We start from the raw sequence: 108,921 nt of genomic DNA, 5'->3' as shown, positions 1-108,921 counted from the left end.
CGCGGTCCTGAAGGCTCTCGCACTCCAGTTCCGCGACCAGCCCGCCCAGCGTGTCGAGGCTCAGCGTTCCGCTTTCCAGCCCGCGCGAAAGCTCCAGCCCGAGCTGGAAAACCGGGTTGAACAGCGGAGTTTGCGCGGTGAGCGCGTGCAATTCCTGCAGGCGCTCTTCCAGGCTGCGGATCGTCGGCACGTCTGTCATCTCGTCACCCTCGTGGTTGGGCCAAGGCAGCCCCGTCCCGGGCTTCGCTTTGGGCGCATGGTATCAACCGCGAGCGCGGATACCAGCCTTATTGTGCAAGTGCAGCAGCGGCCCGCGCGGTCGCTTCGATCAGCGCCACGTCGGGCGCCCCCTTGGGCACGACCCACGATCCGCCGACGCAGAGCACCGGATCGAGCGCCAGCCAGTCCGGCGCCGTGGCCGCGCTGATCCCGCCGGTCGGACAGAACTTGGCATCGAAGAACGGCGCGGCGAGAGCCTTGAGCGCGGTGATCCCGCCCGAGGTCTCGGCCGGGAAGAACTTGAAGTGGTGGAAGCCGAAATCGAGCCCGAGCATGATGTCAGCCGCATTGGAGACGCCGGGCAGGAACGGCACGCCCGCAGTGATCGCGGCCTGGCCGAGCGCCGGGGTCAGGCCGGGCGAGACGATGAAATCCGCCCCGGCATCGACCGCCGAGCCGAGCTGGCTGGGGTTGAGCACGGTCCCCGCGCCGACGATCGCGCCTGGAACCTGCCGCATGATCTCCATCGCCTGGAAGGCGACCGAGGTGCGCAGGGTCACTTCGAGCACCTTGAGCCCGCCGGCCACGAGCGCCTCGGCGATCGGCTTGGCGTGCGCGAGATCCTCGATCACCAGAACCGGAATGACTGGTGCGGTGCGCATCACGGTTTCGATCTGCTTCATGACAGGTGCTCCTTGGCAAAGGCGGCCGCGGCGCCGAACAGGCCGGGCTGGGGATGTGTTATCAGCTTCACTGGCAAGCTGGCCATCAGGTTTTCAAAGCGCCCCTTGGCACGGAACCGGCTGGCGAAGCCCGACGCCATCAGCGTGTCGCGGATGCGCAGGCCCAGGCCGCCCGCGATGACCACTCCGGCCCCGCCCTGGGCCAGCGCGATGTCCCCGGCCACCGCGCCGAGCGAGAGGCAGAACCGATCGACCGCTGCGGCGGCCAGCGAATCCTCACCGCTGGTGCCGAGCTGCCAGATCGTCCGGTCGTCGAGCTGGTGGATCGGCCGGTCCTCCAGCGCCGCAAGGGTCTGGTAAATGTCGACGATCGCCGGCCCGGCTACCACCCGCTCCACCGAGACCCGGCGATAGCGCTGGCGCAGGCGGGCGAGGATTGCGTCCTCGATCTGGTCGAGCGGGGCAAAGTCGATATGCCCGCCCTCGGTCGCCTGAACCCGGTAATCCCCTGTTCCCGAGCGCCAGACGTGTGCCGCGCCCAGCCCGGTGCCGGGGCCGAGGATGGTGATCGTGCCCTCGCTCGGGAGAGCCTCGTCCGGCCCGCACAGGTGCGCGAACTCGCTCTGCGGCGCGCGGGCGACGGCATGGCCGACCGCCGCGAAATCATTGACCACGGTGTAGCGATCGACCCCGAGCTTGTCGGGGATCAGGGCCGGGCGAATGATCCACGGGTTGTTGGTGAAGCGGATCACCTCCCCGCCGACTGGCCCGGCAATGGCGATCGCCGCCGCGCGCGGCAGGTCGCGACCGCATTGGCGGGCGAAATCCTCCCACGCCGTCTGGAACGAGGCATGGTCCTTGGTGTGCTGGGTCACCGGCTCGCCAAGGGTGATCGTGCTGTCGGCCCCGACCTTTGCCAGCGCGAAACGGGCGTGGGTGCCGCCGATGTCGACGGCGACCAGTTCGGTCATTGTGCAGTCCTCTCCGACTTGCGTTTGTTTCAGGCCAGACTCAAAGACCGGCCAGGGCGAGCATGGCCGAACCGCCTCGCTCGGCCCCGTCGGCCCCGGCGCGGAACATGGCGAACAGTTCGCGGCCCATGCCGCTGCCGGCGCCCGGCGCCTTGGCCGCGGTGCGGCCCGACAGGTCGGCGAGAACCTCGAGCGTGCCGGTGCGGGCGCAGAGGCGCACAATGTCGCCATCCTCGACGAAGGCCAGCGGACCGGCATTGCCCGCCGCGTCGGGCAGGGCCTCCGGCGTCACGTGGATCGCCGCCGGAACCTTGCCCGAGGCGCCAGACATGCGCCCGTCGGTGACCAGCGCCACCTTGTAGCCGCGATCCTGCAGCACGCCGAGCGGCGGGGTCAGCTTGTGCAGTTCGGGCATCCCGTTGGCGCGCGGCCCCTGGAAGCGGACGACCACGACCACATCGCGGTCAAGTTCGCCCGCCTTGAAGGCCGCGCTGACCGATTCCTGGTCGGAGAAGACCCGTGCGGGAGCCTCGATCGTCCAGCGCGCCTCGTCGACCGCGCTGGTCTTGAAGGTGGCGCGGCCAAGGTTGCCCTGGACCAAGCGCATCCCGCCATCGGGCAGGAAGGGGTGGGTGGCGGGGCGCAGCATGGTGTCGTCGCCGCTTTCGTGCGGAACCGGGCGCCAGGCCAGTTCCTCGTGGTCGAGGAACGGCTCCTGCCCATAGGCGGCCATGCCATGCGCCGCGACAGTCAGCGTGTCACCGTGGGCAAGGCCGGCGGAAAGCAGCTCGCGCACGACGTAGCCGATCCCGCCGGCGGCGTGGAAGTGGTTCACGTCGCCCGCCCCGTTGGGATAGACCCGGGTGAGCAGCGGAACCACGGCGGACAGCTCGTCGATGTCCTGCCAGTCGATCGTGATCCCGGCGGCGCGGGCCATGGCCGGGATGTGGATCGCATGGTTGGTCGAACCGCCGGTGGCGAGCAGGCCGACCGCGGCGTTGACGATCGCCTTCTCGTCGACCACCCGGCACATCGGGCGATAGTCGTTCCCGTCGCGCCCGATCTCGGCCAGGCGGTGGACCGCGGCACGGGTCAGGGCCGAGCGCAGCGGCGTGTTCGGCGGAACGAAGGCGGCACCGGGGATGTGCAGCCCCATCAGCTCCATCATCATCTGGTTGGAATTGGCCGTGCCATAAAAAGTGCAGGTGCCCGGCGCGTGATACGACTTGCTCTCGCTCTCGAGCAGGTCGGCGCGGGTCGCCTTGCCCTCGGCATAGAGCTGGCGCACCTTCTGCTTTTCGCGGTTGCCAAGCCCGGTGGGCATCGGCCCGCTCGGCACGAAAATCGCCGGGAGGTGGCCGAAGCGCAGCGCGCCGATGACAAGGCCGGGCACGATCTTGTCGCAGATGCCGAGCAGGGCGACCCCGTCGAACATGGCGTGCGTGAGGCCCACGGCGGCCGACAGGGCAATGGTATCCCGGCTGAACAGCGACAGTTCCATGCCCGGCAGGCCCTGGGTCACGCCGTCGCACATCGCCGGAACCCCGCCCGCGACCTGCGCCGTGGCGCCGACCTCGCGGGCATAGAGCTTCATTGCCTCGGGATAGCGGCCATAGGGCTGATGGGCCGAGAGCATGTCGTTGTAGGCGGTGATAATGCCGATGTTGGGCCCGCGGTGCGTCGAGATCGCCGCCTTGTCGCCCTCGGCGGCGGCAAAGCCGTGCGCGAAGTTGGAGCAGGGCAGGAAGTTGCGATCGCCGTGCTTGCCGGCCTCTTCCTCCATCAGCGCAAGGTAGGCGCTGCGGCCGGGCTTCGACTTCTCGATGATCCGCGCGGTAACGCGCTCGACGACGGGGTGCAGGGTCATGTCAGTTCACTCGTGCAGGATTATTCACGCCCAAAGGCTCATTCGTGCCCAAACGCTCATTCATGCCAGGTAACGCCATCGCGCTCGGCCAGCGCGATCGCGGCGGACGGCCCCCAGGAGCCGGCGGTGTAGGATTTGGGCCGGATGGTGTGCTCGGCCCAGGTGGCGCGGATCGCGTCGATCCATTCCCACTGCGCCTCCACCTCGTCGCGGCGGACGAACAGGGTCTGGTCGCCCTCGATCAGGTCGAGAAGCAGGCGTTCGTAAGCGATGCGGCGCTTCGGCCCGGCGAAGGCATCGGCCATGCGGATGTCGAGCGGAACCTCGCGCAGGCGGATGCCGCCGCGATCGAGCCCGGGCACCTTGGCCATCAGCGAGAGCGAGATGTTTTCCTGCGGCTGTATGCCGATAACCAGCTTGTTCGGCTCGGTCCGCGCGCCGCGCCCGGCGAAGATCGAGTGCGGCACCGGGCGGAACTGGACCACGATCTCGGTGGTCCGCTCGTAGAGCCGCTTGCCGGTGCGCAGGTAGAAGGGCACGCCCTTCCAGCGCCAGTTGTCGACATGGGCCTTGATCGCAACGAAAGTCTCGGTGTCGGAATCCTGGCCCAGTTCCTGATCGTAGCCGGGCACGGCCTGGCCGGAAATGGCCCCGGCGCGGTATTGCCCGGTCACGGTCTCGTCGCGCTCCACGGCGCGCAGCGAGCGCAGGACCTTGACCTTCTCGTCGCGCACGGCCGTGGCGTTGAAGCTCGACGGCGGCTCCATCGCCACCAGCGCGAGCAGCTGGAGCATGTGGTTCTGGACCATGTCGCGCAGGGCGCCGGCCCCGTCGTAGAACCCGACCCGGCCTTCAAGACCGACCGTCTCGGCCACGGTGATCTGGACATGGTCGATGTGCGCCGCATTCCACAGCGGCTCGAACATGATGTTGGCAAAGCGCAGGGCCAGCAGGTTCTGCACCGTTTCCTTGCCGAGATAGTGGTCGATCCGGAAAATCCGGTCTTCCGGGAAGGCCGAGGAGACCGCGTCGTTGATGTGGCGGCTGGTGGCAAGGTCGGTGCCGAGCGGCTTCTCCAGCCCGATCCGGGTCTTCTCTCCGGCAAGGCCGCTGGCGACCAGCCCAGCGATGGTCGGCTCGAACAGGCCCGGCGCGGTGGAGAGGAAGATCGACAGGCCGCGCTCGATCGGGCCGACCTTGGCGGCAAGATCGGCGAAGTGGTCGGTCTCGTTGGCGTCGAGCGCCTGGTAGTGCAGCCGGGCCAGGAACGGCTCGATCGCGGGCTTGCGATCTTCGGGCAGGAACCGCTCCAGCGCCTCGCGGGCGAATTGGCGGAAGCCTTCGTCGTCATAGGCGTGGCGGGCCGTGCCGACGATCTTGAGGTCGGGGGCGACCAGCTTGTCCGCATCCAGCGCGCAGAGCGAGGGCAGCAACATGCGCTGGGCAAGATCGCCCGTGGCCCCGAACAGCAACAGGCAATCGGCAGTAAAGGTCATCCGCAGCTCCCCCCGGGCGTCAGGGCCAAATGTCTCACACGCCCTTCGTCGGGCGCCGGACGAAACCGAGTGTCTCGTTCCGCGCCCCCGTTAGCAAGTGCAATAACGCCGCGCGCCGATCGTGGGTGAAGAATACGTCTGCGAAGAAGGGCCCGGCCACGCTCTCACGTCACGCCCTCACAACGCACCGCGCCGCGCCGGTATCCCGCGCCCGGCCCCGGAGGTCAGGCCAGTTCGTCGCGGTGGCGCAGGGCCAGGACGGCCAGTTCGGTCCGGTTCTCGATCGCCAGCTTCTGGTAGAGCGAGTGGAGATAGACCTTGACCGTGCCCTCGGTGATTCCAAGCTCGCTGGCGATGTCGCGGTTGCGATAGCCCTGGGCGACGAAGGAGACGATGGTCCGCTCGCGCCGGGTTAGGACCGACATCGGCGAGGGAGTCTTGCGCCGCGTCGCTTCCTTGCGCGCCCGCTCGATCAGGTCGGGCCCGATCGCCTTGCGCCCCTCGAGCACGGCGTCGATCGTATCGGCGAGGGTCTCCTCGGCACCTTCCTTGCCGACGATGCCGTTGACCCCGGCGTCGAGCGCGTCGAGCAGGCGGGCATCGTCGATCTGGGCGGTGAGCAGGATCACCGGCCGGTTGTCCCCGGCGCGGCGCATGGCGCGCAGGGTCTCGACCCCGTCGCCGTCGGGCATGGTCACGTCGAACACGCAGACCGCCGGGTCCAATTCGCGCACGGCGGCAAGCGCCTCGCGCCCGCTGCCGACGTTGGCGACGATCCGATAGTCGGTATTGCCGAGGACGGCCTCGACCCCGGCCCGGATAAAGGCGTGGTCGTCGGCAAGCAGAATGGAAGTCATGGCATCATCCTCGCGTGTTGTGGGCCGGCAGTTCGATGGCCAGCACGGTGCTGCCCGGCGTGCTTTCGAGGGCGAATTCCCCGCCGATGGCGGCGACGCGCTCCCGGATCGACCACGGCCTGCCGTCCTGGCTGGCCGCATCGAAACCAATCCCGTTATCCTCGATTTGCAGGGCCAGCCGGCCGTGCGCAAGCCCCAGCCGCACGGTCACCCGTTCGGCGTGGCCATGGCGGGCGGCATTGGCCACCGCCTCGCGCACCAGTTGCTGCACCTCGTGGCTGAGCCAGCCGGTCACCTCGACCGGCCCCGGCGCGTCGAGCGCGACCGCCACCCCCCAGTGCGCCCCGGCATCGGCAAGGGCGCCGTCCATGTCGCCGCGCAGGTCGCGGCTCCGCGGCGGCTGGGCCGGCGCGCGCAACGAATCGATCAGGCCGCGGATATGGCCCTGCTCGCGGCGCAGCGCGTCGCGGATCGCCACGATCTCGCTGTCCGCCTCGGGCACCAGCCTGCCACCAAGGTTGCGGCGCAGCCCCTCCAGCCGGAAACAGGCCCCGGCGAGCGACTGGGCCACGCTGTCATGCAGGTCGCGCGCAATCGCGCTGCGGGTGCGGCCGACCAGCGCCGCGCGCTCCAGCTCGCCCAGCACGGCGCGGTCGAAGGCAGAGCCGATCTCGCGCGCGATCGCCTTGCCAAGATGGAGAAAGTCCGCACCCGGGCCGCTAATTCCGCCCAGCAGCAAAAGTCCGTCGCCGCTGGCGTTGTGGAACGGTAGTTGCAACCCTTCCGTGATCCCGCCGATCGGCGTCAGGGCTGCGGGAATGTGCGGCACGGTCGGCTGCACGCGGTCCTCGTCGTCGAGCAGCAGGCTGCGGCGGCGGCGCATGTCGAACAGCTCGACCGCGGCATAGGCCGGCTCCCAGTCGTCCAGCACCTTCGGCCCGGCCCGCTGGGCATGGAGCCCGTCCGGCCCGTCGCGGCGGATCTCGACCCATGGTTCCTCGGCAGGGCTCCACGCCAGTAGCACCTTGCTCGCGCCGGTCAGTTCGCGGGCATAGTCCATCGCCCGCGCCATCAGCTCCTCCTCGTCATCGCCTTCGACCGGGGGCGCTATGGCCGGTACATGCGGTGCGCGGCGCTGCACCCCGAACCACAGCAGCACGGCCAGCAGGGCCACCATGTAGCTGATCCGCCTGACGAAGCGGTACGTGTCGATCTCCAACCCGCTGCTCATCATCGCCATGCCGGTGGCCACGAACAGCGCGGTGAGGCCGAACCCGGTCCAGGCCGCCACCCGCCAGTCCCACCGCATGATCGCCGAGAGCGCGACCAGCGACAGGACCGACAGGAACGGGCTGGTGAAATCGGCCGTCGACTGCTCGGTGAAGAAGACCCCGCTGATGAAGACCAGCGAATCGAGCACCAAAATAAAGGGCGCCAGCATGTGGTCGAACCACCAGCTCTTCCAGGCGAGCAGGATCAGGGCGAGGCTGACGGTGAAATAGCCGAACAGCAGCAGCCGGCTGGCCGTTTCGTGCAGCCCGTCGCGTGACGGGTCCAGCATCAGGGCCAGCAGGAAAACCAGCGACAGCGCAGCACGATAGACGGCGATGACCCGTGCGGACCTGTATTCAAAGATCGACTTGACACTCATCGCCGACGGCAGACCCCTCCTGCGCGACACTGTGCCGCGCCCCAGCCGAGGGTCAAGGCCAGTGCGCATTTCCGCGCATCAGGCAATGCCATCCCACACCAGTTTGGCGCCGAGAAGGACCATCAGCACGTATATGACGATGTAGAACCGCCCTGACCGCATTCGCCGGATCAACCGCAGCGTAAAAAGTGTGCTAACCACTGCAAGCGGCAGCAGCAGCGCCGCTGCGGCAAGGGTCTGGCGGTTGAGCGTACCGAGCATGACATAGCCCGGCACCTTGAGCCAGTTCATCGCCGCGAAGAGAACCGCACTGGTCCCGATGTAGCGTTCGTGCGGCAGGCGGCGCGGGGTCACCCACATCTGGAACGGCGGTCCGCCGGCATGGGCAACCTGGCTCGTCACCCCGGTGGCGACGCCGAACAGCAGGCCGACCCAGCCCGGCGAGGTGGAGGGCGCCGCGGCCCGCCCGCCGCGCTCGACCCACAGCCGGAAGGCGCCGAAGCCGAAGGTGATCAGCCCGAGCAGGAGCAGCAGCCGGCGCTCGTCGACCAGTGCGGCATATCCGGTGGCGAGCGCGATGCCGATCGCGCAGCCCGGCAGCATCCAGCCCACGATCCAGCGATCCCACTCCTTGCGGAAGGCCCAGACCGAAACCGCGTCCTGCACCAGCAGCACCGGCAGCAGCACGGCCGCAGCCTCGGCCGGCGGCAGGGCGAGCGCGAGGATCGGGGTGCCGAGCGCGCCGACCCCGCTCAGCCCGCCCTTGGCCGCGCCGACGATGATCACCGCGAGGCAGGCAAGGACAAGGGTCAGGGGATCGGCAAGCAGGCTCATGCTCCCCGCCAAGCACCCCGCTGGCGGCATGGCAAGGGGGCCAGTTTCCTACTCACCAAATTGGTTATATCTTTAGATATGATTTCACTGATTTGGAGAAATATGCGATGGATTTCGACTTCGTCCCGCTGCGCGACGCCGAAAAGGCCGTGACCGGCGCGCCCGATGGCACGCCGTCCGGGCTGGACGGCCTCGCCGAGGTGCTGGCACAGGCCGCCGGCGAAGCGGAGCCTTGGGCCGACACCCCGGCGGCCACGCCTTCGCCCGCGCCCATATCCCCGCACCGCCTCGGCTCCCTGTCCGAACGCTATGAGAGCGGCGGGCGCGGGCCGGGCACGGTGTCGAGCGGGCTGCGCGATCCGGGCGGAGTGTCCTACGGCCTTTACCAGATGGCGACCAGGACCGGCACGGCCGCGAGCTTCGTCGCCGCCGAGGGCGCGGCCTGGGGCCCCGAATTCCGCGGCAAGGCCCCGGGCAGCGCCGCCTTCACCGCCGCCTGGCAGGCGATCGCCGCGCGCGAGGCACCCGCCTTTGCCCAGGCCCAGCACGCCTTCATCGAGCGGACCCACTATCGCCCGGTCGTGACCGCCGTGCGGGCCGGCAGCGGGCTCGACCTCGACTCCCGCGCCGATGCCGTGCGCGATGCCTGCTGGTCCTGCGCGGTGCAGCACGGCGCGGCGGCAAAGGTTCTGCTGCGCGGAATCGCCGCGGCCGACAAGGCCTGCCCCCGCGCCGACCCGGGCTACGACCGTGCGCTGATCGAGGCGATCTATGCCCAGCGCACCGCCTATGTCCGCGACATCGCCGCAGGCTCCGATCCCGGCGCCGCGCGAACCCTGCTCGACATCGCCGCGCGCCGCTACCCGTCCGAGCGCGCCGCCGCGCTCGCCATGCTTGGCTAAGCCCCTAGCACCTGCCCTTTCGGGCAAAGGGCCAGCCGATCGCGCCGCTGGTCCACAACGCCGCCCAGATCAGCACCGGCTGGGCGGCCATGCGCGGCAGGTGATAGGCCAGCCCCAGCCCGTGATCGCTGCGCGCCAGATCCAGCGCCATATGGTGCATATTGGCTGGCCAGACGCACAGCGCATAGGCCGCCAGTCCCCACCCGGCCGCACGGCGCAGCGGGCCCGACCACGGCTGCAGCAGGGCGAGGCTCCCGGCAATCTCGGCCAGCCCGGTGAGGGCGATGACCAGCGCGGGATCGGGAACCCAGCCCGGCGTAATCGCGATGAACGGGCGCGGCAGGATCAGGTGCAGCACCCCGGCGGCAAGATAGAGCAGGCCCAGCAAGCCGCGCACGATCATTCGCCCCGTCATCCCGCCCATCCTCTTGCTTGCCAAGAAAAGCGTATTGAGCGCGGCGCGCGAAACGGCAAGGGTGGGTCATCCGCCGGAAAGGACCTCGATGCGCCTTCGTTCGCTGCTCGCCCCTGCCCTCGCCACCGCGATCCTCGCTTCCCCGGCCCTTGCGGCCCCGCCGAGAAGCCCGGAGGAAATCGCCGCCGCCGCGCTCAAGGCCGCCCCGGTGTGGGACGGGCACAACGACGTGCCCGAGCAGCTGCGCGAACGCTGGCACGACGTTCTGGCGAAGTTCGACTTTGCCGACACCAGCGGCACGGCTGATCCGGCGAAGGGCTATATCGCCATGCACACCGACCTTGCCCGGCTGCGCAGGGGCAAGGTCGGGGCGCAGTTCTGGTCGGTCTATGTCTCGGCGGGCCTCACCGACCAGCAGGCGGTCCAAGCGGTGATGGAGCAGATCGACGTCACCCGCCGCCTGATCGCCCGCTATCCGGCCGACCTGCAGTTCGCCGATAACGCCGCCGACGTCGAAAAGGCGCTGAAGGCAGGCAAGATCGCCTCGCTGCTGGGCATGGAGGGCGGCTATGCGATCGGCAATTCGCCCGGCGTCCTGCGCCAGTTCCGCGCGCTCGGCGTGCGCTACATGACCCTCTCGCACTTCCGCTCGACCTCCTGGGCGGACAGCGCCACCGATGCCCCGAAGAACAACGGCCTCTCGCCTTTCGGCAAGGACGTGGTGCGCGAGATGCAGCGCATCGGCATGTTGGTCGATCTCAGCCACACCAGCACCAGGACCATGCTCGACGCGCTCGACGTCGCCCGCGCCCCGGTGATTTTCAGCCATTCCGGCGCGCGCGCCGTGGCCGACCATGCCCGCAACGTGCCCGACGAGGTGCTGGCGCGGATCAAGGCCAATGGCGGGATCGTGATGGTCGTCTCGCTGCCCGCCTATGTCAGCCAGAAGGCGCGCGACTGGGCGCTCGATCGCGCCGCAGAAAAGGCCCGGCTCGACGCCCGCTTCAGCGAGGCGCCGGACCAGGCCAAGGCCGCGCTGGCGGAATGGGAGAAAGCCCATCCGGTCCCGCCCGCCACCCTGTCTGACCTTGCCGACCACGTCGATCACATCGTCAAGGTTGCCGGGATCGACCATGTCGGGGTCGGCGGCGACTTCGACGGGATGGACACGATGACCGAGGGCTTCGCCGACGTATCGGCCTATCCGGCCCTGTTCGCCGAACTCGCCCGGCGCGGCTATGCGCAGGCCGACCTCGAGAAGATCGCCAGCCGCAACATGCTGCGCATACTGAAAGCGGCAGACGCCTATGCCGCCGCTCATGCCGCCGATCCGGCACTGGAAAGCCCGACCGTCTTCTAGCCCAGCAAGGCCAGGGTCGCCGGATCGCGCTCCCCGCCGTAAAAGGCTTCGAGCGCCTCGGCGAAATGCGCTTCGCCGCCCGCCGCCTCGAACAGCGTCAGGCAGCTGCGAAGCTTGAGCGCGTCGACCGGCCCGAGAATGGTCTCGGCCGACCGCTGCCCGGCCCAGTCCAGCATCGCCTCGGTGGAAACCGCCAGCCGCGCCCCCAGCACGGGATGGGCGAGATAGGCCCGCGCCTCCTCGGCATCGACCAGCCCGTAGTGCCAGGCCGTATGGCTTCGCCCCAGCCCGCGCAATTGTGGGAAGACGAACCACATCCAGTGACTGCGCTTCACGCCGGCCTTCAGTTCGGCGAGGGCCGCCGCGTAGGTTTCGGCCTGGGCGCCGACGAAGCGGTCGAGCGAATCGGTCATGGCGCCACTATGCAGCGCCGGGCCCGCTCAGTCCTTCGATTTGTGCGCGGGCAGGCCCTTCCGGCTGGTCGCGGCCAGTTCCTCGAGCTGCTTCTCGGTCATGGATGCGGCCATGTCGCGCGAAGCGCCCTTGAGGCGCGACTTCGGCGTCTCGCCCCGCTTGGCGGAAAGGGCCGCGCCGGCGGCCTGCTGCTGGGCCTTTGATCGCGCCGGCATCGTCAGCTCTCGGGCGTGGCCTGGTTGGTGACGTGCCCGGTGCGCTCGCCCTGCGGGCTGGTAGCGGCCCCGGTGATCCAGATTGCCGAAAGGGCCAGGATCGCGAGGACCAGCCCGAATATCAACATGTAGCGGACCACGTGCGGCGTATCGCCCCCACGCGCCTCGGTCGTGTCGAGGTGAACTTCTTCGCCGTGACGTTCCATCGCACTTGCTCCCACTGGACAAACCAGTGGCGATTCTACGCCGGAGCAAGGCCGATGTTCCTGACCGGGTCCGGATCGGGCCCGGTCAGGTCCATGCCGATCAGTCGCGCAGCAGCTCGTTGATCCCGGTCTTGCTGCGGGTCTGGGCGTCGACCGTCTTGACGATCACGGCGCAGTAGAGGCTCGGCCCCGGGGTGCCGTCCGGCAGCGGCTTGCCCGGCAGCGAGCCCGGCACGACCACCGAATAGGGCGGAACCTTGCCCACGTGGACCTCGCCGGTCGCCCGGTCGATGATCTTGGTCGAGGCGCCGATGAACACGCCCATCGAAAGCACCGCGCCCTCGCCCACGACCACGCCCTCGGCCACTTCCGAACGGGCGCCGATGAAGCAGTTGTCCTCGATGATCACCGGCCCGGCCTGCAGCGGCTCGAGCACGCCGCCGATCCCGGCGCCGCCCGAGATATGCACGTTCTTGCCGATCTGGGCGCAGGAGCCGACCGTGGCCCAGGTGTCGACCATCGTGCCCTCGCCCACATAGGCGCCCAGGTTCACGAAGCTCGGCATCAGCACCACGCCCTTGGCGATGTGCGCGCTGCGGCGGACCACGGCGCCCGGCACCACGCGGAAACCGCCGGCGCGGAACTTGGCATCGTCCCAGCCCTCGAACTTGAGCGGAACCTTGTCGAAGGCCGGAGCCGCGCCGCCGGCGCCGTGTTCCATCACGCCGTTGTCGGCAAGGCGGAACGAGAGCAGCACGGCCTTCTTCAGCCACTGGTTGACCTTCCAGCCGCCCTGCCCGTCCGGCTCGGCCACGCGCGCCGCGCCCGAATCGAGCAGGTCGAGCGCCTCGTCGACGATCGCGCGCACGTCGGCGCTGGCGGGGGTCACGCCGTCACGGGCTTCCCAGGCGGCTTCGATCTTGCTGGCGAGGTCGGTCATCGGCTGTTCCTTGGATTTTCTGTGTCGGGGGATTCTGTGTCGTTCAGGGCCGCGCGCCTATCCCGGCTGGCCCGGCGGGGCAAGCCGGAGTGTTAATGTAGTGCGGAAAGCCCTTCCGGGCTTTCCTTGCGGCACCAGCCCGCAAGCCTTCCACGGACGTGGAAGGCGCACCCTCCTAACGACTCTTCGTCAGCTCGCGGACGAAGTCGATCAGGCCGGTCTGGCGGGTGCGGCGCATCCGTTCGGCATGGAGAATCGCGCTCACCTTGGCGAAACAGGTCTCGACGTCGTCGTTGACCACCACGTAGTCATAGCCGTCCCAGTGGCTGATCTCGGCCTGGGCCCGCGCCATGCGCGCCGCGATCACTTCGCTGCTGTCGGTCTGGCGGCTGATCAGGCGCCGCTCGAGCTCGTCGAGGCTCGGCGGCAGGATGAACACGCGGACAACGTCGACCTCGGCCTTCTGGTAGAGCTGCTGGGTGCCCTGCCAGTCGATGTCGAACAGGAAGTCGCGCCCTTCCTTCAGCCCGGCGCGGATCTGCGCCTTGGGCGTGCCGTAGCAATGGCCGAACACGGTCGCCCATTCGAAGAAGGCGTTGTCCTCCACCATCTGCTCGAATTCGGCGGGGCTGGCGAAGTGATAGTCGCGCCCCTCGACCTCGCCGGGCCGCATCGGCCGGGTGGTGACCGAGACCGACGAGTTGATCTCGCGATCCTGTTCGAGCAGCTTGCGGGCGATGGTGGTCTTGCCCGCGCCCGAGGGGGAGGACAGGATCAGCATCAGGCCGCGGCGATGAAGCGTGTCGGTAGCCATGCCCGCCTTTGGCGCATGGCGGGGATGCGAATCAAGTCTCGCGTGCGAAACCGATCAATCGCCGCCGCCCCCAGCCCGCTTGCCGCGAACCGCCTGCCGGTCGACCGCCTTGCCCCCGCTCGCCGCCTGGGCCCTGGCATGGCGGCGCTCGTACAGCGTCTTGGCCAGCATCCCCCCGCCCACCAGCAGGGCGCCGGGCAGCGATCGGGTGGCGATCCGCGCGAGGGCCGTGCCGATCAGGGTCTGCCCCATGGTGCGCCCCTTGATCAGGCTCTCGGCCTTCTTCGGACTGTAGGCCCGCCCGAGCAGCCCGCGCTCGATCGCATGTCGCAGGAGCCGGCCGCCGCCGCGCAAGGCGATGTCGGCAAGCACGAGGTTGGTCATCGGGTTGGGGCTGGGGCTCGCGGGCAGGCTTTCTTCCGCCTTCACCGCCGTCTCGCGGGCCTTGCGGAACCTTGCCATCCAGCCGAACTCCCTATTTCTTGCGGCCGAAATCCACCGTGACCACGTTGGAGCCGTCTTCGCTGGAAACGCGGGGGGCCTCGCCCTGTTCCGCATCCGGCTCGGACCCGTCATTCTCGCCCGCCTCGTGCGGCTCGGGGGCGAGATCGGCCACGGTCGCCTGGAACTGCAGTCCGAAATCGACCGCCGGATCGACGAATGCGGTGATCGCCGCGAAGGGAATCACCAGTTTGGCCGGCATCTGGTTGAACGAGAGGCCGACCGAGAAGTGATCCTCCGCCGCGGTCAGGTCCCAGAACTTGTTCTGGAGGACGATGGTCATCTCGTCGGGAAACCGCTCACGCAGGTGCTGGGGAATGTCCACCCCGGGCGCGCCGGTCTTGAAGGTGATGTAGAAGTGATGGTTGCCCGGCAGGGTGCCACCCGACGATTCGACCTGGCCCAGAACCCGGCCGACCACGGCGCGCAGGGCTTCCTGGACGATTTCATCGTAGGGGATCAGGCTGTCGGGCGTTTCGGTCATCCCCCCTCAAGTGGCGACGGCAAGGCGCATGGTCAAGCGTTCAAAGCGTGCCTTGCACCGTTTGCCTGTGGGTCTATAGGCGCGCAGACAAGGATTCTGACGCCGCGAACCGGCCCCAAGGACTGCTCATGCGTACCGCCCGCATCACCCGAAAGACCCACGAAACCGACATCGACGTCGAGGTGAACCTCGATGGCACCGGGAAATTCGATATTTCCACGGGAATCGGCTTCCTCGATCACATGATCGAGCAGTTCTCGCGCCACTCGCTGATCGACATCCGCTGCCGGATCGTCGGCGATCTCCATGTCGACCAGCACCACACGACCGAGGATTCGGCGATCGCCATCGGCCAGTGCATCTCGCAGGCGCTGGGCGACCGGGGCGGAATCGGCCGCTACGGCTCGGTCTATTCGCCGATGGACGAGGCCCTCGCCCGCGTCGCGCTCGACATTTCGGGCCGCCCGTGGCTGGTGTGGAAGGCCGCTTTCACCCAGGAAAAGCTGGGCGAGATGGATACCGAGCTGTTCGAGCACTGGTTCCAGTCGATCTCGCAGGCGATCGGGATCACCTTGCACATCGAACTGCTCTACGGCAGCAACAACCACCACATCTGCGAAGGCATCTACAAGGGCTTCGCCCGCGCGATGCGCACCGCGGTCGAGCTGGACCCGCGCAAGGGCGGGGCCGTGCCCTCCACCAAGGGCCTGCTCGGAGAAGGGAGCCTCAACGGCTGAGACCATGGCCGCAAAGCTTGCACTCATCGACTATGGCGCGGGCAACCTGCACTCGGTCGCCAATGCGCTGAAGGCCGCCGGGGCCGAGGGGCTGGTCATCACCGCCGATCCGGACGTGATCCGCACGGCCGACCGCATCGTCCTGCCCGGCGTCGGCTCGTTCAGGGCCTGCGCCGAGGGGCTGCGCGGCGTGACCGGACTGATCGACGCGATCGAGGATAGGGTGCTGGTCGAAGGCGCGCCGTTCCTCGGCATTTGCGTGGGCATGCAACTCCTCGCCAGCCGCGGGGTCGAGCACGGGATTACCGAAGGGCTGGACTGGATCGCGGGCGAAGTGCGGCTGATCGAACGGCCCGATCCCTCGATCAAGATCCCCCACATGGGCTGGAACGACGTCGACCTGCCGCCCCACGGCGCATCCCACGGGCTGATCGAGCCGGGCGAGGCCTATTTCCTGCATTCCTATCACTTCGTGCCCGATGAAGGCGCGGCCGTCGCGGCGATGACCGACCATGGCGGCGGCGTCGTCGCCGCCGTGATGCGCGACAATATCGTCGGCGTGCAATTCCACCCGGAAAAGAGCCAGGCCTACGGCCTCGCCCTGCTCGCCCGCTTCCTCGACTGGAAACCCTGAGAATGATCGTTTTCCCCGCCATCGACCTCAAGGGCGGCCAGGTCGTGCGCCTCGCCGAAGGCGACATGGCGCGCGCCACGGTTTACGGCGACAATCCCGCCGCCCAGGCCCTGCTCTTTGCCGAAGCCGGCTCGCAGCACCTCCACGTGGTGGATCTCGACGGTTCCTTCGCCGGCCGCGCGGAAAACCGCGAGGCGGTCGAATCGATCCTTGCGGCCTTCCCCGGCCACGTCCAGCTCGGCGGCGGCATCCGCACCCGCGAGGCGGTCGCGGGCTGGTTCGACCTTGGCGTTTCCCGCGTGGTGATGGGCTCGGCAGCCCTGAAAGACCCGGAATTCGTCAAGGACATGGCCAAGGAGTTCCCCGGCGGCATCGTCGTCGCGGTTGACGCGAAGGACGGCATGGTCGCCACCGAAGGCTGGGCCGACGTCTCCGACGTTGCCGTGGTCGACCTCGCCCGCCGCTTCGAGGATGCCGGCGTCGCAAGCCTGCTCTTCACCGACATCGGCCGCGACGGGCTCCTGAAGGGCGTCAACATCGACGCCACGGTCGACCTCGCCCGCCGGGTCGACATCCCGGTGATCGCCAGCGGCGGGGTGAAGGGGCTGGACGACATCCACATCCTCGCCCTCCACGCCCACGAAGGCATCGAAGGCGTGATCACCGGCCGCGCGCTTTACGAAGGGCGGCTGGACCTCAAGGCCGCGATCGCCATGGCCGAAAGGACCTGAGCGATGACAGTCCGCGTCCGTGTAATCCCCTGTCTCGACGTCCGCGACGGGCGCGTGGTCAAGGGCGTGAACTTCGTCGACCTGATCGACGCGGGTGATCCGGTCGAACAGGCCCGCGCCTATGACGCGGCGGGCGCCGACGAGCTGTGTTTCCTTGATATTTCCGCCAGCCACGAAGGGCGCGGCACCCTGCTCGACGTGGTCCGGCGCACGGCGGAAGTCTGCTTCATGCCGCTCACCGTCGGCGGCGGGGTCCGCACGGTGGAAGACGCCCGTGCGCTGCTGCTGGCCGGCGCGGACAAGGTCGCGGTCAATTCCGCCGCCGTCTCGCGCCCCGAAGTGGTCTCCGACATTGCCGAGAAGATGGGCAGCCAGTGCATCGTCGCCTCGGTCGATGCGCGCCGCACGGCGCCGGGCCGGTGGGAAATCTTCACGCACGGCGGCCGCAAGGCGACCGGGATCGACGCCATCGAACATGCCATAAAACTGGCGGAACTCGGCGCCGGCGAACTGCTCGTCACCTCGATGGACGGTGACGGCACCCAGGCCGGCTATGATCTCGAACTGACCCGCACCATCGCCGATGCGGTCACCATCCCGGTCATCGCATCGGGCGGCGTCGGCACGCTTGACCACCTCGTGGCGGGCGTGACCAAGGGCCATGCCAGCGCCGTGCTCGCCGCCTCGATCTTCCACTTCGGCAAGCATTCGATCGCCGAGGCCCACGCCGCCCTGCGCGCGGCTGGCATACCGGCCCGGGGTTGACCCCGGTGCAACGCCGCTGCATCCGGTCTGCATGAGCGACACCCTCGCAAAACTCGAAAGCACCATCGCGGCGCGGCGCCATGCCGATCCGTCGACCTCCTATGTCGCCAAGCTCAACGCCAGGGGCGTCGGCAAGATCGCCCAGAAAGTGGGCGAGGAGGCGACCGAGACGGTGATAGCCGCCCTCTCGGGCGACCGCGAGGAGCTGGTCGGCGAAGCGGCCGACCTCCTGTTCCACCTCATGGTCCTGCTCGGCGCCAGGGACGTGCCGCTGGGCGATGTCCTCGCGGAACTCGACCGGCGCGAGGGACTTTCGGGAATCGCCGAAAAGGCGGCAAGGAAGGCTGACTGATGGCGATCGATCCCCGCCTGCCCTACGATCCGGACAATGTGTTCGCTAAGATCCTGCGCGGGGAAATCCCCTGCAAGAAGGTCTATGAGGACGATTTCGCCCTCGCCTTCCATGACATTTCGCCCAAGGCGCCGGTCCATATCCTCGTCCTGCCCAAGGGGCCCTATGTCAGCTGGGACGATTTCTCGGCCAAGGCTCCGGATGCCGAGATCGCCGGCTTCATCCGCGCCGTCGGCACGGTGGCGCGGGAACAGGGGCTGGTCGATCCGGGCTACCGTCTGCTCGCCAACATCGGCCAGCACGGCGGGCAGGAAGTGCCGCACCTCCACGTCCATCTGTTCGGCGGACGGCAATTTTACGGCATGATATCGCAATAAGGGGGGCAAGGCGGGCTTTTCGCCCCCGCGCCCTTGCCCTGCGACTCGCGCCAAGGCTAAGACCCTTGGCGGATGCCGAACCAGCCCGCCCCTCCCTCCGGCTGCCTTGACGGGCCCGTCCACCGCCTCGCGGTGCGCGCCTATTACGAGGACACCGACCTGTCCGGCGCGGTCTACCACGCCAATTACCTGCGCTGGTTCGAGCGGGGGCGCAGCGATCTCGTCCGCCTGCTCGGGATCGACCAGCGCGCCGCGCAGGAAAGCGGCGCGGGCACCTATGCCGTCTCGGAAGTGACGATCCGCTACCTCGCCCCCGCCCGGCTGGACGATGTGGTGACGATCGAAACCCATGCCGAGGACGTCGGCGCCGCCTCGTGCCGCCTAGTTCAGCGCGCGCTCAGGGACGGGCAGCTTCTCTCCGAGGCGCGGGTACGGGTCGGTTTCATCGGCCCCGACGGCCGCCCGAAACGCCAGCCCGCCGCCTGGCGCGCGGCCTTCTCCAGCATTCTCGACACGGAAACGACATGACCAGCCTTGAAATTCTCGCTGCCACCACGGGCGGCGCCCACCTCAACCCGGTCAAGCTGTTCCTCGATGCCGATATCGTGGTCCAGCTGGTGATGGGCGGCCTGCTGCTCGCCTCGGTCTGGGTCTGGACCATCATCCTCTCGTTCTCGCTGCGGGTCGGTTCGCTCAAGCGCCGCAACCGCGCCTACGAGGACGGCTTCTGGCAGGCCAAGGACATGGAAGCCTTCCACAAGGAGAATTCCGGCGGGGAAGTACCCTCGGCCAAGGTCGTCGGCGCGGCGCTGGGCGAATGGCGCCGCAGCCTCGCCCTCAAGCAGCTGGACCGCGAGGGCACCCGCCAGCGCCTTTCCGCCGTGATGGGCTCGGTGGTCGAGCAGGAGAGCGACCGGCTGGGCGACCGGCTGAACTTCCTCGCCACGGTCGGCTCGGCCGCCCCCTTCATCGGCCTGTTCGGCACGGTCTGGGGGATCATGAATTCGTTCTTCCAGATCGGCCAGCAGCAGAATAGCTCGCTCGCCGTGGTCGCCCCCGGCATTTCCGAGGCCCTCTTCGCCACGGCCATCGGCCTTTTCGCCGCCATCCCGGCGGTCATCGCCTACAACCGCTTTTCCAGCGCGGTGAACCACTTCGAAGCCCGCCTCCAGCGCTTCGCCGACCGCTTCCACACCACGCTCAGCCGCGAACTGGAGGCTGAATAACATGGCGATGGGCCTGGCCGGAGGCGGAGGCGGAGGCGGCGGCGGCGGCCGCAGGCGCGGACGGCGCGGCAAGCGCGGCGCCATGGCGGAAATCAACGTCACGCCGCTGGTCGACGTGATGCTGGTGCTGCTGATCATCTTCATGGTCACCGCCCCGCTGCTGACCGCGGGCGTGCCGGTCGAACTGCCAGACTCCAAGGCCAAGGCCCTCGCCACCGAGCCCAAGCAGGTGACGATCTCGATGACGAGCGACGGCAAGACCTTCCTCGACGAGGCCGAAGTCGCCCCCGGCGAACTGGCCGACCGGCTGGCCAGCCTTGCCGGGACCGGCGAGGGCGGCAAGCCGCCACTGGTGACCCTGCGCGCCGACCGGGCCTTGCCCTATGGCGACGTGATGCAGGTAATGGGCGAGTTGAACCACGCCGGGTTCAATTCGATCTCGCTGGTCACCAACGGTTCAGTTACGGCCCCATAGCCCTAGGGAATGGCTGGTATGGGGACCACACTGCGCAGGGAAGAGAAAGCCGGGCTTGCCGTGGCCGTCGCCGCGCATGTCGCGCTGGTGGCCTGGCTGGCGCTCAAGCCGCCAACGCCCGCGCCCTTGCCCCTGCCCGAGCGGATGACGGTCACCTTCTCCGACGAGATCGCCGAACGCTCGACCTCGCCCGAACCGGCGGCCGAAGCCGCCCCCGCGATCGCCCCGGTGATCGCCGAGAACCCGGTGCCCGAACCCGCGCCCGAGCCGCAGCCCCGGCCCCAGCCGCAGGTCCAGCCCCCGCCCCCCAAGCCCTTGCCTCAGGTCATTCCCAAGCCCCAGCCCGCGCCCAAGCCGCAACCGGTCGCCAAGGCCCCGGCCAAGCCCGCCCCCGCGCCGCAGAAGCCCGCCGCCAAGCCCGCTGGTGGCGGCGGCAGCCGGATCGGCAGCGACTTCCTCAAGGGCATCGCCGGGGGCCAGACCCCGGGCGCCAAGGCCACCACCCCGCCCGCGCAGGAAATCGGCCCCGCCGTCCGCTCGGCCCTCTCCGGCGCGATCACCCGGCAGCTGAAGCCCAAGTGGTCCGCCCCGCAAGGCGCCGATTCCGATCAGCTCGTCACCGTGCTGGCCTGGGACCTGAACCCCGACGGGAGCCTTGCCGGCCCCCCGCGCGTTGTCAGCCAGGCAGGGATCACCGACGCCAACCGCGCCCAGGCCCAGCGCCATGCCGAGCAGGCAGTCCGCGCCGTGCGGCTGGCCGCGCCGTTCGATCTGCCCGAAGACCTTTACGCGGCGTGGAAGCACGTCGCCTCGTTCCGCTTCGACCGAAAGCTGTCGCAATGAAAACTGCCGCCCTTCCGCTCATCGCCCTCATCCTTGCCGCGCCGCTCGCCGCGCAGACGGCAAGCCCAGCCGCGCCCGCCGCCCAGCCTGAGGGCGGGCTCACCGGCTCGGTTTCCGACGAGACCCCGTGGCAGGACCTCGGCATCGCCATCCCCACCTTCCCGACCAATGCCGACGTGCCGACCCAGGCCAGCGCGGGCTCGACCGCCGCGCTGGGCAAGGCGCTGGCCCAGGTGATCACCGCTGACCTGAAAAACAACGGCCTGTTCAAGCCGACCGGCCCCGATGCCCTGCCCCAGCCCAGCTTCGGCCAGGTCGTCGCCCCCGATTTCGGCATCTGGTCGGGCCGGGGCGCGGAAATGCTGGTCCACGGCTATGTCCGCGCCGCGCCGGGCGGCAACTTGACCATCGGCTGCTACCTTTATGACGTTGCCCTGCGCCAGCAGCTGGTCAAGGGCGGCTGGGAAGTGCAGCCCGCCGAATGGCGCCGCGCCGCGCACAAGTGCGCCGACCTCGTCTATTCGCGCCTCTCGGGCGAGAGCCCGTTCTTCGATTCCAAGATCGCCTACATCGCCGAGACCGGGCCGAAGGACCACCGGATGAAGCGCCTCGCCATCATGGATTCCGATGGCGCCAACCACCGCTATATCACCACCGGCCAGTCGATCGCGCTCACCCCGCGCTATTCGCCGGACTATGGCTCGATCCTCTATCTCAGCTACTTCAACGGCTCGCCCCGGATCTACGTCTATGACCTCGACAAGGGCACCCAGCGGCTGATCACCCAGTCGAAGAACCCCACCTTCGCCCCGCGCTGGTCGCCCGATGGCAAGTGGATCCTCTATTCGATGGCCGCGGCCGGCAATACCGACATCTACCGCATCCCCGCCAGCGGCGGCGGCACCCCGCAGCGGCTGACCAATACGCCGGGGATCAACATCGGCGGCTCCTATTCGCCCGATGGCAGCAAGATCGTGTTCGAGAGCGACCGTTCCGGCAGCCAGCAGGTCTATGTGATGGACGCCGACGGTTCGAACCAGAAGCGCATCACCTTCTTCGGCGGCCGCGCCGCCACGCCCGAATGGTCCCCGCGCGGGGACCAGATCGCCTTCACCCACATCGTCGGCGATCTTCGCATCGCGGTGATGAGCCCCTCCGGCGGCAACCTGCGCTACCTCACCAATTCGTGGCAGGACGAAGCGCCGACCTGGTCGCCCAACGGCCGGATCGTGCAGTTCTTCCGCACGGCCAAGGGCTCGGGCCAGGCCTCGATCTGGCAGGTCGACCTGACCGGACGTAATGAACGCAAGCTGCCGACCCCGGTCGACGCTTCCGACCCGGCCTGGGGCCCGGTCCGCCCCTGAGCCGGACACACCATATTTTTACGGCCGTGCGCCGTATTGCCTGCAAGGCCATTCCAAGGAGAAGCATGATGATCCGCTCCGCCCTAAAGCCCGCCCTTCAGGCGACCACCCTGCTGGTGGCCTCGAGCCTGGCCCTTGCGGCCTGTTCGAAGAAGGCCCCGGCCGAGCTGCCCCCGCCGCCCGCGCCGACCACCACCACCGAAGCCCCGCCGCCCGCCACCCCGCAGGGTCCGGCGCCGGGCAGCCAGGCCGATTTCGCCCAGCAGATGATGGGCAAGGACACGATCTATTTCGACACCGACAAGTTCAACGTCGATGCCGACGATCAGGCGGCTTTGGCCCAGCAAGCCCAGTGGCTGGCCAAGTATCCGGCCAAGAAGGCCACGATCGAAGGCCACGCCGACGAGCGCGGCACCCGCGAATACAACCTTGCGCTGGGCGAACGCCGCGCCAATGCCGCCAAGAACTACCTCGTCAGCCTCGGCGTCGATGCCGGGCGGCTGACCACGGTGTCCTACGGCAAGGAGCGCCCGGTTGCGCTCGGTTCGGACGAGGCCAGCTGGGCCAAGAACCGCCGCGCGGTTACCGTGACGATTGATTGAGTCTTTTACAGGCTGCGCCCCCGGCATCCGTCGGGGGCTTGCTGTGCCATCCCGACAAGGCACCTTGAGCCGGCGGGCCTTGCAAACTATCTGGCATAGATGAGCAGGGCCCGCCGATCCGATTCATGGGGATTCCCGCGCTGGGGCGGCTACGGCAGCGCCAGCGACGCCACCCCCGTGCGCATGTGCGACCGCTCCGGCTGCAACGAGAAGGGCGATTGCCCCGCGCCGAAATCGCCCAACAGCCCGGAGCGCTGGTATTTCTGCCAGAGCCACGCCGCCGAATACAATTCCGGCTGGAACTACTTCGAGGGCCTGACCAAGGAAGAAGCCGAACAGCGCGAGGCCCGCGAACGGGCCGACGCCGGCGGCTACAAGGAATCGGCCCACTACGGCTGGGCCGGCTCGGGCGACGGCACCCGCTCGCGCGATGAGCTGAAGGCGCTGGAAACGCTCGGGCTGGACCCGGATGCCGATTTCGAGGCGGTGAAGAAGGCCTGGCGGACCAAGGCCAAGCTGGTCCACCCCGATGTGAAGCCCGGGGATGAGGCCGCCGCGACCGAATTCCACAAGCTACAGGTGAGCTACGAAGTGCTCAGGGCGGCGGAAGAGCGGCGGGAGTGGAAGGGGTAGGCGGGGCAGTCATCTCTAATGCCTTCGCTAGTAGGCTGTTAGCCAGATTCTGATTGTTGGCGACACCCGCTGCAAAAGTCCCTGCGATTACCCCAGAGACGTTCGCCTGCTCCAAGGCGCCGATGAGTTCGTCCTCCGGGTAATTCGGCTCGACGGTATCGGCGGTAAGATTGCGATTGAGTTGGAAGATGCCGGTGTGAGTAAAATCACACATCTCTTTCCACCGACCTTTCTTTAGATTGGCAATGACTTGGTTGCCCATCGCAGCCTCTAATCGTTCGAAAATTTCCCTAGGTTGCACATGGCTTTTACCAGCCGCAAAGTTCTCCAGTTCCCCATCAGTAGCACAAAGGTGCAACCAAGCTCCATTTACCCAAGCATCAGTTTGGGGTCGCAGCAGGGCCATGAAGGATTGATAAGAACCATTTTCTAAAAGGAAGATGAGGGCCCTATGGTGATGCAAGGAGACGACTAATGCCGCGATAGCGAGCCGTTCCCTTAAGCCACCGTTTATGGGGAGACCATCCATGCCATCCCACAGGAGGTCGGACAGTTTCTTGGCTTCTTCAATAGATACCAGAATTTTAGTCATCCGAAGCCCCTGCTTTGCAGGCTAAGGCGGTTGAGGTTTGCTTGCCAGCGAAAAATACACATTCTGGAGTGCAACAGGGATGTCCTCACCCCGCCATTCAAGCCATCGACCCCCGTTGAATCGACTTCGTGATCGCGGACCAGACAGCAGGACCGCCCACAACCCCGAACCGTTTCCTACTCAGGCCAAACCTGCCATCTTCCCCGCCGCTCTTTGAACCACGGATCGGGCCGGAAAAACGCGCTCAGGTTGGACAAGTGTCACCCATGCACTGATCCGCGCGGCCCTTGATTTGTCATGAATATTTGCCCGAAACCGGGCGGCGCAGGGTTACACTGGTGTGACCCTGCCCCAAAAGCAAAAGGCGCCCCGAACGGAGCGCCTCTCACTAAATCGTCGCGGAAACCCGCCGCTTACTTGGGCGAGACCACCATCAGCATCTGGCGGCCTTCCATGCGCGGATAGGCTTCGACCTTGGCGACTTCGGCGATGTCTTCCTGCACGCGGCGCAAGAGGTTCATGCCGAGCTGCTGGTGCGAAAGCTCACGGCCGCGGAAGCGCAGGGTCACCTTGACCTTGTCACCTTCGCCGATGAACTTGTGCATGGCCCGCATCTTCACGTCATAGTCGTGATCGTCGATGTTCGGACGCATCTTGATCTCCTTGATCTCCTGCGTCTTCTGGGTCTTGCGGGCAAGGTTGGCCTTCTTCTGCGCCTCGTAGCGGAACTTGCCGACGTCGAGGAACTTGCAGACCGGCGGATCGGCGTTGGGCGAGACTTCGACGAGATCGAGGCCGACTTCCGCAGCCTGCTCGATGGCCTCGCGCGTGTACATCACGCCGAGATTCTCTCCGTTCTCATCGATGACGCGGACCTTGTCCGACTGGATGAGATTGTTGTAGCGCGGCCCACTCTTGACCGGGGGCTGCATCATGCGCCGTGGAGGGGGAGCTATAGTACGTTCTCCTGTGGATTCACTTCTGGCGGCTCCTTAGAGCGATTCGCGCCTGCGGGGAAGCGGAGACTTTGGTTAGTCGGAACGCCCATCCGGGCTTCCCGTGCGGCACCGGCCCCGAGTCCTTGTTTGGTGCGCCTCCTGCATCCGCAGGAGGCTTGCGGCACCGGCCCGCTCCCCCGGCCCAACCACCCATTGAGTGTACCCTGTGGGTGGTTGGGCCGGGGGAGCGGGCCGGTGCCGCGCAAGGGGCAAGCTAGGCTTGCCCCGGTCCATGCACAAATTCGCCGCAAGCCTTCGCCGGATGTCGAAGGCTGACCAAACTACGCTAGCTCGACCTCGACCTTGCCCTCGGCGGCGGCCTCCAGCAGCTTGCGCTCGACCTGCTTGAGGCGGGCGGGCTGGTCGATCTTCTCGCCCAGCAGGTCGGTCACGTAGAAGGTATCGGCCGCGCGTTCGCCGTAAGTGGCGATATGGGCGGAATGGACGATCAGCCGCGCCTCGAACAGGGCACGGGCGAGGCGGTTGAGCAGGGCCGGCCGGTCGCGCGCATTGATCTCGACCACGGTGAAGCGGTTCGAGGCCTTGTTGTCGAACTCCACCCGGGGGGCAACGGCAAAGGCCTCGGCACGGGGCCGGGCGAGCGGGCGGGCGGCAAGCTGGGGCACCAGCTTGACCCGGTTGGCGAGGGCATCGGCGATCCCGGTCTTGAGCCGGGCGAGCTGGGTCTCCTCGCTGAACGGGCGCCCGAGCGGGTCCTGCACGAGGAAGTTGTCGACCGCCACGCCGCTGCGCGCGGTGTGGATGCGGGCATCGATGATATTGCCGCCCGCAAGGTGGATGCCCCCGGCGATGCGGTAGAACAGGCCCGGATGGTCGGCCGCGATCACGGTGACGAGGCTGGCCCCGCGCGCGGCGTAATAGGTGGTCGCAACATCAAGCGGCTGGCCCTTGGCCGCCTCCAGCTGGGCGAGGTTGAGCGCGATGATGTCGTCCGGCTCGGCGATCCAGTAGGCATCGCCGAGCTGGCTGCCGACGGTTTCGACCAAGCCCGCCCGTGCGCCCAGCCGCGCGGCCACGGCCCGCTTCTTGAGGGCGACCCGCTGCGAGCGGTGATGCTCGGCATGGCCCAGCCGCAGGCGCTCTTCCGCCGCGGCATAAAGCTCGCCGATCAGCTGGCGCTTCCACGAATTCCACACCCCGGGGCCGACGGCGCGGATATCGACGATGGTGAGCAGCGCGAGAGTGCGCAGCCGCTCGACCGACTGGACCACCTCGACCAGGTCCTGGATCGTCTTCCAGTCGGCCAGGTCGCGCTTGAAGGCCGTGGCGCTGAGCAGCAGGTGATAGCGCACCAGCCAGGAAACCAGCTCGGTCTCCGCCGGATCGAGCCCGAGCCGCGGGCAGACCCGCAGCGCCAGTTCGGCGCCCAGCACCGAGTGGTCGCCCTTGCGGCCCTTGGCGATGTCGTGGAACAGCACCGAGGCATAGAGCGCCCGGCGCGAATTGACCTGGTGGATGATCTGGGTCGCCAGCGGATGATCGACCGCCAGTTCGCCCTTCTCGATGCGCGAGAGCAGGCCGATCGCGCGGATGGTATGCTCGTCCACCGTATAGTGGTGATACATGTCGAACTGCATCTGCGCGTTGACCCGCCCGAAATCGGGCATGAAACGGCCGAACACGCCCGCCTCGTTGAACCAGCGCAGGGTGGTCTCGGGATCGTTGCGGCTGGTCAGGATCTCGAGAAACAGGGCATTGGCGCGGGCCGACTTGCGCACTTCGCCGTCGATCAGGCGGGCGTCGCGGGCGGCAAGGCGCATCGCCTCGGGATGGATCTCGAGCCGTTCCTGGTCGGCCAGGGCGAAGATCTCGATCAGCCGCACCGGGTCCTGGGTGAACCAGTCATCGGTCGGCACGTTGACCCGGCCGCCGAACACCTTGTAGCCGCGCACGATCCGCGGCCGGCTGCGGAAACCGGCCAGCAGCCCGCGCGGCTGCTTCTTGGCGAACTGCTCGTCAAGCTGCGCGAGGAACACCCCGGTGAGGTGGCCGACGCGCTTCGCCTGCAGGAAGAAGTACTGCATGAACCGCTCGACCGCGCTCTTGCCCGGCCGGTCGGAAAACTGCATCCGCGCCGCCACCTCGCGCTGAAGGTCGAAGGTGAGCCGGTCCTCGGCGCGGCGGGTGATGGTGTGGAGGTGGCAGCGCACCGCCCAGAAGAAGTTCTCGGCGCGGCGGAAGGCGCGGTATTCGCTGGGGGTAAGCAGGCCGACGTCGACCAGCTCGGAGGGATCGCGCACCTTGTGGATGTACTTGCCGATCCAGTAGAGCGTGTGCAGGTCGCGCAGGCCGCCCTTGCCCTCCTTCACGTTCGGCTCGACCACGTAGCGGCTGTCTCCCAGCCGCTTGTGGCGATCGGTCCGCTCGGCCAGCTTCTCGGCCACGAACTGGCGCTCGGTCCCCTGCACCACCTCGGCCCAGAAGCGGCGGGCGCACTCGTCGTAAAGCTGCTGATCACCCCAGACGTAGCGCCCTTCGAGCTGGGCTGTGCGGATGGTAAGGTCGGAGCGGGCCATGCGCACCGTCTCGTCGAGCGAGCGACTGGAATGGCCGACCTTGAGCCCGAGATCCCACAGGAAATAGAGCATGGCCTCGATCACCTGCTCGCACCACGCGGTCTGCTTGATCGGGGTGACGAAGGCGATGTCGACATCCGAATGCGGCGCCATTTCACCGCGGCCATAGCCACCCACGGCCAGGATCGTGATCCGCTCCCCGGTGGAGCGATTGGCGGCGGGATAGACCTCGCTCACCACGTGGTCATGAATCAGGCGGACCAGCTGGTCGACAAGGAAGGCCTGGGCCGCGGCGCTCTCCTGCCCGGCGGAAGGCCGCTCGGACAGGCGGGCCGCGATCACCGCCCGCCCGGCATGAAGCGCATTGCGCAGCAGGGCGACGACCTGGGGGCGCGCCTTTTCCGCCCCGTGTTCGGCAACCGCGTCCGCGATGGCAGCAGCGATTCCGCGCCGCTCGATGATGGCGCGCTGGTTGGCAATGCGAGTGGACGACAAGGGCTTGATTTCCGGGGCAGTATGGGAGCGGACCTACGCTAGCAGCTTTGCCGCGCCTGCCAAGCATCCCTTCGGGGACCGGAACCCACAATCCGCACCGCGCATTGCGGTTCCATCCGGGCCCGCCCTGTGCCAGAAGCGGCCAAGGCTGAAGCCATCCATTACACGCAGGACCTCACTTCCGGTGCTCACGCTCCTTGCGGCCGCCGCCGCTCACCCGCCGATCCACTGGCTCGACCTCGGCCTGACCCGGGGGATCGACCTCGGCTTCTTCACCCTGCGCTGGTATAGCCTGGCCTATCTCGCCGGGATCGTCCTGGCCTACTGGCACGTCTCGAAGACGCTGAAGCTGCCCGGCGCACCGATGGCCCAGAACCATGCCGACGACCTGTTCTTCTACTGCACGCTGGGCGTGATCCTGGGCGGGCGGCTGGGCTATGCCACGTTCTATGCCCCGCACCTCTGGGCCGATCCGGCCGAACTGGTGAAGCTGTGGGAAGGCGGCATGAGCTTCCACGGCGGGCTGATCGGCTGCACCCTCGCCATGGCCTGGGTGGCCTGGCGCGGCGGGCTCAATTTCCTGCGCGTCTGTGACTATGTCGCCGTGGCCGTGCCCTTCGGCCTGTTCTTCGGGCGGCTGGCCAACTTCGTCAACGGCGAGCTGTGGGGCCGGGTGGCGATCGGCAATGTGCCCTGGGCCATGGTCTTTCCCGATGGCGGGCCGCTGCCCCGCCACCCCAGCCAGCTGTACGAGGCCGGGCTCGAAGGGCTAGCCCTGCTGATCGTGATGATGCTGCTGTTCTGGAAGACCCGCGCCCGTTTCCGCACCGGGCTGCTCACCGGGGTTTTCGTCATGGGCTACGGCATGGCGCGTTTCACGGTCGAATTCTTCCGCGAGCCCGACGCCCAGCTGGAGGAATTCGCGCGGACCACGGGCATGTCGATGGGCCAGTGGCTGACCGTGCCGATGATCGCGCTCGGCCTTGGCCTGATCGTGATGGCGCTGGTGCGCAAGCCGCTGGGCAGCGGCAGCGCGGCCCCGGCCTGAAGAGGGGCGCCCCGTGAGCTTCGGCAAGCGCAAGCAACTGGCGGAACCGGCGAGCCTGACCCAGTCCTACGCCCGCCTGATCCATAATCACGGCCCGATCAGCCTGCTGCAATACATGGGCGAGGCCAATGCCCGCTACTACACCAGCCGCGACCCCCTCGGCCATGCCGGCGACTTCATCACCGCGCCCGAGATCAGCCAGATCTTCGGCGAGCTGATCGGTCTGTGGCTGACCGACATCTGGATTCGTGCCGGGCGGCCCGAACCGGTCCACTACGTCGAGCTTGGCCCCGGCCGCGGCACCCTCGCACGCGATGCCCTGCGCACGATGAAGCGCTTCGACCTCCTGCCCAAGGTCCACTTCGTCGAGACCTCGCTGGCGCTCAAGGATCTCCAGCTCGCCTCGGTGCCCGACGCGACCTGGCACGACGATCTCTCGACCGTGCCGACGCAAGGGGCGATCCTGCTCGTCGCCAACGAGTTTCTCGACGCCCTGCCCGTGCGCCAGCTGGTGCGCATGGAAACCGGCTGGCGCGAGCGGATGGTCGGCTATTACCAGGACCGCTTCCTGCCCGTGGCCGGAAACCTGCCGATGGATGCCGCCGTGCCCGAATGGCGCCGCGAGGCCCCGGTCGGCACGATCATCGAGACCTGCCCCGGCGCCGCCGCGGTGATGCAGGAAACCGCCCGCCGCCTCGCCGAACAGGGCGGCACCGCCCTGTTCATCGACTATGGCTATACCGAGGTCCAGAACGGCTCGACCCTGCAGGCCGTGCGCGCGCACGAAAAGGTCGACCCGTTCGAGGCGCCGGGCGAGGCCGACCTCTCCTCGCTGGTCGACTTCGCGACGATGCGCGCCATTGCCGAGGATTGCGGCGCGCGCTGGCTCGGCACGATCGGGCAAGGCAAGTGGCTGAAGGCGCTAGGCGCCGACGCCCGCGCCCGTGCGCTCGGCCAGATGGCCCCCCAGCATGCCACGGCCCTGTGGGTCGCCAAGGAGCGCCTCGTCGCGCCTGACCAGATGGGCGAGCTGTTCAAGGTCATGGGCCTCGCCGGCAAGGACTGGCCCGACGGCGAAGCCTTCGCCGGCCCCGCGCCGGGTGTTGAAGTCGAATAACCCTTCGTCATTGCGAGCGGGTCAGTAAGTGATACCCGGCGGCGCCTTGAGGTTGTTCGTCTTGAGATCGGGCCTGAGGTCGGTCACGCGCACGTCGCGGGCGGCATTGCGCATCGGGTTGCTCGGCTTGAGATAGGCCTCGAGCGACTGGATGTCGGTCACGCCCACCGTGCGGTCGCGCCCCTTGACGAAGGCGGCGAAGCTGTCCCCCCCGTTGGCGAGGTAGGAATTGACCGTAATGCGGTAAGTGGCGGCCACATCGATCGGCTTGCCGTCCAGCGTCATGGAAACGACGCGGCTGCCGACGGGGCGTGAGCGGTCGATCGTCTGCTGGAACCCGGCCGAGCAGGCGAGCAATTGCTCGGGCGCGTCGGCGTCGAGCTGCTGCTCCATCGCTTCCTTCAGTTCGGCGCCGGTCATGGTCACGGTGATCAGCTCGGAATTGAACGGCTGGACGAGGTAGAGGTCCCCGTAAGTGACCGAGTGGTCGGGCTGGGTCAGCAGCGAGCGGCGGATGCCGAAGGGATTGGTGCAGGCGATCTGTCCGCCCACCGCCTTGGTCGCCTCGAGCTGGGCATCGGCGATCAGGTTGCCGAGGCGGCCGCCCGTGCCCCAGGCATTGCCCTCGGTCTTTTCCAGCGGCTCGGCCAGCCAGCCGACCCTGCGCTGGACGTAGGTCTTCGACGCCTCGACATAGCGGGCGACATAGGCGGAAATGCCCGGATCGGGCTGGTAGCGCGGGACGAAGTCGGTGACGGGCACCTCGCGCAGCGGACTGACGTAAGGCTCGGACTGGACGACGACGTTCTTCGCCCGCCTGGCCACGACCTTGTGCGCCGCCGGGTCGAAATCGAGCGCGATGTCGGTGACATATTCGCCCCAGACCCCGGCGCTGGTCAGCAGGAAGGGCCTTCCCGGGTTGTAGGCCGCATAGTCGCAGACATAGGCCCAGTGCGTGTGGCCGGAGATGATCAGGTCGATCCGCGGATCGAGCTTGTCGAGGATCGGGCGAATCCCGCCGGACAAGGCATCGCAGCCATTGGGATCGGGCTCGCCGGTGGTGCGGCCGCCTTCATGGATGACGAGGATCACCGCGTCGGCGCCCTTGGCCTTCAGCTCGCTCACCAGCCCATTGGCCGTCTCGGCCTCGTCCCTGAAGGTAACCTCGGCATTGACCTTGCTGTTGACGAGGTCGCTGGTGCCCTTGAGCGTCATGCCGATCAGGCCGACCGTGATCCGCTGCGCCCCGCTGGCGAAGCTCCGCAGGGCCGTGGCCGGGAACAGGGTCTTGCCGTCCTTGGTGAAGGTATTGGCGGCGAGGAAGGGGAACTGCGCGCCGCGGAACTTCTCGAGCGCGCAGGGCTCCTTCTCGGTCAGCTTGGCGCAGCCGCCGCCCTGCTTCCTGAGCAGTTCGGCCACGCCGTAGTCGAACTCGTGATTGCCGATCGCGTTGAAGTCCACCCCGATGCGGTTCATGATCTCGACCGAGGGTTCATCGAGAAACAGGGCCGAGGCGAGCGGGCTGGAGCCCATCATGTCGCCCGCCGAAAGGGTCAGGTGGTTGGGATATTTGCCCCGCACCGCCGCCACCGCACTGGCAAGGTAAGCCGCCCCGCCCGCCGGGACCGCCAGCGTGCCGCCCTTGCCATCCGGGATCAGCGCCGCCTGCTTGGGTGGTTCGAGATTGCCATGGAAATCGTTGAAGGCCGCGATGCCCAAAGTCACCGTGCGGAGCGGGACCGAAGCCTGCGGGCCGGGCGCGCCGGCGCAGGCGGACAGGGCAAGGAACAACGAGAGCACGGCGGGGCGCAGGGTTCTGGCGGGCATCGAATCTCGCGTGGGAGAGTGGAGATGCCCCAAGCTAACCCGCTCAGATTACAAGGTGAAGGCGCCGGATGACGTAATTGGCAATAAAGTCAGTAAGGCAGAAATGAACCCGGGGCCAAGGGCCCCGGACCCCAAGCCGTCTCCCGGCGATGCCTCAGCGCGAAACATCGCCCGGCGTATCGTCGACGTTACAGGGTGCAGGGGTATTAACCCCTGCATATCCTTGCTTTAAAGCTTCAAGCCACTTCGCGGATAAACCTCAAACGTCGAGGTTCGCCACGTTCAGCGCGTTTTCCTGGATGAAGTCGCGGCGCGGTTCGACCACGTCGCCCATCAGGCGGGTGAATATCTCGTCGGTCACGTCGGCGTCCTCGACCTTGACCTGCAGCAGGATGCGATTGTCCGGGTCGAGCGTGGTTTCCCAGAGCTGCTCGGCGTTCATTTCACCCAGCCCCTTGTAGCGGGAGATCGACAGGCCCTTGCGGCCGTTTGCCAGCACCGTGTCGAGCAACTGGGTCGGGCGGGTGATGGCCCCGGCGACCGCGCGAACCGGCCGGGCGGTTTCCTCCGCCTCGTCGGCCTCGCTGGCGACGATTTCAGGTTCCGGGTCCACCTCGGCACTGCCCTTCACCAGTTGGACCGGGCCAGCATAGACCTCGACGTTTTCCTGGGCCAGCTTGGCGAGCTTGCGCGCCTCGGCGCTGACCAGGAAGGCGGCCTCGATCACGTGGTGATCGGTCACCCCGCGCCACAGCCGTTCGACCAGAACGGCCCCTTCCTCGCCCAGCCGCGCGGTCCAGCGCGCTTCGGGATCGCCGCGGTCGAGCCACTTGGCGGCGCGGCCCAGCGCCGCATTGCGGGCATCGGGTTCCAGCCCGAATTCGAGCGCACCGGCCAGAGCCAGCGCCTCGATGATCGCCGGGTCGTAGCGGCGGGGAACGAAGGCCATCAGGTTGCGCAAACGGATGGCATGTTCGACCAGCGAGGCCAGTTCGGCCCCGCCGCGCGCGCCGCCCACGGTTTCCAGCACGCGCCCGGCGGTCCCGGCCTCGACCAGGTAGCGATCGAGCGCATTGCCGTCCTTGAGGTAGACTTCGCTGCGGCCCTTGGCGACCTTGTAGAGCGGCGGCTGGGCGATGAAGAGGTGCCCGGCCTTGATGATCTCGGGCATCTGGCGGTGGAAAAAGGTCAGCAGCAGCGTGCGGATGTGTGCGCCGTCCACGTCGGCGTCGGTCATGATGACGATCTTGTGGTAGCGCAGCTTGGCAAGGTTGAACTCGTCACGGATGCCCGTGCCCATGGCCTGGATCAGGGTGCCGACTTCCTTGGACGAGATGATCCGGTCGAACCGCGCGCGTTCGACGTTGAGGATCTTGCCCTTGAGCGGGAGGATCGCCTGGGTCGCGCGGTCACGCCCCTGCTTGGCCGAACCGCCGGCCGAATCGCCCTCGACCAGGAACAGTTCGCACTTGGAAGGATCGCGCTCCTGGCAGTCGGCCAGCTTGCCGGGCAGCGAGGCGATGTCCATCACCCCCTTGCGCCGGGTCAGTTCGCGGGCACGGCGGGCGGCTTCACGCGCGGCGGCAGCGTCGATGATCTTCTGGACGACCTGCTTGGCGAATGCGGGATTTTCCTCCAGCCACTCGGTCATCTTGTCCGCCATCAGGCTTTCCAGCGGCTGGCGCACTTCGGACGAGACCAGCTTGTCCTTCGTCTGGCTGGAGAACTTGGGGTCGGGCAGCTTGACCGAGACGATCGCGGTCAGCCCCTCGCGCATGTCGTCGCCCGTAAGGCTGACCTTCTCCTTCTTGAGCAGGCCGGACTTCTCGGCATAGCCGTTGAGCGTGCGGGTCAGCGCCGCGCGGAAGGCGGCAAGGTGCGTGCCGCCATCGCGCTGGGGGATGTTGTTGGTGAAGCACAGGACGTTTTCGTAGTACGAATCGTTCCATTCCAGCGCCACGTCGATGCCGATCCCGTCCCGCTCGGACGAAATGGCGATCGGATCGGGCAGGAGCGCGATCTTGTTGCGGTCGAGATAGCGCACGAAGGCCGCGATCCCGCCCTCGTAATAGAGGTCGTGCTCCTTGACCTCTTCGTGGCGGTTGTCGCGCAGCAGGATGCGCACGCCCGAATTGAGGAAGGCCAGCTCGCGGTAGCGATGTTCCAGCTTCTCGAAATCGTAGACGGTGACGTTCTTGAAGGTCTCGTCCGAGGCGAGGAAGGTCACGCGGGTGCCCTTCTTGGGCTTGCCCTTGCCGTTGTCGGGCGCGGGGCCGCGCACCACCAGCGGGCCCACGGCATCGCCGTGCGCGAACTTCATCCAGTGTTCCTCGCCCTCGCGCCAGATCGTAAGCTCCAGCCATTCCGACAGGGCGTTGACCACCGAAACGCCCACCCCGTGGAGGCCGCCCGAGACCTTGTAGGCATTGTCGTCCGAAGTGTTCTCGAACTTCCCGCCGGCATGGAGCTGGGTCATGATGACCTCGGCCGCGGAAACGCCTTCTTCCGCGTGAATTCCGGTCGGGATACCCCGCCCGTTGTCTTCCACGCTGACCGAACCATCGGGGTTGAGTTCGATCAGGACGAGGTCGCAGTGGCCCGCGAGAGCCTCGTCGATCGCGTTGTCCGACACCTCGAACACCATGTGGTGCAGGCCCGAGCCATCGTCGGTATCGCCGATGTACATGCCCGGGCGCTTGCGCACGGCATCAAGGCCCTTGAGCACCTTGATCGAATCGGCGCCGTAGGAATTCTGGTTCGGAATGTTTTCAGGGGTCTCGGACATAGCGAGCATATAGGGACTCGCGCGCGCGGAAGAAACCGCGAATGCGCACCCCTCCACAGGAAATGGCGCGGCGCCGGTGCGCCTTCCAGCAGCCCCGCTCGGCGCCCTAACCTTACGACTAGTTCATGTTATGAGATATTGTATCATAGAAGCCCCCGCGCTAAGCACCGCGGCATGAACAGTTTCCGCTTCCTCTGCGCCGCAGCCCTTGCCCCCGTCGCCCTCCTCGTCGGCGGCGGCCCAGCGCTGGCGGACGACCAGAACGCACCGCCGGCCCCTTCCGACGATCCGCACGACCACCCCCCGGCCGAGATCGTGGTGACCGGCGCCCTGCAGGGCAACCGGCTCGATGCGCTTTCGGGGGTGGCCGTCCTGCAAGCGGCCCGGCTTGACCAGGCGATCCGCCCCTCGATCGGCGAGACCCTCGCCAATACCCCCGGCGTCTCGGCCACCTCGTTCGGCCCGACCGCCTCGCGCCCGGTGCTGCGCGGATTGCAGGGCGAGCGGGTCAAGGTCCTGTCCGACGGGATCGGCGCGATCGACGTGTCGAACACCTCGGTCGACCATGCCGCCGTGGTCAATCCGCTGCTGGCCCAGCGGATCGAGGTGCTGCGCGGGCCGCAATCGCTGCTCTATGGCTCTTCGGCGATCGGCGGCGTGGTCAACGTGATCGAGAAGCGCATCCCGACCGACATTCCCCGGGAAGCCTACCATATCGGCGCGCTGGCCACTTATGGCTCGGCCGCCAACGAACGCTCGCTCGGCGGGACGCTCGAAGTGCCGATCGCCGGGCAGTTCGTGTTCCATGCCGATGCCAGCTACGACAAGTCCGACGACATGAAGATCGGCGGCGCGGCGCTGACCCCGGCGCTGCAGGCCCAGGCCCTCGCCACGGCCCGCGCCGGAACCGGCGATCCGGACATCGACTATGCCGGCAATGCCGCCGTCTCCGGCACCCTGCCCAACACCGCGGCGCGGACCTGGACCGTCGGCTCCGGCCTGTCCTACATTGGCGCGAACGGGATGATCGGGGTGTCCTACACCCATACCGACAGCCTCTACGGCGTGCCGATCCGCTTTGCGACCCTGCCTGGCGAAGAGCAGGAAGCCCCCCGGATCAAGCTCAGGCAAGACCGGGTGGACCTGCGCAGCGAGATCGACCCGGCCTCGCCCTTCCTCCAGTCGATCACCTTCCGCGCCGCCTTTGCCGACTATGCCCATTCCGAGCTGGAGCAAGACGGCTCAGTCGGCACGACCTTCCTCGACAAGGGGATCGAGGCCCGGCTGGAACTCAAACAGGCCAAGATCGGTAACTGGCAGGGCGCGAGCGGGGTCCAGTTCGTCAACCGCGACTTCAACGTGATCGGCGACGAGGCCTTCCTGCCCAAGAATACCACCCGGCAGGTCGGCTTGTTCACCGTCCAGCAGCTCGAACTCGGGCCGTGGAAGCTCGAGGCCGGCGCCCGCTTCGAGCACACCGCGCTCAGCACCAACCCGGCCGGCGACCAGCCGCAGTTCTTCAGCGGCGAGCGGGTGTTCAACACCCTGTCCGGCTCGCTCGGGGCCTCCTATGCCCTCGCCCCGCTGTGGCGGCTGGGGATCAACCTCTCGCGCACCGAACGCGCCCCGGCGGCCGAGGAGCTTTTCGCCAATGGCCCGCATGCGGGAACCGAGGCTTACGAGATCGGTGACACCAACCTCGTCCCCGAACGTGCGACCAGCGTCGAGGCGATCCTGCGCGGCGGCGATGCCGATCTCGGTGTCGAGCTTTCGGCCTATCACACCTGGTTCGACAACTTCATCTACGATGATCGCACCGGTGCGGTGATCGACGGCCTGCCGGTCTACCAGAACCGTCAGGGTACCGCCCGCTGGTACGGTTTCGAGGCCCAGGGAAATGCCACGCTCGCCCGCTTCGGCGGCTGGAAGCTGGGCGCCGAGGCCCTGGCCGACTGGGTCCACGCCACGATCCTGAACTACGGCCCCGCCCCGCGCATCCCGCCGCTGAGGGTCCAGGGCACGCTCAGGCTGGCCTCGGAAAAGTGGGACCTCTCGGCCGAGGTCGAGCGCACCACGGCCCAGAACCGCGTCGCCCCCAATGAAACGCCGACCCCCGGCTTCACCACGGTTGGCCTGTCAGTCGGCTGGAAACCGTGGGGCGAGGACCGCCCGCTGTCGTTCATCCTCTCGGGCAACAACCTGTTCGACGTGGTCGCCCGCCGCCACGCGTCCTACCTCAAGGACTATGCCCCGCTGACCGGCCGCGACATCCGCCTGACCGCGCGGCTGGAGCTGTAGGCTCCGGCCGCAGCCACCGCACCCCGCCCGCCCTCGTCATTGCGAGGAGGCAAAGCCGACGAAGCAATCCAGTGCGGCTGCGCACCGGCCCCCGGATTGCTTCGGCCCGCCTCCTCGCAACAACGAAGCGCCAACCCCCAAAAGCGAAACGGCCGCCCCGATGGGACGGCCGCTTTCGTTTTCAGCGTGCTGCTGCCAGCTCAGATGAGCGTGGCGGCGAAGGTCAGGCCGCTGACCGAAGCCGCGACGATGGCCGGCAGCACATATTGTGCGATGCTGCGCATGGGTTTGCTCCTGTTGTGCTCGGACGGGGCCTCGTGGCCTCGTCGATACGCCGTAGTGCGTATGCAGGGCTGCAGATATTGCGCCGCAGCAAATGCTGCAAATGCGAATACCACCTCCGCAGTTGCGTCAAATGCAACTGCAATTGTCGGCAAATGCGCTCATTCCCGCGCCAAGCCGGCCTTCCCGCGCGTTGAACCGCGCAATATGGGCGTTCTAGCCGCGCGTGGCTGGACAGCGCGCGCCGGCGCCACTATCGGCCAGCCATGACTATCCAGCCCTCAGACTCGATCCTGATCGTCGATTTCGGCAGCCAGGTTACCCAGCTGATCGCCCGCCGCGTGCGCGAAGCGGGGGTCTATTCCGAGATCGCCCCGTTCACGCAGGCCGCCGCCGCCTTCGCCCGGATGCAGCCCAAGGGCGTGATCCTTTCGGGCGGCCCGGCCTCGGTCACGCGCGAGGATGGCCCGCGCATCCCCAAGGAAATCCTCGAATCCGGCCTGCCGATGCTCGGCATCTGCTACGGCCAGCAGGCGCTGATGCAGCAGCTCGGCGGCGAGGTGCTGGAGGGCGACGCGGGCGAGTTCGGCCGCGCCTTCATCGAGATCTCCGACAGCTGCGTGCTGTTCGACGGCCTCTGGGCCTCGGGCGAATCGCACCAGGTCTGGATGAGCCATGGCGACAAGGTCACCCGCCTCGCCCCCGGCTTCCGCCCGGTCGCCGCCAGCCCCGGCGCGCCCTTCGCCGTCGTGGCTGACGACGAGCGCCGGATCTACGCCATGCAGTTCCACCCCGAAGTGGTCCACACCCCCGATGGCGGCAAGCTGCTCAAGAACTTCGTGCGCCACGTCTGCGGCCTTGCCGGGGACTGGACCATGGCCGAGTTCCGCAAGACCAAGATCGAGGAAATCCGCGCCCAGGTCGGCAGCGGCAAGGTGATCTGCGGCCTGTCCGGCGGGGTCGATTCGGCCGTGGCCGCCGTCCTCATCCACGAGGCGATCGGCGACCAGCTGACCTGCGTCTTCGTCGATCACGGCCTGATGCGGATGGGCGAGGCCGAGCAGGTCGTCGGCCTGTTCCGCAATCACTACAACATCCCGCTGATCCACAAGGACGTCTCGGCGCTGTTCCTTGGCGGCCTTGCCGGGGTCACCGACCCCGAGGCCAAGCGCAAGTTCATCGGCAAGACCTTCATCGACGTGTTCGAGGAAGAGGCCAAGGGCATCGGTGGCGCCGAATTCCTCGCCCAGGGCACGCTTTACCCGGATGTGATCGAAAGCGTCTCCTTCACCGGCGGGCCTTCGGTAACGATCAAGAGCCACCACAACGTCGGCGGCCTGCCCGAGCGGATGAACATGCAGCTGGTCGAGCCGCTGCGCGAACTGTTCAAGGACGAGGTCCGCGAACTCGGCCGCGAACTCGGCTTGCCCGACATCTTTGTCGGCCGCCACCCCTTCCCCGGTCCCGGCCTCGCCATCCGCATCCCCGGCGAAGTGACACGCGAGCGCTGCGACGTCCTGCGCAAGGCAGACCTGATCTATCTCGAAGAGATCCGCAACGCCGGGCTCTACGACGCGATCTGGCAGGCGTTCGCCGTCCTCCTTCCGGTCCGCACCGTGGGCGTAATGGGCGACGGGCGCACTTACGACAACGTCTGCGCCCTGCGCGCGGTGACCAGCACCGACGGCATGACCGCCGACATCTATCCGTTCGACGCCGCCTTCCTCAGCCGGGTCGCCACCCGGATCATCAACGAGGTCAAGGGCATCAACCGGGTGGTCTACGACTACACCTCGAAGCCGCCCGGCACGATCGAGTGGGAATAAGAAAAAGGGGCGGATTTCCGCCCCTTTTTTGTGTCAGAAAACTATCACAGACCTTGGGCTGCCCGATACCCGCCCCCGCGAAGGCGGGGGGCAAGCGGGAGGGGCCCCGGGGCGGGCCAGCTACCGGTCCGCCAGCACAACGCCGGTCAGGCTCAATCGCGCAGCGCCACCTTGGTATAGGGCACGAACTGGTTCAGCCCGACAAAGCCGCGGTTGAACCCGGTGCTCCGGTCATGCAGTTGCACGATGTCGATGTTGCAGAGCTGGCCCGAGCCATGCAGCACGGTGACCAGGATCGGATCGCCCGACAGCGATTCCGCGCCGGTCGGGCGCTGGACATAGATCGTGCGGCCGCTGCCATAGACGATCGCGGTCTTGTCGATGATGTGGGTCTCGGTATTCGAGCGCGGATCGATGCAGTTGACCGGCTTGCCGGCAACACGGCCGGCCAGCAGCTTGTCGAGTTCCTGCTGCGGGGTCATGCGGGGCGCTGCGGCAAGGGGAACAGCCAGCAACGCGGCAGCCGCAGCGCCGATCGCGAGCCGGGAGAAACGGTTAGCCTTGGTCATGACTCGTCTCCTGTATGCCCCTGTCATAGCATATCGCGCTGAACCGGGGCTGACCATTGTCACCCGGCCGCAAAAAAGGCCGCCGGTTCAGGCCGTTCCGCCGACGGTCAGCCCCTCGACCAGCAGGGTCGGCTGGCCCACTCCGGCGGGGACCGACTGTCCGCCCTTGCCGCAGACGCCCACGCCCTCGTCGAGCGCGAGATCGTTGCCGATCCCCGTCACGCGGGTGAGGACCGAAGGCCCGTCGCCGATCAGCGTCGCGCCCTTGATCGGCGCGCCCAGCCGCCCGTTCTCGATCCGGTAGGCCTCGGTGCAGGAAAATACGAACTTGCCCGAGACGATGTCCACCTGCCCGCCGCCGAACGACTTGGCGTAAATCCCGTCCTTGACGCGGGCGAGCAGCTCGGCCGGATCGTCGTTGCCGGCGCGCATGAAGGTGTTGGTCATGCGCGGCATCGGCGCATGGGCATAGGACTCGCGCCGCCCGTTGCCGGTGGGGGCGACCCCCATCAGCCGGGCGTTGAGCCGGTCCTGGATATAGCCCTTGAGGATGCCATCCTCGATCAGCACGGTTTCCTGCGTCGGCGTGCCCTCGTCGTCGATCGAGAGCGAGCCGCGCCGGCCCATGATGGAACCGTCGTCCACGACGGTCACGCCCGGCGCGCCGACCCGCTCGCCGATCCGGCCCGAGAAGGCCGAGGTGCCCTTGCGGTTGAAATCGCCCTCGAGGCCGTGGCCCACGGCTTCGTGCAGCAGCACACCGGGCCAGCCGGGCCCGAGCAGCACGGTCATCTCGCCCGCCGGGGCGTCGACCGATTCGAGGTTGGTCAGGGCCTGGTCCAGCGCCGTGTCGATCGCCCTGTTCCAGGTCGCGGGCTCGAACAGGTCGTCATAGAGCCGCCGCCCGCCGATCCCGAAGGTGCCGGTCTCGCGCCGCCCGTTCTGCTCGACCACCAGGCTGACGTTGAGCCGCACCAGCGGCCGCACGTCGGTGGCGACGAAGCCGTCGGGCCGCACGATCTCGACCACCGACCACGACCCGGCAAGGCTGGCCGAGACCTGCACCACGCGCGGATCGCGGGCCCGCGCGGCGGCGTCGATCGTCTCGAGCAGGCGAACCTTGGCTCCGAACTCGACCGCGTCGAGCGGCGAGGCATCAGTATAGAGGTGGCGGTTGGAGCGGATCGGCGGCGCGGCGCGCGCGGCCTTGGCAGGGTCGAGCAGGGCGAGCGTCTCTCCGGCACGGCGGATCGCGGCGGCGGAAATCTCGTTGGCATGGGCAAAGGCGGTGGTCTCGCCCGAGACGCCGCGCAGGCCGAACCCGGCATTGCGCGAATAGTCCGCCGTCTTCAGCCGGCCATCGTCAAAGCCGAACGATTCGCTGGCGATGAACTGGAGGAACAGTTCCCCATCCTCGCAGCCCTTGAGCGTCTGCCGCGCCAGTTCCTCCGCCTCCTCGGGCGAAAGCTGGCCGGACCGATAGATGAGCGCGCGCGGATCGAGGAAGGTCATGGGGGGGATATAGGGGCGCCGCTGGCCACAGGAAAGGCGTGTCCTGCAATTGCCAACAAGCGCTCAGCGCCGGGCGAAGCAATAGAGCAGGGCGTCGCTGCCCCCGGCGGCAAGATCAGTCTCGCCGCAACCGCTGCCGGTTTCGGCCGAATTCCAGGATTCCGGATCCTGCCCGCCGCCGGTTCGATCGGGATGGCCAAGGCGCACCGCATCGCTCGCGGCGTGGCTGGTCCAATTGCGGCAAGTCTGGCCGCGTCCCACGGCAAAGGCCGTGCCGTCGGCCCGCGATCCGGTCAGTACCGCGTGACGGCGAGCAGGGGATAGCGGATTGCCGTGTTCGTCGAGCGCATAGGCCGCCGCAATATTGTTGCGGTCCTTGCGTTCCGACAAGCTGATTTGCGACAGGGTTCGCGCAGTCTCGTGCAGTTCCTCGAGATTGCGGGCAATCAATTGCCCACGGGCATTGGCCCAGGGGCCCAGCCCGATACGGTCCCGCGCGTTCTCGGCCGGCCGGCCATCGGACCCGTCGGTGCTGAGATAGGCGCGCCACTGGCGCTGGCCGCCCCCGGCAGCGTTGGCAAGCGCCTGGCAGTGCCGGTCCGCCCCGGCGATACCGCCGAAATCGCCGCCGTGGCCACTGCCGATGCTGGTAACGAAAAATCCCATGACAACGACGGGCGGCGTTGCTTCCGCCCGCGCCTGCGAAAATCGCGCCGCGCCCGCCGATAGCGCACCCGCGCCGAGAGTCAGGATGATGCCGGCAAACGCCTGACGGTAGAGCAAAAATTCCTCCTGGCACCGATTTGACGGCACACTTGATGTATGATTGAATACAATAGTCAAGTATGGAAGGTCGAGGGATGGACAAGGGCGGAACCTGGAGAAACCTCGCCCTGATCGCCGGCGCGGCGGCAGCGATCCCGCTCCTGTCAATTGCGCGCAGCCCGGCCTCGGCCAGTTCCCGCGAACCGGCGCACGGCATGGAAGCACCGGGCATGACCGACATGGCCATGGGGACGAGCGGTCCGGACATGGTCGTCGGCCACCCTTCGGACAGGGACTTCGGCCGCGCCCCTTCGGCCAAACCCCTACCCGCGCCTGCCGTCCCGCCCGAGGTTCCCGCCCTGCCCGGCGAGCCGATGGCGAGAGCCCTGTCCGCACAGAGCGCGGCAGCCTATCTCGACACGGTCGCCGTCAATTGGACGCGCCAGCGCCAGTGTGGCACCTGCCACACCAACTATGCCTACATGATGGGCCGCCCCGCCCTGAACGCGCGGGGGCTGGGCGCAGATGCCGAAGCCAAGGTCCGCGCCTTCTTCGCGGAGCGGGTCCGCAATCGCACTTCGACCCCGGCCCTGCCACACACGCTGATTCTCGGCGCGGTACTGGCGATCAACGACGCGGGCCATGGGCGCGGCCTGTCCCCGGCCACCGCCGAGGCACTCGACCAGGCCTTCGAACTGCAGGATGGCGATGGCGGCTGGACCTACCCGGCCATGTTCTATTCCCCCCCGCTGGGCGATGCCTGGTACGGCGCGGCGATGGTCGCGCTGGGCACAGGACTGGCGCCGGACGGCTATGCGCGGACGCCGCGCGCCATGGCCGGTACCGCACGGCTGCGTGACTGGTTTGCCCGCCATCCTTCACCCAGCCTGCACCACAGCCTGGTCCTGCTCTGGGCTGCCGGCCACATGGATGGCCTGATGACTGAAGACCAGCGCCGCGAGACGATCACACAGGTCCTGGCCCTGCAGCGGCGCGACGGCGGCTGGGCCCTGCCGACGCTGGGCGACTGGAACCGGCGCGACGGCGCGCCCAACGACAGCGCCGCGCCCAGCGACGGCTATGCCACGGGTCTGGTCACTTACGTCATGCAGGATGCCGGAATGACCACGGCGGACCCCCGGCTCGCCGCCGGGATCGCCTGGCTGCGGACACACCAGCGCCGCTCGGGCCGCTGGTTCACCCAGTCGATCAACACCTATGCCAAGGGCAATCTCATCTCGAACATCGGCACGGCCTATGCCGTGATGTCACTGCATCGAGCGGGAGCCCTCTAGGGCTCAGTGCCCGTGGCCGTCCTTGAGCACGAAGCGCTTGTCGCAATATCCGCAGTCGACATAGCCCTTCTCGTCGATTTCCAGCCACACGCGCGGATGGCCGAGCGCGGCGCCGCCACGAATGTCGGTGGCCCCGTCGCACTTGACGCGGTGAGTGGTGACGAAGACGGTTTCCTGGGTCGGTTCGCTCATGCAGGTCCGTTAGCAAACGCAGCGCCGCTCATCCAGCCCGGATTAGCGCCCGTGCGCCCTGCTGCGCAGGCCATGCCGCAGGGCCGCCAGCGCGATCACCAGCGCGGCGAAGACCGCCTCGAAGCACCATCCGGCCGGGCCGGAATGGCCGACCGCCTCGATCCCCCAGCGCTTCTCGATCCACGACCACAGCGGCATCAGCAGCAAGGCCAGCACGGCCGTCACCGGCAGCGCCAGCACCGCCAGGGCCACGAAGACGATCGCTTCCCGTATCACGCGCCGCATCGTCGCCCCCTTGTTCCTCGCCGTGCCCGCCCTTGGGGACTTTACGCGCGCGCGGCCTTCCCGCAAAGGCAGGGGATGACATCGGCCGCCATCTCGATCCGCAATCTGGTCAAACGCTATGCAGGGACGAAAGGCGCGCCCGGCAAGCTCGCGCTCGACGATGTCAGCTTCGACGTGCCGCAGGGCCAGATCTTCGGCCTGCTCGGCCCCAACGGCGCGGGCAAGTCGACCCTGATCAACACCCTGGCCGGCATGGTGATGAAGACCTCGGGCGAAGTCTCGATCTGGGGTTTCAACATCGACAAGGATGCCCGCAACGCCAAGCGCGCAATCGGGATCGTGCCGCAGGAAATCGTCTTCGACCCCTTCTTCACGCCCGCAGAGGTGCTGGAGATCCAGGCCGGCTACTACGGCATTCCCAAGGCCGCCCGGCGCACGATGGAGCTGCTCGCGGCGGTTCACCTGACCGACAAGGCCGGGGCCTATTCGCGCACCCTCTCGGGCGGGATGAAGCGGCGCCTGCTGATCGCCAAGGCCATGGTCCACACCCCGCCGGTCCTCGTGCTCGACGAGCCGACCGCGGGCGTCGACGTCGAACTGCGCCGCCAGCTGTGGGACCTCGTCACCGAGCTCAACGCACAAGGGGTGACCGTGGTGCTGACCACGCACTACCTCGAGGAGGCGGAGGAGCTGTGCGATTCGATCGCCATCATCAATCACGGCAAGCTGATCGCCAACAAGCCGACCCGCGAACTGGTCGGCATGGCGCGCGAGAAGATCGTGGTCCTGACGCTGGACCGCGACCTTGCCGCCCTGCCCGCGCACCCGGCCTTCGCCCGGTGCGAGACCACGGCCGAGCGCACGCTCGAGATCACTTACGACAAGGACAAGCTGACCGCCGGCGAGGTCCTCGCCCTGGTCCAGGCCCAGGGCTACGGCATCGTCGACGTGACCACGCGCGAGGCCGATCTCGAGGACGTCTTCGTCCAGCTCACCAGCCGGCAGCAGGCCGCCGCCTGATCCCGCCCCGCTTCAGTTGAACTGGTAGGGATTGAACTGCGGCGGCGCCGATGCCCCGCCAAGCCAGACGCCGCGCTCGCGCCGATGGATCGGTTGGCCGCAATGGCGGCACAGGCTGACATAGTGCCGGCCATTCCATTTCGACCGCTCCCGCACCGGGGCGTGGCGGTTGAACCAGCACAGCGGAAACAGCATTCGCGACCACGAAATCATTGTTGAAGGCTCCACGGCCAGCCCCGCTGCGTCGCAGCACGACTAACGCCGCCAACGCGGTTTGGCCAGCATGATTCGAGGCGAATCTCAATGGCTTCGCGGCATTTTACAATGGTCAACCGGGCGGGAGCGACTGCCCGCAATCTTCGCAGTTGCAACAATGTCATGTCCCGCCCCGGCGCGGCTTTTCATCGCCGCAGGTTTGCGCCTATCTGGCACACCTGACCCGGCTGTTCGGGCGCCCACGCGGCAGGAAAGGTCTTCGCTTGGAACATGATGTCATCGTCGTCGGTTCGGGCGCTGCGGGGCTGACCGCCGCCCTTGCGCTGGGCGAGCGGCTCAAGGTGCTCGTCATCGCCAAGGGCACGCTGACCAGCGGATCGACTGCCTGGGCCCAGGGCGGCATCGCCGCCGTGCTCGACGCGGGCGACACCTTCGACGATCACATCCGCGACACGATGATCGCCGGGGCCGGGCTCAACCGGCGCGAGACGGTGGAATTCGTGATCGAGCGCGCCCCCCACGCGATCGCCCGACTGGTCGAGCTGGGCGTGCCGTTCAATTCCGAAGGCGCCAACCTCCACCTCACCCGCGAGGGCGGCCATTCCCACCGCCGCATCGTCCATGTCGACGATGCCACCGGCTGGGCGGTCCAGGCCGCCCTGCTCAAGGCGGCCGAGGAGAACCCGAACATCACCCTGCTTCCGGGGCGCGCCTGCATCGACCTGATCACCGGCCGCAACGAGGAGCGCTATTCCGGCTCGGGCCGCGTCTGGGGCGTCTACGCGCTCGACGAGGCAACCGGCAATGTCGAGGCCCACACCGCCCGCGCCACGGTCCTCGCCACCGGCGGGGCAGGCCGCGTCTACCAGTTCTCGACCGCGCCGCGCGGCGCCACCGGCGACGGCATCGCCATGGCCTGGCGCGCGGGCGCGCGGGTCGGCAACATGGAGATGATGCAGTTCCACCCGACCTGCCTCTACAATCTCGAGGTCAAGAACTTCCTGATCACCGAGGCCGTGCGCGGCGAGGGCGGCCGCCTGGTCAACCCGCGCACCGGCAAGCGCTTCATGACCGCCTACGATCCCGAGCGTCTCGAACTCGCCCCGCGCGACGTCGTGGCCCGCGCGATCGACTCCGAGATCAAGAAATTCGGGCTCGACTTCGTCCACCTCGACATCAGCCACATGCCGGCAGACTTCGTGCGCGGTCATTTCCCCACGATCCACGAAAAGCTGCTCGGCCTCGGCATCGACATGACCAAGGACCCGATCCCGGTCGTCCCGGCGCAGCACTATACCTGCGGCGGGGTGATGATCGACCTTGATGGTCGCACCGACCTGCCCGGCCTCTATGCGGCCGGCGAATGCACCGAAAGCGGGCTGCACGGCGCCAACCGCCTCGCCTCCAACTCGCTGCTCGAATGCTTCGTCTTCGGCGAGGCCGCGGCCCACCACATCCTTGCCCACTGGGACGAGTTCAGCGCCCCCCCGCCGATCCGCGCATGGGACGCCAGCCGCGTGACCAATTCCGACGAGGAAGTGATCATCAAGCAGAACTGGACCGAGATCCGCCGCTTCATGTGGAACTACGTGGGCATCGTACGCACCACCAAGCGGCTCGAACGCGCCCAGCACCGGATCAACCTGCTGTCGGGCGAGGTGGACGACTACTACGGCCACTTCCGCGTCACCACCGACCTGATCGAACTGCGCAACCTGCTGCAGAGCGCCGACCTGATCGTGAAGTCGGCCCTGCGCCGCCACGAGAGCCGCGGGCTGCACTACACGCTGGACTATCCTCGCACCCTGCCCGAACCGCGCGACACGATCCTGGTGCCCTGACGGGCCTTGGGACGGGCCCTGGATTTGGGCGTCCCGGCAGGGCGGGATCATTGCGCCGGCCCAAGCGTTTTTCCTGCTCGCAGGAGGATGCCATGCTCGACATCGAATTCACCCCGTCGAACGTCGCCGTGCTCAAGCCCAGGGGCGCGCTGTCGGCGGCGGACTTCACCCGCCTGTCCGAGGCGATCGACCAGCAGACCGCCACGGCCGGCGCCGCCCCCAGCCTGGTCATCGACGCCGGCCAACTGCCGCATTGGGACAGTCTCGACGCGCTCGGAAAGCACCTGCGTTTCGTGCAGGACCATCACCGCCTGGTCCGCAAGGTCGCCGTGGCGGGGGACAATCTCGCGCTCAAAACCCTGCCCCATGTCGCCGACCTGTTCATCGACGCCAAGATCCGCCGCTTCCCCCATGCGAAACTGGGCGATGCGATCGAATGGGCCGGAGCCGAGGGCGACCATCCCGGCGGCTTCGACCTGATCGCGGGCCTGCCGGACGACGTCATCGGCCTCGACGTCCATGGCATCATCACCTCGCAGGACTACCGCGACATGCTGGTCCCGCTGGTCGAGGAGCGACTCAAGGCCCACGGCAAGCTCAAGGCCCTCGCCGTGCTCGGCCCCGGCTTCATCTCCTATTCCGAAGGCGCCGCGCTCGACGACCTGCGCCTCGGCTTCAGCCACTGGAACGACTTCACCCGCGCCGCCATCGTCACCGACATCACCTGGCTGCGCACCGCCACCCGCCTCTTCGCGCCGCTGATGAAATGTGAGGTGAAGGTGTTCGACATGGCCGGTCTGGATGAAGCGAAGGCATGGATTTCCGCTTAGGCGCACCCGTCGCCCCTGCGCCGGAACGGCCGCTATCCACCCTTGGCGAACAAACGCGGTCTGTCCGGACAGGCCGCCGAATACTACCAACCCCACTCAGCCAGAGCTTGTCGAAGGCCACGCGCCAAGCTCACCCAAACATTTCAGCCACACGCCCGCATTCGTAGCGCCCTCGACAGCCGTCGCCCCGGACTTGATCCGGGGCCCCGCTGCTCTTCAGCCATGGTCGTGGCGGAAAGCGGGAAACGCCCCCGACCTCACCTCAAAACAAGTGCCGCCCGATGAAGATCAGCGCCATCGCGCCGAGGATCGAGGCCAGGCACCCAGCCCGGTGAACGCCAGAGCGATAGTCCTCGCCCGACATCGCACCGGCGATCACGCTGGCCAGAACCGAGCCGCCGATCCCGAGCAGGATCGTCATCAACATGCCCATGGCGACCACGCCGGGGTAGAAGTACCGCGCGAGCACCCCGACGATCAGCCCGGAAAAGATCGCACCCAGCAGGTTCAGCATTGCACGCTCCCTTGGTTGGCAGCCCCAACCCTGTCGAACACCCAAAGCGCGTTACGCGCCGTGTGGTTCCGCATCTTGCCTTGCGCCGGGCAGCAATAAAATTGCCGTTCTCGATTCTTTCGTGGTCAAGGCCTTCGGGGCTCTGTCCACGGGCAAAAATTTTTTCACAGATTCACTTTGACTCTTGCGCCGGGCCAGAGTGCCGCTTGTCCCGCGCGTCGCGCCGCATCGATGGGGTAGCGAACAACAACCGACCACCACATCTTGGGGGTGCGCGGGTTTTATCCCCTTGCGCCATACTCAGGAAACGGCACTATCAGTAGTGGTTCGGTATGGGGGAACCTCTAGACCTAGTCGCGGATTGTTACGGCGCGAAGTGCGCCGCGCAAAGGATTCGCCGGGTCGGAAGTTCTTCCGGAGACGTTGCGGTGGACAAGCCGGGGGATAAAAATTCCCCTTTTGTTCTCCTGATGGGGTAGGATGCAAATGCTCTTGCCGATTCGGGCGCAGCGACTCGATGCCGTATCCTGGGGCAACCGATTTTGAGCAGGGGCAGGCTTGTGGATTTCAGCAACGGAGATGACCGGGTGTCGGGCGAAGGTTCCCTGTTTGCGGCGGATGCGCCCGATTTGGTTGTTTCGGAAAAGGAGGCGGGCGGGAGCCCGGCGGTAGCCATGGCGGACAAGACGGACACGGGCTCGGCGGGCCTGGTCGAAGCGATGGGCGCTGAAGCGCTCGCGGGCGCTCTGGCCCAGGTAGCCGCGCCCAGGAAGAAGAAGGACGATTCCAAGTCGGTCCAGCCGCGCCGCTTCACCATCCGCACGGATGTGGAGCGTGACGCGCTGCTGACCGCCTTCGGCAAGGACACGCTCGACGACCGCTATCTCCTTCCCGGCGAGAAGTATCAGGACCTCTTCGCCCGCGTGGCCGATGCCTATGCGGACGACGAGGCTCACGCCCAGCGTCTCTACGACTACATTTCGCAGCTGTGGTTCATGCCCGCCACGCCGGTCCTGTCGAACGGCGGCACCGGGCGCGGCCTGCCGATCTCGTGCTACCTCAACTCGGTGTCGGACAGCCTCGAGGGCATCGTCCAGACCTGGAACGAGAACGTCTGGCTGGCCAGCAAGGGCGGCGGCATCGGCACGTACTGGGGCAAGGTCCGCGGGATCGGTGAACCCGTCGGCCTCAACGGCAAGACCAGCGGCATCATCCCCTTCGTGCGGGTGATGGATTCACTCACCCTCGCCATTTCGCAGGGCTCGCTGCGTCGCGGTTCGGCCGCCTGCTACCTCGACGTCTCGCACCCCGAGATCGAGGAGTTCCTCGAGATCCGCAAGCCGTCGGGCGACTTCAACCGCAAGGCGCTCAACCTGCACCACGGCGTGCTCTTGACCGACGAGTTCATGCAGGCCGTGCGCGACGGCGCGCAGTTCGACCTGCGCTCGCCCAAGACCGGCGAAGTGCGCGGCTCGGTCGATGCCCGCTCGCTGTTCCAGAAGCTGGTCGAAACGCGCCTCGCCACGGGTGAGCCCTACATCGTCTTCTCCGACACGGTGAACCGGATGATGCCCAAGCATCACCGCGATCTCGGGCTCAAGGTCTCGACCTCGAACCTCTGCTCGGAAATCACCCTGCCCACCGGGCGCGACCACCTCGGCAATGACCGCACCGCGGTCTGCTGCCTGTCCTCGCTCAACCTCGAGACGTGGGACGAGTGGAACGGCGAGGAGCGCTTCGTCGAGGACGTCATGCGCTTCCTCGACAACGTGCTGCAGGACTATATCGACCGCGCCGACGACGAGATGGCACGCGCCAAGTATTCGGCCATGCGCGAGCGTTCGGTCGGCATGGGCGTGATGGGCTTCCACTCGTTCCTGCAGATGAAGGGCATCGCCTTCGAGAGCGCCATGGCCAAGGCCTGGAACCTCAAGATGTTCAAGCACATCGCCGCCAAGGCCGATGAAGCCTCGCTGCTGCTGGCGCAAGAACGCGGCGCCTGCCCCGATGCGGCCGAAATGGGCGTGATGCAGCGCTTCTCCTGCAAGATGGCGATCGCGCCCACCGCGTCGATCTCGATCATCTGCGGCGGCACCTCGGCCTGCATCGAGCCGATCCCCGCCAACATCTATACGCACAAGACCCTCTCGGGCTCGTTCGTCGTGGAGAATCCCTACCTCAAGAAGCTGCTCGCCGCGAAGTCGAAGGATTCCACCAACGTGTGGAACTCGATCCTCGAGCAGGGCGGCTCGGTCCAGCACCTCGATTTCCTCTCGCCGGAGGAAAAGGCGGTCTACAAGACCTCGTTCGAGATCGACCAGCGCTGGCTGCTCGAATTCGCGGCAGACCGCACCCCGTTCATCGACCAGGCCCAGTCGCTCAACCTCTACATCCCGGCCGACGTCGACAAGTGGGACCTGATGATGCTGCACTTCCAGGCCTGGGAGAAGGGCATCAAGTCGCTCTACTACCTGCGCTCGAAGTCGATCCAGCGCGCCGGTTTCGCCGGCGGGGTGGAGGCGGACAACACCGCCGAGGCCCCCAAGATCGAACTCGCCGCCGCGACCGACTACGAGGAATGCCTCGCCTGCCAGTAATGGCAGGCGGGCGCCCCGCCCGGGCCTGACCGGCCCGCCCAGGAGGCTCGCCCATGAACCCGAAGGCGTTTGCCGGTCTGTCGCTGGTACTGGTCCTCGCAGCCCTGATCGGGCTGATGATGGTCGTGCTGCCGCAGTACCGCGTCTACTCCCAGCGCCTCGCGGGCGAGGCAGCGCTGGCCGAGGCCCAGTCCTCGCGCCAGGTCGCGATCCTCGAGGCCCGGGCCAAGAAGGAAAGCGCGATCTCGCTGGCAGAGGCGGAGGTCATCCGCGCGGACGGCGCGGCCAAGGCCAACCGCATCCTGCAAAACTCGCTCGGAGGGCCGGAGGGCTACTTGCGCTACCTCCAGATCCAGGCGCTGGAAGACAGCAAGGCCCAATTGATTTACGTGCCGACCGAGGCGGGCCTGCCGATCACCGAGGCGGGCCGGCTCGGCCCGGCCCGGTGATGTCCCATGGTGCATTTCCGATACCCTCCGCGACATTTCGCGGCTTGTGCACGCACGCAAACCTTTGCTTAGAAGCAACAGGTCGCGTCATCGAAGGGGTTGAACATGCGCAAGTGGCACCGCTGGATTTCGGTGTTTTTCGGAATCTTCCTGCTGTGGATCGCGATCACCGGCGTTCTCAGCCAGGTTCCGCTATGGGGCGAAGTGCTCGGCGGCGGCAAGGAGCAGAACGCAGGCCCACCGCCCATGCCGGCCGGCTTCGTCTGCCCCGAAACCATGACCTGCCGGCCCAAGCCGCAGCGACCGCAGGGCTGGCTCAACGTCGGCCTGATCCATCATCTGCATTCGGGCGAAAGCTTCGGTCCGTTCGGCACGATCATTGCCACCTTTGCGGGCCTCGCGATGATCTTCTTCAGCTTCTCCGGCCTCTGGCTCTACATCTCGATGTGGCGCAACCGCTCGTCGAAGAACCTCAAGCCCGGCTGGTTCTGGAAGTAAGCGCAAGCGCGGGATCCCCGGCTCGTCCGGCCAGGGCTCCCGCGCCTCGCGCCCTCTCCTTACTCCTCTTCCTCGAAACCATAGGCCGTGTCGGCATTGGCCGACAGGCGCACCCGGTCGCCGTCGATCGCGGCGACAAGGCCCAGCGGCAGGAAGTGGTGATGCCCCCGGTGGCGCCCCTCGCCGCTGTCCGCCCGGGTCAGCTTGATCCGGTCGCCCTCCACCGCATCCACCGTGCCGAGCCGAACCCCGTCGGCGCCGATCACCTCCATATGCTCGCGGATCCGCTCGCGCAGCGTCTCGCTGCCGCCCGCCGCCCCGCCCATCTGCCCGCCGCCCTGCTCGAACTGCTGCTGCTGGTCATTGGCGGGATTGCGGGGATCGTTGCGTTGATACTCGCCCATTTCGGCTCTCCTTTTCGCCTGCGCGGCCGGCAGGGGAACGCACCGGCCCCGCTACAGCGCCAAGCGCCCCCGCCCCGTCCCGGTTCCACCGCTCGCCGCATTCCGCCGCCCGCCCGCGCCAAGGCTGCGGCAAGGCGTTTGCGCCCCGCGCCATCCCCACCCTTTTCCCCAGCTTCGCCCGGCCCGGCCCCTTCGTTCGCCGCCCGCGCGCCCCTATATTAACCTTCAGATCCTCGGAGAATCGCCATGCCGCTGCTCGAAGCCCGCAAGACCTACAAGCCCTTCGAATATCCCTGGGCCTACGAGTTCTGGAAGCGCCAACAGCAGGTCCACTGGATGCCCGAGGAAGTGCCGCTCGGCGAAGACTGCCGCGACTGGGCGCAGAAGATCTCCGAGCACGAACGCAACCTGCTCACCCAGATCTTCCGCTTCTTCACCCAGGCCGACGTCGAGGTGCAGGATTGCTACCACGAAAAGTACGGCCGCGTATTCAAGCCGACCGAGGTCAAGATGATGCTGGCCGCCTTCTCCAACATGGAGACGATCCACATCGCCGCCTACTCGCACCTGCTTGACACCATCGGCATGCCCGAAAGCGAATACGGCATGTTCCTCGAATACGAGGAAATGAAGGCCAAGCACGACTATCTGCAGCAGTTCGGCGTCGATACCGACGAGGATATCGCCCGCACCCTCGCCATGTTCGGCGGCTTCACCGAAGGGCTCCAGCTCTTCGCCTCCTTCGCCATGCTGATGAACTTCCCCCGCTTCAACAAGATGAAGGGCATGGGCCAGATCGTCTCCTGGTCGGTCCGCGATGAAAGCCTCCACTGTGAAGGCATCACCCGCCTCTTCCACGCCTTCGTCGCCGAACGCGGCTGCCTCACCAAGGCGGTCAAGGAAGACATCATCGATTGCTGCCAGAAAACCGTCCGCCTCGAAGACGCCTTCATCGATCTCGCCTTCGAAATGGGCCCCGTCCCCGGCATGAGCCCCAAGGAAATCAAGCGCTACATCCGCTACATCGCGGACTGGCGCCTCGGCCAACTCGGCCTCCAGCCGATCTACATGATCGAAGACCACCCCCTGCCCTGGCTGACCCCGCTGCTAAACGGCGTCGAACACGCCAACTTCTTCGAAACCCGCGCCACCGAATACTCGAAGGGCGCCACCCGCGGTGACTGGCAAACCGTCTGGAACTCCTTCGACAAGCGCCGCAAGGCCAAGGACGCCGCCAACGGCGACGCCGCTTCGGGCGAAACCGAAGTCGACATGTTCGGCGCGGCGGGCATCGCGGCGGAGTGAGGTTTTAGGGTAGAAAGAAAAGGGAAAGTGCGAGGGCCATCGCCCTCGCGCTCCCGAAAACGGGTGATCCGCCAGCATGGCGACAACTAAGTGACAAAAACGTGAATTCGGGAACAACCGATCTGGGTGACGGACTCTACGACCCCCGTGCCGTAGCGAACTTAATTATTGAAGTTATCCACAAGCCTATAACCAACCTGACTCTGCAAAAGCTTCTGTACTTCGTTCACGGAGCCCACCTTCTGCAAAAGAAAAAGGCACTAGTTACCGGATATTTTGAAGCGTGGACGCACGGGCCCGTGCACCCAGCAATATATTCTGAATTTAAAGATTTTGGCTCAGAACCAATTACCCGTAAGGCATTTCGAAAAAATATTAGAACTGGTGAGTTGCTAGATATAAATATAGAGCTCGATTCAGATACAATTTCGATATGCAACAGCGTGATTAATTCATTGAGAAATTTGTCTCCAGGCCAATTGGTAGCGCTCTCCCATGCATCCGGCAGCGCGTGGCATAAGGTCTATAGGAGATCAAAGAGCGAACATATGCTAGGGTTGCGGATGTCAAATAAGGCGATTCTAGATGGCTATAAAAGCCACTGGTTTTTGGCTGACAAATTGGAGGTCGCAAATGAGCCTACCGAAGATACGCCACTTACCTATTACAGACTTAGCTAGGATATCGACGCTACCTGAGGACATGCGCTGGCATGCGCTCGTTCAGGTAAAGAGCGGCGGGATAGGGCCGAACTACAACCCAACTCGCTCGGAATTTCCCGGTATCGTTAATCGCCAACCCGGCATTTTCGAATCGGTACGAGATTCATGGGATGCAGTCGAAAGCCACATTAAGAAGAGATGTAGGTCCCCCGAGGAAGAGGGCATGAACCTCCCTGTCGCCCGGCAACTGTACGACTATTGCGCTCAGCACAAGGTGAATGCGTTAGAGCTTGAAGGGTGGCCGATTTCATTTTCTGTCGGCCCTAAACTCCAAGCGTGGTCACCGGCTCTTTTCGTTTATCCGGATCGAATCACCATTCCTTTCGTCGACCCCCGAAAAGGCAAACGCCTGACTCGGGAAGGTATTCGCTTTATATTCTCCATCCAATTCCATGCGGTACGGGTTAACAACCCCGACTATGATGAAGTTCATGGAGAAATAATTCAGTTCTCTAAGGAAGACGGACGCAGCATTCGCATAATTCCAGAAGATGGAATGCGCCTATTTTCATATGAAGAATTAGAATTTATGATTAGCCAAACTCAGCGAATGTGGTTCGACGTTTTGACAGACAGGCAACAAGAGACCCGCCGTCGCGCTGGGGGGACCGGTTCTTTAATTTAACTGGGTGGGGAATGGTGATAGTATACCAGATGCCGCCATAGTCGATCTATTGACGTGCTCGAATGGTTCATTCGCGCGACAAATACCCGGGAGCGCGAGGGCGATGGCCCTCACATTCACTTCTTCTTCCCCGCACCTTTCCCCTTCACCCCCCGCGCCTTGATCTGGCGAATCCGCGCGAGGTCGCCCTTGACCACCGCCAGCGCATCGCGCTCCGCTGGGGTTAGGCCCTCTTTCCCGGCGAAGTGGTCGATCAGCACTTCCAGCGCTTCGCCGATGTGGCCGATCTGCCGGCCGTAGGAGCCGACTTCTTCCAGCACGTCGCGTTCGAGTTCGGGGTGTTTGGTTTCGCCGATGGCGATGTTGACGAGGCCGATCTGGTCCCCATCGAAATTCCAGGTCCACGGGTTGATGGCTTGCATCAGGGTCTGCGGGGCGAGGTTGAACTGGTAGGGGCGGTCGGCAGGCATGGCGGCACTCCCTTGAGAATCGCCGCCAAGAACCGCGGCTGGCCGCAGCCTACAGGCCGCGCTGCAACGCAGCAAATTCCCGGGAGCGCGAGGGCAATGGCCCTCGCGCCTACCCTTCAACCTTAAAAAATCACCGCTTGCGCACGAACTCCGCCCGCAGCACCAGTCCCTTGATCCCGTCGAACTTGCAGTCGATCTCCTGCGCGTCGCCGGTCAGGCGGATGGACTTGATCAGGGTGCCTTGCTTGAGCGTCTGCCCGGCGCCTTTCACGGTCAGGTCCTTGATCAGGGTCACCTGGTCGCCGTCGGCAAGGATATTCCCCACCGCGTCGCGCACTTCCACCGCGCCTTCGGCCGCTTTCTTGGCGGCGAGTTCGCTCGCGGCCATCCATTCGCCGCTGTCCTCGTCATAGACGTAGTCGTCGTCGCTCGCGCTCATCGTCGGTTCCTCCGGTTGCGCCAGCGCCATAGCGGCGCGGCGGGGGATTGTCGCGGGCGCACTGCAAATGGAAGGGGCCGGGGAGACTTGTGCGACCCTCCCCAGCCCCGACGCCCCCTGGGGCTCCACCGAGAACGGATTGCCGATCAGGTCACTTGCACTTGATGAACTTGCCCTTGGCGTCCTTGCACGGCCCCTTCTTCACCGGGGCGGCGGCCTTGGCCGGGGGGCACTTGATGAACTTGCCCTTGGAATCCTTGCACGGCGCGGCGAACGAGGTCGCGGGCGCGGCGGCGAGCGAGAGGGTGAGAGCGCTGGCGAGAGCAATCGCGATACGATTCATGGCATGTCTCCTCCGGGGTCGGGTCGACCCGGTATGAAACTGCCTCATCCGCCTTGCCCGCGCGGTGGCCACAGCATTACCGTTTGGACAGCCTTTGCTTCCCAAGGTTAAGCGCCGCGGCGGCCTTGATCAGCGCGGTGAAGGCTGGCCGGTCGAGCGTCTCGCCCTCGCGCAGGTCGATCGCGCGGCGCACGTTGCCCTCAAGGCTGGCGTTGAACAGCCCGGCCGGGTCCGCCAGCGCGGCCCCCTTGGCGAAGGTGAGCTTGACCACCTGCTTGTACGTTTCCCCGGTGCAGATGATCCCGCCCTGCTCCCACACCGGCACGCCGCGCCATTTCCACGTTTCCGTCACTTCGGGCAGCGCCTCGTGGATCATCTGGCGCACGCGGGCGAGCGTTTCGCCGCGCCAGTCGCCAAGCTCGGCGATGCGTTGGTCGATCATGCGGGGGGCCTGGGTCTGGTCGAAATCGGACATGGGTTTTCCTCGGGGACAATCGGCGGCGGCAAGTTTACCGCACGGTGCCGCCGCGCCAAGGAAAACGGATGCTGCGCGAACTTGCTCCCGATCTGGCCGCCAACCTTGCCGCCAACCTCGCCACCGCGCTGATTGTCCTGAACTTCGTCAGCTTCGCCGCCTTCGGCATCGACAAGGCCCTGGCCGAGCGCGGCCGCCGCCGGATTTCCGAAGCGCGGCTGCTGCAACTGGCCTTTTTCGGGGGCACGCCCGGCGCCTACGCCGGCCGCGCCCTGTTCCGCCACAAGACCCGCAAGCAGCCCTTCTGCGCCCGCCTGCACACGGTCGCGGCCCTGCAGGTGCTGGCCCTCGCTGCCGCCGGGGCGTGGTGGCTGTCCCGCTGATTTTCCTACTCGGCGCCGCGCTGGTAGGGTCCTGCCCATGCGCACCTTTGCCCCTTCGTTTCCGCCCGTGATCCGGGGCAACGGGCAGGCCGAATTTTTTCGTTCAGAACCCTGTCAACTTCGTCAACTTCGCCGTCACTTGCCCACGAACAGGAAGCCCACGGCGCCCATCAGGCACAGGAAGGCGGCGGCGTGGCGCCAGTGCAGCGGCTCGCCCAGCACGGCCACCATGAAGCCCGCGAACACGATCAGCGAAATCGCTTCCTGCACGATCTTGAGCTGCCCCGCGCTCCACCCGCTGGCATAGCCGATGCGGTTGGCGGGCACGGCCAGGCAATATTCGATCAGCGCGATCCCCCAGCTGACGAGGATCACCATCACGATCGGCCGGGTCATGGCCACGGTCGGCCCGCCCCGCAGGTGCCAGTACCACGCCGTGGTCATGAACAGGTTGGACAGGGCCAGCAGCAGGACCGTGGTCATCCCCGCGCCTCGCGCTCGCTTACTGCGCGGCGGCGGTTGCCGCCGGCGCCAGAGCCGCCGCATCGGTGGCCGCCTCGTCCGCCGCGTCAGTCGCCTTGGCCTCGCCCTTGGCGCGCGGGCCCCGCTCCGCCCCCGGATCGAGCGGCGGCTGCGAGGTCAGACGGTCTTCCGGCAGCATGGCGTCGCTGGCCGATCCCGGCAGGATCTCGCCCGAGGCCGTGGCCTGCTTGTTGTCCGACCCCTTGCAGCCGGCCAGCGGCAGGGCAATCACGAGGGCAAGGCAGGCGAGGCGCATCGACGGAACTCCGGTCATACTCAAGGGCAGGGCGTATCGAGCTTGGCAAGAAATGCCGGAGCCTGGGCCAGCAAGGCGGTGTCCCATTCCTCGGCCGAGACCGCAAGCCCGAGCCGCGCTAGGCTCGTCACCCCGAATTCGTCGATCCCGCAGGGGACGATCCCGGTGAAGTGCGAAAGATCGGGCGAAAGGTTGACCGAAAACCCGTGCATGGTCACCCACCGCCGGATGCGCACCCCGATCGCCCCGATTTTCGCCTCGGTCCCGTCGATATCCCGCGTCCAGATCCCGATCCGCCCCTCGGCGCGCCAGGCCTCGACCCCGAAGGAGCCGAGCGTGTCGATCACCCAGCCCTCGATGGCGTGGACGAAGCCGCGCACGTCGCGCGCGCGGGTCCGCAGGTCGAGCAGGACATAGCCGATGCGCTGACCGGGGCCGTGATAGGTGTAGCGCCCGCCGCGCCCGGCCTCGACCACCTCGAAGCGCGGATCGAGCAGTTCGGCCGCCGCCGCGCTGGTGCCGGCGGTATAGACCGGAGGATGTTCGAGCAGCCAGACCAGCTCGCGCGCCGTCCCTTCGGCAATGGCCGCGTTGCGCCGCTCCATCTCCTCCAGCGCCGCGCGATAGGGCACCTGCGCGGTCTCGCGGCGCCATTCGATGGTGTCCGGAAGGAGCGAAATGGGATCGGCCTGCATCGCGCGTTGCGTGGCGCCATTCGCTGCGGTTATCAAGGGGGATGATTTTCGACAGCAACCAGGCCTGGCAACAGGCCACCGCCGCGATCCGCGCCAACCGCGAGGTCCTGTTCGCGCTCTCCGGGGTATTCTACCTCCTCCCGATCCTCGCTTTCTCCCTCCTCTTCCCCCAGCCCTCGCCCCCGGCCGGGGCCGACCAGCAGGCGATGCTGGCCTTTGCCGCCGACTACTATGCGCAGACCATGCCGGTTTCCCTGCCGATGGCGCTGGTCCAGGCGGCCGGCACGCTCGGCCTGCTGACGCTGATGACCGACCGCAGCCGCCCCACCGTGGGCGAGGCGATCCGGCTCGGTTTCGTTGCCCTGCTGCCCTATCTCGGCTCGCAGATCCTGTTCGGTTTTGCCGCTGGTGGAGCCGCGCTGGCAGTGCTCACCGTGCTGGGCCTCACGGGATCGCAGGTGCTGGTCTCGGCCGGGCTGGCGGCCATGATCGTCGCCGGGATCTACCTCTGGGTGCGGACCTCGCTGGCCGCGCCGGTGATCGCGGTCGAACAGATGCGCAGTCCCTTGCGCGCGCTGCGCCGGTCCTGGGCGCTGACCCGCGGCAACGGCGGGCGGGTGCTGGTGTTCTATGCGCTGATCGTGCTGACGCTGGGGCTGGTGATGGCGATCGTGATGGGCCTCGTCGGCATCGTGCTGGCGCTGGTCATGCCTGCCCATGCGGCGAGGATCGTCGCCGCGGTGATTTCCGCCGCGCTGGAAGCGGGCATGGGCCTGACTTTCGTGGCTGCTCTGGCGGCGACTCACGCGCAACTCGCGGGTCCGGGGGAAGACCGGCTGAGCGCGACCTTCGACTAGGGTGCGGGGGCCTCGCAGCCCCCGAACATCAGGCCGCGTCGTCCTTCCAGCCCCAGAAGAGGAAGCTGGGCATGATGTTGAGCCATTCGAACCCGCTGTCGATCCGGGTGAAGTGGCGCGCCATGAAATCGCGCGCGCGGGCGGTGAACTGGTAGACGAGGAAGGCCCCGCCCGGCCGCAGCACACGGTGCGTTGCCGCCGCGATCGCGGGACCGACCCCATCGGGCAGGGTCGAGAAGGGCAGGCCCGACAGCACGTAGTCGGCATGGTCATGGCCGTGGGCGCGGACGATATCCTCGACATCGGCGGCCGAGCCGAGCACCGCGGTGAAGCGGCTGTCGCTGATGGTCTGGCGCAGATAGTCGATGAACAGCGGATTGGTGTCGATCACGATCAGCTGGCCGTCGCGGCGCAGCCGATCGAGCACCGGGCGACAGAAGGTGCCGACGCCGGGACCATATTCGACAAACAGCCTGCACTCGTCCCAGCGCACGCGGGAAAGCATCTTGATCACGGTGAAGCGCGACGAGGGAATGATCGAGCCGACCATGACCGGGTGGCGCAGGAAGCCTTCAAAGAAGATGCCCCAAGGCCCCAGCATCGACTTTACCCGGCGCTTTACTTTGAGCGACAGATTCTCGCGGGCGAGTTCGGAAGAGGTCATGCTGGTCGTCGGTCCCGCAACTTCTTGTTGGCCAAGGCGATTGCAAATTTGCTGCAGCTTGGCAAGCAGGCAGCGAAGGGGCAACGTTCCGACATTGGACCGGTCCCCCGCCGCTCGGCAGACCGTGCCGCCCTGTCGGCGAGCCGCTGAGCCAATCAGCGCCGGCGCTTAGAGAATCTCGCACACCTTGTCCTGGGGGCGGCACAGGCGGACACCCTTGCCGGTCTCAACCAGCGGCCGCTCGATCAGGACCGGCTCGGCCGCCATCGCCGCCAGGACCGTGGCATCGTCCGCCTCCGGCAGGCCGCGCGCCGCAGCCTCGGTGCCGCGCAGGCGCAGCCCCTGCTGCGGGGTTATCCCGGCATCGCGGTAGAGTTGGGCCAGCTTTTCCGCACTCGGCGGGGTCTTGAGATATTCCACTACCGTCACCTCAACGCCCGGTGCTTCCCGCAGAATTGCGAGGGTCTTGCGCGAGGTACCGCAGGCCGGGTTGTGCCAGATCGTTGCCTTCATTGGACGCCTTCATCGTTGGGGGTAGTCGCCATCGTGCCCGCAACCGGCGTCGGCTCGGGCGGCGGCACCTGTTCGAGGCTCGGCGGCGGAGGCGGGAGAACCGGCCCGGTGACACGGCGCACCGCCCGAATCAGGCGGGGATAGACCCCGCAGCGGCACAGGTTGGTGATCGCGGCGCGAATCTCGTCATCCGACGGGCGGGCATTGCGGCGCAGCAGGCCGGCGATCGCCATGACGAGACCTGGGGTGCAGAACCCGCACTGGAAGGCCTGCTCGTCGAGCAAGGCTTGCTGCACCGGGTGCACGCCCAGCGGCTGGCCGTGCCCGATCCCCTCGATCGTGGTCACGGCGCGGCCCTGCGCCTCGGCCAGGGTGATTGTGCAGGCCGGCAGCGGCTCACCGTCGACCAGCACCATGCAGGCGCCGCATTCCCCGGTACCGCAGCCATATTTCGCGCCGGTGAGATTGGCCCCATCGCGCAGCGCCCAGAGCAGCGGCGTCTCCGGGTCGAGCGCGAGATCGACCGGACGGTCATTGAGGGTGAGGCTCGCCATGGCCCATTGCCTAGCGCGCCGGCCGGCCCGGCGCCAGCACCGGCTCAAGGCTTCCCACTGCGTAGTTACCCGGAGGAACCCCACGCATTCGCGCGGCCGCGAGCCCGCGAAATTGCCGGCGAAAGCCCTTCCTGAAAGGAATTTTTTACCATTTTGCTTAAGAGGTAAGGGCCAGACCTCAGGGGGACTGTGCCAAATGGACTATACCGCATCGATCGGCCGCACGGGCCAGAGCCAGGAACTGGCGGTCTCGATCGTCATGCCCTGCCTCAACGAGATCCAGTCGCTCGCCCATTGCATCGGCAATGCGCGTGAGGCGCTGGCCCTGATCGAGCAGGTCCACGGCCTTGCCGGCGAGATCGTGGTCGCCGACAATGGCTCGACCGACGGCAGTCAGCAACTGGCGGAGAGCCTCGGCGCGCGGGTGATCGACGTGCCGCGCAAGGGCTACGGCGCGGCGCTGATCGGCGGGTTCGACGGCGCCTACGGCCGCTTCCTCATCATGGGCGATGCCGACGGATCCTATGACTTCACCGATGCCGTGCCGATGATCGGCCGCCTGCTGGGCGGGGCTGAGTTGTGCATGGGCTCGCGCTTCAAGGGCGGGATCAAGCCCGGGGCCATGCCCTGGAAGAACCGCTACATCGGCAACCCGGCGCTGACCGGCATTCTCAACCTGTTCTTCCGCACCGGGGTGGACGACGCCCACTGCGGCCTGCGCGCGATCCGGCGCGAATCCTACCGCGCCCTGGGGCTGGAAAGCACCGGCATGGAATTCGCCAGCGAGATGGTGATCAAGGCCAGCCTCAGGAAGATGCGGATCGACGAGGTCCCCGCCACCCTCTCCCCCGACCTGCGCGACCGCGCGCCCCACCTGCGCCCCTGGCGCGACGGCTGGCGCCACCTGCGCTACCTGTTCATGCTCAGCCCCACCTGGGCCTTCGGCGTGCCGGCGGCGCTGCTGATGGGCGGCGGAGCCCTGATCCTGTTGATCGCGGCACTGCACACGATGGGGCTGCTGAGCGGCGACGAGAAATTCGGCGTGAGCTGGACCATCCTGGCAACCTTCATGGTCACCACCGGGCACTTCGCGGCGACCATGGCGCTCGCCACCCACCTCTATGGTGTCGCCGCGGGCTTCCGCCGCCTGAAGCCGGTACTACGGCGATTCGACCACGTTCTGACCCTCGAAACCGCACTGCTCGGCGGAGGCGGCATGCTTGTCGCCTCGCTGCTGGGGCTGGCCGGGATCGGCGTGTGGTGGGGCGCCAACAACTTTGCCGCCCTGCCCACCACCCTGCCCCTGCTGCTGGCGATCGGGCTCGGCGTGATCGGGCTGCAGACCATGCTGGGCGGCGTGCTGGTGGCAGTCATCGCCGGGCACCGCGCCGAGTTCGCCACAGGCGCGAGCGAGGCACCGCGTAGCCGGGCCAACTGGACGGCAGCCGCCGCGTGAGCCCCGCCGCGCTCGCCCGCCGCCATGGAGGGGAGCTTGCCCGCTTCCTGACGGTGGGCGCCCTTTCGGCTCTGCTCAACACGCTGATAATCGTCGCCCTGACCGAGCTGCTCGCGATCGATTACCTTGTGTCCTATGCGATCTGCTTCGTGATGGTAAATTGCTTCGGCTTCATCCTGAACCGGCGCTGGTCCTTCGCGCTGTCCGACCCGGCGGGGCGCTGGGAAATGGCGCGGTATTACCTGATTGCCACATTTGCCACGCTCATCGCGATGAGTGCGAGCCGGTTGATGGTGCTGCTGGGCCTGCCTTACGGCCCGGCCGTATTCCTCTCCGCCGGTGTGCTTGCACCCATCAATTATTTCGCGCATCGCGTGTTCAGCTTCCGCATCGGAGCGGAGAATTGACCATGCCCGCCTGCGCCGCCACTTCCGGCTCCTGCCACTACGGCCCGGCTCCCCAGCTGGTGCTGGAAACGGGCAATACCCATGCCCCGGTGGTGGAAATCTGGCGTTGTACCGCTTGCGGCCATGGCGTCACCCGGCCCGAGATGGCCGACGTCTCGCCGCTCTACGCTGGCCGCGAAAGCGAGGATTTCCTCGCGCGGGACGCCGGCTGGGTCGAGGCGCTGAAGAACTTCGTGGTCCGCAGGCTCGCGCGCGGCCTTCTGGCTTTCGCCAATCCCGCTCCGCGCGTGATAGCGGACTTCGGTACCGGCAACGGCATGCTCGCCCGCGCACTGGCCGCCGAAGCGGGGGCCGACGCCACTATCCACGCGCTCGACTTCTTCGACGAGCCTCCCGCGCCGATGGACAATGTGCGCTACATGGGATTTGCCGAGGCTGCCCGCACACTGAGTGGCAAGGTGGACCTGCTCACCTGCTTCCACGTGCTTGAGCATGACGACGATTCCGACGCCATGCTGCAACGCCTGCTCGCATACCTGCGGCCCGGCGGCACGCTGGTGGTGGAAGTACCCAATGTCGATTGCGTGTGGAATGGCTGGTTCGGCAAGGCCTGCGCCAACTGGTACGCGCCGTTCCACCGCGTCCACTTCACGCGGCGCAGCCTGCGCGCGCTGTTCGAACGGCATGATCTGACGATCCTGCGCGAAGAGGACATCTGCGGGCCGACCTTCGCACTCTCGCTGGCGGCCTTGCTCGGCGTGGCGCCCAACAGCCTCCTGTTCGCGGTAGCAGCAGGACTCCGTCCGGCTCAATGGATCGCGGAAAAGGTAACTCGGCGGCCCAGCGCGCTGCGGATCATCGCGCGCAAGTCCTGATCAGCCGCTCGAACGAAGCCGCAAAGGACAGTCTTTGCGCATTGCCGGCATACCAGCGCGCGGTGCGGGCGCGCAAGGCTGGCCCGCCCGCCAGCGCGGCGCCGATCGCACTTGCAAGGTCCGCCGGATTGGCGCCGGCGGCGATGAAGCCGTTTTCGCCAGGATCGACCAGTTCGGCCGCGGCATTGTCCTCGCCCGCGATCACCACCACCGGCACGCCGCGCGCGGCGGCCTCGACCACGACCATGCCGTAGCCTTCGCGCTCCGAGGGCTGGACGATCACCGCCGCGCCGACCTGCAGGCGCTCGATCTCCTCGGCGGGCACGAAGCCCGGCAGGGCAATCCGCTCCGCCAGCCCGAGCGCCGTGACCTGTTCGCGCACCGCGTCCAGATCGGGGCCCCGGCCGAGCAGGACCGCGCTCAGGGCGCTATCTTGCGCCATCAGCAGGGCCAGCGCCTCGACCAGCAGCGGCACCCGCTTTTCAGGGATCATCCGCCCGGCATAGAGCACGAAGGGTGGATCGGCGGCCGGGGCGCCCGGATGGGCATCGCCGGCATATTCGCCTTCCAGCACGGTGACCGGGCCTGTGCCGAGCGCCTCGGCGCGGGCCGCGTGAAGGCGGCTGAAGGCAAAGGGGACCTGCGGCGCGGCGGCGCAGAGGCGCTGGACCCACCAGCCGATCGCCCCGCCCACCGGCCCGAGGTATCGCCGCCAGTAATCGCGCGTCCAGACCTCGTGCCAGTCCACCGCCAGGCGGTAACGGGCGAAGGGCCGGACCAGCGCGGCGGCGAGGACCGAGAAGAACGGGAACGAGGCGCCGTGGACCAGGCCATAACGTCGGCCGCGCAGGATGAGGTGCCCCAGCACGCCCAGCCCGAACACCAGCGGCGGCAGGATGCGGCGCTTGCCATCGGCGTAGAGCGCCATGCGCGGGCCGACCGCAATCACCGTCACGCCCGGGATCTCCGGTTCGGCGCCCCGCTCCCACTGCCGCAGGGTCAGGTAGGTGACGTCATGGCCCTGCGCGGCATGAGCCTGCGCCACCTGTCGATACCAGCGCTCGGCCCCGCCGATCGTCCAGGGGAACAGGCAGTCGTAAAGGATGCAGACGCGCAAAGGAGCAGTCATTGCGGCGCGCTGGGCACGATCCGGCAGCCCGCCGCCTCTGCCGCGGTCCTGAGGCGCACCTGGCGCGGGGTCGGCGCGGCGGGCGGCGGGATGCGGAAGAAACGGCTGACCGCGCCGAATTGCGGCGCGTCGGCAAAGGCGATGGTGCCGTGGGCGCAGAGCGCCGGGAAATCCCCGGGCTTGACGTAATTGCGGGCAAGGCGGATCGGCCGGTTCGACAGGTCCGGCCGGTTGAGCACGAGGTCACCGGCGAAGGGTATCCCCTCGTCGATGACGACCATGTCGGCATCGAAGCGCCCTGCCGCGCGCGCGGCCTCGGCGTAGCCGCCGAGCTGTCCCTTCGCCATCCAGACGTGGAGCGGCAGGATCACAAGGATGCCAAGGGCGGCGGTGGCCACGAAGGCGCGCACCGGGGCCGCGCCCTCGCGCTCCAGCCAATGCCAGCCATAGCCCGCGAGCAGGACCGCGCTGCCGAGGAATCCGTGGAGGTAACGATAGCCCCAGCCGTTGACCTGCGCCGGCAGGACCAGGGTCATGAACACGACCAGCAGCGCCATGCCCAGCCACAGCGCCTGGACGAAACGATCAGAGCGGCGCACCGCGATGCCGATCGCGGCAAGCGGGAGCAGCAGGAGATGGTTCCATGCCGCCAAACGCAGCAGGTTGCCCGCCATGACGAAGAAGGAGAACCGCGTGAGCGGCGTGGCGGTGCGGCGGAACCGCTCAAGGTAGTCAACCCCATCGCCCGAGTGGTCGGTCGGGACCGGCAGGACGCCGTGCGCGCTGATCCACGGCTGCCAGCCAATCCAGAACAGCCCGATCGCGCCATAGCAGACCACATAGACCGACAGTTCTTTCCACGCCCTGTTGCGCAGCAGCATGAGCAGGAAGGGGGCCACGAACATCGGATGGAACAGCGGCTGGTGCAGGCCGGTGGCGACGAAGCCGGTCAGGATCGCGCCGGCCTGTGCGAGCGGCGTACGGCGCAGGAACAGTGCCAGCCAGACAAGGTTGAGCGCCAGGTGTGCGGTCATCGCATAGGTCGCCGTGGCCATGACGATGACCTGCGACGAGGTGGTGAAAAGCAACAGAACCGCCGCCCGGGTCGAGGCGCTGTCGGGCCACAGGCGCAGGGTGATCCGCCACAGGGCGAGCGCGGCCACCAGCAGCAACAGCGGACTGGCCGCGCTGGCCGGCAAGACCATGCCGATAAGGGCGTGCAGCGCCGCATTGCCCGGCAGGTAGCCCGAGACCCAGGCCTCCCGGTCACCGATCGGCAGGAGGAACGCCTTGTTCAGGGCATCGTAGTAATTGCGCCAGAACGACGGGATCGGCTCGAACAGGTGGCCTTTCGAGAAGATCGCCGCGTCGAAGGTGACCATCTGCTCGTCGCGGCTGAGATCGTAATCGGGCAGGATGTGCGCCCGCAGGACATAGGCGGCCAGCGCAGGCAGGACCAGCACCGCCCATGCCTGCCACCCTTTCAGGCGCAGCGCCGGCTGCGCCGTCGCCGGGGCGCGGCCGACCAGAAACCAAAGGCCCGCGAGGAGGGCGATGGCCAGCCCGGCCACCGGAATATCCTGCTTGAGCGCGAAATACATCGTCATGGCAAAGTCGGGACGATGCTCGATGATCGGGTCGTCCAGCCGCGCGGCGAGCAGGGCGAGAACCGCGATCACGACCGCGGACCAGAGCAGGGCGGCCTTCAGCCGGGCGGACGCCGGATTGGGCGGCGGACCTTCGTTGCAAGTGGCCTCGTCGTTCACGTCGCGCAGTTCCCCTTCGCCTCGGGGATGTCCTTAGCTGCGATAGGGAGCGAAGGGAATCCGCGCCGCGACGATAGGCCCGGAACAAATCGCCCCGGCGCGCGCTCCACCGGCATGGCTGCCCGTGCTTACTGGTCGGGCCAGATCAGGCTGGCCCTCGTCTCGATCCCGGTCGAGATCTATCCCGCCACCCGCAGCGCGGGGCGGATCGGGTTCAACATGATCCACGAACCGTCCGGCCAGCGCGTCCGCTACGAGAAGGTCGTGCCCGGCATCGGGCCGGTCGACACGGACGAGATCGTCAGGGGCTTCGCGGTCACCAAGAACGACTACGTGCTGCTGGACGAAGACGAGATCGAGGCCGCCAAAGTCGAGAGCAAGCGCACGCTCGACCTCGTACAGTTCGTCGAGGCCGACGAGATCGACGTGCTCTATTTCGAAAAGCCCTATTTCGTGGTCCCGGCCGATGAGCTCGCCGAAGAGGCCTACGTGGTCCTGCGCGATGCGCTCAAGGCCGCGCGCAAGGTCGGTCTTGGCCAGATCGCGGTGCGCGGGCAGGAGCATCTCGTCGCGCTCAAGCCCTGCGGGCGCGGCATGGTGCTCGAAACCCTGCGCTATGCCGACGAGGTGCAAAAGGCCCACGGCTTTTTCGCCGAGATCGGCCCGGACAAGCCGCAGAAGGACCTTCTCGACCTTGCCACCAGCCTGATCGAGCAGAAGAGCGGAAAATTCGAGCCCGGCAAGTTCCACGACCGCTATCAGGAAGCGCTCCAGCGGCTGATCGCGAAGAAGAGCAAGGCGCGGGGCAAGCGGGTGATTGAGGAAAGGTCCGCCTCCGCGCCGAAGGCCGGCAACGTGATCGACCTGATGGCCGCGCTCAAGGGCTCGCTGGGCGAGAAGGGCGGGAGCGCCAAGACCCCGGCGAAGCGCAAGAGGGCGTGATGGCCGGAAAGTCGGGCCTGGCCGAGTACAACCGCAAGCGGGACTTCTCGAAAACCGCCGAACCGGCCGGCGACGCTCCCGCCAGGACCACCGGAAACGGCTTCATCGTCCAGAAGCACGATGCAACCCGCTTGCACTGGGATTTCAGGCTGGAAGTGGACGGGGTGCTCAAGTCGTGGGCCGTGACGCGCGGCCCCAGCCCAGACCCTGACGACAAGCGCCTCGCCGTGCGCACAGAGGACCATCCCCTCGCCTATGGCGGGTTTGAGGGCACGATCCCGCAAGGCGAATATGGCGGCGGCACGGTCATGCTCTGGGACCGGGGGACCTGGGAGCCGGTCGTGGGCAAGAGCGCGAAGGATCTGGCAAAGGGGCACCTCCATTTCGTGCTGCATGGCGAGCGGATGAAGGGCGAATGGATCCTGTTCCGCCTTAAGCCCCGCCCCGGAGAGAAGCGGGAGAACTGGCTGCTGCGCAAGGTTTCCGACCAGTTCGCGCAGGCCGGAGACGCGCTGGTCGACCGCGGACTGACCAGCGTGCTCACCGGGCGGACCATGGCCGAGATCGCTGCCGACGCCGCCGGCGCCCATTCGCTGAAAGGCAAGAAGGGCGCCGCCTTCGCCGCCGAGATGGTCAGCGCGGCGCGACATAATGCGAAGCTTGCGCCCAAGGCCAAGGTGAAGGTCAAGCCGGCCGCCCTGCCCCGGTTCCGCCCGGTCCAGCTCGCCACGCTGGTCGACGCCGTGCCCGACGGGAACGGGTGGATGCACGAGATCAAGTTCGACGGCTACCGCGCCCTGATCGCGGCGAGCGGCGACAAGGTGAAGGTCTATACCCGCAGCGGCCTCGACTGGACCGACAAGTTTGCACCGCTGGTGCGTCACATTGCCGCACTCGGCCTGCCCGGCGCCCTGATCGACGGCGAGATCGTGGCCACCGATGCGAGCGGAAATCCGAGCTTTTCCGCCTTGCAGGCCGTTCTGAAGCGCGGGCACGGCGAACAGGGGGAAGACAACGCGCTCTCCTTCCACGCCTTCGATCTGCTCGAACTGGGCGGCGAGGGCCTGAGCGGACTGCCCAATCTTGAACGCAAGGAACGGCTCGCAGCCCTGCTCGCCGGCGCCAGCCCCCCGATCCATGTGGCCGACCATCTGATCGGCGCTGGGGAGCGGCTCTACAATGCGATGTGCAGCGCCGGGCAGGAAGGGATCATAGCCAAGCGGATCGACGCGACCTATCGCGGCGCGCGCTCGAAAAACTGGGTGAAGGTGAAGTGCGTGCGGCGGCAGGAATTCGTGGTGATCGGGTGGAAGAAATCTTCCGCGCGCGCTCGCGCGTTCGCCTCCCTGCTGCTCGCGCAGGTGGAGAACGGCAAGCTCGTCTACAAGGGCAACGTGGGTACCGGCTTCGACGCGCGGCGCCTGGAGGAGCTTGCCGCCGCGATGAAACCCCTGGCGGCGGACGCGGCGGCCGCCGAAGTCCCGCGCGAGGACCGGCGCGGGGTGACCTGGCTGAAGCCGGAACTGGTGGCCGAGATCGCCTTTGCCGAATTTACCGCAGAAGGTTCAGTCCGCCACGCCAGTTTCATCGGCCTGCGGCCGGACAAGGCGGCTCGCGACGTGACGCCCGAGCGGGCCACCCCGGTGGCCGAGGTTGACCGGAAGGACACCCCCGCCGTGAAGATCTCCAATCGCGACCGCGTGATCTTTCCCGAGGCCGGGCTGACCAAGGGCGATCTTGCCGATTACTATGCCGCCGTGGCCCCGCTGATGTTGCCATTCCTCGCGGGACGCCCGGTCAGCTTGGTTCGCTGCCCTCAGGGGCGAGCCAAGCAGTGCTTTTTCCAAAAGCACGATGCCGGGACCTTCGGCCCCGCCGTCCACCACGTACCGATCCGCGAAAAGGACGGGGGTCACGAGGACTACCTCTATCTGACCGACGCCGAGGGCATCGTGTCCTGCGTGCAGATGGGGGCGATCGAATTCCACGGCTGGGCGGCCCGCGCCAGCGACGTCGAGGCGCCGGACCGGATGGTGATCGACCTCGACCCCGACGAGGGACTGGGCTTCCCGGAGGTGAGAAAGGCTGCGCGCGATATCCGGCGCAAGCTGGAAGACCTCGGCCTCGTTTCGTTCGCCATGGTCTCCGGCGGCAAGGGGGTTCACGTGGTCGTGCCGCTGACCCCAGGACATGACTGGGCCCGCCACGCCGATTTTGCCCGCCGTTTCGCCGAAGCGCTCGCCTTGGCCGAGCCGGAGCGCTTCGTCGCGACCATGAGCAAAGCCAAGCGCAAGGGGAAAATCTTCATCGACTGGCTGCGCAACCAGCGCGGCTCGACGGCGGTGCTGCCCTATTCAGCCCGCGCCCGCGAACAGGCCCCGGTGGCGGCCCCCGTCAGCTGGGACGAACTGGAGGGGCTGGAGAGCGCCCACCCCTTCACGATCCGCGACGCCGCGAAACTGGCGGAACGCGCTGCCGGGAAGGCCCTGACGGGATGGGGGCTGGCCGGGCAAGCCCTGCCCGACCTCTAGCCTATTCCTTCGGCGCCTCGCTGTTGAGCTGGACGTAGTTCTGGATGCCCATGCGCTCGATCTTCTCAAGCTCGGTTTCCAGCGTGTCGATGTGGTGTTCCTCGCTGGCGAGGATATCGGCGAAGAGATCGCGGCTGACATAGTCGCGCACCGCTTCGCAGTGAGCGATGGCTTCCTTGAGCAGGGGCACGGCCTCATGTTCCAGCGCGAGATCGGCCTTGATCACTTCCTCGACCGTTTCGCCGATCTTGAGGCGGCCGATCGCCTGGAAATTGGGCAGGCCATCAAGGAACAGGATCCGCTCGGCGAGGCGATCGGCATGCTTCATCTCGTCGATCGATTCGTGGCGCTCGAACTCGGCCAGCTTTTCGAGGCCCCAGTGGTGCAGCATGCGGTAATGCAGCCAGTACTGGTTGATCGCGGTGAGTTCGTTGAGCAGCGCCTTGTTGAGAAAATCGATGACCCCGAGATCGCCTTGCATCGTATCGCCTCCATCGCTGAGCGCGAATTTTATGCGCCCCGGCGAAGGCCAGCGCAAGTCAGGGAAATGTCACGCCGCGGCGGGGACGGGCAGCTGCGATTCGATGCGCAGATCTTCGAGAATTTCCTCGGCCTCGTCGAGGCACTGGCCGCACTGGGTGGTCTTGCCGAGACGGGCATAGACGGCCTCCGCGCCGCCGTGGCAGGCGCGGGCGCAGGCACGGAATTCAGCCGTTTTAATCGCATTGCAGATGCACAGGTACACAATGATGCTCCTGACGATTCTGCCTCCAATTTAATGCGAATGTTTCGCAATAGCAAGCCTGGCGCAAGCGCTCAGACCATATTTTCCGGTCGGACCAGCCGGTCGAAAGTCGCCCCGTCAACCAGCCCCAGGCCGAGCGCCGCTTCACGCAGGGTCAGCCCCTCGGCATGCGCGTGCTTGGCGATTTTCGCGGCCTTGTCGTAACCGATCTCGGGCGCCAGCGCGGTAACCAGCATCAGCGAGCGTTCGACCAGTTCGGCGATCCGCGCCCGGTTGGGTTCGAGCCCCGCGATGCAGCGCTTGTCGAAGCTGTCCATACCCACGGCGAGGAGGTCGATCGAGCGCAGGACAGCGGCCCCGATCAGCGGCTTGAACACGTTGAGTTCGAGATGGCCCTGCAGGCCGCCGACGATCACCGCCTGATGATTGCCGATAACCTGCGCGGCGACCATGGTCAGCATCTCGCACTGGGTCGGATTGACCTTGCCCGGCATGATCGAGGACCCCGGCTCGTTGGCCGGCAGGTCAAGCTCGCCCAGCCCCGAACGCGGGCCGGAGCCGAGCAGGCGCACGTCGTTGGCGATCTTGGTCAGGGCCACGGCCAGCGTTGCGAGGGTGGCCGAAAGCTGGACCAGCGGATCGTGGCTGGCCAGCGCCTCGAACCGGTTGGGCGCCGGGCGGAACGGCAGTCCCGTGAGCGCGGACAGTTCGGTCGCCATGGCCTCGGCAAAGCCCTCCGGCGCGTTGAGCCCGGTGCCGACCGCCGTGCCGCCCTGGGCGAGCGGGTGGATGTCGGCCGAGAGCACATGCATCAGCCGTTCGCGGCAACGCGCGAGCTGCTCGGCATAGCCGGAGAATTCCTGACCGAGCGTCAGCGGGGTGGCATCCTGCAAATGTGTGCGGCCGATCTTGACCACGCCCGACCATTCGCGCGCCTTGTCGGCCAGCGCGGTTTCCAGCGCCTCCAGCGCGGGGAGCAGGCGCTGGTGCGCGCTGCGGGCGGCGGCAACGTGCAGGGCCGTGGGGAAGCTGTCGTTCGAGGACTGCCCCATGTTCACGTGATCATTGGGGTGAACCGGGCTCTTGCCGCCGCGCCCGGCCCCGAGCAGTTCGTTCGCGCGCCCGGCGATCACCTCGTTGACGTTCATGTTGGACTGGGTGCCGCTGCCGGTCTGCCAGATCGCCAGCGGGAACTGGTCGTCATGCCCGCCCGCCGCGACCTCTGCGGCGGCCGTCTGGATCGCGGAGGAGATCTGCTCAGGCAGGCCATGGGCACGGTTCACCCGCGCCGCGGCCTGCTTGATCAGGGCGAGGGCTTGGACGATCGGCAGCGGCATATGCTCGGCGGCGGCGAAGGGGAAATTCTCCATGCTGCGCTGGGTCTGCGCCCCCCAGTAGGCCGCGGCGGGCACCGCGATCTCGCCGATGGTGTCGCTCTCGATCCGTGTCTCGCTCATCGCAGTCTCCTCACAGCCTAGATAGGAGGGGAACGGCCCGGCGGCGAGGGGCGTTCCGATGCGGACAGGGTCCGACGAGGAGACGCCGATGGCCGACAATGCCGTTCCACATGCCCCCCTTGCCCACGACAAGGCCGCGCCCGCCGTGGACCGGATCATCTTCGGCCCGGACGACGTCGACCTCGCGCGCTCGCCGCTGGCCGGGCAGTTCCCCCAGGAAACCTACGTGCTCGGCGCCTTCAACCCGGCGCTGACCGTGCTGCCTTCGGGCAATCTCCTGCTGATGGTGCGAGTGGCCGAGGCCCTGCGCCGGCCGGTGTTCGGCGGCATGGTCCACGCCATTCGCTGGCGCACCGACACGACCGAAGGGCGCTATGGGCTGGACGGCTGGCCGCTGGCCGAGGTCGATACGTCCGACCCGCGCAAGTTCATGCTGAAGGACGGCGGCTGGAAGGTCATGGCGCTCACCTCGCTGTCATGGCTGCTGCCGGTCGAGCTGGCGCCGGACGGGCTGTCGGTCGTCGCGGTACACTATGACAAGGCCGTCGCGCCCGAGGGCTCGTGGCAGTGCTACGGGATCGAGGACGCGCGGATCAGCCGGGTGGCGGGCCACTACTGGATGACGACCTGCTCGGTCAGCCCGGAACGCCATTCGACCACGCTATACAAGTCGGACAACGGGCTCGACTGGACCTTCGAGGGGATGGTGCTGGATCACCAGAACAAGGACATGCTCCTGTTCGAGGGCCTGATCGGCGGGCAGTTCTGGGCCCAGACCCGGCCGCTCGGCGATCTCTACTTCGCCTATCCGCCAGGCAGCCCGTGGCGCGCCGGCCCCGCGATCAACCTCGCCTCGTCACCCGACGGGCGGCACTGGCAGCCCCGGCTCGAACCCGGCATCCGCCCCCGTGCCCAGACCATTGCCACGGCGCGAATGGGCGGCGGAGCGCCGCCGATCCTGACCGAGGTGGCCGGGCGGCGCGGCTGGCTGACGCTGTGGCACGGGGTTGAGCCGAGCGGAATCGTCGGGATCTACCGCACCTACTGGACCCTGCTCGACGAACGCGAACCGTGGCGCCAGATCGCCGCGAGCGAGGCGCCGCTGCTCGAACCCCGCGCGGACCTGACCGCACCGCTGGAACACCTGATGTATCTTCGCGGCGTGGTCTTCACGACCGGGATCGTCGATGCGGGCCGCCACTTCATCGTAGCCTCGGGCGAGGCGGACCTTGCCTGCCGCATTACCCATGTGCCTAAGGACCGTTTTACGGCCTAGTCGAGCCGGACTTCCGCCTTGAGCCCGAGGTGCAAGGCAAGGGCCTTGAGATCGCGCCTTGCGGCCTCGTTGACCAGCGCCGAATAGGCCGGTTCGGCGGCGAGGATCAGCCGCCCGCCCTCGCGCGTCAGCGACGTGGCCGCAAGGGCCGCGGGCGCCGTGCCGGTCAGGCGGCGGCACAGCCGGGTGGCCAGGCCCCAGCCCTGCGCCTCGGCGAAGTCTTCGGCCGGGGCGAGGCTGCGCCAGCCCATCGGCAGGTCCAGCCGGTTGCCGCCCGCCATCAGGCAGGCCGCGAGCAGGCCGCGTTCGCGGGTGGTAACGCCGATCCAGCGCTTGCGCAGAGCCCAGACGACCCCGAGATCAGCGCGCAGGTTGGGCTCGAGATTGACCAGCGCGAGGGCAAGCATGGACGAGGCCAGGCGCAGCCGTTCACGCGCCGGATCGGTGCAGGCGGCGGCAGAGGCGGTCCATTGCGCCAGGGCGGCGGCGACCTCGGCCCGCACCCCGTGCCGTTCGGCATGAGCGGCGGCGCCATCGAGCAGGGGATCGCGCGCGTTGACGTGATCCGGCAGAGCCGCGTGGAGCAGCCCCTCGCGCAGACCCCATGAGGAGAAAACCACCCGGCCCGGCTCGAGCAGCCGGATCAGCGCGATCAGCAGCGCCGCCGCATCGGGCAGGCTGGACAGGCGCGAGGGCGAAACGCCCGGGATCGCCGCAAGCCCCTCGGGCTTGGCGCGCATCACCGCGCGGGCGAGCGTGGCGGCCTGCTTGGCCGAAAGGTCCAGTCCGTGGGGATCGTCGGTCGGCGAATGGCCGTGATGAAGGGCATAGCGCGCGATCTGGCGCAGCGAACCGCCCACGAGGTACAGCGTCGCGCCGGTGACCGCCGGGCTCCACTCAGCCTCGGCGAGCAGGCCCTTGACCGTCTTGTCGAGGTCGCGCCCGCCTTCGCGCAGGGCCGGCAGGCGCAGTGTGCCGAGCGGCAGGCTGACCCCGTGGCGACATTCGCCCCCGGCGACGTCGACCAGTTCAAGACTGCCCCCGCCAAGGTCGGCGACCACGCCGCGCGCCAGCGGAAAGGCGCCGATCACCCCGAGGGCGCTGGTCTCGGCCTCTTCCTCGCCCGAGAGCAGGCGGGCCGCGAAGCCGAGCGCGCGCACGCGCTCGAGGAACAGCGGGCCGTTCCCTGCATCACGCACCGCCGCCGTGGCAACGGCCTGGATATCGTCCACCGCCTTGAGATCGAGCAGGGCGCGGTAGCGCGCAAGGGCGGCGAGCGCGGCTTCCTGCGCCTTGGCCGAGAGGCGGCCCGTCTCGGCCATGCCCTTGCCGAGCCGGGCCGTGACCTTTTCGTTGAACAGGACCACCGGCGCGCGCGGCGGCCCGCCGTAGATCACGAGACGAACGGTGTTCGAGCCGATGTCGATGATCGCTCGTCTGGGCACGAGATGGCCCGCCGTGGCGTGATCCGTCGCGGTCATCGGGTGTGCGTCCGTTCCTCTTACTGGCCCCCGCCGCGCCGCAGGGCGAGCTTGGGAACCTTGCGGCCAGAGGCCAAAGCAGCCCCGCGCCCGGAAAGCGAGGGGTTGGTCATGAAATACCTGTGGAGGTTGAACGGCTTCGGGCCCGGGTCGATCCGGCGATAGGTTCCATCGGCAGCAAGCACCCACGACTGCTCGGTATCGAGCAGGTTGGCGAGCATGACCTGATCGAGAACCTGATCGTGCACCGTGCGATTGCGGATCGGCACCAGCACCTCGACCCGCCGATCGAGATTGCGGCCCATCCCGTCGGCCGAGGAAATGTAAACCCGCGCTTTCCGGTTGGGCAGGGCCGCGCCGTTGCCGAAGGCCCAGATCCGGCTGTGCTCGAGAAAGCGGCCGATGATCGACTTGACCGTGATCCCTTCGGACAGGCCCGGTACACCGGGCTTGAGGCAGCAGATCCCGCGCACGACGAGGCTGATCTGCACGCCGGCCTGGCTCGCCTCGTAAAGCTTGCTGATCAGGCTCTCGTCGGTCAGCGCATTGAGCTTGGCCCATATCGCCGCCGGCTCGCCCGCCGAGGCCATGGCGATCTCGGCGTCGATGCAGTCATAAAGCTTGCGGCGCAGCGAGACCGGCGAGATCGCCAGGAAATCGGTCTGCCTGGGTTCTACATAGCCGGTGATGAAGTTGAACAACTGGCCTGCATCGCGCCCGGCGCGCGGATCGGCGGTGAAGAACGAGAGGTCGGTATAGATCCGCGCGGTGACCGGGTGATAGTTGCCGGTGCCGAAGTGGCAGTAGGTGCGGTATCCGCCCTCCTCGCGCCGCACGACCATCGAAACCTTGGCATGGGTCTTCCAGTCCACGAAGCCGTAGATGACCTGGACCCCGGCGCGCTCGAGCTGGCTGGCCCAGAGCAGGTTCTGCTCCTCGTCGAACCGGGCCTTGAGCTCGACCACGGCGGTGACCGACTTGCCAGCCTCGGCCGCCGCGATCAGGGCGGCGATCACCGCCGATTGCTTGCCGGCGCGGTAGAGCGTCTGCTTGATCGCCACCACTTCCGGATCGGCCGCGGCCTGGCGCAGGAAATCGATCACCACCTCGAAGCTCTCGTAAGGGTGATGGATGACGATGTCCTTCTCGCGGATCGCGGCAAAGCAATCGCCGTCATGTTCGAGAATCCGCTCCGGATACCGCGGACTGTAGGGCTCGAACTTCAGCTCGGGGCGCGGCTCGTCAACGATCGCGGCAAGGCCGGTGAAATCGACCTGGCGCCCCATCTTGAGCACCAGCGCATCGTCGAGCCGCAATTGCTGGCGCAGCAGCGCCTCGGCCGCGGGATCGAAATCGTCTTCCAGCTGGAGCATGATCACCCGACCGCGGCGGCGGCGCTGGATCGCCGTGCGGAAATAGCGGACGAGATCCTCGGCATCCTCCTCGATCTCGATGTCACTGTCGCGCAGCACGCGAAAGGCACCGTTGCCGTTCATCCGGAAGCCCGGGAACAGCAGCCCCGCATGGCGGCAGATCACTTCGGCGATCGAGACCCACAGCCCCCGCTCGCCCGGGATGCGCACGAAGCGCGGCAGGGCCGGCGGGATCAGCACCATCTCGGTCATCGGCGACTGGTCGGCAAGCCGGGTCAGCGAGAACATGATCCCGCTGCCCTGGTTGGCGATGAACGGGAAGGGGTGGGCCGGATCGATCGCCTGCGGCGTGATCACCGGGAGGACGTGCTCGCGGAAATATTCGCGCAGCCATTCCGCCTCAAGCTTGGAGAGCTTCTCGCTGACGCTGATCCGGATGCCGACCGCGGCCAGCCGGTTGGCCAGGTCGACCAGCGCCACCTGCTGCGCGGCGACCAGCGCGGCCACGGATTCGCGAATCGCGGCGAGCTGCTGCGAAGCCGTGCGCCCGTCGATCGACACTTCCTCGATCTGGCGGGTCGCCTGCCCGGCCAGGCCGGCCACGCGCACCATCAGGAATTCGTCGAGGTTGGACCCGGAAATCGAGAGAAAGCGCAGACGCTCGAGCAGCGGGTAGCCCTCGTTCTGGGCTTCGGCCAGAACCCGGCGATTGAACGCAAGCCAAGACAGCTCGCGGTTGAAATAAAGGTCGCGGTGTGCGGGTTCGGCCCCGCCACCGGGGCTTGCCGCGTGGTCTCTCATCCTGGCTCCATGGTTCGGGGGAACCTTGCGTGGTAGGTCATCGCGCGCCATGCGACCATCTTGTGACACTTGCATGAATGCGAGGAAAGTGAAACCGGGCCCACGGCGGGACAAAGTCTCCGCTTCGGACGCGGCGGCGCCGCTCGGCGCTTGCCTTTGGCCGCGCGATCCCGTTTAGCCTCTGCCCGCCGCGCCGGCCGACTGCTGCCGCGCGAACGAGACAGGGATCAGGATGCCGCTTTCCGTCAGCGAGAACCCCGGCCACCAGGCTTTCGTGATGACTTTCGCCTGCGACGATCGCCCCGGACTGGTCGCCGCGATCACCGGGCAGCTCGCCGCGATCGGCGGCAACATCCGCGAGGCGCAGCAGTTCAACGCGACCGACAGCGGCCGCTTCTTCATGCGCGTCGGGTTCGACTGCCCGGGCCGCGATGCCGCTGCCGTGGCGGCCGGATTCGGGGAAGTGACCGCCCGCTTCGGGATGGACTGGCAGATCCGCGCCACCGGCGCGCGGCGCAAGGTCCTGCTGCTGGTCAGCAAGTTCGACCATTGCCTGGGCGACCTGCTCTATCGCCACCGCATCGGCGAATTGCCGATGGATATCGTCGGCGTGGTCTGCAACCACCCGCGCGAGGCGCTGAGCGTCGCCCTGCTTGACGACGTGCCGTTCCACTACCTGCCGATCACGCCCGGCACCAAGCCCGCGCAGGAAGCGCGGATCAAGCAGCTGGTGAGCGAGAGCGGTGCCGAGCTGGTCGTGCTGGCGCGCTACATGCAGATCCTGTCGGACGATCTGGCCGCCTTCCTTTCGGGGCGCTGCATCAACATCCACCACTCGTTCCTGCCCGGCTTCAAGGGCGCCAAGCCCTATCACCAGGCCCATGCGCGTGGCGTCAAGATGATCGGAGCCACCGCCCACTACGCCACCGCCGACCTCGACGAGGGGCCGATCATCCATCAGGACGTCGAGGAAATCAGCCATTCCGACGCGCCCGACGACCTCGTCCGCAAGGGCCGTGACATCGAGCGCCGGGTGCTTTCCACCGCGGTCCTCCTGCATCTCGAGGACCGGGTGTTCCTCGACGGTAACAAGACCGTCGTGTTCAAGCCCTAACGTCAGGCCTCACGCCGCGAATTCCTCGGTCTCGACCTGCTGGCGCAGCGCTTCGGGGTAACGATGGCCGTGGACAGCCGAGGGCACGAACAGCGCATTGATCCGCGCGACCGTGGCCGCATCCGGCCGCCAGTCCATCCGCGCGACGTTTTCGGCGAGGTGGGCAAGGTTGGTCGTGCCGGGGATGGCGTGCAAATGGTCGCCGTGAGCGAGGACCCAGCCGAGTGAAAGCTGGGCCGGCGTGACTCCCAGTTCGGCCGCGATGGCGACGAAGGCGTCGATCAGTTCGAGGTTGTGCGCCCAGTTCTCTCCGATGAAGCGGGGCATCGGGCGGCGCAAATCGCCTTCATAGAGCCCGGCCACATCGCGCAGCTCGCCGCACAGCGCGCCGCGCCCCACTGGGGAGAAGGCGATCATGGCAACGCCGTGCTCGGCGCAAGCCTCGATCACCGCGATCTCGACATTGCGGGTCCAGGGCGAATATTCGTTCTGCATCGCCGCGATCGGATGGACGGCAACCGCGCGGCGCAGGGTCGTGGCATTCATCTCGGACAGGCCGATCGCCCCGATTTTTCCTTCCCGCACCAGCTCGGCCATGGCCCCGACCGATTCCTCGATCGGCACCGTGTAATCCGGCCGGTGCATGTAATAGAGATCGATGTGATCGGTGCCGAGCGCCTTGAGGCTCTTCTCGCATTCGCGCCGGATCGTGGCGGGCGAACAATCGATCCGGCGCGGACCGTCATCGAGGATGATGCCCATCTTGGACGCAAGCAGGAATTCGCCGCGCCGTCCGCCCAGCACCCGGCCGATCAGCAGTTCGTTGCGGCCCACGCCATAGATCCGCGCCGTGTCGAAGTGATCGTAGCCCAGGTCGAGCGCCTTGAGCAGGACGTCCTCGGCCCGCTCCTCGGTCAGCGGCACGCCGTAACCATGGCTGAGCCCCATGCAGCCAAGGCCGATGGGATTGACCGGGCGACCGGCGAGAAAGCGCTTCATGGGAGAGTTCCGTCTTGCTTCAGGGAGTGAGATTGAAAACGCGGCAGTATCAACCGGCGGCAGGGTCTGCCAGCAGCGGCAGGGTAGCGTCCTCGCCTTCCGGCGCAACGTCGACCGAGACTTCCATCTTCTGCCCGCCGCCGCCGTGGAACACCCCATCGATCGGGGCGACATCGGCATAGTCGCGGCCCATCGCGGTGAAGATATGGTCGGTCCGGGCGATAGCATTGTTGGTCGGATCGAACCCGATCCAGCCCAGCGCCTCGCCGCACCACAGCGCCACCCAGGCATGGGTCGCATCGGCCCCGACCAGCCGCGGCTTGCCCGGCGGCGGGATGGTCCGAAGGTAGCCCGAGACATAGGCCGCCGGAATCCCGTAAGCCCGCGCGGCGACGAGCATGACGTGGGCGAAATCCTGACAGACCCCGCGTTTCTTGAGGAACGCCTCGCCCGGCAGGGTATCGGCCTCGGTCGCCTCGCCGTCATAGGCGAATTCACGGAAGATCGCCTGCATCAGCGCGGTCCCCGCCTCCAGCACCGAAGATTCGGGCGCGAGGTGCGGCCGCGCCCATTCGGTGATCGCCGGAGAGGGCGGCACGAACGGCGAGGCATAGAGATAGGCCGCCGGCCCGAACGGCGAGAGATCGCGGTGCGCGAGGGCCAGGTCGCGGATCTGCGCCACGCTCGGCGTCACCGCCATCGCAAGGTCGAAACCCGGCGCGGACACTTCCACCCGGAAGCGGCTTACGATCACCAGCCGGGTCAGGGGATTGCGGATGAACAGGCGCGACCGGTTCACCACCCAGGGGCCGACATCGTCCAGGATCGTCCACGGCACCGGATCGACGGTCAGCCCATGTTCGAGCAGGACCTGACCCGCCCAAGGGGCCGGCCGCAACCGCACGTTGAACCGGGCGAGGGTGACCGGACTGTCATATTCGACTTCGGTCCGGTGAACGACGGTATAGATCATGCAAGCAGGGTCCGCACCGTGGTCGTCTCGGTCTTCTCGTATTGCAGGAAGTAGCGTTCGGCGATCGCGCCCGACAGGGCCAGCAGGCCGCTGCGCGCCTCGTCCAGCCGTTCCGGGCCGAATTCCGCCACGCCCAGGCTCATCAGCGGCGCCAGCAGGGCCCGCGCCTCGCGCAGCGGCGCCTCGGGCAGCAGGTCCTCGGACAGGCGCGGCAGGGCCTCGATGTGTTCGACCAGCTTGGCCAGCTGGAAGGCCAGGGCACGCGGATTGTCCGGGTCGAGCAGCAGCATGTCGAGCACCGGATCGCGGCGCGGCCCGGTGAGATAGCGCGAGCGATAGGTGATCTGGCTGTCCGCGAGGTCGAGCAGGACGCCCAGCGCCTCGGTCGGCTCGCCTTCCTCGCCCGCCAGAACCTCGGTGAAGGCCGAAAGGGCGAGCGCCCGCTCGATCCGCCGCCCCATGTCGAGGAACCGCCAGGCCGGGCCATGGACGAAGTTCTCGCCCAGCAAGCCGGACAAGGCGCTGAGCCGCTCGATCAGTTCGCGGGCGATCCTGAGCAGGGCGCCGGGACGATGGCCGTCGATCAGCGGCAACGGCCGGCTGGCAATGCGCCAGAAGTCCGAGGCGAGCCGGTCGCGCAGCGACAGGCCGGTGCTGCGCAGGCGGGCGAACAGGCTGGCGACGCCGCCGGGCAGAACCGCCTCGGTCAGCGCCGCGCGGCAGATTTTGGGCACGGAATTGTCCGCCGCCTTGGGGTCGAGCGCGCCCCACTGGACCAGCAGGCCGACCAGCTTTTCCAGCACTTCGGGATTGTTGCCCGCGGCGCTGTCAACCTCGATCGCGCTGCCGAGCACCGCGCGCACCACCCGCACCGTGGCCTCGGCCCGCTCCATGTAGCGGCCGAACCAGAACAGGTTGTCCGCCGCCTGGCTGGCGAGGATGCCGCCGCCGCGCCGCACCGGCGGGGTCACGGCCAGCAGGGTGGGCTGCGACGGGGTGATGCCCGGCGCCTCGACCACGCAGACGTCGGCCGAAAGATCGCCCTCGCCCATCAGCGTCGTGCGGATCTCGCCCGAGGCGGAGAGGCGGGCAAAGCCGCCCGGCATGACCTGCCATTCCCCGTTCGCGCCGCGGGCCACGAAGGCGCGCAGGGTGAACGGGCGCGGCTCGTACCCGTTGCCGATCAGGGCCGGGGTGGTCGAAAGCTGGACGATCTCCTGCCCGCAATAGTCCATCGGCCGCCGGCCGAGCGCCTCGAACAAGGTTTCGCGCTCGGCCCTCGACAGGCTCGATCCCGGCACGGCCTCGGTGCTGGCAAGGCCCCCCGCGGTCTGCCCGAAGGCGGTGCGCACCAGCAGGTTGTCCAGCCCCTCGCGCACGGCGGCGGCCTCGATCGGCTGGCCGCACCACCAGGTGGCGACATTGGGCAGCAGCGGGTCCTCGCCCAGCAGGGTCCGGAACAGGCGCGGCAGGAAGGCCGAGAAAACCGGCGCCTCAAGCACTTCCACGCCGGGGCGGTTGGCGATTTCCAGCCCGCCCCGCGCCCAGGCGTCAAACAGGTCAGGCACGCCGATCTGCGAGCGGGAATCGAAATTGAGCGGATCGAGCGCCAGGGTGTCGATCCACCGCCACAGGGCGTCGATCCGCTTGGGCCCGGCGATGGTGCGGACATAGAGCCGCTCGTCCGAGACGGTGAGGTCGCGCCCCTCGACCAGCGGAAAGCCGAGATAGCGCGCAAGGTGCGCCTGTTCAGGATAGGACTGGTTGAAGCGGCCCGGGGTGAGCAGCGCGATGCGCGGATTCTCGCGCTGGCAATCGCGGGCGATCCCGCCGCGCAGCTCGGAAAAGAACCCGGCAAGGCGCCGGGTGTTCACCTGGGTCAGCAGCGAACCGGTGGCGCGGGCGAGGGCCAGGCGGTTTTCCAGCGCATAGCCGATGCCGTTGGCGATCCGCAGCCGGTCGCCCAGCACCCGCCACTGGCCGCGCGGGCCGCGCGCGAGGTCGACCGCGTAGACATGGATGTAGTGGTTTCCCCGGCCCGAGGCACCCGGCTCGAGCCCGACCATGTTCCGCGCGAAAAAGCGGCTGCCCGTAACCACGGCGGCCGGCAGGTGGCCGTTTGCGATCAGTTGCTGCGGCCCGTAGATATCGGCGGCGACCGCCTCGAGCAGGCGCGCGCGCTGGATCAGCCCGCGCTCCAGCCCGGCCCATTCCTGCGCCCCGATGATCAGCGGCATCGGGGTCAGCTGCCAGGGCCGTTCCTCGGTATCCCCGGTCAGGCGGAAGCTCATGCCAAGGTCGGAGATCTGGCGCGCCACCAGTTCCTGCGCGGGAAGCCCGGATTCGTCGGTCAGCGCGCGCAGGCCGTCGGCCATGGTCAGCCAGGATGCGGCCAAGTCCGGCGGGGCATGGCGAAACAGGTCGCCCGCCGAAACGTCAACCGGATAGTCCTGCAGCCTTGCGCTGGCAGGATGCGCGAGTGCCTCGGTGGCCAAGGCTCAACCCAGGACTACGGGCCGCCGCAGATCGAGCGACATCGGGAACTCCCCAGGATGTTCCTCGGGCGGGATCGCCTGAGGGCCGGGCGAATGACCCTGATCGAAGAACCGCGCCTTGCGCCGCGCCTCCGCTTCATAGCCATTGATCGGCACGTCATCGTAATTGCGTCCGCCCGGATGCGCCACATGATAAACGCAGCCGCCGAGCGATCGTCCGTTCCAGCTATCGAGAATGTCGAAAGTCAGCGGTGCCTGGGCCTCCATCATCGGATGGAGGCAGTTGGCCGGCGACCAGGCCTTGTAGCGCACGGCGGCCACGCCTTCGCCAGGAACGCCGGTTGGCTGGAGCGGAATGCGCCGGCCGTTGCAGGCGATCACGTGACGGCCCGGGACCAGCCCGGTGGCCTTGATCTGCAGCCGCTCGGTCGAGGAATCGACGAAACGCACCGTGCCGCCGATCGCCCCGGTCTCGCCCAGGACGTTCCACGGCTCGAGCGCATGGCCAATCTCGAGCGCGACCCCGCCGCCCTCGATTGCGCCGTGGATCGGGAAGCGAAACTGGCGCTGGGCCTCGAACCACACCGGATCGAAGTGATAGCCCGCCCCGGCAAGGTCGCCGAGCACGTCGAGGAAATCTGCCCAGACGTAGTGCGGCAGCATGAAGCGGTCGTGCAACTGGGTGCCCCAGCGCACCAGCGGGCCGGACACCGGTTCGCGCCAGAACCAGGCGGTCAGCGCCCGCAGCAGCAATTGCTGGGCGCAGCTCATCCGCGCCTCGGGCGGCATCTCGAAGCCGCGAAACTCGACGAGGCCGAGCCGCCCGGTGGGGCCGTCGGGGCTGAACAGCTTGTCGATGCAGATCTCGGTGCGGTGGGTATTGCCGGTGACGTCGACCAGCAGGTTGCGGAACAGGCGGTCCACCACCCAGGCCGGCGGCTGCGGCAGTTCCGGGCCCGGAACCTGGGCCAGCGCGATCTCCAGCTCGTAAAGCCCGTCGTGGCGAGCCTCGTCGATCCGCGGGGCCTGGCAGGTCGGGCCGATGAACAGGCCGGAGAACAGGTAGGACAGCGAAGGATGGCGCTGCCAGTACGTGACGAAGGACTTGAGCAGGTCCGGGCGGCGAATGAACGGGCTGTCGAGCAGGCTCGGCCCGCCGAGCACGATGTGATTGCCCCCGCCGGTGCCGGTGGCGCGGCCATCGACCATGAACTTGTCGGCGGTCAGCCCCACCTCGCGCGCGCACTCGTACAACGTCTCGGTGATCTCGACCGACTCGCGCCAGGAGGCTGCAGGCTGGATGTTGACCTCGATCACGCCCGGATCGGGGGTGACCTTCATCACCACGAGGCGCGGATCGGGCGGCGGGGCATAGCCCTCGATCCGCACCGGCAGACCGGTTTCCTCGGCCACCCGCTCGACGCTGGCGACAAGCTCCAGCCAGTCTTCGAGGGCCTCGACCGGAGGGATGAAGATGCACAGGTGATCGCCGCGCGGTTCGATCGTCAGGGCGGTGCGGACCGCGCCCTCGATGATCACCTGCTCGACCCGGTCCTGACGGTCCTGGCCGCCGGCGGCCGCCTCCACCGACAGCGAGGCCTGCTGCGCCTCTTCCCGCGCGGGGCGTCCCCCCGTGCGGGCCTGCGCTTCCCGCGTCTGGTGGCCGCGCTCGACGATCTGGGCGCGGATGTCGGGCAAGGGCTCGCGCGGCTCGGCCGTGTCGCGCGCATGGATATAGGGATAGTCCGAGGCCGGAACGTAGGGCAGCGAGCCCAACGGCAGACGATAGCCCAGCGCCGAGTCGCCCGGCACTGCGAACAGGTTGCCGCGCCGCACCCGCCAGCGCTCGCTCTTCCACCGGGCCGGTTCGGCCGCCTGCGCCGCCTGCCAGCGCTGGACCGGCAGGACAAAGCCGACCGGCGTGGTCAGGCCGCGCTGGAAGGTACGGACGAAGCGCTCGCGCACTTCGGGATCGTCGATTTTCGGGTCGGTCGGCTCGGTATTGTCGGGCAGGCCGGATTCCTTGACGATCCATTCCAGCGCGTCCTCATAGACCGGCTGGACGAAATCGGGATCGACCCCGAGATTGAGCGCGGCGGCGACGAGGAACACCTGCGCGTCCTCGGCCTCGACCTTCGCCACGGGCTTCTCGCCCGGCATCAGGTCTCCCGCGATGAGCTTCTCGTCACGCCAGACCGGCACGCCGTCGCGGCGCCAGTAAAGCGAGTAGCCCCAGCGCGGCAGGCTTTCGCCCGGATACCACTTGCCTTGCCCGTGATGAAGCAGCGAGCCGGCGCCGAAGTGCCCGCGCAGCTTGCGGATCAGCTTGTCGGCATAGGCCGCCTTGGTCGGCCCGACGGCCGCCGCATTCCACTCGGGCGCCTCGAAATCGCCGTCGGCAATGAACGTCGGCTCGCCGCCGATGGTAAGCCGCACGTCCTGTGCGGCAAGATCCTCGTCCACCTTGTCGCCCAGCGCGAGCAGCGCATCCCAGCGCTCGTCGGTAAAGGGCTTGGTGATCCGCACCGCCTCGGCAATGCGCGAGACGTGCATCGCGAACTCGAAGTCGGAATGGACCGGCTCCATCACCACGCCTTCGATCGGCGCGGCCGAGCGGTAGTGCGGGGTGGCGCAGAGCGGGATGTGCCCCTCGCCCGCGAAAAGCCCCCAGGTGGCATCGAGCCCGATCCATCCGGCGCCGGGCACGTAGACCTCGGCCCAGGCGTGGAGGTCGCAGACGTCCTGCGTCACGCCCCTGGGTCCGTCGACTGCGACGACGTCCGGGGTCAGCTGGATCGAATAGCCCGAGACGAAGCGGGCGGCGAAGCCGAGCCGGCGCACCAGCTGGACCAGCAGCCAGGCCGAATCCCGGCACGAGCCAGTGCCGACCTGAAGCGTTTCCTCGGGGCTCTGCACCCCCGGCTCCATGCGGATGACATAGCCGACCTTCTGGTTCACAGCCCGGTTGATGGCGACGAGAAAGTCGATCGAACGGCCCTCGTGGCCGGTGAACTCGGACAGGAGCTGGTCGAACAGCGGGCCCTGCGGCTCGGTCTCGAAATAGGCGGCGAGGTCAAGCCGCAGCGTCTCGGCATAGGCGAAGGGGTATTCCTCGGCATATTCCTCGACGAAGAAGTCGAACGGATTGATCACCGCCAGCTCGGCCAGCAGGTCGACCTCGATCGAGAAGTGGTCGACCGGGTCGGGAAAGACGATCCGCGCCTGCCAGTTGCCGTGCGGGTCCTGCTGCCAGTTGAGGAAGTGGTTCGCCGGGCTGATCTTGAGCGAATAATTGGGCACGGCCGTGCGGCTGTGCGGTGCCGGCCTGAGGCGGATCACCTGCGGGCCGAGGCGGACCGGTTTGGAATAGGAATAGCGGGTGAGATGGTGGAGCCCGGCCTTTATCATGGCCGACAGTTCTGCGCCAAATGATGCTGCGCCGCAACACGAAATGACGCTGGCGGCCGCCCCCCACATTAATCGCCCGGAGCGCCAATCCAATTGGCGGCGGGGGCGGGCTTGGCCAAGAGTTGGCGCGAACAATGGACCGCGCGGGGTTGGACCGCGCCGGGGAGGACAGGTGATGGAAGAGATCGAGGTCGGCAAGTTTCACGCCGGCGCGGCGCGCAAGGGCTATGCCCTCAACCGGATGTGCTATTCGCTCAACAGCCTCGAGAACCGGCTGGCCTACATTGCCGATCCGGTAGCCTATTGCGAGAAATACGGCCTGTCGGACGAGGAGCGCGAAGCCGCGATCAGCAAGGAGAAGGACAGGCTCCTCGCTGCGGGCGGCAACATGTACTTCTTTTCCAAGCTGGACCGGGCAACGCGCCTGAAGAAGGAAGCCTGATCATGGCAAGGCTGCTCGGCGGCATGGGCACCTCGCACGTGCCGATCATTGGCCGCACCCTCGATGCCGGAAAGCAGGGCGAGGTGGCATTCAAGCCCTTCTTCGACCAGTTCGCCGACGTGCGGGCCTGGGCCGACGCGGCACGGCCGACGGTGGCGATCATCGTCTACAACGACCACGGCCTGAACTTCTTCCTCGACAACATGCCGACCTTCGCGATCGGCGTGGCCGGCGATTACGCCACCGCCGACGAGGGCTTCGGCGAACCGCGCCCGCGCACCTTCGAAGGGGCCGACGAACTGGGCTGGCACGTGGTCCAGGGTCTGATTGAGGACGGGTTCGACGTTTCCACGTGCCGCGAATGGAAGCTGGATCACGCCTGCACCACGCCGCTCGACCTGATCTGGGGCGCGCACAGCCAGCCGCCGGTGGCGATCATCCCGGTCTTCGTCAACGCCATCCAGCCCCCCTTCCCCCGCCCCGACCGTTGCCTTGCCTTCGGCCGGGCGATCGGCCGCGCGGTCCGCTCCTTCGCCGGAGACGCACGGGTGCTGGTGATCGGCAGCGGCGGCCTGTCCCATGAGCTGGGCGAATTCGGCAAGATCAACGAAGAGTTCGACCATGAGTGCATGGAGCGCATCGTCGGCAATCCCGAGGCGCTCGCCGCCTATACCAACGACCAGATCGTCGACCTGGCCGGGGCGCAGGGCGTGGAACTGATGACCTGGCTGGTCATGCGCGGCACCCTGGCCTCGGCCGAGCCGAGAGTGGTCACCAGCATCTACCACAATCCCATCTCGCACACCGGCGGGGCGATGATGCTGCTCGAGGACCTCGAGGCGTGAGCGCTTCCCTGCCCGGCGCGACGATGACCTCGCGCCAGTGGGGGGTCATGCTGCTCCTCGCGCTCGGCGTGATGATCGCCTATGCCGACCGCACCAGTATTGCCGCGGCCATCGCCAACAAGCCGTTCATCGAACACTTCCGGATGACCGGGGTGCACCGCGGCCTGCTCGGCTCGGCACTGTTCTGGTCCTATGCCGCGGCGCAGATCCCGGCGGGCTGGGTGGTCGACCGCTTCGGGGTCAAGGTGCCCTACGCGATCTGCTTTGGCCTGTGGTGCGTGGCCACGGCGCTTTCGGGCGTGATGACGGTATTCATCGGCCTGTTCTTGATGCGGGCGCTGGTCGGCGCGGCCGAGGCGATCGTCATGCCCGCCTCCTACCGCTGGTTCCGCCACAACATTCCCGAGCGCCACACCGGCCTTGCCATCGGCATCTTCGCTTTCGGCAACAAGGTGGGCACGGCCATCGCCACGCCACTGGCCGCCTGGATCATCGTCAACTGGGAATGGCAGGCGATGTTCGCGATCACCGGCCTTGCCGGCCTCGTCTGGCTGGTGCCGTGGCTGGCGCTGGTGAAGAACGATTTCCCGCGCGGAGGCCAGCTGGCCGAGGCGAAGCGCCGCGCCGCGACCGTGCCCTTCCGCAACATCATCACCTCGCCGGTGGTCTGGGGAGGGATCGTGGTCAACTTCTGCTACAGCTACTTCATCTTCTACTGCATGACCTGGATGCCCTCCTACCTCGTCGAGCAGCGCGGGCTGAGCCTTGAGCAATCGGGGCTCTATACCTTCTTCAGCTTTGCCGGGATCGCCATCGTTGCCGTGGCCGCCGGATGGTGGGCCGACCGCCTGATCGAGCGCGGGGCCGATGCCGTGCGGACGCGCAAGGCCTTCGTCCTCGCGGGGTTCCTTGGCGCGGCCACGGTGCTGTTCGGCGCCTATACCCAGGACCTTGGCTGGGCCCTGTTCTGGAACATCGCCTCGCTCTCGTTCCTGGGCCTTGCCAGCGCCAACAACCTGGCCCTGACCAAGGTGACCCTGATCCCGCCGCCCGCCATCGGCCTCGTCGTCGGGGTCCAGCACGTGGCGGCCGGGCTTTCCGGCGGGCTGGCGGCCAGCCTGTCGGGCTGGCTGCTGCACGTCAGCGGCAGTTACGACCTGCCGATCCAGGTGATCGTGGTCTTCCTTGCCGTGGGGGCGGCTTCCTGCATGATCCTGCTGCGCCCCGAATGGTCGCCCAAGGTCGAGTCCGCTGCCGCAGGGTGACACGAGTGTCACCCTGCCACCCTCCCGAAATCCCGTGTAACCGCGCAATAACAGCAACTTGCCGAAACGGTGCATGGGTGACACTTGTCCAACCCGGTGCGCTTTTCCTGCCGATGTCAAAGAGCCCGCACGGGTTCGTGCCGCGCGGCCGCATCATGGCATGAGCGAGAGGCTGTAGGAAACCGCCGGCTCGAAGCGGCCTTCGCCGGCTCCGGCCGACGGACAGGCCGGATCGCGGGCCTGCGACATTAAAGTCACACACTCGCTTCATCGCGCATAGAGAACGGAATAGCGCTGGAGACCCATGCGAAAACGGCGCATTATGCCCCCATTGCGAGACCACAACATCAAGGTGCTGTGATGGGTGAGATGACCGCGATACCTGCCGGAAGTGTGGAACTCTTTCCGCCGCCTCTGCATGCCAGCCTCGTCACCGACGAACTTGGCCGCCTCATGGGCATGGTCAAGGCCGCCTGCCCGGAGGCGACAGCCATCCGCTTCGACTTCGACGGGAAACTGCGCGTGCATATCGACGTGCGCAGCCGAAGCGATGTGGCCGTGATCGAGACGATCCTGCCGGCGCTGGGCGGCGGCGGCCTGTTCCAGGGGGTGACGCTGGGGGCAACGCCTCATCATCCGTTCCACCACCGGATTTCGGCGCTGGTTGATCGCTAGGGCTGTTGGGAGGGGGAGCGGCCGTGAGGCGTCGGCCTTTCGACGTTTTCGGCAGAGCGCAGACTGTGCGGGCGCGCCGACATTGCGGACGTTTGGAATTCGATTAGTCTAACGCGCTATGGACGGGGCCAAGCTCGGAGAGAACATCGCGCGAGAATGGAGCGAAGAACCTCAAGCGCCCGCGCTTTGGAAAGCTTTGCAACTCGTCAAGTGCGACCCCCATACTGGCATCGAAGCGCTCGAGCTGCTCGCCAGCGATGGCTCGTGCCTGGCAAAAATGTACCTTGGAAATATGTATCTCAGTGGAAAGCATGGTGTCCGCCAGAACCTCGATGTTGGAGAGTATTGGCTCAGACGTTCAGCTGAGGAAGGGTCTATCGAAGGCGCATATGGCTTGGCCTGGCATTTGCTCAACATCGGGCAAACGGATGCTGCGCTTGCTGAATATGACCGCCTAAGTGATCTCGGATACCCGCCGGCTTTGTACATCCTCGGAGTACATTTCTATAATGGAGAGATTGTCGAGCGTAACCTCTCCAAAGCACTGCAATACTTTTTACGAGGTGAGGCCAAGGGTCATTTTTTCGCGGCCAAGTGGGCTTGTCGCCTTCAGATCCGAGGTGAAATGGGGCTGTGCGCGCGGTTTCTCAGCTTGGCCAAGATGCTTGCCCTGACCCCTTCATTCCTAAGAACGGTCTTGACGTACCCCAACAGTGAGCGCCTCCGGATTTGAGATCGGTGCGCCTGCTAACGTCCACTTCCCCCAACGGACCGGGCCTTAAGCGCGTCCCATGATCGGCGTGTCCGCAGGCCAGTCGGGATGGGCCCCTGCCTCCGCAGGGGCGACGGGATGTGGTGGAGCATTTTTGCCCGCCAGGCACCCGATCCTGCAATCCTGCTCGGCCTGAGCGTGCTGAAGGCTGCGCGCCAAGGCTTGCCCCACTCAAGCGACCTTGCGCGCCAAACCCGAGACCTGCGGCCAGTCCGAAGACCGTCCGTCCGGATCCGGGGGCAGCGCGCGGCCTTCGACAGGCTCAGGCTGAGCGGGGTTGGGTGGTGGGGGCAAGAAGGTCAGCTCCCCCCAACCTTGTGCGTAGCGCGATCGCTGGACCAGGATCACGGCGATGCCAGCCTTCGCTGGCATGACGACTGGGGAATGACCCTCAATGGCCTTCCACGAAAAAGACCGGAAGCGCCGCCCAGACGCTTCCGGTCTTCCGGCCGCCGCTGAAACGGCGGTCCGGTTCGGGAGGCGCCGAAACGCCTCCCGCCCCCATTCGTGATCAGAACTTCATCCGGACGCCCGCGCTGTAGGTCCGGCCGCGCGGATCGTCGCCGATGGCGAAGCCATCGCGCAGGCCCGCGCGGGTGCCGTTGCCCGAGAAGGCACCGATCGGCGGGTGAGCGTTGAACAGGTTCTGGACGTTGGCGAAGAACTGGAACTGGCCGAGGCGGTTGTCCTCGACATCCCAGGCGAGGTTGACCGCCGTGGTCGCGAAGGGCGACATGTGGTTGTTCACCCAGAACTGCGACGGATCGGTGCTCAGCTGCATCGCGCTGCGCCAGCGCTCGGTGATGTCCACGGTCAGGCTGTCGGACGGCTTGAAGCGGAACATGCCGTTCACGCGCCAGGCCGGGGTGGCGCCGAAGCCGTTGGGACCGAAAGCGGAGCCTGAATAGTCGAGCGTGCCGATCTTCAGGTCGGGCTGCCATGCGGCAAGGACGCGCAGCAGCATCGGCCGGCCGAACAGTTCGCCCTGGTAATTGGCCTCGAAGTCGATGCCCCAGGTCTTCACCTGGTTGAGGTTGTAGCGGAAGGTCTTCCACGCGGTGACGGTGTTGTTGGTCGAGGTCGTCACGTAGTCGACCGGGCGGACCTGCAGCGCGCAGTAGGGCGAGGTGCCCTTGCTGTCGTAGCAGATCTTCTGGATCGTCGGGTCCTGGCCCTGGATCTGGGTGATCGCGTCCTTGATGTCGATCTTGTAGTAATCGACCGCAAACGAGAGCCTGCTGGTCGGCTTGAACACCACGCCGGCGGTCAGCGTATTGGCGATTTCGGCCTTCAGGTTGGGGTTCGACAAGTCGATCGAGGGCACCGACGGGGTCGGGTTGCCGGTGACCAGCAGGTCGGACGGGCGGACGATCACCTGCGAGGTCGGCGCGAACAGCTCATAGAGGCTGGGCGCGCGGATATCGCGCGAGCGGGTGACGCGAACGCGCAGCTGGTCGGAGATTTCCCAGGCGAGGCCCGCCTTCCACGTCCAGTAGTTGCCGCTGGTGTTATACGAGGTGTAGCGCGCGGCGCCGTTGACGCTGAGCGACTGGAAGAAGGCCTTGTCCTTGATCAGCGGAACGTCGACTTCGCCCGCCACTTCCCACACGGTCTGGCTGACCCCGCTCGGCTGCTGGCCGAACACGGTTTCGCGCAGGGTGTTGGTGGCGGTGCAGTTGCTGAAGCGGATCACGCCGCAGGTCATGTACTGGTCGGGCAGCGAATCGCTGTTCGACGAGAACGAGACCTTGCGCCATTCGCCCGAGAGCGCGGCACCGACCGGCCCGGCGCCGAGATCGAACAGCGAGCCGGAGACCGAGCCCGAGATGTCGTCCATCACCGTGCTGGAATTGAAGTGGACGTCGTCGGTCACGTAGTCGATCGCGGCGGCGGAGCCGGCAGTGGGGCCGAAGACGTTGAGCGGAACGCAGTCATTGGCGAGGCCCGGATTGCTCAGCGTGACGTTGCAGACGACCGGCCCGCTGGTGCCGTTCTGGAACACGGCGTCAAGCGCGTAGCCCAGCTTCTGGCGGTTGATCACGTTGTGCATTTCCGTTTTCAGCTTGGAAATGCCGTGGACGTAGTCGAGCCCCCAGCTGAACTGGCCGACATCGCCTTCGAGGCCGGCGTTGTAGATCCACTGGGTGGATTCGGCATCGGCGCCGACGCGCGGCGCATTGCCGAGGAACTTGCTGATCTTGAACTGGCTCTCGGGGATCAGCGCCTGATAGGTGGGCGAGAGGAAGGCGTTGGTCTTCGAGATGTTGACGCCGTTGAGCTGGTTGGTCTCGGCGACGTTGGAGTTGGTCTTCAGGTTGCCCGAGACCTGCGCGTAGAAGCGGACCGTGTCGGCCAGCTCATAGTCGAACCGGCCGAAGATCTGGTGGCCCTTGAGCTTGGCGACGAGGCCCGAATCCCAGTAGCCGCCATCGCCGCCGACCTGGACGCCGGTGGTGCCGGTGGTGGCGCCGGGGACGAAGGCGCTGAGCGTTCCGTCGCTCTTGAACACCATGTTGTTGAGCGTGCCGGCCGTGCCGGTGACGAGACCGCCGAAGGGGAAGCTCGACTGGCGCAGATTGGTCTGCAGGACATAGGGATTGGTGGAAGTGCCGGTGCCGGTGACGCCGACCTGATTGAGCCAGTCACGATCGGTGCGGCGTTCGATCCCGCCTTCCTTGCGGAATTCGTAGCTCAGCTCGACATGGCCGCGATCGCCCAGCTTCGCGCCCCAGGCCGCGCCGATGTCGGCCTTGGTGCCGTCGCCGTACTGGGTCAGGCCATAGGAGGCATCGACCTTGAGGCCGGTGAACTTCTTGTCGATGATGTAGTTGACCACGCCCGAGACGGCATCGGAGCCATAGACCGCCGAGACGCCGCCGGTGACCACGTCGACCCGCTGGACCAGCATCTGGGGAATGATGTCAACGTCGACCACGCCGTTGTAGAGCGTGGGGGGAACGCGCTTGGAGTCCATCAGCACGAGGGTGCGGGTGGGATCGAGGTTGCGCAGGTTGAGCTGGTTGGCCCCGCCGTTGCCGCCCGCCGCGCTGCCCGCGGTGGTGGGGTTCGAGGTGGCGCCGCGCGAACCGGCGAAGGTCGGCAGCGAGTTCAGCGCTTCGGCCAGGCTGGCGCCCGGGTTGGCCTTGTAGAGATCCTGGGTCTGGACGACCGTGACCGGCGACGGACTGGAATCGCCGTTCTTGATCACGCGCGATCCGGTGACGACGATGTCCTCTGCCGTGGTTTCTGCAGCGGGTGCCTGTTGTGCGAATGCGGTGCCGGACAGGCAAAGCGCCGACGCGCCGATAAGATAAGCAAAGCGATGCTTGCTCGAAGCCATTTCAACCCTCCCAATGTATGCGCCGGCCATCGTCACGATGCGTGCCGGTCATTTTGTGAAATTCAGCCCTGCCCGCGGCGGCGATTACCTTTGGCGATCACCCTATAAGCAGATGCATGATGGATGAGGCCAGACGGCCGCGCAGTCGAATTGAAAGCAGGCTTTTGGTGATTGACTTTGCGAAACCGGCGGCGCGCAAACTTATACAGCGCCGCGCGCCGGCACGAAAACTTATACGACGGCCGTGCCGGCTCAGCCGTAGCCGAGGCGCGGGAGCCAGGCGCGGTCCTGCGAGAACAGGGTCTCGCCGGGAACGGCGCGGCCGATCAGGTAGCCCTGCCCCTGCTCGCAGCCGAGCTGGCGCAGGAAATCGAGGTCCTCGGCCTCCTCGATCCCCTCGGCCGTGACCGTGAGGCCGAGCGAGCGGCCGAGATTGACGATCGCGCCGACCACGACCCGCGAATTGGGCGCGTCCTTGAGGCCCATGACGAAGGAGCGGTCGATCTTGATCTTGGTGAAGGGGTAGGAGAGCAGGTAGGACAGCGAGGAATAGCCGGTCCCGAAATCGTCCATCGAAATGCCGACGCCGAGCGCGCGGATCCGGCGGATCTGGGTCGCCACCTCGGCATTCTTCTCCATCAGCACGGCCTCGGTGATCTCCAGCTCGAGCCGGTCGGGCGGCAGGCCGGCGGCGGCGAGGGCCTGGACCACGATGTTGATCAGGTTGGCGTTGCGGAACTGGAGCGGCGAGACATTGATCGCCACGCGTACCGGATCGGGCCAGTGGGCCGCCTCTCGGCAGGCCTGCTGGAGCACGAACTGGCCGAGCACGTCGATCAGGCCGACTTCCTCGGCCAGGGGGATGAAGCTGTCGGGGTACATCAGCCCGCGTTCGGGGTGATGCCAGCGCAGCAGGGCCTCGTAAGCGGTGATCTCGCCGGTGCCGAGATCGATCAGCGGCTGGTAATGCACCGCCAGCTCGCCCCGGCGCAGCCCTTCGCGCAGGTCGTTTTCGAGCTTGGCCTTTTCCCGCGCGGCTTCGTCGAGATCGGGGCGGAAGCGCTGGATCGTGCCCTTGCGCTCGGCCTTGGCGGCATAGAGCGCGAGATCGGCATAGCGCAGCAGGGTCGGGCCGTCTGTGCAGTCGTCCGGGGCGACGGCGACGCCGATCGTGGCGCCGATGTGGAGGGTGTAGTCGGAAACGAGGAACGGCTCGGCAATGACCTGGACCAACGAGCGGGCGATGTTGTGGATCTTCTCTGTGGTCGGCGCGCGGACGAGGACGGCGAATTCGTCGCCCCCGAGGCGGCAGAGCAGCGAGTTCTTGCGGGGCACGAGGGCGCGCATCCGGCGGGCGGCCTCGGCCAGGACGAGATCGCCGATGTGGTGGCCGTAGGAATCGTTGATCGGCTTGAAATTGTCGAGGTCGATCAGGGCGAGGCAGACCTTGTCCTCGCCCGGTTCGGCCAGCATCTCGCGCAGCCGCTCGCGGCAATGGGCGCGGTTGGCGAGGCCGGTCAGTTCATCGTGGCGGGCCATGTGCGCGATGCGGGCCTCGGTCTTGCGGCGCTCGGTCACGTCGAAGATCGAGACGATCGTGGCGAGGCGGCCGTCGACCACTGATTGGCGAGTGAACAGCACGGCCTCGAGCTCGTCGCCGCTGCGGGTGTACTGCTTCCAGAAGCGGTCCTTTTCCGAGCTGGACGTGGCGAGGAGGCGGCGCACGGCCTTCCATTCCTCGGCCGCGAAAAGACGGATCGCGGGCATGCCGGTCAGTTCGGCCACGGGATAGTCGAAATGCTCGGCGGCGGCGGCATTGGCCCCGACCACCAGCCCCCCGACCGGGTCATAGACCAGGAGCGGCACCGGGTTGTCCTCGAACAGCAGGCGGAAACTGTCCTCGCGCCGCTTCATCTCGGTGATGTCGACGCGCAGACCGATCGTGCCGCCATCGCCGGTGCGGCGCTCCTCGATCATGATGCAGCGCCCGTCCGACAGCCACTGTTCGTGGCGGGAATCGGCGCCCTGCAGCTTGGCCGCGCGCTCGGCGAGCCATTCTTCCTCGCGCCCGACCGCCTCCGGATAGTCGCCCCGCTCGACCCCGCTGCGCAGGGTGTCGACCAGTTTCACGCCCGGAGCGAAAAGGTCCGACGACTTGCGGTAGATCTCGGCATATTTGCTGTTCCAGAGGATGTAGCGCCCCTCGGGGTCGAGCAGGACGACCCCGTGCGGCATGGCCTCGATCGCTTCGTGCAGCCGCTCTTCCGCCTTGCGCACCGCGGCGGCGGCGCTCTCCGCCGCGCAGGCGCCGGGCTGGACTTGGGATTCGCTGGCGCTGGCGCTCATGAGGCTGCTTTCTCCGGGAATGACCGGCACAAGGGCTAGCCGCCAAAGGTTAAATCATCGCTGCAGCGCAGCATGGGCCCGCGCGAAGCGGCGCGAAGGGGCTGGAACGGGGGCCGTTCCTGCGCCATGGTGCGCCATGGCTTCATCCCCGCCCCGCCCGATCGTCTCCATCAAGGGCCTCGAAAAGACCTATGCGAGCGGTCACCGCGCGCTCAAGGGGGTGGACCTCGAGGTCCATGCCGGCGAGATCTTTGCCCTGCTCGGCCCCAACGGGGCGGGCAAGACCACCCTGATCGGGATCGTCTGCGGGCTGGTCCGCGCCACCGCCGGGACGGTGATCGCCGATGGCCACGACATCGCGCAGGACTACCGCGCCGCCCGCGCCAAGATCGGACTGGTCCCGCAGGAACTGGCGACCGACATGTTCGAGACGGTGTGGCACGCGGTCAATTTCAGCAGGGGCCTGTTCGGCAAGCCGCGCGACCATGCCAAGGTGGAAGAAGTGCTGCGCGCGCTCTCGCTGTGGGACAAGCGCAATGCCAAGATCGGCGCGCTTTCGGGCGGGATGAAGCGGCGGGTCCTGATCGCCAAGGCCCTCTCGCACGAGCCCTCGATCCTGTTTCTCGACGAGCCCACGGCCGGGGTCGACGTCGAGCTCAGGCGTGACATGTGGGACATGGTGCGGCGCCTGCGCGAGCAGGGCGTGACCATCATCCTCACCACCCATTACATCGAGGAGGCCGAGGAAATGGCCGACCGGATCGGGGTGATCGATCAGGGCGAGATCATCCTGATCGAGGAAAAGCACGCGCTGATGGAAAAGCTGGGGCGCACGCGGATCACGATCGGGCTGAAGGAGCCGCTCGCGGCGATCCCGCCCATGCTGGCCGACGAACGACTGGCTCTGGCGGGCGACGGACGAACGCTGGTGCTGACCCTGATGGGCGAGGGCGAAGGCGCGCAGGGCGCCGCCGACCTGATCAAGCGGCTGGGCGCCGAGGGCATCGACTTCACCACGATCGACACGGTGAAATCGTCGCTCGAGGACATTTTCGTCGACCTGGTGGGGAAGCGGCCATGAACCTGCACGCCGTCCGCGCGATCTATGCCTTCGAGCTGGGGCGGACCCTGCGCACCCTGTTCCAGTCGATCGCCTCGCCGGTGATCTCGACCTCGCTCTATTTCATCGTCTTCGGCTCGGCCATCGGCAGCCGCATGCAGACCATCGACGGGGTGAGCTACGGCGCCTTCATCGTGCCGGGACTGATCATGCTGGCCCTGCTGACCGAGAGCATTTCCAACGCTTCCTTCGGGATCTACCTGCCGCGCTTTACCGGGACGATCTACGAACTGCTCTCGGCCCCGGTCTCGGCGATCGAGGCGCTGATGGGCTATGTCGGCGCGGCAGCGACCAAGTCGGTGATCCTGGGCCTCATCATCCTCGGCACGGCGCGCCTGTTCGTGCCGTTCGAGATCGTCCACCCGGTCTGGGCGGCGGCCTTCCTTGTGCTGATCTCGGTCAGCTTCAGCCTGTTCGGCTTCATCCTCGGCCTGTGGGCCGACGGGTTCGAGAAGTTGCAGGTGGTGCCGATCATGATCATCACCCCGCTGACCTTCCTTGGCGGCACGTTCTATTCGGTCTCTATGCTGCCGCCGGCCTGGCGCACGGTGACCCTGTTCAACCCGATCGTCTATCTGGTGAACGGCTTTCGCTGGTCGTTCTACGGCCAGTCGGACATTGCCGTGGGCTTCAGCCTGAGCATGATCGGGGTGTTCATGGCGGTGTGTCTGGGCATTGTCGTTTGGATTTTCCGGACCGGCTGGCGGCTGCGCAGCTGAGTGGCGGGGCCTTGGGTTTGGTCTGCTGACGGCCTTGGTGGCGGGAAGCGGATTGTCCGGAGACGCCGACAAAGCGGACATTACGCAACGCAACCCAACCGCCGTCGCCCCTGCGGGGCAGGGGCAGCCCCCCCACTTTCCTGCCATTTGACGGCCCGCATCCTCGGCCTGAAACCTGCGCTCCGTTCAGCCGCAGGTGGCCCAAGTCGTCTCAGTCCACGCCCTTGCCCGGGCGCGGGGGGAGGTCAGGATCGGGCGGCGGATCGCCCTTTTTCGGGCAGATCGCCGAAATCTCGGCCTTGCGCTGCTGGAGGTAAAGCTCGCGCGTGGCGGCGTAGGGATTGCTCTCCTCGCGCAGCTTGCTGATCTGGCCGTCCATCTCCACCCGGCGGTTAAGCGCGGAGATCACGTTCGACGGCAGGGCATATTCCTTCTTGTTGAAGGGCGCGCCGACCGCGACCGGCAAGGCCGACTTGTCGAGGACGAGACCGAACACGTCGCGCAGGGTGGTCGGCCCGACCAGCGGGAGGAACAGGAACGGCCCCGGCCCGACCCCGTAGCAGGCGAGGGTATTGGCGAAGCCGTTGGGCCGATAGGGCAGGTTGAACGGCTTGCGCTTGGCGACGTCGAGCACGCCCGCGACCCCGATGGTGGAGTTGATCCCGAAGCGGGCCACGGCCTTGACCGCGCTGACCGGCTTGAGCTGGAGCAGGAAATTGAGCGCGATCACCGGCTGTTCGAGGTTGCGCAGGAAATTGCGCAGGCCCGAGCGGACGGGTTTGGGCACGCCCTTTTCATAGACCTTGGCCACCGGGCCGACGAAAGCCTTGTCCACCGCCTCGATCGCCTGGAACGAGGCCTCGTTGACCTTGACGGCCGGATCGCCCGGATTGGCGCGGCGCGCGGAAATGACGATATCGCCTTCGGGGGCGAGGGCGGCGGCATCGTCGGCGGCGGGCGGGACTTCCATCCCCGGCGCGCCGGCCGTGGCCGGGCGGGGTTCCGGGGGGACGACAAGCGCTGAAGCCCCCGCGCCGTCATCACCCCCGGGGTTTTCCGAGTGCATACCCCCCCGGGATGCAAACTCGGACTGCGGCAGGGCCGGGATGGCCCCCACCAACAGTGCCAGCCCCAACGCCGCGCTCACGCAGCGCCGACATGGGTATGTCGGCAAGTGGCGCGCACGGTCCCCCGGCGCTGGTGCTGACCCATTTTTCGCTCCTTTGCCGGGTAGACGACGCCGGAGCGCGGAAACCATACGGCGAAACCATCGGGGGCGAAGATTTTCCGGGCTGCCGCGCATGGCGCCCTGCCCGCGGCCGGCAAAGGTTAACCCGGCGGGTCAGCCGAGGTGGGTGACGGTAACTTCCTGCGCGATCAGGTAGGCCGGTTCGTAAGCGGTCATGAAAGCGACGTCGGCCGCGTCGCGCCCGATGCCGATCTTGGCCATGGCCCCTTCCCGCGCCATCCGGGTGGCATCGACGAGGTGCCATTCGCCGCCAAGGAAGACTTCGGCCACGGCGTGGAAATCCTGCGGGTCGACGCCGAGGGCATAGACGCTGGCGATCCGCGCCGGGATGCCCGAGGCGCGGGCGAGGCAGATCAGGACATGGGCGAAATCGCGGCAGACCCCGCGGCGGCTGACGAAGGTATCGACCGCGGTGGTATCGGCGTTGCTGGCGCCGGGGACATAGTTGAAGTGTTCATGGATCCAGTCGCGCATGGCGATCACCCGCTCCCCGCCCGAGAGAGCGCCGAACTGGTCGGTGACGAAATCGTGGAACCGGTCTGACGGGCAATAGCGCGAGCCCATCAGGTATTGCACGGTCTCGCCCGGCAGCATGTGGAGCGGGACGGCAGCGAGGTCCAGCCCCTCGTCGACGATGCGGTTGATCATGACCACGGCGCTGTAGTCGATCGTCAACCGGCCGGAGATGCTGGTCCAGATCCGGGTGCCGATCATGTCCTGCCCGGGGACGCGGGCGAAGTGGGCATGTTCGCCGATCGCCAGGTTGGAGTGCTCGACCACCTGTTCGGGGATCTCCGCGGCTTCGAGCTGGAGCAGAACGTCGGCCTGCGCCTCGAACTGGTAGTCGAGGTGGGCGGTGATCGAGAGTTTCATGGGCGCGGGGTTCCGGGATGGGCGGGGCTTGCCTGATCAACAACGGCCACGCGCGAAGGTGCCGACAGGGGCTTGATTTTGCGCGCGCCGATCCCGAGGCTGTGCGTTGCGACCGCGAACAAGGGACCTGACATGAGCTTTGAAACCATCCTCGTCGAGCGCAAGGGCGCGGTGACCCTGTTCACACTCAACCGGCCGCAGGCGCTCAATGCGCTGAACTCGCAGGTGATGGAAGAGCTGATTGCCGCCTTCGCCGCGTTCGAGGCCGATTCCGGCCAGCTGTGCGGCGTGATCACCGGCTCGGGGGAAAAGGCCTTTGCCGCCGGGGCCGACATCAAGGAAATGGCGCTCAAGCCGGCGGCCGAGTTCTTTGCCGAGGACATGTTCGCGCCGTGGACCAGCCGGCTGGTCAAGGCCACCCGCAAGCCGTGGATCGCGGCGGTGAACGGCTTTGCCCTGGGCGGCGGCTGCGAACTGGCGATGATGGCCGATTTCATCATCGCCTCGGAAAGCGCGAAGTTCGGGCAGCCGGAGATCCGGCTGGGGATCGCGCCGGGCATGGGCGGATCGCAGCGGCTGGCGCGCGCCGTGGGCAAGGCCAAGGCGATGGACCTGTGCCTGACCGGGCGGATGATGGACGCGGCCGAGGCCGAGCGGGCGGGCCTCGTCAGCCGGGTGGTGCCGCCGGGCGAGCTGATGGCCGAAGCGCTGAAAGCGGCCGAGGCGATCGCGGCCATGCCCCCGCTGGCGATCCTCGCCAACAAGGAGATGGTCAACATCGCCTTCGAGACCACGCTCGACCAGGGGCTGCTGGCCGAGCGCCGCCTGTTCCAGGTGCTGACCGCGACGCAGGACAAGGCCGAGGGCATGGCCGCCTTCGTCGAGAAGCGCCCGCCGGTTTGGCTGGGGCGGTGATCAGGTGCGTGACAAGCGCGCGCGGGGATCATAGGCAGCGGATATGACCGAAGGCCCGCCCATGCTGAACATCCCCTGGGACCAGCCCGCCACGATGATCGACCTTGACGGCAAGACCCCGATCATCGGCACGATCCGCGACTGCGTGATGCATTTCGCGATCTTCAAGCCCTTTGCCAAGGAACAGGCGCGGATCCTGCTGACCCGCCCGGTCTTCCGCGAAGGGCGCAAGACCCGGACGTGGATCCTCAATCCCGACGAGATCGAGCTGCTGGTCAAGCGGATGGACGCCGAGCGGCCGGGCCTGCAGTAACCGAACAGGCGGCCCCGGCGCGTGGTGCGCCGGAGCCGGTTCCCCTTACAAGAACGAGGCGGCGGTGATGGCCGCCGCATCGGTATTGGCGAGGCGAGCGAGGATATCGCCGCTGGCATTGGCGATGACCAGCGCCTCGGTCGCGGCGGCGCCATTGCCCGCCGGATCGCCCTGCACCATGTGAACCCCGCCGAAGGTCAGGCCGCCTGACAGTTGCAGGTGATCGGTGCCGACGGTGAAGTCGGACACCAGGTCGGCCAGGGCCAGGGTCTGGCCCGCCGGGGCATCGAGCACGAACGTGTCCGCACCCGGACCGCCGACGAGGACATCGCGCCCGCCGCCGCCGGTGAGGGTATCGTTGCCCGGCCCGCCGATCAGCAGGTCGCCCGCCGCCGTTCCGCTCAGGTGCAGGTCGAGCGAGAGCGGGTTGCCCGCGGCATCGAAGGTCTGGGTATAGACCCCGACCGGGTTGTCGACCATGTCGTGGACCATGGCCGTGCCGGAGAAGGCCGTGCCCGCGGCAAGGTTGAGGCCGACGAGGAAGATGTTGGCATCGCTGTCGCCGAGCTGGGCCAGCAGCGGCGCGGGGACGGCGATGTTGTTGTTGGCATCGGGCGTGACGATCAGGGTGATCGTGCCGCCGATGTTGGCCGTTGCCCCCGGCACCTGCGACAGATCGTAGGTGAACGGATCGTGCTCGGTCGAGATGACGAGGCGGAACTGGTGCGATCCGTTGGCACCGTAGGTCACCTGGTCGATGTGGAAGGATTCGATCCGGCCGCCGATGCCGTTCAGCGTGCCCACGACAGAGCCCGCTCCGCTCTGGCCAACCGAGCCGGGGACGATCGCGCTGACCAGCGCCTCGCTGTGCAGCGGCGTTGCCAGATCGACATGGGCCCGCTCGGCCTCGGTGACACCGACCGAGAACGGCGTGGACGCCGGCAGGCCCGAGACCACCAGGTTCAGCCGGTCGACATTGGCGAAGGCCGCAAGGCCGGCCGCGGTGAAGGCAAGGTGGCCGTCGGCCTCAAGGGTCACGGCCAGGCTCACTTGCTGGCCGTTCTCGTCGAGCCCGGTCAGAGCATAGGTCGCGCCCGGGACTACCGCACTGAACAACATCATCTCCGACGGCACCCCGTTGAGCGCGAAGGAGACGATCCCCGCCGGGCCGGCGGTCGCAGCCAGGGTATGGCCGTTAACCGGCAGGTCGGCGGTCCAGCTCACGGCATAGCCGCCGCCATTGAGCGCCTGCAGGTCGTAGGAAGCGAGATTGTCTCCCAAGGGAGCGAGCAGGTCGTCAAGGCCTTGCAGGACCACGACGCCGCCAACCTTGGCACCGCTGGCGTCAAAGCGCTGCACGGCCAGCCCGTCACCCTCGCCATTGCCGTCGCCATCGACCACCCAGCGCACGACGAAGCCGCCGCCGGCCAGCGCGGTGACCGCCGTGGTAGCATCTTCTGACTGCGGGAAGGCGGTCGTAGCCGTGTTGATCGGCCCCGAACCGGGATCGAGCGCCGCGCCGTTCGCATCGAAGGTCTGGACGAAGACCCCTTCCGGATTGGCGACGAGATCGCGATAGGTGAAGGTGACAACCGGCTGGGTCGACAGCCCCGAGTTCATCCCGGCGAGGGTGAGGATCGTCGTCGCCACCTGATCGCCGAGCTGGCTGAGCAACCAGCTGGGCATCGCATAGTCGCCGGTCGGGCTGACCGCGAGCTTGATCACAATCGACCCGTCCGCGTTGGTCGAGACATTGGTCGTTTCGCTGACCGGCACCAGGCCCATGTTGACAGAGCCCGACCCCTTGGCCAGCCGGACCGTCATCGTCGCAGTGGCCGGCGTGCCCGGCAGGTTATCGATATGGATCGCCTCGGTCCGGCCCGGCCCGCCCACGGACAGGGTCGTCGTCGCGCTGAGGGTGACGGAGGCAGTCTTGGTCGCCGTCAGGTCCACGTGGTTGGTGAGCAGGGTATGGAAGGCAAAGGTCGAGACCACATTCTGCGGCACTCCCGAAACCAGCAGCGACAGGGCGGCGCCGGTCTTGAAGTTGGCCAGCACCGCGTTGTCGACCGTGATCACCCCGTCCACCATGGCGACCGTCACGGTCTTGAGGGTGTTGTCCGTGCCGGTGCCGCGCAGCTGGTAGACGGCGGCCGGGTTACCACCGAAAACGAGTTCGATTTCCAGAGGCCGCCCGATCATCGCGAAAGTCCCCGCGAAGGTGGGGCCGCCCGAAGTGAAGGAGCGAACCTGCCCGACCTCCTCCAGCTGGGTGGCCCAGGCGAGCGCGTAGTTGCCGCCCGCGAGCTGCTGGACATCGACCGAGGCGACATTGCTGCCATTGGCCAGCAAAGCCGCTGAGATACCGGTCAGCACGGTTGGCGCGCCGGTTTCCGCGCCGGCGGAGGTGAAGTGCTGGAAGGCGATCGTCTCGCCGCTGCCATCCTTGTTGGCATCGACCGACCAGCCGACGACGAATCCGCCCGGCGTCTGGTTGATGATGACGTGCGAGCCATCGTTTTCGGTCGGGCTGTAGTTGGCTGCCCCGGCAATCGGCGTCGTGGCCGGGGTGGTCGCCGCGCCGTTGGCGTCGAAGGTCTGGACGAACACGCCTTCCGGGATTTCGGTGTAACCACGCTGGGCCACGTCGACGCTGATCGCAGTGCCGGTCGCAAGACCGAAGACCGAAAGATTAACGACCGCATCATGGTCCGCGAGCTGGCTCAACACGGCCTGCGGCACGGCATAGACGTTGCCCGCGTTGGCGGCGAACGTGATGACGATCCCTCCGTTCGCGACCTGGATCGCATTTGTAATGCCATTGGTGCCGATCAGGCCGGTGACATTCAGTGCGCCCGTGCCCCATTGCGGAGTGATTGAAATCTGCACGGAGGTCGGCTGCGCGGCGGTGAGGAGGTGGAAAGACTCGTTGCGGCCGAGCGGCGAGCCGAAGCTGACCAGCGTGGTGCTTCCCGAGGTCACCGGAGTGCCGGACAGGGTCAGCGTGTTGAGGGTTGATCCGAGATCGTAGGAGCGATCGTAGTCGAAATAGGCGGTGTAGGAATAGCTGGCACCCGGAGTGCCGGTGACGACGAGCGACAGGCGGTCATCGTAGAGAAACTGGTCCAGGATCGCCTGGGTGATCGTGATCACCCCGTTCACCGGGGTGACCGCGACATTGGTCAACGTCCCGCCCATGCCGGTGCCGCGCAGCTGGTAGGTGATCCCGGCTGTCGGTGTGGAAACGCCGAGGACGATGGTCTGGGGAACGCCGACGATCAGGGTCTGGCTGATGCCGTTGCTTCCGGCCCCGGTGGTGGCGGCAAAGCCCTGCGACGAAGACACCCGCTCGACATTCCAGGCCAGTGCCGAGCCGCCATTGTCCAGCGCGGTGAAATCGGTTGAACCGACCCGATCGCCCAATTCGGCGAGGACAGGGGACAGCCCGCTGAGGATCACCGCGTTGCCGAGCGGGGCGCCGTCGGCGGCGAAGCGCTGGACGGCGATGCTGTCGGTATCGGTATCGAGGTTGAGATCGACCGTCCAGAACACGGCGAAGCCGCCGCCCGCCAGCGGGGTGACCCCGACATGGGCCCCATCGCCGAAGGTGTTGAGCGCGGCGAGGTCGTTGATCGCCTCGTCCGCGGTGACTACGGTCTGGCTGGTGTAGAGGAACTGCCCGGTGAGCGACATGGCGCCGACATTGCCGGCCGCGTCGATGGCGACCGCCTTGTACTGGACGTAGCCCTCACCCAGCGTGGCGAGGTCCGCCGAGGTGACGGTCAGCGCGTAGCTGGTGCCGGTGACGACCGCGCTGCGGGTGATGGTATTGGCGCCGTTGACGAGGATCACGCTGACCGCGCTGCCCGCCTCGACCGTGCCGGTGATCACCGCGCCGTCCCCCGCCTCGACCGAAGTGACGATCGGGCCTTCGGGCAGCTGGATGGTCGGCGGGGTGGGCGGGGCCGTGTCGACCGTGATCGCCAGCGGGGCCGAACTGGCGGCCGGGTTGCCGTTGACGTCGGTGCTGGCGGCATAGATCGAATGGGCGCCGGCGGAGAGGGCGATATCGGCCGAGAACTGGCCCGATCCGTCCGCTGTGGTGGTGGCGAGAATGGTCGCCCCTTCCATGATCCTGACCGAAGCCCCGGCCTCGGCCGTGCCGGTGATGGTCAGACCCGAGGTCTGCTTGGTCAGATTGTCGCTGTTGTTCGCCCCGGTATCGTCGGCGGCGGCAAGGTCGAGCCCGGTGGGGGTCTGGCTCACCCGGTCGAGCACCACGGTGGTGCTGCCGGTGGCGGAGACATTGCCGGTCACGTCGGTCTGCTGGGCCGAGACGGTGAGCGTGCCATCAGCGAATTGCGCCAGCAGGGCGGGATCGAGTCCATAGTCCTTGCCGCTCGTGCTGAAGGACTGGGTCAGGGGCTGGGCGGGATTGGCCGCGTTTTGCCCGGCAACGGTGATGGTCACGCCCGAGCCGACCTCGATCGCGCCGAGCGAGCCGGGGACGCCCGCTGCCGCCTCGGCCGCATTGATCAGCCCGCCCGAGAGCGGATCGACGGTCGGCGCCGGGGACGAGGTGTCGAGCGTCAGGAGCAGGGGATAGGAGCGCGCGCCCTCGGTTCCGCCCACGGCAAGGAAGGATGCCGTCAGCGACTTGCCGCCGTCATCGCCGAGCGCGGCGGCGGTAAGCGTGAAGGCATGGCTGCCGGCGGACAGGTCGGCACTGGTGAGGGTGTAGGACTGGGCGAGACTGTCGCCGATGTAGAGGCGCAGCACGTCGCCCGCGGCAAGGCCGGTGACCGCGCTGTAGGACACGGTCACGCCGACCCCGGCGCCAGCCTCCGCGCCCGAGACGCGCGAGCCGACCGCCGGATCGACCGCCGGCCGATCGGGCGCGGCCAGCGCGCCGGGGACCGTGGTGGTGGGTGGGATGACCTGCTGGACCTGGCTGGAGGCGCCGTCGATCTGGTCGGTGAGGTTGCTGCCCGAATAGTTCGCCGGATCGAGCGAGCCGCTGGCCGCGTCTGCAGCGAGGTTGCTCTGGGCCACGATCTGCGCCGCGACCAGCGAGGTCAGGGCGTCGGCCGCGCTGGCGCCGCTGGCCTGCTGGACCGCGTCATTGACGTTGGCGAGCGAGCCGCCGAGCGCGGTCTGCTGGGCATCGAGCGCGCTGCCGACCGAGCCGCCGACCGTGTCGGCGACCGCCTGGACCACGGCGATAACCGTGGCCGTATCGGCCAGGTTGACCACGCCGCCGCCGCTGACCTGCTGGGCGATGGCCTGGATCGCGGCCGCCGCCGCGCCCTCGCCCCCGTCGGTGGCGCCGGCCGCCGCGCTGGCGCTGGCAACCACGGCCAGCACGTTGGCGACCTGGACCGAGGCCTTCTGGACATCGACCGCGAGGCTGGCCGTGGCCGGATCGGCCGCGGCAGTGAAGGGATCGAAGGTGGCGAGATCGACCCCGGCGGGAATGCCGAGCGCGGCCTTGACCTGGGCCGCGGCATCGGCCGCCGTGGCGCCCGAGCCGACCAGCGCGGCGACCAGCGTGGTCAGCGGGGTGACCACGGTCGAGCCGTTGGGCGCGGTATAGGTGCCGGTGAAGGCCAGCCCGGTCGAAATGTCGATCGCGCCGGGCAGGCCGGTCATGACGATCCCGCCGTTGCCGAACAGGCCGGAGAAATTGCCCTGGGCATCGGTGACGACATTGTATTCGGCGTTGAACTTTCCGTCGTGGTTGGCGTCGACATAGATCTCGCCGCTGTCGAACAGGCCATTGCCGTTGCCGTCGGTGAAGGCCTCGTGGTTCCACACGCCATCGGCCGCATAGCCGTTGGAGCCATCGCGGAAGACCAGCGCCCCGGCGATATAGCCGTCGATCGCCTGGCCGCCGGTGCCCGGATCGTAAGTCACGCTGGCGCTGCCGGCTGCGGTGGAGGCATTGCCCGCCGGATCGGCGAAGGTGCCGCTGGCGACCGTGACCGCGACCGGCCCGGTCGTGCTGGCCGTGGGCGTCAGCGTTGCGGTCCAGACCTTGGCATCGCCGGCCGACTGGGCGAGATTGGTGATCGTCCCGCCGGTCACGCCGCCGCTGGTCACGGCAATGTCGGCGGCGGTGAAGCCGGTGGGCACCTCGCTGAAGGTGAAGGTGACGGTGGCCGTCTCGCCGCCGACCATGGCCGACTTGTCGATTCCCACGGTCACGGTCGGCGCGGTGGTGTCGACCGTGATGGCGAGCGCCGAAGAGGCGCTGCCGGGATTGCCGGCCACATCAGTGGCCGTGGCGGTGAGGCTGTGCGATCCGGCGGCGAGGGCGACGTCGATCGAGAAGGCGCCGCTGCCATTGGCCGTGCCGGAACCGAGGACAGTCGAGCCCTCCTTGATCACGACGGCGGCATTGGCCTCGGCCGTGCCGGTGATGGTGAGGCCGCTGGTGTGGTTGGTGATCCGGTCGCTGCTGGACGCGCCGCTGTCGTCGGCGGCGGCGAGGGCAAGGCCGGTGGGCGCGGGCGGAGCCGAGGTGTCGACCGTGATCGCCAGCGCCGAGGAGGCGGTGCCGACATTGCCCGCCGCGTCCGTCGCCGTGGCTGTCAGGCTGTGCGATCCGGCGGCGAGGGCAACGTCGATCGAGAAGGCGCCGCTGCCGTTGGCCGTGCCGGTGCCAAGGACGGTGGAGCCCTCCTTGATGACGACGGCGGCATTGGCCTCGGCGCTGCCGGTGATGGTCAGGCCGCTGGTGAGGTTGGTGATCCGGTCACTGCTGGACGCGCCGGTATCGTCGGCGGCGGCGAGGGCCAGGCCGGTGGGCGCGGCGGGTCCCGAGGTGTCGACGGTGATGGACAGCGCCGAGGAGGCCGCGCCGACATTGCCCGCCGCGTCGGTGGTCGTGGCGGTCAGGCTGTGCGTGCCGGCGGCGAGCGCGACGTCGAGCGAGAAGGCGCCGCTGCCGTTCGCCGTGGCAGTGCCGAGAACGGTGGAGCCATCCTTGAGCGTGACGGAGGAATTGGCCTCGGCCGTGCCGCTGATGGTCAGCGCCGTGGTCTGGCTCGTGATCCCGTCCGAGGCCGACGAGCCGGTGTCATCGGCGGCGGCGAGGGCAAGGCCGGTGGGCGCGGCCGGGGCCGAGGTGTCGACCGTGATCGACAGGGCGGCGGAGGCCGTGCTGGTATTGCCGGCGGCGTCCTTGGCCGTGGCGGTCAGGCTGTGCGTGCCGGCGGCGAGCGCGACGTCGACGGTGAAGGTGCCGCTGCTGCTGGTCGTGGCGGTGCCAACCGTGGTCGTCCCGTCGAGGATGGTGACCGTGGAATTGGCCTCGGCGCTGCCGCTGATGGTGAGGGCACTGGTCTGGTTGGTGATGCGGTCGGAATTGGAGCTGCCGGTATCGTCGGCGGCGGCGAGGGCCAGGCCGGTCGGCGCGCTGGGCGCCGTGGTGTCGGCCGGAGTACCCGAACCGCCCTTGCCGCCGGACAGCCCGACGGCCAGCCCGCCGGCACCGAGCGCGCCGAGCAAGCCGAGCAACATGCCGTTGCCGCCGTGGCCCGCACCGCCCCCGGCCGCCGCCGCATCGCCGCTGGCCCCGCCCGCAGGCGCGCTGCCCGAAGCGCCGCCCCCGGCGCCATCGGGCGCGAGGCCCGCC

At 67.3% G+C, this 108,921-nt stretch carries 103 protein-coding genes; 47 read left to right on the top strand and 56 right to left on the bottom strand.

Annotated elements, in window-relative coordinates; translation table 11 throughout:
- The 8 genes from H7F51_RS16485 to H7F51_RS16450 form a co-directional block, all read right to left on the bottom strand.
- On the bottom strand, positions 1–199 hold a 199-nt coding region (locus H7F51_RS16485; RefSeq protein ID WP_185665410.1), incomplete at its 3' end, for a hypothetical protein.
- Positions 200–287: 88 nt separating this feature from the next.
- Positions 288–902: a bifunctional 4-hydroxy-2-oxoglutarate aldolase/2-dehydro-3-deoxy-phosphogluconate aldolase gene (eda, locus tag H7F51_RS16480; protein ID WP_185665409.1), complete on the bottom strand. Its 615-nt coding sequence runs from the start codon at positions 900–902 to the stop codon at positions 288–290.
- Positions 899–1,873, bottom strand: coding sequence for a glucokinase (locus H7F51_RS16475; protein ID WP_185665408.1), 975 nt, complete (start codon positions 1,871–1,873; stop codon positions 899–901). Before H7F51_RS16475 ends, eda begins: the two co-directional genes overlap by 4 nt.
- Before the next feature lie 40 nt (positions 1,874–1,913).
- The gene (edd, locus tag H7F51_RS16470; RefSeq protein WP_185665407.1) at positions 1,914–3,740 is read right to left on the bottom strand and encodes a phosphogluconate dehydratase; all 1,827 of its coding nucleotides are present in this window, start codon (positions 3,738–3,740) and stop codon (positions 1,914–1,916) included.
- 56 nt (positions 3,741–3,796) lie between these two features.
- Positions 3,797–5,236: a glucose-6-phosphate dehydrogenase gene (zwf, locus tag H7F51_RS16465; protein WP_185665406.1), complete on the bottom strand. Its 1,440-nt coding sequence runs from the start codon at positions 5,234–5,236 to the stop codon at positions 3,797–3,799.
- A 224-nt stretch (positions 5,237–5,460) separates the two neighbouring features.
- Positions 5,461–6,093 (bottom strand): response regulator, encoded by a 633-nt coding sequence (locus H7F51_RS16460; RefSeq protein WP_185665405.1) that lies wholly within the window; start codon positions 6,091–6,093, stop codon positions 5,461–5,463.
- Between the two features lie 4 nt (positions 6,094–6,097).
- Complete coding sequence (locus H7F51_RS16455) at positions 6,098–7,744, bottom strand: sensor histidine kinase (protein WP_185665404.1); 1,647 nt, start codon at positions 7,742–7,744, stop codon at positions 6,098–6,100.
- A 78-nt stretch (positions 7,745–7,822) separates the two neighbouring features.
- The gene (locus tag H7F51_RS16450; protein ID WP_185665403.1) at positions 7,823–8,578 is read right to left on the bottom strand and encodes a sulfite exporter TauE/SafE family protein; all 756 of its coding nucleotides are present in this window, start codon (positions 8,576–8,578) and stop codon (positions 7,823–7,825) included.
- 107 nt (positions 8,579–8,685) lie between these two features.
- On the opposite strand from H7F51_RS16450, the gene H7F51_RS16445 reads away from it, so the two are divergent.
- Positions 8,686–9,480, top strand: a complete 795-nt coding sequence (locus tag H7F51_RS16445; RefSeq protein ID WP_185665402.1) for a VgrG-related protein — start codon at positions 8,686–8,688, stop codon at positions 9,478–9,480.
- Between the two features lie 4 nt (positions 9,481–9,484).
- Here H7F51_RS16445 and H7F51_RS16440 read toward each other — a convergent pair whose 3' ends face one another.
- Positions 9,485–9,895: a DoxX family protein gene (locus H7F51_RS16440; RefSeq protein WP_185665401.1), complete on the bottom strand. Its 411-nt coding sequence runs from the start codon at positions 9,893–9,895 to the stop codon at positions 9,485–9,487.
- A gap of 88 nt (positions 9,896–9,983) precedes the next feature.
- Here H7F51_RS16440 and H7F51_RS16435 point away from each other — a divergent pair, with 88 nt between their 5' ends.
- Positions 9,984–11,255, top strand: a complete 1,272-nt coding sequence (locus H7F51_RS16435; protein WP_185665400.1) for a dipeptidase — start codon at positions 9,984–9,986, stop codon at positions 11,253–11,255.
- On the opposite strand, the gene H7F51_RS16430 is transcribed toward H7F51_RS16435, so the two are convergent.
- The 7 genes from H7F51_RS16430 to H7F51_RS16400 form a co-directional block, all read right to left on the bottom strand.
- The gene (locus H7F51_RS16430) at positions 11,252–11,668 is read right to left on the bottom strand and encodes a DUF1810 domain-containing protein (RefSeq protein WP_185665399.1); all 417 of its coding nucleotides are present in this window, start codon (positions 11,666–11,668) and stop codon (positions 11,252–11,254) included. The two genes, H7F51_RS16435 and H7F51_RS16430, sit on opposite strands and share 4 nt — an antisense overlap.
- A 27-nt stretch (positions 11,669–11,695) precedes the next feature.
- The gene (locus H7F51_RS16425) at positions 11,696–11,884 is read right to left on the bottom strand and encodes a DUF3008 family protein (protein ID WP_185665398.1); all 189 of its coding nucleotides are present in this window, start codon (positions 11,882–11,884) and stop codon (positions 11,696–11,698) included.
- Between the two features lie 2 nt (positions 11,885–11,886).
- Complete coding sequence (locus H7F51_RS16420) at positions 11,887–12,090, bottom strand: hypothetical protein (protein WP_185665397.1); 204 nt, start codon at positions 12,088–12,090, stop codon at positions 11,887–11,889.
- 100 nt (positions 12,091–12,190) lie between these two features.
- Positions 12,191–13,030 (bottom strand): 2,3,4,5-tetrahydropyridine-2,6-dicarboxylate N-succinyltransferase, encoded by an 840-nt coding sequence (gene dapD / locus H7F51_RS16415; protein ID WP_185665396.1) that lies wholly within the window; start codon positions 13,028–13,030, stop codon positions 12,191–12,193.
- 175 nt (positions 13,031–13,205) lie between these two features.
- A complete protein-coding gene (gene gmk, locus H7F51_RS16410; protein ID WP_246448654.1) occupies positions 13,206–13,844 on the bottom strand; it encodes a guanylate kinase in 639 nt (212 codons plus the stop codon).
- Between the two features lie 54 nt (positions 13,845–13,898).
- Positions 13,899–14,306, bottom strand: coding sequence for a hypothetical protein (locus tag H7F51_RS16405; RefSeq protein ID WP_185665395.1), 408 nt, complete (start codon positions 14,304–14,306; stop codon positions 13,899–13,901).
- 13 nt (positions 14,307–14,319) lie between these two features.
- Entirely contained in the window at positions 14,320–14,829 is a 510-nt protein-coding gene (locus H7F51_RS16400; RefSeq protein WP_185665394.1) for an SspB family protein, read from the bottom strand.
- Between the two features lie 128 nt (positions 14,830–14,957).
- Between H7F51_RS16400 and hisB the strand changes: the two genes are divergently transcribed.
- From hisB to H7F51_RS16335, 13 genes are all read left to right on the top strand, one after another.
- Entirely contained in the window at positions 14,958–15,566 is a 609-nt protein-coding gene (hisB, locus tag H7F51_RS16395; RefSeq protein WP_185665393.1) for an imidazoleglycerol-phosphate dehydratase HisB, read from the top strand.
- A gap of 4 nt (positions 15,567–15,570) precedes the next feature.
- Complete coding sequence (hisH, locus tag H7F51_RS16390; protein WP_185665392.1) at positions 15,571–16,200, top strand: imidazole glycerol phosphate synthase subunit HisH; 630 nt, start codon at positions 15,571–15,573, stop codon at positions 16,198–16,200.
- A gap of 2 nt (positions 16,201–16,202) precedes the next feature.
- Positions 16,203–16,931: a 1-(5-phosphoribosyl)-5-[(5-phosphoribosylamino)methylideneamino]imidazole-4-carboxamide isomerase gene (gene hisA, locus H7F51_RS16385; protein ID WP_185665391.1), complete on the top strand. Its 729-nt coding sequence runs from the start codon at positions 16,203–16,205 to the stop codon at positions 16,929–16,931.
- Positions 16,932–16,934: 3 nt separating this feature from the next.
- Positions 16,935–17,696: an imidazole glycerol phosphate synthase subunit HisF gene (gene hisF / locus H7F51_RS16380; RefSeq protein WP_185665390.1), complete on the top strand. Its 762-nt coding sequence runs from the start codon at positions 16,935–16,937 to the stop codon at positions 17,694–17,696.
- Between the two features lie 31 nt (positions 17,697–17,727).
- Positions 17,728–18,048, top strand: coding sequence for a phosphoribosyl-ATP diphosphatase (locus H7F51_RS16375; protein ID WP_185665389.1), 321 nt, complete (start codon positions 17,728–17,730; stop codon positions 18,046–18,048).
- A complete protein-coding gene (locus H7F51_RS16370) occupies positions 18,048–18,425 on the top strand; it encodes a histidine triad nucleotide-binding protein (protein ID WP_185665388.1) in 378 nt (125 codons plus the stop codon). Before H7F51_RS16375 ends, H7F51_RS16370 begins: the two co-directional genes overlap by 1 nt.
- A 72-nt stretch (positions 18,426–18,497) precedes the next feature.
- Positions 18,498–18,953 (top strand): YbgC/FadM family acyl-CoA thioesterase, encoded by a 456-nt coding sequence (locus tag H7F51_RS16365; protein WP_185665387.1) that lies wholly within the window; start codon positions 18,498–18,500, stop codon positions 18,951–18,953.
- Positions 18,950–19,651, top strand: coding sequence for a protein TolQ (tolQ, locus tag H7F51_RS16360; RefSeq protein ID WP_185665386.1), 702 nt, complete (start codon positions 18,950–18,952; stop codon positions 19,649–19,651). The genes H7F51_RS16365 and tolQ overlap by 4 nt, the downstream gene beginning before the upstream one ends.
- 1 nt (position 19,652) lies before the next feature.
- Positions 19,653–20,126, top strand: coding sequence for an ExbD/TolR family protein (locus tag H7F51_RS16355; protein ID WP_185665385.1), 474 nt, complete (start codon positions 19,653–19,655; stop codon positions 20,124–20,126).
- Between the two features lie 18 nt (positions 20,127–20,144).
- Positions 20,145–20,969, top strand: a complete 825-nt coding sequence (locus H7F51_RS16350; RefSeq protein WP_343061315.1) for a hypothetical protein — start codon at positions 20,145–20,147, stop codon at positions 20,967–20,969.
- A complete protein-coding gene (gene tolB, locus H7F51_RS16345; RefSeq protein WP_185665383.1) occupies positions 20,966–22,333 on the top strand; it encodes a Tol-Pal system beta propeller repeat protein TolB in 1,368 nt (455 codons plus the stop codon). The genes H7F51_RS16350 and tolB overlap by 4 nt, the downstream gene beginning before the upstream one ends.
- A 68-nt stretch (positions 22,334–22,401) precedes the next feature.
- Positions 22,402–22,935 (top strand): peptidoglycan-associated lipoprotein Pal, encoded by a 534-nt coding sequence (pal, locus tag H7F51_RS16340; protein WP_185665382.1) that lies wholly within the window; start codon positions 22,402–22,404, stop codon positions 22,933–22,935.
- 99 nt (positions 22,936–23,034) lie between these two features.
- Positions 23,035–23,568, top strand: coding sequence for a J domain-containing protein (locus tag H7F51_RS16335; RefSeq protein ID WP_185665381.1), 534 nt, complete (start codon positions 23,035–23,037; stop codon positions 23,566–23,568).
- On the opposite strand, the gene H7F51_RS16330 is transcribed toward H7F51_RS16335, so the two are convergent.
- From H7F51_RS16330 to H7F51_RS16320, 3 genes are all read right to left on the bottom strand, one after another.
- Positions 23,531–24,160, bottom strand: a complete 630-nt coding sequence (locus H7F51_RS16330) for a DUF6988 family protein (protein WP_185665380.1) — start codon at positions 24,158–24,160, stop codon at positions 23,531–23,533. The genes H7F51_RS16335 and H7F51_RS16330 overlap by 38 nt on opposite strands.
- A gap of 413 nt (positions 24,161–24,573) precedes the next feature.
- A complete protein-coding gene (gene infC, locus H7F51_RS16325; protein ID WP_185665379.1) occupies positions 24,574–25,095 on the bottom strand; it encodes a translation initiation factor IF-3 in 522 nt (173 codons plus the stop codon).
- Between the two features lie 344 nt (positions 25,096–25,439).
- Positions 25,440–28,190, bottom strand: a complete 2,751-nt coding sequence (locus H7F51_RS16320) for a [protein-PII] uridylyltransferase (RefSeq protein WP_185665378.1) — start codon at positions 28,188–28,190, stop codon at positions 25,440–25,442.
- A 184-nt stretch (positions 28,191–28,374) separates the two neighbouring features.
- On the opposite strand from H7F51_RS16320, the gene lgt reads away from it, so the two are divergent.
- Together lgt and H7F51_RS16310 are read left to right on the top strand one after the other, a co-directional pair.
- Complete coding sequence (lgt, locus tag H7F51_RS16315; protein WP_343061314.1) at positions 28,375–29,238, top strand: prolipoprotein diacylglyceryl transferase; 864 nt, start codon at positions 28,375–28,377, stop codon at positions 29,236–29,238.
- A gap of 13 nt (positions 29,239–29,251) precedes the next feature.
- The gene (locus tag H7F51_RS16310) at positions 29,252–30,355 is read left to right on the top strand and encodes a class I SAM-dependent methyltransferase (protein ID WP_343061313.1); all 1,104 of its coding nucleotides are present in this window, start codon (positions 29,252–29,254) and stop codon (positions 30,353–30,355) included.
- A gap of 21 nt (positions 30,356–30,376) precedes the next feature.
- Here H7F51_RS16310 and H7F51_RS16305 read toward each other — a convergent pair whose 3' ends face one another.
- Positions 30,377–32,182: a bifunctional metallophosphatase/5'-nucleotidase gene (locus tag H7F51_RS16305; protein ID WP_185665377.1), complete on the bottom strand. Its 1,806-nt coding sequence runs from the start codon at positions 32,180–32,182 to the stop codon at positions 30,377–30,379.
- A gap of 259 nt (positions 32,183–32,441) precedes the next feature.
- Positions 32,442–34,967 carry a DNA topoisomerase (ATP-hydrolyzing) subunit B gene (gene gyrB / locus H7F51_RS16300; protein WP_185665417.1) on the bottom strand — a complete coding sequence of 842 codons (2,526 nt, stop codon included), beginning with the start codon at positions 34,965–34,967 and terminating at the stop codon, positions 32,442–32,444.
- Between the two features lie 174 nt (positions 34,968–35,141).
- Between gyrB and H7F51_RS16295 the strand changes: the two genes are divergently transcribed.
- Positions 35,142–37,265: a TonB-dependent receptor gene (locus H7F51_RS16295; RefSeq protein ID WP_185665376.1), complete on the top strand. Its 2,124-nt coding sequence runs from the start codon at positions 35,142–35,144 to the stop codon at positions 37,263–37,265.
- 200 nt (positions 37,266–37,465) lie between these two features.
- On the opposite strand, the gene H7F51_RS16290 is transcribed toward H7F51_RS16295, so the two are convergent.
- On the bottom strand, positions 37,466–37,702 hold the full coding sequence (locus tag H7F51_RS16290; protein WP_185665375.1) for a hypothetical protein: 237 nt from the start codon (positions 37,700–37,702) through the stop codon (positions 37,466–37,468).
- A 111-nt stretch (positions 37,703–37,813) separates the two neighbouring features.
- Between H7F51_RS16290 and guaA the strand changes: the two genes are divergently transcribed.
- The gene (guaA, locus tag H7F51_RS16285; RefSeq protein WP_185665374.1) at positions 37,814–39,373 is read left to right on the top strand and encodes a glutamine-hydrolyzing GMP synthase; all 1,560 of its coding nucleotides are present in this window, start codon (positions 37,814–37,816) and stop codon (positions 39,371–39,373) included.
- A 152-nt stretch (positions 39,374–39,525) separates the two neighbouring features.
- On the opposite strand, the gene H7F51_RS16280 is transcribed toward guaA, so the two are convergent.
- The 3 genes from H7F51_RS16280 to H7F51_RS16270 form a co-directional block, all read right to left on the bottom strand.
- Complete coding sequence (locus H7F51_RS16280; protein WP_185665373.1) at positions 39,526–39,942, bottom strand: hypothetical protein; 417 nt, start codon at positions 39,940–39,942, stop codon at positions 39,526–39,528.
- Between the two features lie 87 nt (positions 39,943–40,029).
- Positions 40,030–41,454, bottom strand: a complete 1,425-nt coding sequence (tldD, locus tag H7F51_RS16275) for a metalloprotease TldD (RefSeq protein ID WP_185665372.1) — start codon at positions 41,452–41,454, stop codon at positions 40,030–40,032.
- A 63-nt stretch (positions 41,455–41,517) separates the two neighbouring features.
- Positions 41,518–42,237 (bottom strand): hypothetical protein, encoded by a 720-nt coding sequence (locus H7F51_RS16270; RefSeq protein WP_221774190.1) that lies wholly within the window; start codon positions 42,235–42,237, stop codon positions 41,518–41,520.
- A gap of 77 nt (positions 42,238–42,314) precedes the next feature.
- On the opposite strand from H7F51_RS16270, the gene H7F51_RS16265 reads away from it, so the two are divergent.
- Positions 42,315–43,514, top strand: coding sequence for a prenyltransferase/squalene oxidase repeat-containing protein (locus H7F51_RS16265; protein ID WP_185665371.1), 1,200 nt, complete (start codon positions 42,315–42,317; stop codon positions 43,512–43,514).
- Between the two features lie 3 nt (positions 43,515–43,517).
- Here the strand turns inward: H7F51_RS16265 and H7F51_RS16260 are convergent, their stop codons facing one another.
- Together H7F51_RS16260 and H7F51_RS16255 are read right to left on the bottom strand one after the other, a co-directional pair.
- The gene (locus tag H7F51_RS16260; protein WP_185665370.1) at positions 43,518–43,706 is read right to left on the bottom strand and encodes a zinc-finger domain-containing protein; all 189 of its coding nucleotides are present in this window, start codon (positions 43,704–43,706) and stop codon (positions 43,518–43,520) included.
- 42 nt (positions 43,707–43,748) lie between these two features.
- Positions 43,749–43,991 carry a hypothetical protein gene (locus H7F51_RS16255; RefSeq protein WP_185665369.1) on the bottom strand — a complete coding sequence of 81 codons (243 nt, stop codon included), beginning with the start codon at positions 43,989–43,991 and terminating at the stop codon, positions 43,749–43,751.
- A 75-nt stretch (positions 43,992–44,066) separates the two neighbouring features.
- Between H7F51_RS16255 and H7F51_RS16250 the strand changes: the two genes are divergently transcribed.
- Positions 44,067–45,011, top strand: coding sequence for an ABC transporter ATP-binding protein (locus tag H7F51_RS16250; RefSeq protein ID WP_185665368.1), 945 nt, complete (start codon positions 44,067–44,069; stop codon positions 45,009–45,011).
- Between the two features lie 12 nt (positions 45,012–45,023).
- Here H7F51_RS16250 and H7F51_RS16245 read toward each other — a convergent pair whose 3' ends face one another.
- On the bottom strand, positions 45,024–45,224 hold the full coding sequence (locus H7F51_RS16245) for a hypothetical protein (RefSeq protein WP_185665367.1): 201 nt from the start codon (positions 45,222–45,224) through the stop codon (positions 45,024–45,026).
- A gap of 266 nt (positions 45,225–45,490) precedes the next feature.
- Here H7F51_RS16245 and nadB point away from each other — a divergent pair, with 266 nt between their 5' ends.
- Together nadB and H7F51_RS16235 are read left to right on the top strand one after the other, a co-directional pair.
- Positions 45,491–47,068, top strand: a complete 1,578-nt coding sequence (gene nadB / locus H7F51_RS16240) for an L-aspartate oxidase (RefSeq protein ID WP_185665366.1) — start codon at positions 45,491–45,493, stop codon at positions 47,066–47,068.
- A gap of 92 nt (positions 47,069–47,160) precedes the next feature.
- Positions 47,161–47,898 (top strand): SpoIIAA family protein, encoded by a 738-nt coding sequence (locus H7F51_RS16235; protein WP_185665365.1) that lies wholly within the window; start codon positions 47,161–47,163, stop codon positions 47,896–47,898.
- A gap of 262 nt (positions 47,899–48,160) precedes the next feature.
- Here H7F51_RS16235 and H7F51_RS16230 read toward each other — a convergent pair whose 3' ends face one another.
- A complete protein-coding gene (locus H7F51_RS16230; RefSeq protein WP_185665364.1) occupies positions 48,161–48,412 on the bottom strand; it encodes a GlsB/YeaQ/YmgE family stress response membrane protein in 252 nt (83 codons plus the stop codon).
- Positions 48,413–49,086: 674 nt separating this feature from the next.
- On the opposite strand from H7F51_RS16230, the gene H7F51_RS16225 reads away from it, so the two are divergent.
- From H7F51_RS16225 to H7F51_RS16215, 3 genes are all read left to right on the top strand, one after another.
- On the top strand, positions 49,087–51,009 hold the full coding sequence (locus tag H7F51_RS16225) for a ribonucleoside-diphosphate reductase subunit alpha (protein WP_246448653.1): 1,923 nt from the start codon (positions 49,087–49,089) through the stop codon (positions 51,007–51,009).
- A 53-nt stretch (positions 51,010–51,062) separates the two neighbouring features.
- Positions 51,063–51,458 (top strand): SPFH domain-containing protein, encoded by a 396-nt coding sequence (locus H7F51_RS16220; RefSeq protein WP_185665362.1) that lies wholly within the window; start codon positions 51,063–51,065, stop codon positions 51,456–51,458.
- A gap of 105 nt (positions 51,459–51,563) precedes the next feature.
- Positions 51,564–51,956, top strand: a complete 393-nt coding sequence (locus H7F51_RS16215) for a PepSY-associated TM helix domain-containing protein (RefSeq protein WP_185665361.1) — start codon at positions 51,564–51,566, stop codon at positions 51,954–51,956.
- Positions 51,957–52,015: 59 nt separating this feature from the next.
- Here the strand turns inward: H7F51_RS16215 and H7F51_RS16210 are convergent, their stop codons facing one another.
- Positions 52,016–52,282, bottom strand: a complete 267-nt coding sequence (locus tag H7F51_RS16210) for a DUF2171 domain-containing protein (protein ID WP_185665415.1) — start codon at positions 52,280–52,282, stop codon at positions 52,016–52,018.
- A gap of 324 nt (positions 52,283–52,606) precedes the next feature.
- Here H7F51_RS16210 and H7F51_RS16205 point away from each other — a divergent pair, with 324 nt between their 5' ends.
- From H7F51_RS16205 to socB, 3 genes are all read left to right on the top strand, one after another.
- Positions 52,607–53,665 carry a ribonucleotide-diphosphate reductase subunit beta gene (locus H7F51_RS16205; protein ID WP_185665360.1) on the top strand — a complete coding sequence of 353 codons (1,059 nt, stop codon included), beginning with the start codon at positions 52,607–52,609 and terminating at the stop codon, positions 53,663–53,665.
- A gap of 101 nt (positions 53,666–53,766) precedes the next feature.
- Positions 53,767–54,345 (top strand): type VI toxin-antitoxin system SocA family antitoxin, encoded by a 579-nt coding sequence (gene socA, locus H7F51_RS16200; RefSeq protein ID WP_185665359.1) that lies wholly within the window; start codon positions 53,767–53,769, stop codon positions 54,343–54,345.
- On the top strand, positions 54,251–55,012 hold the full coding sequence (gene socB, locus H7F51_RS18985) for a type VI toxin-antitoxin system SocB family DNA replication inhibitor toxin (RefSeq protein WP_425491038.1): 762 nt from the start codon (positions 54,251–54,253) through the stop codon (positions 55,010–55,012). The genes socA and socB overlap by 95 nt, the downstream gene beginning before the upstream one ends.
- Positions 55,013–55,128: 116 nt before the next feature.
- On the opposite strand, the gene H7F51_RS16190 is transcribed toward socB, so the two are convergent.
- The 4 genes from H7F51_RS16190 to H7F51_RS16175 form a co-directional block, all read right to left on the bottom strand.
- The gene (locus tag H7F51_RS16190) at positions 55,129–55,482 is read right to left on the bottom strand and encodes a hypothetical protein (protein WP_185665357.1); all 354 of its coding nucleotides are present in this window, start codon (positions 55,480–55,482) and stop codon (positions 55,129–55,131) included.
- A gap of 130 nt (positions 55,483–55,612) precedes the next feature.
- Positions 55,613–55,921, bottom strand: a complete 309-nt coding sequence (locus tag H7F51_RS16185; protein ID WP_185665356.1) for an alkylphosphonate utilization protein — start codon at positions 55,919–55,921, stop codon at positions 55,613–55,615.
- A 151-nt stretch (positions 55,922–56,072) separates the two neighbouring features.
- Positions 56,073–56,264 (bottom strand): hypothetical protein, encoded by a 192-nt coding sequence (locus tag H7F51_RS16180; protein WP_185665355.1) that lies wholly within the window; start codon positions 56,262–56,264, stop codon positions 56,073–56,075.
- A 76-nt stretch (positions 56,265–56,340) separates the two neighbouring features.
- On the bottom strand, positions 56,341–56,739 hold the full coding sequence (locus H7F51_RS16175; protein WP_185665354.1) for a DUF1801 domain-containing protein: 399 nt from the start codon (positions 56,737–56,739) through the stop codon (positions 56,341–56,343).
- 68 nt (positions 56,740–56,807) lie between these two features.
- Between H7F51_RS16175 and H7F51_RS16170 the strand changes: the two genes are divergently transcribed.
- Positions 56,808–57,122, top strand: coding sequence for a DUF1294 domain-containing protein (locus tag H7F51_RS16170; protein ID WP_185665353.1), 315 nt, complete (start codon positions 56,808–56,810; stop codon positions 57,120–57,122).
- A 135-nt stretch (positions 57,123–57,257) separates the two neighbouring features.
- On the opposite strand, the gene H7F51_RS16165 is transcribed toward H7F51_RS16170, so the two are convergent.
- The 3 genes from H7F51_RS16165 to lipB are packed head-to-tail and all read right to left on the bottom strand — an operon-like array spanning position 57,258 to position 58,595.
- Entirely contained in the window at positions 57,258–57,605 is a 348-nt protein-coding gene (locus H7F51_RS16165) for a DMT family protein (RefSeq protein WP_185665352.1), read from the bottom strand.
- A 19-nt stretch (positions 57,606–57,624) separates the two neighbouring features.
- Entirely contained in the window at positions 57,625–57,918 is a 294-nt protein-coding gene (locus H7F51_RS16160) for a hypothetical protein (RefSeq protein ID WP_185665351.1), read from the bottom strand.
- Between the two features lie 2 nt (positions 57,919–57,920).
- Positions 57,921–58,595 (bottom strand): lipoyl(octanoyl) transferase LipB, encoded by a 675-nt coding sequence (gene lipB, locus H7F51_RS16155; RefSeq protein WP_185665350.1) that lies wholly within the window; start codon positions 58,593–58,595, stop codon positions 57,921–57,923.
- A 41-nt stretch (positions 58,596–58,636) separates the two neighbouring features.
- Here lipB and H7F51_RS16150 point away from each other — a divergent pair, with 41 nt between their 5' ends.
- Complete coding sequence (locus tag H7F51_RS16150) at positions 58,637–59,452, top strand: hypothetical protein (RefSeq protein WP_185665349.1); 816 nt, start codon at positions 58,637–58,639, stop codon at positions 59,450–59,452.
- A gap of 28 nt (positions 59,453–59,480) precedes the next feature.
- On the opposite strand, the gene H7F51_RS16145 is transcribed toward H7F51_RS16150, so the two are convergent.
- The 3 genes from H7F51_RS16145 to H7F51_RS16135 all read right to left on the bottom strand — a co-directional run bounded on the left by H7F51_RS16145 (position 59,481) and on the right by H7F51_RS16135 (position 61,183).
- Positions 59,481–60,116, bottom strand: a complete 636-nt coding sequence (locus H7F51_RS16145) for a class I SAM-dependent methyltransferase (RefSeq protein ID WP_185665348.1) — start codon at positions 60,114–60,116, stop codon at positions 59,481–59,483.
- Positions 60,117–60,284: 168 nt separating this feature from the next.
- Complete coding sequence (locus tag H7F51_RS16140) at positions 60,285–60,629, bottom strand: arsenate reductase family protein (protein ID WP_185665347.1); 345 nt, start codon at positions 60,627–60,629, stop codon at positions 60,285–60,287.
- Positions 60,626–61,183: a (2Fe-2S)-binding protein gene (locus tag H7F51_RS16135; protein ID WP_185665346.1), complete on the bottom strand. Its 558-nt coding sequence runs from the start codon at positions 61,181–61,183 to the stop codon at positions 60,626–60,628. The genes H7F51_RS16140 and H7F51_RS16135 overlap by 4 nt, the downstream gene beginning before the upstream one ends.
- A 196-nt stretch (positions 61,184–61,379) precedes the next feature.
- On the opposite strand from H7F51_RS16135, the gene H7F51_RS16130 reads away from it, so the two are divergent.
- Genes H7F51_RS16130 through H7F51_RS16120 form a run of 3 tightly spaced genes read left to right on the top strand, consistent with a single transcriptional unit; the run spans position 61,380 to position 63,921 of the window.
- Positions 61,380–62,639: a glycosyltransferase family 2 protein gene (locus H7F51_RS16130; RefSeq protein ID WP_185665345.1), complete on the top strand. Its 1,260-nt coding sequence runs from the start codon at positions 61,380–61,382 to the stop codon at positions 62,637–62,639.
- Complete coding sequence (locus H7F51_RS16125; RefSeq protein WP_185665344.1) at positions 62,636–63,046, top strand: GtrA family protein; 411 nt, start codon at positions 62,636–62,638, stop codon at positions 63,044–63,046. Before H7F51_RS16130 ends, H7F51_RS16125 begins: the two co-directional genes overlap by 4 nt.
- Before the next feature lie 2 nt (positions 63,047–63,048).
- Positions 63,049–63,921: a class I SAM-dependent methyltransferase gene (locus H7F51_RS16120; RefSeq protein ID WP_246448655.1), complete on the top strand. Its 873-nt coding sequence runs from the start codon at positions 63,049–63,051 to the stop codon at positions 63,919–63,921.
- On the opposite strand, the gene H7F51_RS16115 is transcribed toward H7F51_RS16120, so the two are convergent.
- Both H7F51_RS16115 and H7F51_RS16110 read right to left on the bottom strand, forming a co-directional pair.
- Positions 63,902–65,050, bottom strand: a complete 1,149-nt coding sequence (locus tag H7F51_RS16115) for a glycosyltransferase family 4 protein (protein WP_221774188.1) — start codon at positions 65,048–65,050, stop codon at positions 63,902–63,904. The genes H7F51_RS16120 and H7F51_RS16115 overlap by 20 nt on opposite strands.
- Positions 65,047–66,816: a hypothetical protein gene (locus H7F51_RS16110; RefSeq protein WP_185665342.1), complete on the bottom strand. Its 1,770-nt coding sequence runs from the start codon at positions 66,814–66,816 to the stop codon at positions 65,047–65,049. Before H7F51_RS16110 ends, H7F51_RS16115 begins: the two co-directional genes overlap by 4 nt.
- A gap of 114 nt (positions 66,817–66,930) precedes the next feature.
- Between H7F51_RS16110 and ku the strand changes: the two genes are divergently transcribed.
- Together ku and ligD are read left to right on the top strand one after the other, a co-directional pair.
- Entirely contained in the window at positions 66,931–67,758 is an 828-nt protein-coding gene (gene ku, locus H7F51_RS16105) for a non-homologous end joining protein Ku (protein WP_185665341.1), read from the top strand.
- A complete protein-coding gene (ligD, locus tag H7F51_RS16100; protein ID WP_185665340.1) occupies positions 67,758–70,289 on the top strand; it encodes a DNA ligase D in 2,532 nt (843 codons plus the stop codon). The genes ku and ligD overlap by 1 nt, the downstream gene beginning before the upstream one ends.
- Before the next feature lies 1 nt (position 70,290).
- Here ligD and bfr read toward each other — a convergent pair whose 3' ends face one another.
- The 3 genes from bfr to fumC all read right to left on the bottom strand — a co-directional run bounded on the left by bfr (position 70,291) and on the right by fumC (position 72,491).
- Entirely contained in the window at positions 70,291–70,770 is a 480-nt protein-coding gene (gene bfr, locus H7F51_RS16095) for a bacterioferritin (RefSeq protein ID WP_185665339.1), read from the bottom strand.
- A gap of 69 nt (positions 70,771–70,839) precedes the next feature.
- On the bottom strand, positions 70,840–71,034 hold the full coding sequence (locus H7F51_RS16090) for a (2Fe-2S)-binding protein (protein WP_185665338.1): 195 nt from the start codon (positions 71,032–71,034) through the stop codon (positions 70,840–70,842).
- Between the two features lie 71 nt (positions 71,035–71,105).
- On the bottom strand, positions 71,106–72,491 hold the full coding sequence (gene fumC / locus H7F51_RS16085; RefSeq protein WP_185665337.1) for a class II fumarate hydratase: 1,386 nt from the start codon (positions 72,489–72,491) through the stop codon (positions 71,106–71,108).
- A gap of 88 nt (positions 72,492–72,579) precedes the next feature.
- On the opposite strand from fumC, the gene H7F51_RS16080 reads away from it, so the two are divergent.
- A complete protein-coding gene (locus H7F51_RS16080; RefSeq protein WP_185665413.1) occupies positions 72,580–73,767 on the top strand; it encodes a glycoside hydrolase family 130 protein in 1,188 nt (395 codons plus the stop codon).
- On the opposite strand, the gene H7F51_RS16075 is transcribed toward H7F51_RS16080, so the two are convergent.
- The gene (locus tag H7F51_RS16075) at positions 73,764–75,248 is read right to left on the bottom strand and encodes a Ppx/GppA phosphatase family protein (protein ID WP_185665336.1); all 1,485 of its coding nucleotides are present in this window, start codon (positions 75,246–75,248) and stop codon (positions 73,764–73,766) included. The two genes, H7F51_RS16080 and H7F51_RS16075, sit on opposite strands and share 4 nt — an antisense overlap.
- A gap of 20 nt (positions 75,249–75,268) precedes the next feature.
- On the bottom strand, positions 75,269–77,422 hold the full coding sequence (locus tag H7F51_RS16070) for an RNA degradosome polyphosphate kinase (RefSeq protein WP_185665335.1): 2,154 nt from the start codon (positions 77,420–77,422) through the stop codon (positions 75,269–75,271).
- A gap of 232 nt (positions 77,423–77,654) precedes the next feature.
- Here H7F51_RS16070 and purU point away from each other — a divergent pair, with 232 nt between their 5' ends.
- Positions 77,655–78,536 carry a formyltetrahydrofolate deformylase gene (purU, locus tag H7F51_RS16065; RefSeq protein WP_185665334.1) on the top strand — a complete coding sequence of 294 codons (882 nt, stop codon included), beginning with the start codon at positions 77,655–77,657 and terminating at the stop codon, positions 78,534–78,536.
- Positions 78,537–78,545: 9 nt separating this feature from the next.
- Here purU and H7F51_RS16060 read toward each other — a convergent pair whose 3' ends face one another.
- From H7F51_RS16060 to H7F51_RS16045, 4 genes are read right to left on the bottom strand one after another with little or no spacing between them, the layout of a single operon-like run.
- Positions 78,546–79,535 carry an aldo/keto reductase gene (locus tag H7F51_RS16060; RefSeq protein WP_185665333.1) on the bottom strand — a complete coding sequence of 330 codons (990 nt, stop codon included), beginning with the start codon at positions 79,533–79,535 and terminating at the stop codon, positions 78,546–78,548.
- A gap of 49 nt (positions 79,536–79,584) precedes the next feature.
- Positions 79,585–80,508 carry a transglutaminase family protein gene (locus tag H7F51_RS16055; protein WP_185665332.1) on the bottom strand — a complete coding sequence of 308 codons (924 nt, stop codon included), beginning with the start codon at positions 80,506–80,508 and terminating at the stop codon, positions 79,585–79,587.
- On the bottom strand, positions 80,505–83,003 hold the full coding sequence (locus H7F51_RS16050; RefSeq protein ID WP_185665331.1) for a circularly permuted type 2 ATP-grasp protein: 2,499 nt from the start codon (positions 83,001–83,003) through the stop codon (positions 80,505–80,507). Before H7F51_RS16050 ends, H7F51_RS16055 begins: the two co-directional genes overlap by 4 nt.
- Positions 83,004–83,006: 3 nt before the next feature.
- On the bottom strand, positions 83,007–86,411 hold the full coding sequence (locus H7F51_RS16045) for a transglutaminase family protein (RefSeq protein WP_185665330.1): 3,405 nt from the start codon (positions 86,409–86,411) through the stop codon (positions 83,007–83,009).
- 175 nt (positions 86,412–86,586) lie between these two features.
- On the opposite strand from H7F51_RS16045, the gene H7F51_RS16040 reads away from it, so the two are divergent.
- The 5 genes from H7F51_RS16040 (at position 86,587) to H7F51_RS16020 (ending at position 90,371) form a co-directional block, all read left to right on the top strand.
- Positions 86,587–86,853 (top strand): hypothetical protein, encoded by a 267-nt coding sequence (locus H7F51_RS16040; protein WP_185665329.1) that lies wholly within the window; start codon positions 86,587–86,589, stop codon positions 86,851–86,853.
- A gap of 2 nt (positions 86,854–86,855) precedes the next feature.
- Positions 86,856–87,698: a class III extradiol dioxygenase family protein gene (locus H7F51_RS16035; RefSeq protein ID WP_185665328.1), complete on the top strand. Its 843-nt coding sequence runs from the start codon at positions 86,856–86,858 to the stop codon at positions 87,696–87,698.
- Positions 87,695–88,963 (top strand): MFS transporter, encoded by a 1,269-nt coding sequence (locus H7F51_RS16030; protein WP_343061312.1) that lies wholly within the window; start codon positions 87,695–87,697, stop codon positions 88,961–88,963. The genes H7F51_RS16035 and H7F51_RS16030 overlap by 4 nt, the downstream gene beginning before the upstream one ends.
- Positions 88,964–89,323: 360 nt before the next feature.
- Positions 89,324–89,638, top strand: a complete 315-nt coding sequence (locus H7F51_RS16025; RefSeq protein ID WP_246448652.1) for a hypothetical protein — start codon at positions 89,324–89,326, stop codon at positions 89,636–89,638.
- Positions 89,639–89,756: 118 nt separating this feature from the next.
- Positions 89,757–90,371, top strand: a complete 615-nt coding sequence (locus H7F51_RS16020) for a tetratricopeptide repeat protein (protein WP_185665327.1) — start codon at positions 89,757–89,759, stop codon at positions 90,369–90,371.
- A gap of 550 nt (positions 90,372–90,921) precedes the next feature.
- Here the strand turns inward: H7F51_RS16020 and H7F51_RS16015 are convergent.
- Both H7F51_RS16015 and H7F51_RS16010 read right to left on the bottom strand, forming a co-directional pair.
- Positions 90,922–93,750 carry a TonB-dependent receptor domain-containing protein gene (locus tag H7F51_RS16015; RefSeq protein WP_185665326.1) on the bottom strand — a complete coding sequence of 943 codons (2,829 nt, stop codon included), beginning with the start codon at positions 93,748–93,750 and terminating at the stop codon, positions 90,922–90,924.
- Positions 93,751–94,002: 252 nt separating this feature from the next.
- Entirely contained in the window at positions 94,003–96,096 is a 2,094-nt protein-coding gene (locus H7F51_RS16010) for a putative bifunctional diguanylate cyclase/phosphodiesterase (RefSeq protein ID WP_185665325.1), read from the bottom strand.
- A 136-nt stretch (positions 96,097–96,232) separates the two neighbouring features.
- Between H7F51_RS16010 and H7F51_RS16005 the strand changes: the two genes are divergently transcribed.
- Both H7F51_RS16005 and H7F51_RS16000 read left to right on the top strand, forming a co-directional pair.
- Positions 96,233–97,177 (top strand): ABC transporter ATP-binding protein, encoded by a 945-nt coding sequence (locus H7F51_RS16005; RefSeq protein ID WP_185665324.1) that lies wholly within the window; start codon positions 96,233–96,235, stop codon positions 97,175–97,177.
- The gene (locus H7F51_RS16000) at positions 97,174–97,935 is read left to right on the top strand and encodes an ABC transporter permease (RefSeq protein ID WP_185665323.1); all 762 of its coding nucleotides are present in this window, start codon (positions 97,174–97,176) and stop codon (positions 97,933–97,935) included. Before H7F51_RS16005 ends, H7F51_RS16000 begins: the two co-directional genes overlap by 4 nt.
- Before the next feature lie 211 nt (positions 97,936–98,146).
- Here H7F51_RS16000 and H7F51_RS15995 read toward each other — a convergent pair whose 3' ends face one another.
- Both H7F51_RS15995 and H7F51_RS15990 read right to left on the bottom strand, forming a co-directional pair.
- A complete protein-coding gene (locus H7F51_RS15995) occupies positions 98,147–98,905 on the bottom strand; it encodes an MlaA family lipoprotein (RefSeq protein ID WP_185665322.1) in 759 nt (252 codons plus the stop codon).
- Between the two features lie 372 nt (positions 98,906–99,277).
- Complete coding sequence (locus tag H7F51_RS15990) at positions 99,278–100,057, bottom strand: transglutaminase-like domain-containing protein (RefSeq protein WP_185665321.1); 780 nt, start codon at positions 100,055–100,057, stop codon at positions 99,278–99,280.
- Positions 100,058–100,189: 132 nt separating this feature from the next.
- On the opposite strand from H7F51_RS15990, the gene H7F51_RS15985 reads away from it, so the two are divergent.
- Both H7F51_RS15985 and H7F51_RS15980 read left to right on the top strand, forming a co-directional pair.
- The gene (locus H7F51_RS15985) at positions 100,190–100,972 is read left to right on the top strand and encodes an enoyl-CoA hydratase-related protein (RefSeq protein ID WP_185665320.1); all 783 of its coding nucleotides are present in this window, start codon (positions 100,190–100,192) and stop codon (positions 100,970–100,972) included.
- Between the two features lie 61 nt (positions 100,973–101,033).
- Positions 101,034–101,285, top strand: a complete 252-nt coding sequence (locus tag H7F51_RS15980) for a hypothetical protein (protein ID WP_185665319.1) — start codon at positions 101,034–101,036, stop codon at positions 101,283–101,285.
- 45 nt (positions 101,286–101,330) lie between these two features.
- On the opposite strand, the gene H7F51_RS15975 is transcribed toward H7F51_RS15980, so the two are convergent.
- Positions 101,331–108,806 carry a beta strand repeat-containing protein gene (locus H7F51_RS15975; protein ID WP_221774187.1) on the bottom strand — a complete coding sequence of 2,492 codons (7,476 nt, stop codon included), beginning with the start codon at positions 108,804–108,806 and terminating at the stop codon, positions 101,331–101,333.
- Between the last annotated feature and the right edge of the window lie 115 nt (positions 108,807–108,921).

The sequence above is a fragment of the Novosphingobium flavum genome (assembly GCF_014230315.1).
Classification (GTDB): Bacteria; Pseudomonadota; Alphaproteobacteria; order Sphingomonadales; family Sphingomonadaceae; genus Novosphingobium; species Novosphingobium flavum.
This window is presented reverse-complemented; position numbering and strand designations above follow the sequence as displayed.

What these genes read in the sequence shown, in the direction of transcription:
- eda (WP_185665409.1), bottom strand. Translation starts at nt 902, where the DNA reads ATGAAGCAGATCGAAACCGTGATGCGCACCGCACCAGTCATTCCGGTT.
- H7F51_RS16475 (WP_185665408.1), bottom strand. Translation starts at nt 1,873, where the DNA reads ATGACCGAACTGGTCGCCGTCGACATCGGCGGCACCCACGCCCGTTTC.
- edd (WP_185665407.1), bottom strand. Translation starts at nt 3,740, where the DNA reads ATGACCCTGCACCCCGTCGTCGAGCGCGTTACCGCGCGGATCATCGAG.
- zwf (WP_185665406.1), bottom strand. Translation starts at nt 5,236, where the DNA reads ATGACCTTTACTGCCGATTGCCTGTTGCTGTTCGGGGCCACGGGCGAT.
- H7F51_RS16460 (WP_185665405.1), bottom strand. Translation starts at nt 6,093, where the DNA reads ATGACTTCCATTCTGCTTGCCGACGACCACGCCTTTATCCGGGCCGGG.
- H7F51_RS16455 (WP_185665404.1), bottom strand. Translation starts at nt 7,744, where the DNA reads ATGAGTGTCAAGTCGATCTTTGAATACAGGTCCGCACGGGTCATCGCC.
- H7F51_RS16450 (WP_185665403.1), bottom strand. Translation starts at nt 8,578, where the DNA reads ATGAGCCTGCTTGCCGATCCCCTGACCCTTGTCCTTGCCTGCCTCGCG.
- H7F51_RS16445 (WP_185665402.1), top strand. Translation starts at nt 8,686, where the DNA reads ATGGATTTCGACTTCGTCCCGCTGCGCGACGCCGAAAAGGCCGTGACC.
- H7F51_RS16440 (WP_185665401.1), bottom strand. Translation starts at nt 9,895, where the DNA reads ATGACGGGGCGAATGATCGTGCGCGGCTTGCTGGGCCTGCTCTATCTT.
- H7F51_RS16435 (WP_185665400.1), top strand. Translation starts at nt 9,984, where the DNA reads ATGCGCCTTCGTTCGCTGCTCGCCCCTGCCCTCGCCACCGCGATCCTC.
- H7F51_RS16430 (WP_185665399.1), bottom strand. Translation starts at nt 11,668, where the DNA reads ATGACCGATTCGCTCGACCGCTTCGTCGGCGCCCAGGCCGAAACCTAC.
- H7F51_RS16425 (WP_185665398.1), bottom strand. Translation starts at nt 11,884, where the DNA reads ATGCCGGCGCGATCAAAGGCCCAGCAGCAGGCCGCCGGCGCGGCCCTT.
- H7F51_RS16420 (WP_185665397.1), bottom strand. Translation starts at nt 12,090, where the DNA reads ATGGAACGTCACGGCGAAGAAGTTCACCTCGACACGACCGAGGCGCGT.
- dapD (WP_185665396.1), bottom strand. Translation starts at nt 13,030, where the DNA reads ATGACCGACCTCGCCAGCAAGATCGAAGCCGCCTGGGAAGCCCGTGAC.
- gmk (WP_246448654.1), bottom strand. Translation starts at nt 13,844, where the DNA reads ATGGCTACCGACACGCTTCATCGCCGCGGCCTGATGCTGATCCTGTCC.
- H7F51_RS16405 (WP_185665395.1), bottom strand. Translation starts at nt 14,306, where the DNA reads ATGGCAAGGTTCCGCAAGGCCCGCGAGACGGCGGTGAAGGCGGAAGAA.
- H7F51_RS16400 (WP_185665394.1), bottom strand. Translation starts at nt 14,829, where the DNA reads ATGACCGAAACGCCCGACAGCCTGATCCCCTACGATGAAATCGTCCAG.
- hisB (WP_185665393.1), top strand. Translation starts at nt 14,958, where the DNA reads ATGCGTACCGCCCGCATCACCCGAAAGACCCACGAAACCGACATCGAC.
- hisH (WP_185665392.1), top strand. Translation starts at nt 15,571, where the DNA reads ATGGCCGCAAAGCTTGCACTCATCGACTATGGCGCGGGCAACCTGCAC.
- hisA (WP_185665391.1), top strand. Translation starts at nt 16,203, where the DNA reads ATGATCGTTTTCCCCGCCATCGACCTCAAGGGCGGCCAGGTCGTGCGC.
- hisF (WP_185665390.1), top strand. Translation starts at nt 16,935, where the DNA reads ATGACAGTCCGCGTCCGTGTAATCCCCTGTCTCGACGTCCGCGACGGG.
- H7F51_RS16375 (WP_185665389.1), top strand. Translation starts at nt 17,728, where the DNA reads ATGAGCGACACCCTCGCAAAACTCGAAAGCACCATCGCGGCGCGGCGC.
- H7F51_RS16370 (WP_185665388.1), top strand. Translation starts at nt 18,048, where the DNA reads ATGGCGATCGATCCCCGCCTGCCCTACGATCCGGACAATGTGTTCGCT.
- H7F51_RS16365 (WP_185665387.1), top strand. Translation starts at nt 18,498, where the DNA reads ATGCCGAACCAGCCCGCCCCTCCCTCCGGCTGCCTTGACGGGCCCGTC.
- tolQ (WP_185665386.1), top strand. Translation starts at nt 18,950, where the DNA reads ATGACCAGCCTTGAAATTCTCGCTGCCACCACGGGCGGCGCCCACCTC.
- H7F51_RS16355 (WP_185665385.1), top strand. Translation starts at nt 19,653, where the DNA reads ATGGCGATGGGCCTGGCCGGAGGCGGAGGCGGAGGCGGCGGCGGCGGC.
- H7F51_RS16350 (WP_343061315.1), top strand. Translation starts at nt 20,145, where the DNA reads ATGGGGACCACACTGCGCAGGGAAGAGAAAGCCGGGCTTGCCGTGGCC.
- tolB (WP_185665383.1), top strand. Translation starts at nt 20,966, where the DNA reads ATGAAAACTGCCGCCCTTCCGCTCATCGCCCTCATCCTTGCCGCGCCG.
- pal (WP_185665382.1), top strand. Translation starts at nt 22,402, where the DNA reads ATGATCCGCTCCGCCCTAAAGCCCGCCCTTCAGGCGACCACCCTGCTG.
- H7F51_RS16335 (WP_185665381.1), top strand. Translation starts at nt 23,035, where the DNA reads ATGAGCAGGGCCCGCCGATCCGATTCATGGGGATTCCCGCGCTGGGGC.
- H7F51_RS16330 (WP_185665380.1), bottom strand. Translation starts at nt 24,160, where the DNA reads ATGACTAAAATTCTGGTATCTATTGAAGAAGCCAAGAAACTGTCCGAC.
- infC (WP_185665379.1), bottom strand. Translation starts at nt 25,095, where the DNA reads ATGATGCAGCCCCCGGTCAAGAGTGGGCCGCGCTACAACAATCTCATC.
- H7F51_RS16305 (WP_185665377.1), bottom strand. Translation starts at nt 32,182, where the DNA reads ATGCCCGCCAGAACCCTGCGCCCCGCCGTGCTCTCGTTGTTCCTTGCC.
- gyrB (WP_185665417.1), bottom strand. Translation starts at nt 34,967, where the DNA reads ATGTCCGAGACCCCTGAAAACATTCCGAACCAGAATTCCTACGGCGCC.
- H7F51_RS16295 (WP_185665376.1), top strand. Translation starts at nt 35,142, where the DNA reads ATGAACAGTTTCCGCTTCCTCTGCGCCGCAGCCCTTGCCCCCGTCGCC.
- guaA (WP_185665374.1), top strand. Translation starts at nt 37,814, where the DNA reads ATGACTATCCAGCCCTCAGACTCGATCCTGATCGTCGATTTCGGCAGC.
- H7F51_RS16280 (WP_185665373.1), bottom strand. Translation starts at nt 39,942, where the DNA reads ATGACCAAGGCTAACCGTTTCTCCCGGCTCGCGATCGGCGCTGCGGCT.
- tldD (WP_185665372.1), bottom strand. Translation starts at nt 41,454, where the DNA reads ATGACCTTCCTCGATCCGCGCGCGCTCATCTATCGGTCCGGCCAGCTT.
- H7F51_RS16265 (WP_185665371.1), top strand. Translation starts at nt 42,315, where the DNA reads ATGGACAAGGGCGGAACCTGGAGAAACCTCGCCCTGATCGCCGGCGCG.
- H7F51_RS16260 (WP_185665370.1), bottom strand. Translation starts at nt 43,706, where the DNA reads ATGAGCGAACCGACCCAGGAAACCGTCTTCGTCACCACTCACCGCGTC.
- H7F51_RS16255 (WP_185665369.1), bottom strand. Translation starts at nt 43,991, where the DNA reads ATGCGGCGCGTGATACGGGAAGCGATCGTCTTCGTGGCCCTGGCGGTG.
- H7F51_RS16250 (WP_185665368.1), top strand. Translation starts at nt 44,067, where the DNA reads ATGACATCGGCCGCCATCTCGATCCGCAATCTGGTCAAACGCTATGCA.
- H7F51_RS16245 (WP_185665367.1), bottom strand. Translation starts at nt 45,224, where the DNA reads ATGATTTCGTGGTCGCGAATGCTGTTTCCGCTGTGCTGGTTCAACCGC.
- H7F51_RS16235 (WP_185665365.1), top strand. Translation starts at nt 47,161, where the DNA reads ATGCTCGACATCGAATTCACCCCGTCGAACGTCGCCGTGCTCAAGCCC.
- H7F51_RS16230 (WP_185665364.1), bottom strand. Translation starts at nt 48,412, where the DNA reads ATGCTGAACCTGCTGGGTGCGATCTTTTCCGGGCTGATCGTCGGGGTG.
- H7F51_RS16225 (WP_246448653.1), top strand. Translation starts at nt 49,087, where the DNA reads ATGGCGGACAAGACGGACACGGGCTCGGCGGGCCTGGTCGAAGCGATG.
- H7F51_RS16220 (WP_185665362.1), top strand. Translation starts at nt 51,063, where the DNA reads ATGAACCCGAAGGCGTTTGCCGGTCTGTCGCTGGTACTGGTCCTCGCA.
- H7F51_RS16215 (WP_185665361.1), top strand. Translation starts at nt 51,564, where the DNA reads ATGCGCAAGTGGCACCGCTGGATTTCGGTGTTTTTCGGAATCTTCCTG.
- H7F51_RS16210 (WP_185665415.1), bottom strand. Translation starts at nt 52,282, where the DNA reads ATGGGCGGGGCGGCGGGCGGCAGCGAGACGCTGCGCGAGCGGATCCGC.
- H7F51_RS16205 (WP_185665360.1), top strand. Translation starts at nt 52,607, where the DNA reads ATGCCGCTGCTCGAAGCCCGCAAGACCTACAAGCCCTTCGAATATCCC.
- socB (WP_425491038.1), top strand. Translation starts at nt 54,251, where the DNA reads ATGGCTATAAAAGCCACTGGTTTTTGGCTGACAAATTGGAGGTCGCAA.
- H7F51_RS16190 (WP_185665357.1), bottom strand. Translation starts at nt 55,482, where the DNA reads ATGCCTGCCGACCGCCCCTACCAGTTCAACCTCGCCCCGCAGACCCTG.
- H7F51_RS16185 (WP_185665356.1), bottom strand. Translation starts at nt 55,921, where the DNA reads ATGAGCGCGAGCGACGACGACTACGTCTATGACGAGGACAGCGGCGAA.
- H7F51_RS16180 (WP_185665355.1), bottom strand. Translation starts at nt 56,264, where the DNA reads ATGAATCGTATCGCGATTGCTCTCGCCAGCGCTCTCACCCTCTCGCTC.
- H7F51_RS16175 (WP_185665354.1), bottom strand. Translation starts at nt 56,739, where the DNA reads ATGTCCGATTTCGACCAGACCCAGGCCCCCCGCATGATCGACCAACGC.
- H7F51_RS16170 (WP_185665353.1), top strand. Translation starts at nt 56,808, where the DNA reads ATGCTGCGCGAACTTGCTCCCGATCTGGCCGCCAACCTTGCCGCCAAC.
- H7F51_RS16165 (WP_185665352.1), bottom strand. Translation starts at nt 57,605, where the DNA reads ATGACCACGGTCCTGCTGCTGGCCCTGTCCAACCTGTTCATGACCACG.
- H7F51_RS16160 (WP_185665351.1), bottom strand. Translation starts at nt 57,918, where the DNA reads ATGACCGGAGTTCCGTCGATGCGCCTCGCCTGCCTTGCCCTCGTGATT.
- lipB (WP_185665350.1), bottom strand. Translation starts at nt 58,595, where the DNA reads ATGCAGGCCGATCCCATTTCGCTCCTTCCGGACACCATCGAATGGCGC.
- H7F51_RS16150 (WP_185665349.1), top strand. Translation starts at nt 58,637, where the DNA reads ATGATTTTCGACAGCAACCAGGCCTGGCAACAGGCCACCGCCGCGATC.
- H7F51_RS16145 (WP_185665348.1), bottom strand. Translation starts at nt 60,116, where the DNA reads ATGACCTCTTCCGAACTCGCCCGCGAGAATCTGTCGCTCAAAGTAAAG.
- H7F51_RS16140 (WP_185665347.1), bottom strand. Translation starts at nt 60,629, where the DNA reads ATGAAGGCAACGATCTGGCACAACCCGGCCTGCGGTACCTCGCGCAAG.
- H7F51_RS16135 (WP_185665346.1), bottom strand. Translation starts at nt 61,183, where the DNA reads ATGGCGAGCCTCACCCTCAATGACCGTCCGGTCGATCTCGCGCTCGAC.
- H7F51_RS16130 (WP_185665345.1), top strand. Translation starts at nt 61,380, where the DNA reads ATGGACTATACCGCATCGATCGGCCGCACGGGCCAGAGCCAGGAACTG.
- H7F51_RS16120 (WP_246448655.1), top strand. Translation starts at nt 63,049, where the DNA reads ATGCCCGCCTGCGCCGCCACTTCCGGCTCCTGCCACTACGGCCCGGCT.
- H7F51_RS16115 (WP_221774188.1), bottom strand. Translation starts at nt 65,050, where the DNA reads ATGACTGCTCCTTTGCGCGTCTGCATCCTTTACGACTGCCTGTTCCCC.
- ku (WP_185665341.1), top strand. Translation starts at nt 66,931, where the DNA reads ATGGCTGCCCGTGCTTACTGGTCGGGCCAGATCAGGCTGGCCCTCGTC.
- ligD (WP_185665340.1), top strand. Translation starts at nt 67,758, where the DNA reads ATGGCCGGAAAGTCGGGCCTGGCCGAGTACAACCGCAAGCGGGACTTC.
- bfr (WP_185665339.1), bottom strand. Translation starts at nt 70,770, where the DNA reads ATGCAAGGCGATCTCGGGGTCATCGATTTTCTCAACAAGGCGCTGCTC.
- fumC (WP_185665337.1), bottom strand. Translation starts at nt 72,491, where the DNA reads ATGAGCGAGACACGGATCGAGAGCGACACCATCGGCGAGATCGCGGTG.
- H7F51_RS16080 (WP_185665413.1), top strand. Translation starts at nt 72,580, where the DNA reads ATGGCCGACAATGCCGTTCCACATGCCCCCCTTGCCCACGACAAGGCC.
- H7F51_RS16075 (WP_185665336.1), bottom strand. Translation starts at nt 75,248, where the DNA reads ATGACCGCGACGGATCACGCCACGGCGGGCCATCTCGTGCCCAGACGA.
- H7F51_RS16070 (WP_185665335.1), bottom strand. Translation starts at nt 77,422, where the DNA reads ATGAGAGACCACGCGGCAAGCCCCGGTGGCGGGGCCGAACCCGCACAC.
- purU (WP_185665334.1), top strand. Translation starts at nt 77,655, where the DNA reads ATGCCGCTTTCCGTCAGCGAGAACCCCGGCCACCAGGCTTTCGTGATG.
- H7F51_RS16060 (WP_185665333.1), bottom strand. Translation starts at nt 79,535, where the DNA reads ATGAAGCGCTTTCTCGCCGGTCGCCCGGTCAATCCCATCGGCCTTGGC.
- H7F51_RS16055 (WP_185665332.1), bottom strand. Translation starts at nt 80,508, where the DNA reads ATGATCTATACCGTCGTTCACCGGACCGAAGTCGAATATGACAGTCCG.
- H7F51_RS16045 (WP_185665330.1), bottom strand. Translation starts at nt 86,411, where the DNA reads ATGATAAAGGCCGGGCTCCACCATCTCACCCGCTATTCCTATTCCAAA.
- H7F51_RS16040 (WP_185665329.1), top strand. Translation starts at nt 86,587, where the DNA reads ATGGAAGAGATCGAGGTCGGCAAGTTTCACGCCGGCGCGGCGCGCAAG.
- H7F51_RS16035 (WP_185665328.1), top strand. Translation starts at nt 86,856, where the DNA reads ATGGCAAGGCTGCTCGGCGGCATGGGCACCTCGCACGTGCCGATCATT.
- H7F51_RS16025 (WP_246448652.1), top strand. Translation starts at nt 89,324, where the DNA reads ATGGGTGAGATGACCGCGATACCTGCCGGAAGTGTGGAACTCTTTCCG.
- H7F51_RS16020 (WP_185665327.1), top strand. Translation starts at nt 89,757, where the DNA reads ATGGACGGGGCCAAGCTCGGAGAGAACATCGCGCGAGAATGGAGCGAA.
- H7F51_RS16015 (WP_185665326.1), bottom strand. Translation starts at nt 93,750, where the DNA reads ATGGCTTCGAGCAAGCATCGCTTTGCTTATCTTATCGGCGCGTCGGCG.
- H7F51_RS16010 (WP_185665325.1), bottom strand. Translation starts at nt 96,096, where the DNA reads ATGAGCGCCAGCGCCAGCGAATCCCAAGTCCAGCCCGGCGCCTGCGCG.
- H7F51_RS16005 (WP_185665324.1), top strand. Translation starts at nt 96,233, where the DNA reads ATGGCTTCATCCCCGCCCCGCCCGATCGTCTCCATCAAGGGCCTCGAA.
- H7F51_RS16000 (WP_185665323.1), top strand. Translation starts at nt 97,174, where the DNA reads ATGAACCTGCACGCCGTCCGCGCGATCTATGCCTTCGAGCTGGGGCGG.
- H7F51_RS15995 (WP_185665322.1), bottom strand. Translation starts at nt 98,905, where the DNA reads ATGGAAGTCCCGCCCGCCGCCGACGATGCCGCCGCCCTCGCCCCCGAA.
- H7F51_RS15990 (WP_185665321.1), bottom strand. Translation starts at nt 100,057, where the DNA reads ATGAAACTCTCGATCACCGCCCACCTCGACTACCAGTTCGAGGCGCAG.
- H7F51_RS15985 (WP_185665320.1), top strand. Translation starts at nt 100,190, where the DNA reads ATGAGCTTTGAAACCATCCTCGTCGAGCGCAAGGGCGCGGTGACCCTG.
- H7F51_RS15980 (WP_185665319.1), top strand. Translation starts at nt 101,034, where the DNA reads ATGCTGAACATCCCCTGGGACCAGCCCGCCACGATGATCGACCTTGAC.
- H7F51_RS15975 (WP_221774187.1), bottom strand. Translation starts at nt 108,806, where the DNA reads ATGTTGCTCGGCTTGCTCGGCGCGCTCGGTGCCGGCGGGCTGGCCGTC.